At 72.5% G+C, this 111,686-nt stretch carries 100 protein-coding genes, 1 tRNA gene and 3 pseudogenes; 63 read left to right on the top strand and 41 right to left on the bottom strand.

The annotated features are described in order from the left end of the window. Positions 1-235 precede the first annotated feature (235 nt). The 4 genes from BGP03_RS11255 to BGP03_RS11240 all read left to right on the top strand — a co-directional run bounded on the left by BGP03_RS11255 (position 236) and on the right by BGP03_RS11240 (position 4,608). Positions 236-976, top strand: a complete 741-nt coding sequence (locus BGP03_RS11255) for an endonuclease/exonuclease/phosphatase family protein (protein ID WP_363093581.1) — start codon at positions 236-238, stop codon at positions 974-976. Continuing rightward, the gene (locus BGP03_RS11250; RefSeq protein WP_296371230.1) at positions 973-1,599 is read left to right on the top strand and encodes a TIGR03085 family metal-binding protein; all 627 of its coding nucleotides are present in this window, start codon (positions 973-975) and stop codon (positions 1,597-1,599) included. The genes BGP03_RS11255 and BGP03_RS11250 overlap by 4 nt, the downstream gene beginning before the upstream one ends. A 155-nt stretch (positions 1,600-1,754) precedes the next feature. Next, positions 1,755-2,747 (top strand): 4-hydroxy-tetrahydrodipicolinate synthase, encoded by a 993-nt coding sequence (gene dapA, locus BGP03_RS11245; RefSeq protein ID WP_296371228.1) that lies wholly within the window; start codon positions 1,755-1,757, stop codon positions 2,745-2,747. A 175-nt stretch (positions 2,748-2,922) separates the two neighbouring features. Then, positions 2,923-4,608, top strand: a complete 1,686-nt coding sequence (locus BGP03_RS11240) for a ribonuclease J (protein WP_298798788.1) — start codon at positions 2,923-2,925, stop codon at positions 4,606-4,608. A 652-nt stretch (positions 4,609-5,260) separates the two neighbouring features. Here BGP03_RS11240 and BGP03_RS11235 read toward each other — a convergent pair. The 4 genes from BGP03_RS11235 to BGP03_RS11220 are packed head-to-tail and all read right to left on the bottom strand — an operon-like array spanning position 5,261 to position 9,357. Next, on the bottom strand, positions 5,261-6,058 hold the full coding sequence (locus BGP03_RS11235; protein ID WP_296371227.1) for an ABC transporter permease: 798 nt from the start codon (positions 6,056-6,058) through the stop codon (positions 5,261-5,263). Then, on the bottom strand, positions 6,055-6,960 hold the full coding sequence (locus tag BGP03_RS11230; protein WP_298798740.1) for an ABC transporter permease: 906 nt from the start codon (positions 6,958-6,960) through the stop codon (positions 6,055-6,057). The genes BGP03_RS11235 and BGP03_RS11230 overlap by 4 nt, the downstream gene beginning before the upstream one ends. Further along, positions 6,957-8,105, bottom strand: a complete 1,149-nt coding sequence (locus tag BGP03_RS11225; RefSeq protein ID WP_298798741.1) for an ABC transporter ATP-binding protein — start codon at positions 8,103-8,105, stop codon at positions 6,957-6,959. Before BGP03_RS11225 ends, BGP03_RS11230 begins: the two co-directional genes overlap by 4 nt. A 1-nt stretch (position 8,106) precedes the next feature. Beyond that, positions 8,107-9,357, bottom strand: a complete 1,251-nt coding sequence (locus tag BGP03_RS11220; protein ID WP_298798742.1) for a spermidine/putrescine ABC transporter substrate-binding protein — start codon at positions 9,355-9,357, stop codon at positions 8,107-8,109. Between the two features lie 173 nt (positions 9,358-9,530). Between BGP03_RS11220 and BGP03_RS11215 the strand changes: the two genes are divergently transcribed. After that, a complete protein-coding gene (locus tag BGP03_RS11215) occupies positions 9,531-9,998 on the top strand; it encodes an Lrp/AsnC family transcriptional regulator (RefSeq protein WP_296371218.1) in 468 nt (155 codons plus the stop codon). Between the two features lie 71 nt (positions 9,999-10,069). Continuing rightward, the gene (locus tag BGP03_RS11210) at positions 10,070-10,213 is read left to right on the top strand and encodes a hypothetical protein (protein ID WP_298798743.1); all 144 of its coding nucleotides are present in this window, start codon (positions 10,070-10,072) and stop codon (positions 10,211-10,213) included. A gap of 642 nt (positions 10,214-10,855) precedes the next feature. On the opposite strand, the gene BGP03_RS11205 is transcribed toward BGP03_RS11210, so the two are convergent. After that, positions 10,856-12,379: an aldehyde dehydrogenase family protein gene (locus BGP03_RS11205; protein ID WP_298798744.1), complete on the bottom strand. Its 1,524-nt coding sequence runs from the start codon at positions 12,377-12,379 to the stop codon at positions 10,856-10,858. Positions 12,380-12,444: 65 nt separating this feature from the next. Continuing rightward, on the bottom strand, positions 12,445-13,743 hold the full coding sequence (lat, locus tag BGP03_RS11200; RefSeq protein ID WP_296371212.1) for an L-lysine 6-transaminase: 1,299 nt from the start codon (positions 13,741-13,743) through the stop codon (positions 12,445-12,447). 81 nt (positions 13,744-13,824) lie between these two features. Between lat and BGP03_RS11195 the strand changes: the two genes are divergently transcribed. The 5 genes from BGP03_RS11195 to BGP03_RS11175 all read left to right on the top strand — a co-directional run bounded on the left by BGP03_RS11195 (position 13,825) and on the right by BGP03_RS11175 (position 21,236). Then, a complete protein-coding gene (locus BGP03_RS11195) occupies positions 13,825-14,268 on the top strand; it encodes an Lrp/AsnC family transcriptional regulator (protein ID WP_296371210.1) in 444 nt (147 codons plus the stop codon). A gap of 555 nt (positions 14,269-14,823) precedes the next feature. After that, positions 14,824-16,599, top strand: a complete 1,776-nt coding sequence (locus BGP03_RS11190) for an ABC transporter ATP-binding protein (protein ID WP_298798745.1) — start codon at positions 14,824-14,826, stop codon at positions 16,597-16,599. Further along, positions 16,596-17,531, top strand: coding sequence for a serine/threonine-protein kinase (locus BGP03_RS11185; RefSeq protein ID WP_296371206.1), 936 nt, complete (start codon positions 16,596-16,598; stop codon positions 17,529-17,531). The genes BGP03_RS11190 and BGP03_RS11185 overlap by 4 nt, the downstream gene beginning before the upstream one ends. A gap of 155 nt (positions 17,532-17,686) precedes the next feature. Further along, a complete protein-coding gene (locus BGP03_RS11180; protein ID WP_298798747.1) occupies positions 17,687-20,215 on the top strand; it encodes a DNA translocase FtsK in 2,529 nt (842 codons plus the stop codon). 145 nt (positions 20,216-20,360) lie between these two features. Further along, on the top strand, positions 20,361-21,236 hold the full coding sequence (locus BGP03_RS11175; RefSeq protein WP_296371202.1) for a YceI family protein: 876 nt from the start codon (positions 20,361-20,363) through the stop codon (positions 21,234-21,236). Positions 21,237-21,784: 548 nt separating this feature from the next. Here the strand turns inward: BGP03_RS11175 and BGP03_RS11170 are convergent. After that, a complete protein-coding gene (locus tag BGP03_RS11170) occupies positions 21,785-22,591 on the bottom strand; it encodes a helix-turn-helix domain-containing protein (protein ID WP_296371201.1) in 807 nt (268 codons plus the stop codon). A 91-nt stretch (positions 22,592-22,682) separates the two neighbouring features. After that, positions 22,683-23,180: an amino-acid N-acetyltransferase gene (locus BGP03_RS11165; RefSeq protein ID WP_296371199.1), complete on the bottom strand. Its 498-nt coding sequence runs from the start codon at positions 23,178-23,180 to the stop codon at positions 22,683-22,685. Between the two features lie 42 nt (positions 23,181-23,222). Here BGP03_RS11165 and rimO point away from each other — a divergent pair, with 42 nt between their 5' ends. The 4 genes from rimO (at position 23,223) to BGP03_RS11145 (ending at position 26,900) form a co-directional block, all read left to right on the top strand. Continuing rightward, entirely contained in the window at positions 23,223-24,701 is a 1,479-nt protein-coding gene (rimO, locus tag BGP03_RS11160) for a 30S ribosomal protein S12 methylthiotransferase RimO (RefSeq protein ID WP_296371197.1), read from the top strand. Next, positions 24,698-25,294, top strand: a complete 597-nt coding sequence (gene pgsA / locus BGP03_RS11155) for a CDP-diacylglycerol--glycerol-3-phosphate 3-phosphatidyltransferase (RefSeq protein WP_296371195.1) — start codon at positions 24,698-24,700, stop codon at positions 25,292-25,294. Before rimO ends, pgsA begins: the two co-directional genes overlap by 4 nt. Before the next feature lie 120 nt (positions 25,295-25,414). Beyond that, positions 25,415-25,837, top strand: coding sequence for a helix-turn-helix transcriptional regulator (locus BGP03_RS11150; protein WP_296371192.1), 423 nt, complete (start codon positions 25,415-25,417; stop codon positions 25,835-25,837). 250 nt (positions 25,838-26,087) lie between these two features. Continuing rightward, a complete protein-coding gene (locus BGP03_RS11145; RefSeq protein WP_296371190.1) occupies positions 26,088-26,900 on the top strand; it encodes a PspA/IM30 family protein in 813 nt (270 codons plus the stop codon). Positions 26,901-26,994: 94 nt separating this feature from the next. Here the strand turns inward: BGP03_RS11145 and BGP03_RS11140 are convergent, their stop codons facing one another. Next, a complete protein-coding gene (locus tag BGP03_RS11140; protein WP_298798751.1) occupies positions 26,995-27,819 on the bottom strand; it encodes a DNA-formamidopyrimidine glycosylase family protein in 825 nt (274 codons plus the stop codon). Positions 27,820-28,363: 544 nt separating this feature from the next. On the opposite strand from BGP03_RS11140, the gene BGP03_RS11135 reads away from it, so the two are divergent. The 4 genes from BGP03_RS11135 (at position 28,364) to BGP03_RS11120 (ending at position 30,966) form a co-directional block, all read left to right on the top strand. After that, the gene (locus tag BGP03_RS11135; protein ID WP_296371186.1) at positions 28,364-28,666 is read left to right on the top strand and encodes a DUF6412 domain-containing protein; all 303 of its coding nucleotides are present in this window, start codon (positions 28,364-28,366) and stop codon (positions 28,664-28,666) included. 61 nt (positions 28,667-28,727) lie between these two features. After that, the gene (gene yidC / locus BGP03_RS11130; RefSeq protein WP_296371184.1) at positions 28,728-29,474 is read left to right on the top strand and encodes a membrane protein insertase YidC; all 747 of its coding nucleotides are present in this window, start codon (positions 28,728-28,730) and stop codon (positions 29,472-29,474) included. A gap of 65 nt (positions 29,475-29,539) precedes the next feature. Further along, positions 29,540-30,193, top strand: a complete 654-nt coding sequence (locus BGP03_RS11125) for a TetR/AcrR family transcriptional regulator (protein ID WP_296371183.1) — start codon at positions 29,540-29,542, stop codon at positions 30,191-30,193. Continuing rightward, on the top strand, positions 30,190-30,966 hold the full coding sequence (locus tag BGP03_RS11120; protein WP_296371181.1) for an SDR family oxidoreductase: 777 nt from the start codon (positions 30,190-30,192) through the stop codon (positions 30,964-30,966). The genes BGP03_RS11125 and BGP03_RS11120 overlap by 4 nt, the downstream gene beginning before the upstream one ends. Before the next feature lie 22 nt (positions 30,967-30,988). On the opposite strand, the gene BGP03_RS11115 is transcribed toward BGP03_RS11120, so the two are convergent. Genes BGP03_RS11115 through BGP03_RS11105 form a run of 3 tightly spaced genes read right to left on the bottom strand, consistent with a single transcriptional unit; the run spans position 30,989 to position 33,713 of the window. Then, on the bottom strand, positions 30,989-32,224 hold the full coding sequence (locus BGP03_RS11115; protein WP_296371179.1) for a cytochrome P450: 1,236 nt from the start codon (positions 32,222-32,224) through the stop codon (positions 30,989-30,991). Next, positions 32,221-33,348 carry a thiolase family protein gene (locus tag BGP03_RS11110; RefSeq protein ID WP_296371178.1) on the bottom strand — a complete coding sequence of 376 codons (1,128 nt, stop codon included), beginning with the start codon at positions 33,346-33,348 and terminating at the stop codon, positions 32,221-32,223. The genes BGP03_RS11115 and BGP03_RS11110 overlap by 4 nt, the downstream gene beginning before the upstream one ends. After that, entirely contained in the window at positions 33,345-33,713 is a 369-nt protein-coding gene (locus BGP03_RS11105) for an OB-fold domain-containing protein (protein WP_298798754.1), read from the bottom strand. The genes BGP03_RS11110 and BGP03_RS11105 overlap by 4 nt, the downstream gene beginning before the upstream one ends. A 181-nt stretch (positions 33,714-33,894) precedes the next feature. Here BGP03_RS11105 and BGP03_RS11100 point away from each other — a divergent pair, with 181 nt between their 5' ends. Beyond that, on the top strand, positions 33,895-35,001 hold the full coding sequence (locus BGP03_RS11100; protein ID WP_296371174.1) for an LLM class flavin-dependent oxidoreductase: 1,107 nt from the start codon (positions 33,895-33,897) through the stop codon (positions 34,999-35,001). A gap of 1 nt (position 35,002) precedes the next feature. Next, positions 35,003-36,382 carry an AMP-binding protein gene (locus tag BGP03_RS11095; protein ID WP_296371172.1) on the top strand — a complete coding sequence of 460 codons (1,380 nt, stop codon included), beginning with the start codon at positions 35,003-35,005 and terminating at the stop codon, positions 36,380-36,382. Between the two features lie 156 nt (positions 36,383-36,538). On the opposite strand, the pseudogene BGP03_RS11090 reads toward BGP03_RS11095, so the two are convergent. Together BGP03_RS11090 and BGP03_RS11085 are read right to left on the bottom strand one after the other, a co-directional pair. Next, a pseudogene (locus BGP03_RS11090) lies at positions 36,539-36,892 on the bottom strand (DUF664 domain-containing protein); the annotation flags it as partial. An 89-nt stretch (positions 36,893-36,981) separates the two neighbouring features. Continuing rightward, complete coding sequence (locus BGP03_RS11085; protein WP_296371171.1) at positions 36,982-38,889, bottom strand: NAD(P)/FAD-dependent oxidoreductase; 1,908 nt, start codon at positions 38,887-38,889, stop codon at positions 36,982-36,984. A gap of 112 nt (positions 38,890-39,001) precedes the next feature. Here BGP03_RS11085 and BGP03_RS11080 point away from each other — a divergent pair, with 112 nt between their 5' ends. From BGP03_RS11080 to BGP03_RS11070, 3 genes are all read left to right on the top strand, one after another. Then, positions 39,002-39,640, top strand: coding sequence for a nitroreductase family protein (locus BGP03_RS11080; RefSeq protein WP_296371169.1), 639 nt, complete (start codon positions 39,002-39,004; stop codon positions 39,638-39,640). Between the two features lie 76 nt (positions 39,641-39,716). After that, positions 39,717-41,219, top strand: a complete 1,503-nt coding sequence (locus tag BGP03_RS11075) for a class I adenylate-forming enzyme family protein (RefSeq protein WP_296371167.1) — start codon at positions 39,717-39,719, stop codon at positions 41,217-41,219. After that, positions 41,216-41,809, top strand: a complete 594-nt coding sequence (locus BGP03_RS11070; protein ID WP_296371165.1) for a TetR/AcrR family transcriptional regulator — start codon at positions 41,216-41,218, stop codon at positions 41,807-41,809. The genes BGP03_RS11075 and BGP03_RS11070 overlap by 4 nt, the downstream gene beginning before the upstream one ends. A gap of 158 nt (positions 41,810-41,967) precedes the next feature. On the opposite strand, the gene yidD is transcribed toward BGP03_RS11070, so the two are convergent. Both yidD and BGP03_RS11060 read right to left on the bottom strand, forming a co-directional pair. Then, complete coding sequence (gene yidD / locus BGP03_RS11065; protein ID WP_298798758.1) at positions 41,968-42,582, bottom strand: membrane protein insertion efficiency factor YidD; 615 nt, start codon at positions 42,580-42,582, stop codon at positions 41,968-41,970. Positions 42,583-42,714: 132 nt separating this feature from the next. Continuing rightward, positions 42,715-47,391: an ATP-dependent helicase gene (locus tag BGP03_RS11060; RefSeq protein ID WP_298798760.1), complete on the bottom strand. Its 4,677-nt coding sequence runs from the start codon at positions 47,389-47,391 to the stop codon at positions 42,715-42,717. Between the two features lie 284 nt (positions 47,392-47,675). Here BGP03_RS11060 and BGP03_RS11055 point away from each other — a divergent pair, with 284 nt between their 5' ends. Next, the gene (locus BGP03_RS11055; protein ID WP_296371159.1) at positions 47,676-48,176 is read left to right on the top strand and encodes a hemerythrin domain-containing protein; all 501 of its coding nucleotides are present in this window, start codon (positions 47,676-47,678) and stop codon (positions 48,174-48,176) included. A 113-nt stretch (positions 48,177-48,289) separates the two neighbouring features. Here the strand turns inward: BGP03_RS11055 and BGP03_RS11050 are convergent, their stop codons facing one another. After that, positions 48,290-49,573, bottom strand: coding sequence for a CoA transferase (locus BGP03_RS11050; protein ID WP_298798763.1), 1,284 nt, complete (start codon positions 49,571-49,573; stop codon positions 48,290-48,292). Positions 49,574-49,601: 28 nt separating this feature from the next. Here BGP03_RS11050 and BGP03_RS11045 point away from each other — a divergent pair, with 28 nt between their 5' ends. The 3 genes from BGP03_RS11045 (at position 49,602) to BGP03_RS35870 (ending at position 52,136) form a co-directional block, all read left to right on the top strand. Then, positions 49,602-49,796 carry a DUF3046 domain-containing protein gene (locus tag BGP03_RS11045; RefSeq protein WP_296371155.1) on the top strand — a complete coding sequence of 65 codons (195 nt, stop codon included), beginning with the start codon at positions 49,602-49,604 and terminating at the stop codon, positions 49,794-49,796. A gap of 202 nt (positions 49,797-49,998) precedes the next feature. After that, entirely contained in the window at positions 49,999-51,048 is a 1,050-nt protein-coding gene (gene recA, locus BGP03_RS11040; RefSeq protein WP_296371153.1) for a recombinase RecA, read from the top strand. Between the two features lie 2 nt (positions 51,049-51,050). Further along, positions 51,051-52,136, top strand: coding sequence for a RecX family transcriptional regulator (locus BGP03_RS35870; RefSeq protein ID WP_363093568.1), 1,086 nt, complete (start codon positions 51,051-51,053; stop codon positions 52,134-52,136). A gap of 374 nt (positions 52,137-52,510) precedes the next feature. Here the strand turns inward: BGP03_RS35870 and BGP03_RS11030 are convergent, their stop codons facing one another. Continuing rightward, positions 52,511-53,179: a hypothetical protein gene (locus BGP03_RS11030; protein ID WP_296371257.1), complete on the bottom strand. Its 669-nt coding sequence runs from the start codon at positions 53,177-53,179 to the stop codon at positions 52,511-52,513. A 60-nt stretch (positions 53,180-53,239) separates the two neighbouring features. Next, positions 53,240-54,187: a LysR substrate-binding domain-containing protein gene (locus BGP03_RS11025; protein WP_296371151.1), complete on the bottom strand. Its 948-nt coding sequence runs from the start codon at positions 54,185-54,187 to the stop codon at positions 53,240-53,242. A 78-nt stretch (positions 54,188-54,265) separates the two neighbouring features. On the opposite strand from BGP03_RS11025, the gene BGP03_RS11020 reads away from it, so the two are divergent. The 6 genes from BGP03_RS11020 (at position 54,266) to BGP03_RS10995 (ending at position 61,318) form a co-directional block, all read left to right on the top strand. Continuing rightward, positions 54,266-54,976: a succinate dehydrogenase cytochrome b subunit gene (locus BGP03_RS11020; RefSeq protein ID WP_296371149.1), complete on the top strand. Its 711-nt coding sequence runs from the start codon at positions 54,266-54,268 to the stop codon at positions 54,974-54,976. 17 nt (positions 54,977-54,993) lie between these two features. Further along, positions 54,994-56,934, top strand: a complete 1,941-nt coding sequence (locus BGP03_RS11015) for a fumarate reductase/succinate dehydrogenase flavoprotein subunit (protein ID WP_296371147.1) — start codon at positions 54,994-54,996, stop codon at positions 56,932-56,934. After that, the gene (locus BGP03_RS11010) at positions 56,934-57,689 is read left to right on the top strand and encodes a succinate dehydrogenase/fumarate reductase iron-sulfur subunit (RefSeq protein WP_298798764.1); all 756 of its coding nucleotides are present in this window, start codon (positions 56,934-56,936) and stop codon (positions 57,687-57,689) included. Before BGP03_RS11015 ends, BGP03_RS11010 begins: the two co-directional genes overlap by 1 nt. A 147-nt stretch (positions 57,690-57,836) precedes the next feature. Then, entirely contained in the window at positions 57,837-58,637 is an 801-nt protein-coding gene (locus tag BGP03_RS11005) for a hypothetical protein (protein ID WP_298798765.1), read from the top strand. 12 nt (positions 58,638-58,649) lie between these two features. Beyond that, positions 58,650-60,566, top strand: coding sequence for a fumarate reductase/succinate dehydrogenase flavoprotein subunit (locus tag BGP03_RS11000; protein WP_296371141.1), 1,917 nt, complete (start codon positions 58,650-58,652; stop codon positions 60,564-60,566). Then, positions 60,563-61,318 carry a succinate dehydrogenase/fumarate reductase iron-sulfur subunit gene (locus tag BGP03_RS10995; RefSeq protein ID WP_296371140.1) on the top strand — a complete coding sequence of 252 codons (756 nt, stop codon included), beginning with the start codon at positions 60,563-60,565 and terminating at the stop codon, positions 61,316-61,318. The genes BGP03_RS11000 and BGP03_RS10995 overlap by 4 nt, the downstream gene beginning before the upstream one ends. A gap of 97 nt (positions 61,319-61,415) precedes the next feature. Here the strand turns inward: BGP03_RS10995 and BGP03_RS10990 are convergent, their stop codons facing one another. Further along, entirely contained in the window at positions 61,416-61,709 is a 294-nt protein-coding gene (locus tag BGP03_RS10990; RefSeq protein ID WP_296371138.1) for a hypothetical protein, read from the bottom strand. A gap of 26 nt (positions 61,710-61,735) precedes the next feature. On the opposite strand from BGP03_RS10990, the gene BGP03_RS10985 reads away from it, so the two are divergent. The 6 genes and pseudogenes from BGP03_RS10985 (at position 61,736) to BGP03_RS10965 (ending at position 66,819) form a co-directional block, all read left to right on the top strand. Beyond that, a complete protein-coding gene (locus BGP03_RS10985; protein WP_296371136.1) occupies positions 61,736-62,062 on the top strand; it encodes a hypothetical protein in 327 nt (108 codons plus the stop codon). Between the two features lie 41 nt (positions 62,063-62,103). Next, a pseudogene (locus BGP03_RS35865) lies at positions 62,104-62,388 on the top strand (DUF6597 domain-containing transcriptional factor); the annotation flags it as partial. A gap of 469 nt (positions 62,389-62,857) precedes the next feature. After that, the gene (locus tag BGP03_RS10980; protein WP_296371132.1) at positions 62,858-63,793 is read left to right on the top strand and encodes an NAD(P)-dependent oxidoreductase; all 936 of its coding nucleotides are present in this window, start codon (positions 62,858-62,860) and stop codon (positions 63,791-63,793) included. Between the two features lie 38 nt (positions 63,794-63,831). Further along, positions 63,832-64,224, top strand: a complete 393-nt coding sequence (locus BGP03_RS10975; protein WP_296371130.1) for a pyridoxamine 5'-phosphate oxidase family protein — start codon at positions 63,832-63,834, stop codon at positions 64,222-64,224. Positions 64,225-64,233: 9 nt separating this feature from the next. After that, positions 64,234-64,830, top strand: coding sequence for a dihydrofolate reductase (locus tag BGP03_RS10970; protein WP_296371128.1), 597 nt, complete (start codon positions 64,234-64,236; stop codon positions 64,828-64,830). Positions 64,831-64,884: 54 nt separating this feature from the next. Beyond that, complete coding sequence (locus BGP03_RS10965; protein WP_298798766.1) at positions 64,885-66,819, top strand: S9 family peptidase; 1,935 nt, start codon at positions 64,885-64,887, stop codon at positions 66,817-66,819. Here BGP03_RS10965 and BGP03_RS10960 read toward each other — a convergent pair. From BGP03_RS10960 to BGP03_RS10945, 4 genes are all read right to left on the bottom strand, one after another. Then, a complete protein-coding gene (locus BGP03_RS10960) occupies positions 66,816-67,721 on the bottom strand; it encodes an amino acid ABC transporter permease (protein ID WP_298798769.1) in 906 nt (301 codons plus the stop codon). The two genes, BGP03_RS10965 and BGP03_RS10960, sit on opposite strands and share 4 nt — an antisense overlap. A 37-nt stretch (positions 67,722-67,758) precedes the next feature. Beyond that, positions 67,759-68,424, bottom strand: coding sequence for an amino acid ABC transporter permease (locus BGP03_RS10955; RefSeq protein WP_296371122.1), 666 nt, complete (start codon positions 68,422-68,424; stop codon positions 67,759-67,761). A gap of 79 nt (positions 68,425-68,503) precedes the next feature. Next, entirely contained in the window at positions 68,504-69,403 is a 900-nt protein-coding gene (locus tag BGP03_RS10950; protein ID WP_296371120.1) for a glutamate ABC transporter substrate-binding protein, read from the bottom strand. A 34-nt stretch (positions 69,404-69,437) separates the two neighbouring features. Next, positions 69,438-70,166, bottom strand: coding sequence for an amino acid ABC transporter ATP-binding protein (locus BGP03_RS10945; protein ID WP_296371118.1), 729 nt, complete (start codon positions 70,164-70,166; stop codon positions 69,438-69,440). Between the two features lie 135 nt (positions 70,167-70,301). Between BGP03_RS10945 and BGP03_RS10940 the strand changes: the two genes are divergently transcribed. Both BGP03_RS10940 and BGP03_RS10935 read left to right on the top strand, forming a co-directional pair. Next, a complete protein-coding gene (locus tag BGP03_RS10940; protein ID WP_296371115.1) occupies positions 70,302-70,979 on the top strand; it encodes a response regulator transcription factor in 678 nt (225 codons plus the stop codon). Between the two features lie 2 nt (positions 70,980-70,981). Then, entirely contained in the window at positions 70,982-72,433 is a 1,452-nt protein-coding gene (locus tag BGP03_RS10935; RefSeq protein WP_298798772.1) for a HAMP domain-containing sensor histidine kinase, read from the top strand. Positions 72,434-72,464: 31 nt separating this feature from the next. On the opposite strand, the gene BGP03_RS10930 is transcribed toward BGP03_RS10935, so the two are convergent. Next, positions 72,465-73,415, bottom strand: a complete 951-nt coding sequence (locus BGP03_RS10930) for a TAXI family TRAP transporter solute-binding subunit (RefSeq protein ID WP_298798774.1) — start codon at positions 73,413-73,415, stop codon at positions 72,465-72,467. A 59-nt stretch (positions 73,416-73,474) separates the two neighbouring features. Here BGP03_RS10930 and miaB point away from each other — a divergent pair, with 59 nt between their 5' ends. Then, the gene (gene miaB, locus BGP03_RS10925; RefSeq protein WP_296371109.1) at positions 73,475-74,929 is read left to right on the top strand and encodes a tRNA (N6-isopentenyl adenosine(37)-C2)-methylthiotransferase MiaB; all 1,455 of its coding nucleotides are present in this window, start codon (positions 73,475-73,477) and stop codon (positions 74,927-74,929) included. Continuing rightward, positions 74,929-75,396: a hypothetical protein gene (locus BGP03_RS10920; protein ID WP_296371107.1), complete on the top strand. Its 468-nt coding sequence runs from the start codon at positions 74,929-74,931 to the stop codon at positions 75,394-75,396. Before miaB ends, BGP03_RS10920 begins: the two co-directional genes overlap by 1 nt. Before the next feature lie 445 nt (positions 75,397-75,841). Here BGP03_RS10920 and BGP03_RS10915 read toward each other — a convergent pair whose 3' ends face one another. Continuing rightward, on the bottom strand, positions 75,842-77,014 hold the full coding sequence (locus tag BGP03_RS10915; RefSeq protein ID WP_298798790.1) for a DUF349 domain-containing protein: 1,173 nt from the start codon (positions 77,012-77,014) through the stop codon (positions 75,842-75,844). An 889-nt stretch (positions 77,015-77,903) separates the two neighbouring features. Between BGP03_RS10915 and BGP03_RS10910 the strand changes: the two genes are divergently transcribed. The 6 genes from BGP03_RS10910 (at position 77,904) to BGP03_RS10885 (ending at position 83,711) form a co-directional block, all read left to right on the top strand. Further along, positions 77,904-78,599 (top strand): hypothetical protein, encoded by a 696-nt coding sequence (locus BGP03_RS10910; RefSeq protein WP_363093584.1) that lies wholly within the window; start codon positions 77,904-77,906, stop codon positions 78,597-78,599. After that, a complete protein-coding gene (miaA, locus tag BGP03_RS10905; protein WP_296371253.1) occupies positions 78,596-79,504 on the top strand; it encodes a tRNA (adenosine(37)-N6)-dimethylallyltransferase MiaA in 909 nt (302 codons plus the stop codon). Before BGP03_RS10910 ends, miaA begins: the two co-directional genes overlap by 4 nt. Position 79,505: 1 nt before the next feature. Next, a complete protein-coding gene (gene dapF, locus BGP03_RS10900) occupies positions 79,506-80,330 on the top strand; it encodes a diaminopimelate epimerase (RefSeq protein WP_296371103.1) in 825 nt (274 codons plus the stop codon). 47 nt (positions 80,331-80,377) lie between these two features. Continuing rightward, the gene (gene hflX / locus BGP03_RS10895; RefSeq protein WP_296371101.1) at positions 80,378-81,826 is read left to right on the top strand and encodes a GTPase HflX; all 1,449 of its coding nucleotides are present in this window, start codon (positions 80,378-80,380) and stop codon (positions 81,824-81,826) included. 110 nt (positions 81,827-81,936) lie between these two features. Then, the gene (locus BGP03_RS10890) at positions 81,937-82,800 is read left to right on the top strand and encodes a hypothetical protein (protein WP_298798777.1); all 864 of its coding nucleotides are present in this window, start codon (positions 81,937-81,939) and stop codon (positions 82,798-82,800) included. 89 nt (positions 82,801-82,889) lie between these two features. Then, positions 82,890-83,711, top strand: coding sequence for a universal stress protein (locus tag BGP03_RS10885; RefSeq protein ID WP_296371097.1), 822 nt, complete (start codon positions 82,890-82,892; stop codon positions 83,709-83,711). Between the two features lie 3 nt (positions 83,712-83,714). Here BGP03_RS10885 and lexA read toward each other — a convergent pair whose 3' ends face one another. Then, the gene (lexA, locus tag BGP03_RS10880; RefSeq protein WP_298798791.1) at positions 83,715-84,389 is read right to left on the bottom strand and encodes a transcriptional repressor LexA; all 675 of its coding nucleotides are present in this window, start codon (positions 84,387-84,389) and stop codon (positions 83,715-83,717) included. A gap of 304 nt (positions 84,390-84,693) precedes the next feature. Between lexA and BGP03_RS10875 the strand changes: the two genes are divergently transcribed. The 3 genes from BGP03_RS10875 to BGP03_RS10865 all read left to right on the top strand — a co-directional run bounded on the left by BGP03_RS10875 (position 84,694) and on the right by BGP03_RS10865 (position 88,896). Beyond that, the gene (locus BGP03_RS10875; protein ID WP_296371095.1) at positions 84,694-85,245 is read left to right on the top strand and encodes a hypothetical protein; all 552 of its coding nucleotides are present in this window, start codon (positions 84,694-84,696) and stop codon (positions 85,243-85,245) included. A 156-nt stretch (positions 85,246-85,401) separates the two neighbouring features. Beyond that, positions 85,402-85,866, top strand: coding sequence for a transcriptional regulator NrdR (gene nrdR / locus BGP03_RS10870; protein WP_296371093.1), 465 nt, complete (start codon positions 85,402-85,404; stop codon positions 85,864-85,866). A 174-nt stretch (positions 85,867-86,040) separates the two neighbouring features. Continuing rightward, on the top strand, positions 86,041-88,896 hold the full coding sequence (locus tag BGP03_RS10865; RefSeq protein ID WP_296371091.1) for a vitamin B12-dependent ribonucleotide reductase: 2,856 nt from the start codon (positions 86,041-86,043) through the stop codon (positions 88,894-88,896). Positions 88,897-89,126: 230 nt separating this feature from the next. Here the strand turns inward: BGP03_RS10865 and BGP03_RS10860 are convergent, their stop codons facing one another. Continuing rightward, positions 89,127-89,918: a transglutaminase family protein gene (locus BGP03_RS10860; protein ID WP_296371090.1), complete on the bottom strand. Its 792-nt coding sequence runs from the start codon at positions 89,916-89,918 to the stop codon at positions 89,127-89,129. Positions 89,919-89,974: 56 nt separating this feature from the next. Here BGP03_RS10860 and BGP03_RS10855 point away from each other — a divergent pair, with 56 nt between their 5' ends. Then, entirely contained in the window at positions 89,975-90,922 is a 948-nt protein-coding gene (locus BGP03_RS10855) for a pirin family protein (RefSeq protein WP_298798778.1), read from the top strand. A 1-nt stretch (position 90,923) separates the two neighbouring features. On the opposite strand, the gene BGP03_RS10850 is transcribed toward BGP03_RS10855, so the two are convergent. Then, complete coding sequence (locus BGP03_RS10850) at positions 90,924-91,130, bottom strand: helix-turn-helix domain-containing protein (RefSeq protein WP_296371085.1); 207 nt, start codon at positions 91,128-91,130, stop codon at positions 90,924-90,926. Positions 91,131-91,352: 222 nt separating this feature from the next. Here BGP03_RS10850 and BGP03_RS10845 point away from each other — a divergent pair, with 222 nt between their 5' ends. Both BGP03_RS10845 and BGP03_RS10840 read left to right on the top strand, forming a co-directional pair. Then, a complete protein-coding gene (locus BGP03_RS10845; protein ID WP_298798779.1) occupies positions 91,353-92,387 on the top strand; it encodes an MBL fold metallo-hydrolase in 1,035 nt (344 codons plus the stop codon). 69 nt (positions 92,388-92,456) lie between these two features. Continuing rightward, positions 92,457-93,317 (top strand): hypothetical protein, encoded by an 861-nt coding sequence (locus BGP03_RS10840; RefSeq protein ID WP_298798780.1) that lies wholly within the window; start codon positions 92,457-92,459, stop codon positions 93,315-93,317. Between the two features lie 50 nt (positions 93,318-93,367). Here the strand turns inward: BGP03_RS10840 and BGP03_RS10835 are convergent, their stop codons facing one another. Further along, entirely contained in the window at positions 93,368-94,672 is a 1,305-nt protein-coding gene (locus BGP03_RS10835; protein ID WP_298798781.1) for a carboxylesterase family protein, read from the bottom strand. 229 nt (positions 94,673-94,901) lie between these two features. Between BGP03_RS10835 and BGP03_RS10830 the strand changes: the two genes are divergently transcribed. Next, positions 94,902-95,390: a DUF3145 domain-containing protein gene (locus tag BGP03_RS10830; RefSeq protein WP_298798782.1), complete on the top strand. Its 489-nt coding sequence runs from the start codon at positions 94,902-94,904 to the stop codon at positions 95,388-95,390. A 76-nt stretch (positions 95,391-95,466) separates the two neighbouring features. Here the strand turns inward: BGP03_RS10830 and BGP03_RS10825 are convergent, their stop codons facing one another. From BGP03_RS10825 to BGP03_RS10805, 5 genes are all read right to left on the bottom strand, one after another. Beyond that, positions 95,467-96,717, bottom strand: a complete 1,251-nt coding sequence (locus BGP03_RS10825; RefSeq protein WP_296371076.1) for a beta-ketoacyl-[acyl-carrier-protein] synthase family protein — start codon at positions 96,715-96,717, stop codon at positions 95,467-95,469. A 37-nt stretch (positions 96,718-96,754) separates the two neighbouring features. Continuing rightward, on the bottom strand, positions 96,755-96,997 hold the full coding sequence (locus BGP03_RS10820) for an acyl carrier protein (RefSeq protein ID WP_296371074.1): 243 nt from the start codon (positions 96,995-96,997) through the stop codon (positions 96,755-96,757). 41 nt (positions 96,998-97,038) lie between these two features. Then, positions 97,039-98,025, bottom strand: a complete 987-nt coding sequence (locus tag BGP03_RS10815) for a beta-ketoacyl-ACP synthase III (protein ID WP_298798783.1) — start codon at positions 98,023-98,025, stop codon at positions 97,039-97,041. Next, positions 98,022-98,948: an ACP S-malonyltransferase gene (locus tag BGP03_RS10810; RefSeq protein ID WP_296371071.1), complete on the bottom strand. Its 927-nt coding sequence runs from the start codon at positions 98,946-98,948 to the stop codon at positions 98,022-98,024. The genes BGP03_RS10815 and BGP03_RS10810 overlap by 4 nt, the downstream gene beginning before the upstream one ends. A gap of 115 nt (positions 98,949-99,063) precedes the next feature. Beyond that, positions 99,064-100,242, bottom strand: a complete 1,179-nt coding sequence (locus BGP03_RS10805) for a helix-turn-helix domain-containing protein (RefSeq protein ID WP_296371069.1) — start codon at positions 100,240-100,242, stop codon at positions 99,064-99,066. A 79-nt stretch (positions 100,243-100,321) separates the two neighbouring features. On the opposite strand from BGP03_RS10805, the gene BGP03_RS10800 reads away from it, so the two are divergent. Beyond that, entirely contained in the window at positions 100,322-101,071 is a 750-nt protein-coding gene (locus tag BGP03_RS10800; protein WP_296371062.1) for a pirin-like bicupin family protein, read from the top strand. Between the two features lie 16 nt (positions 101,072-101,087). Here the strand turns inward: BGP03_RS10800 and BGP03_RS10795 are convergent, their stop codons facing one another. Both BGP03_RS10795 and aceE read right to left on the bottom strand, forming a co-directional pair. Beyond that, the gene (locus BGP03_RS10795) at positions 101,088-101,294 is read right to left on the bottom strand and encodes a cold-shock protein (protein WP_296371061.1); all 207 of its coding nucleotides are present in this window, start codon (positions 101,292-101,294) and stop codon (positions 101,088-101,090) included. Between the two features lie 246 nt (positions 101,295-101,540). Then, positions 101,541-104,351 carry a pyruvate dehydrogenase (acetyl-transferring), homodimeric type gene (gene aceE, locus BGP03_RS10790; protein ID WP_296371060.1) on the bottom strand — a complete coding sequence of 937 codons (2,811 nt, stop codon included), beginning with the start codon at positions 104,349-104,351 and terminating at the stop codon, positions 101,541-101,543. Positions 104,352-104,526: 175 nt separating this feature from the next. Between aceE and BGP03_RS10785 the strand changes: the two genes are divergently transcribed. Beyond that, positions 104,527-104,961 carry a DUF3052 domain-containing protein gene (locus tag BGP03_RS10785; protein ID WP_296371249.1) on the top strand — a complete coding sequence of 145 codons (435 nt, stop codon included), beginning with the start codon at positions 104,527-104,529 and terminating at the stop codon, positions 104,959-104,961. Between the two features lie 5 nt (positions 104,962-104,966). Here BGP03_RS10785 and BGP03_RS10780 read toward each other — a convergent pair whose 3' ends face one another. Next, positions 104,967-106,547, bottom strand: coding sequence for a phospholipase D family protein (locus BGP03_RS10780; protein WP_298798784.1), 1,581 nt, complete (start codon positions 106,545-106,547; stop codon positions 104,967-104,969). 122 nt (positions 106,548-106,669) lie between these two features. Here BGP03_RS10780 and BGP03_RS10775 point away from each other — a divergent pair. The 3 genes and pseudogenes from BGP03_RS10775 to BGP03_RS10765 form a co-directional block, all read left to right on the top strand. Further along, a pseudogene (locus BGP03_RS10775) lies at positions 106,670-106,933 on the top strand (pyridoxamine 5'-phosphate oxidase family protein); the annotation flags it as partial. Positions 106,934-106,973: 40 nt separating this feature from the next. After that, positions 106,974-107,432 carry a peroxiredoxin gene (locus tag BGP03_RS10770; protein WP_296371058.1) on the top strand — a complete coding sequence of 153 codons (459 nt, stop codon included), beginning with the start codon at positions 106,974-106,976 and terminating at the stop codon, positions 107,430-107,432. Positions 107,433-107,469: 37 nt separating this feature from the next. Then, positions 107,470-107,544, top strand: a tRNA-Val gene (locus tag BGP03_RS10765). Positions 107,545-107,870: 326 nt separating this feature from the next. On the opposite strand, the gene BGP03_RS10760 is transcribed toward BGP03_RS10765, so the two are convergent. Further along, the gene (locus BGP03_RS10760; protein ID WP_296371008.1) at positions 107,871-108,290 is read right to left on the bottom strand and encodes a hypothetical protein; all 420 of its coding nucleotides are present in this window, start codon (positions 108,288-108,290) and stop codon (positions 107,871-107,873) included. Positions 108,291-108,457: 167 nt separating this feature from the next. Between BGP03_RS10760 and BGP03_RS10755 the strand changes: the two genes are divergently transcribed. Then, on the top strand, positions 108,458-109,351 hold the full coding sequence (locus tag BGP03_RS10755) for a 3-keto-5-aminohexanoate cleavage protein (protein ID WP_296371007.1): 894 nt from the start codon (positions 108,458-108,460) through the stop codon (positions 109,349-109,351). A 4-nt stretch (positions 109,352-109,355) separates the two neighbouring features. On the opposite strand, the gene BGP03_RS10750 is transcribed toward BGP03_RS10755, so the two are convergent. Both BGP03_RS10750 and BGP03_RS10745 read right to left on the bottom strand, forming a co-directional pair. After that, positions 109,356-110,528 (bottom strand): cytochrome P450, encoded by a 1,173-nt coding sequence (locus BGP03_RS10750; RefSeq protein ID WP_298798785.1) that lies wholly within the window; start codon positions 110,526-110,528, stop codon positions 109,356-109,358. Positions 110,529-110,558: 30 nt separating this feature from the next. Next, positions 110,559-111,596, bottom strand: coding sequence for an ISAs1 family transposase (locus BGP03_RS10745; RefSeq protein WP_298798786.1), 1,038 nt, complete (start codon positions 111,594-111,596; stop codon positions 110,559-110,561). Positions 111,597-111,686: the final 90 nt, after the last annotated feature.

Genomic DNA, 111,686 nt, shown 5'->3' with positions numbered 1-111,686 from the left:
GCCGGCTTCGGTCCCCGTTCGGCCATGCCACACGCTAGCAATCGACCACAAACTAATGACTCAGGACACTAGCCGCGGCAGCCGTCGTCGCGGCTGTTCCCTGGTCCTGGTTCCTGCTGCGTGACGTCCTGGGCGTGGCGGGTGACGTCGTCGCCATCCTGCTCCCGGTCCTCGTCGCCGCGGTCGTCGTCGCCGGGGTCGTCGCCGCGGTCGTGGCCGCCCGGCGCCGTCGGGCGTGGCTGCTGCCGGCCGCGTCCGCCCTGGTGATGGGCGTCGTCACCGTCACTGGGCCGTGGCTCCCGGCCGACGACGGCACCGTGACGCCGGGCGCGGCCGTCACCGTCGGGGCCGCCAACGTCATGGGCGTCGGCACCCCCGGCGCCGCGCTGCTCGCCGCCCGCCCGGACGTGCTGGTGGTGTCGGAGTACACGCCCGCGCTCGCGCTCGACTACCCTACCGCGAGACCGGGCTGGGCGGTCCCGACGTCGCCGTCTTCAGCCGGTTCCCGATCCGGCGGCTGGAGGGCCCCGGACCGGCGCTGCCGGGGCTGCGGGTGCAGGTGGACGCGCCCGCGGGTCCGTTCGTCGTCTACGGCCTGCACGTGCCCCGGCCCTGGCTGACCGACGAGGGCGGCTACCAGGCCACCGTCGCCGAACACCACGCGATCATGACGGCGCTGGCGGCCCGCATCGCCGCCGAGCCGGGCCCGGTGGTGGTGGCCGGCGACCTCAACTCGTCCGACCGCGGCCGGGACTACCGCCTCCTCGTGGGCCCCACGCAGCTCGTGGACGCGGCCCGGGCCGGCGCCGTGTCGTACACCTCCACCGGCAAGTGGCTGCCGCTGCTGCTGCGGATCGACCACCTGCTGGTCGGTCCCGGCTGGTGCGGCGAGGGCGCCCGGCAGATCGGTCTGCCCGGATCGGACCACCGCGGCGTGACGGCCACCGTCGGTCCGTGCGTAGGGTCGGCCTCATGAGCCTGGCTGTCGACGAACGTGCGGCGATCTGCGACGAGTTCGAGAAGGTGGGGCCCGACCGGCCCACCCTGTGCGAGGGCTGGACCACGCGCGACCTCCTGGACCACCTGCTGGTGCGCGAACGCCAGCCGTGGGCGTCGATCGGGATGTTCGTGCCTGCTCTCGCCTCCGTCACGGACCGGGCGATGGCCGGTTACGAGCCCATGCCCTGGTCGGACGCCGTGGGGCTGCTGCGCGCCGGCGCGCCGGCCTGGTCCCCGTTCCGCATCCCGGCCGTCGACAAGCTCGGCAACGGTGGTGAGCTCTTCGTCCACCACGAGGACGTGCGCCGCGGCGAGCCGGGCTGGGAGCCCCGCCCGGCCGACCCCGCCCGCGACGCCGAGCTGTGGGCGCTGCTCCAGCGGATGGGTCGCATGCTGTTCCGCAGCGCCACGCCCGGGGTCGTGCTGCGCCGCCCGTCGGGGGAGCAGCACGTGGTCACCACCGGCTCCGGCGTGGTCACCCTCGTCGGGGAACCGGCCGAGCTGGTGCTCTTCGGCTTCGGTCGCGACGCCGTGCGCGTCGAGGTCGAGGGCGACGCCGCGGCGGTGGCGGCCTTCCGGTCGGCAGGGCGCGGCATCTAGGAGCGCGCTGAAGGACTCGGGCCTACTGCGCGACGCCCAGGCGGCGCCCTCGCACCTGCCCGCCTTGCGATGACACCACCTGAACGCCGCTCGCTACGGCCGGCGTTCTTCAGCACCCTCCTGGCTCTGTCGGGCCCGGGCGGTACCGTCAGGGTATGAGTAGCGCCGCCGACCAGCGTCAGCCGAGCCGCCCGTTCGGCCGGGTCCTGATCGCGATGGCCACGCCCTTCGACGCCGACGGCGCCCTGGACCTGGCCCGCACCGAGGAACTGGCGGCGCACCTGGTGGATCTGGGCGCCGACGGCCTCGTCGTCAACGGCACCACGGGCGAGGGCCCCACCACCACCGACGAGGAGAAGTCGGCGGCGGTGCGGGCCGTCGTGTCGGCGGTGGGGGAGCGTGCCACGGTGGTGGCGGGCGCCGGCACCTATGACACCGCCCACAGCGTGCACCTGGCGCGGGAGGCCGAGAAGGCCGGTGCCCACGGGCTGCTGTCGGTCACCCCGTACTACTCGCGACCGCCGCAGTCGGGCCTCGTGCTGCACTTCACGGCCATCGCCGACGCCACCGGGCTGCCGGTCATGCTCTACGACATCCCGCCGCGCAGCGTCATCCCCATCGAGCTGGAGACGCTGCAGCGCCTCGCCGAGCACCCCCGCATCGTGGCCGTCAAGGACGCCCGCAACGACCTGCGCGTCGGCACCGAGGTGCTGGCCACCACGTCGCTGGCCTACTATTCGGGCGACGATCCGGTCAACCTGCCGTGGCTGTCGGTGGGAGGGGCCGGTTTCGTCAGCGTCACCGGTCACGTCGTGGCCGACCGGCTCCGCGCGATGATCGACGCGTTCGAGGCCGGGGAGATCGAGCGCGCACGGTCCATCAACGCCTCCATGCTCCCGGTGATCCGGGCGATGGGACGCGTCGGCGGAGCGGTCTTCGCCAAGACGGCGCTGCGGCTGCGCGGCCTCGACGTCGGCGACCCGCGGCTCCCGCTGCCGCCCGCCACGCCGGAGCAGGTCGCCGCGATCGCCGCCGACCTGGGTGCGGCCGGGGTGGCGCTCGACGACAGGCACCGCGCCGATCGCGGCTACGGGGCCCTCGGGTCCCGCGCGGCCGTCGACCTCGGCGCCGAGGTCGCCTACCGGTGACCACCACAGATTTCTGAGAACGGGCGCCGAGCGGCGCCACTCCGCACCGAGTAGTAACGAGGAACCATTCTTGAGCCGTCCACCCGCACGGTCCGACCGCAACCGGTCGGACCGCCGTTCGCGTCCCGGTAACCGGCGCGACCGGTCCATACAGCAGCCTCCCGTCGAGGAAGCGCTGCTCCCCGGCCTGCCCACCCAGCCGCCCGGGCCCCTGCCCGAGGGCGGGCTGCGCGTCGTCGCCCTCGGCGGCATCTCCGAGATCGGTCGCAACATGACGGTCTTCGAGTACGAGGGCCGCCTGCTGATCATCGACGCCGGGGTGCTGTTCCCCGACGCCGACGCCCCCGGGGTCGACCTGATCCTGCCCGACTTCCGGCCCATCCTGGAGCGCCTCGGCGACATCGACGCCCTCGTGCTCACCCACGGCCACGAGGACCACATCGGCGCGGTGCCCTACCTGCTGCGCGAGCGGCCCGACCTGCTCGTCGTGGGCTCGCCGTTCACGCTCGCGCTGGTGGCGGCCAAGTGCAAGGAGCACCGCATCACCCCGCACATGCTGGAGGTGAACGAGGGCGACCGGCTGCGCCACGGCACGTTCGAGTGCGAGTACTTCGCCGTCGCCCACTCCATCCCGCAGTGCCTCGCGGTGGCCGTCCGCACGCCGGCCGGCGTCATCCTGCACACCGGCGACATCAAGCTCGACCAGGTGCCGCTCGACGGCCGCCTCACCGACCTGCCCGGGTTCTCCCGGCTGGGTGACGAGGGCGTCGACCTGTTCCTGTGCGATTCCACCAACGCCGACACCCCCGGGGTCTCGCCGTCGGAGGCCACGCTCGGGCCGAGCCTCGCCGCGGCCATCGGCCAGGCCACGGGCCGCGCGTTCGTCGCGTGCTTCGCGAGCAACGTGCACCGCGTGCAGCAGATCATCGACGGCGCCGTGATCCACGGCCGCCGGGTGTGCCTGCTGGGCCGCTCGATGCTGCGCAACATGGAGATCGCCACCGACCTGGGCCTGCTGACGGTGCCCGACGGCACGATGGTCTCCATCGACGACGTCGACGAGCTGCCCGACGAGCAGGTGCTCGTCGTGTGCACCGGGTCGCAGGGCGAGCCGATGGCGGCGCTGTCGCGCATCACCCGCGGCGAGCACCGCACGTTCCAGATGCGCTCCACCGACACGGTGATCCTGTCCAGCTCGCTCATCCCGGGCAACGAGCACGCTGTTTTCGGCGTGGTCAACCGGCTGCGCCGCGCGGGCATCAAGGTCATCGACAACCGCAACGCCAACGTGCACGTCTCCGGCCACGCCTACGCCGGGGAGCTGCTGTACCTCTACAACGCGGTGCGACCGAGCAACGTCATGCCGGTGCACGGCGAGTGGCGCCACCTGCGCGCCAACTCCGAGCTGGCGATCCAGACCGGGGTGTCGCCCGACGCGGTGGTGCTCACCGAGAACGGCGTCACGGTCGACCTCATCGACGGCAAGGCGATGATCACCGGGCGGCTGCCCGTGGGGCGCGCCTACGTCGACGGCGTGTCCACCGGCGACATCGAGCAGCCGACGCTGGCCGACCGCCTGGTGCTCGGTGAGGGCGGGTTCATCTCCATCACCATCGCCATCGACGCCACCACGGGCCGCGCCGTCGCCTCACCGACGATGTCGGGCCGGGGCTTCTCCGAGGACCCGAAGGCGCTGGAGGCGGTGCTGCCGCTGATCGAGGCGGAGCTCTCGCGCACCGAGTCCGACGGCATCACCGACACCCACCGCATCGCGCAGCAGGTGCGGCGCGTGGTGGGCAAGTGGGTGGGGGAGACCTACCGGAGGCGGCCCATGATCGTCCCCACGGTCATCGCGGTCTGACCCGACGCCACCTCGCAGCCCGTGTGATCGCCTCGCAGCCCGCCGGCGCGCTGCGAGGTGCCTCACGGGCTGCGACGTCGACGCCGCGAACACGTCGTCGGCGGTGCCCCGGCCCCGGTGGAGGGACACGGCGATGAGGATGGCGTCGATGATGTCGGAGACGCCCAGCCCGTTCGGCCACAGCCGGGCGATGCTCGGCACGATCGAGCCCTCGGAGCCGTCGCCCGCGTAGACCTCGACCAGCGCGACCACGGCGAACGCGGCCAGCACCAGCAGTTCGACGCCCAGCAGCGCGTACTGCAGGCGCGCGGAGATCTCGCCAGCCCATCCACGGTCCGAACGTGCGGCCGGCCCAGGTGAACGTGGTGCCGCGGTCGGGCTCGGCCTCGTTGAGCTCGCGGTAGGCCACCGCGATGAGGTACATCGGGATGAACGCGATCACGACGATCAGCCCGAGGCTCGCCGCGAGGCTGTAGGCGGGCGCGGTGGACGCGAGGCCGATGACGACGCCGGACACCAGGCCCAGCGCGCCGCCCTTGAGGCCCTTGTCGCCCGGCGCGCTGCCGAACCCTGCTGCATCGGAGGACGTCTCCGTGCTCATGCTGCCTCCCGGCCGTCGTCCCACCTGATGGGGGAGGTCGGAAATGTCGGATCAGGTGGCGGCGGCCCGTCGTCGTCGGGCCGCGAGGACCTGTCCGGTGACCACGATGATCAGCGCGATCAGGAACATCGCCGACCCCATGACGTTGGCCTGGGCCGGGATGCCGCGCGTGGCCGAGACGTAGACGAACTTGGGGAAGGTGTCGGTGTTGCCCGAGTTGAAGTTCGTGATGATGAAGTCGTCGAAGCTCAGGGAGAACGCCAGCAGCGCGGCGGCGGCGATGCCGGGCAGCAGCAGCGGGAACGTGACGCGCCAGAACGCGGCCCGCGGGGAGGCGTAGAGGTCGGCCGCTGCCTCCTCGAGGCGCGGGTCCAGCGACGCCACGCGGGCCTTCACCGTGACCACCACGAAGCTGATGCAGAACATGACGTGCGCGATGACGATGGTGGCGAACCCGGGGTTGACCCTCAGGTTGAGGAACTGCGCGAGCAGTGCCGCGCCGAGCACCACCTCGGGCGTGGCCATGGGCAGGAACAGCAGCAGGTTGGCGCCCGCACGCAGGCGGAAGCGGTAGCGCACCAGCGCGATGGCGATCATGGTGCCGAGCACGGTGGAGATGACGGTGGCGAGCACCCCGATCTGCAGGCTGTTGACCACCGACTCGCAGACCGCCGGCGCCCCGCACGGGTTCTGCCAGTTCGTGAACGTGAAGCCCCGCCAGACGAGGTTGGAGCGGCCGGCGTCGTTGAAGCTGAACGCGAACGTGTACGCGATGGGCGTGAGCAGGTAGAGGAACGCCAGCGCGGCGTAGACCGGCAGCAGGTACCGGCCGAAGGACAGGCGCTTCACAGCAGGTCCTCCGTTCCCGAGCGCCGCACGTACCAGGCGACGAGCAGCAGGACGGCCGCCATGAGGATCACCGAGAGCGCCGCGGCGGTGGGGTAGTCGACCACCCGGAAGAACCGGGAGTCGATCACGTTGCCGACCATCGACGTGCCGGCGTTGCCCAGCAGGGCCGAGTTGACGTAGTCGCCGGCGGCGGGGATGAACGTGAGCAGCGAGCCGGAGACGATCCCGGGCATCGTCAGCGGCAGCGTGACGTGCCGGAACGTGGAGATCGGGGTGGCGTAGAGGTCGCCACCGGCCTCGACGAGCCGCAGGTCCAGGCGTTCCAGGCTCGCGTAGACGGGCAGCGTCATGAAGGGCAGGAAATTGTAGGTCAGCCCCGCGACGACGGCCACGGGCGTGGCGGTGAGCCGCGCGTCGTCCGGGAGCAGGGAGACGGTCTTGAGGACCGAGACCACCACGCTGTCGTCGGCCAGGATCTGCTTCCACGCGATCGTGCGCAGGATGAAGCTGGTGAAGAACGGGGCGATCACCAGAACCAGCAGCACACCCTGCAGGAGCGGCCGGGTGCGGCAACGCACGCCGATGACGTAGGCCAGCGGGTAGCCGATGGCCAGCGCCAGCACCGTGGCGATGAACGCGTAGAGGAACGAGCGGCCGAACTGCGGGGCGTAGGTGACCACCGCGTCGACGTAGTTGGACACCGCGAACGCCGGGCGGGTGGCCCCGACCGGTCCGCCGGGCACGCGCTCGAAGAGCGAGGTCAGCAGCAGCACGGCCACGGGGGCCACGAAGAACACGAAGAGGTAGAGCAGCCCGGGGGCGAGCAGCAGCCAGGCCGTGCGGCTGCGGCGCCGGGCGCCGGCGACCTCGGTGCCGTGGCCGACGACGAGCGCGGCCGTCACGGGGCCGCCGCCTCGCTGAGCTCGGCCGCCTCGACGGCCTCCCCGGTGCCGTCGTCGGGCGCGCCGTCGTCGACGAGCGCGAAGGCGTGCTGCGGCGACCACGCGAGCCGGACGGTGCCGCCCGGCGTCGCGGACACCCCCGTCAGGTTCTGGGCGAACACGCTCATCCGGCCCGCGCCGGGCACGTCCACCAGGTACTCGGTGCTCACCCCGGCGAACGAGACGTCCGCGACGGTGCCCGGGCCGAGCGCCGTCGCGCCGGGCGGGGCCGGGTCGTCCGCCCCGAGCAGGATGACCTTCTCCGGCCGCACCCCGACCAGCACCGCCCCGCTGCGGGCGACGGCGCGGTCGGCGGGCACCTGTACGCGGGTGCCGGCGACGTCGACGCCGAGCAGGCCGCCGTGCTCGTCGGTCACGGTGCCGGCGAGCAGGTTGGACCGGCCCAGGAAGTTCGCCACGAACGGCGTGCGGGGCAGGTCGTAGAGCTCCTGCGGTGCGCCCATCTGCTCGATGCGCCCCGCGTTCATCACCGCGACCGTGTCGGCCATCGTCATGGCCTCCTCCTGGTCGTGGGTGACGTGCACGAACGTCAGGCCCACCTCGTCCTGGATGCGCTTGAGCTCCACCTGCATCTGGCGGCGCAGCTTGAGGTCGAGCGCGCCGAGCGGCTCGTCCAGCAGCAGTACGGCCGGGTTGTTGACCAGCGCCCGGGCGAGCGCGACGCGCTGCTGCTGGCCGCCGGAGAGCTGGGCGGGCTTGCGGCCGGCGAGGTGGCGCAGCTCGACGAGGTCGAGCGCGGCCATCGCCCGTTCGACCACGTGCTTCTCCCGGCGCCGGCGCAGCCCGAACGCGACGTTCTCGATGACGTCGAGGTGCGGGAACAGGGCGTAGCTCTGGAACACGGTGTTGACCGGTCGCTGGTGGGCGCGGGTGGCGGTGATGTCCTCGCCGCCGATGAACACGCGGCCGGCGCTGGGGCTCTCCAGCCCGGCGATGATCCGCAGCATCGTGGTCTTGCCGCAGCCGGACGGCCCGAGCAGGGCGAAGAACGAGCCCGACGGCATGGTCAGCGACAGGTCGTCGACGGCGGTGAAGTCGCCGAAGCGCTTGGTGACGGAGACCAGCTCCAGATCGCGGCCCGACACGTCAGTTGCCGATCGTGGTCTGGAACCGGCCGCCGAAGTCGGTCTCCTCCTGCGGGGTCAGCGTGCGGAAGACCTTCACCTTCGCGAGCGTCGCCGCGTCGGGGAAGATGCTCGTGTCGGCGGCCAGCTGCGGGTCGGTCTTCCGCAGCGCCTCCTGGGCGCCAACCACGGGGCAGATGTAGCTGACGTATGCGGCCACCTGCGCGGCCACCTCGGGGTCGTAGTAGTAGTTCATGAGCGTCTCGGCGTTCTTCTTGTGCCGGGCCCCGACCGGCACCATCATGTTGTCGCTCCAGAGCGTGCCGCCGGCGTCGGGCACGGCGAACGCGAACTTGTCGTCGTTCTCCGTGTTGAGCTGGGTGATGTCGCCCGACCAGCCGATCACCGCCACGGCGTCGCCGGAGACCAGGTCCTCCTTGTAGGAGTTGCCCTTCACCTGGCGGATCTGGCCGGACTTGATCTGGTTGTCGAGCACGTCGATCGCGTTGCCGAACTGGTCGGCGCCCCAGCTGCCGGAGATGTCGACGCCCTGGTCGGCCATGATCAGCCCGACCGTGTCGCGCCACTCGTCGAGCACCTCGACCCTGCCCTTGAGCTCGGGCTTCCACAGGTCGGACACGGACTTCAGGCCACCGGGCACCGCGGCCTTGTTCCAGGCGAGCCCGCCGAAGCCGGACTGCCAGGTCAGCGTGCGGTTGCGGCCCGGGTCGTAGTCGACTCCCCGCAGGGACGGCAGCAGGTTCTTGGCGTTGGGGATGAGCGAGAGGTCGAGCTCCTGGGTGTAGCCCATGCGCACCATCCGCGCGGCCATCCAGTCGGTGAACACGACGATGTCCTTGCCGATGTCCTGCCCGTTTGCGAGCTGGCCCGAGATCTTGCCGTAGTACGTGTCATTGCCGTCGATGTCCTCGCTGTAGGTGGCGGCGATCCCCGTGGTCGCGATGAACTTCTCCAGCGTGGGGTACTTCTTCGTGGCCGGGTCGTAGTCGAGGTAGAGCGTCCAGTTCGCCCAGTCGACCTTCTTCTCCGTGTCGGAGACGTCGGCGGCCGGTGCCGGGCCCGCGGCGGAGGTGGGGCCGCCGGCGGCGTTCGTGGGCGTGCCCGCCGTCCCGCAGGCGGCCAACAGGGCGCCGGCCCCGAGCGTGCCCGCGCCGCGCAGCAGCGACCGGCGCGACAGGCGCCCGGTGGCGCGCTGCAGGGAGAGGACGGCCTGCGCCTCGGGGGACAGCGACCGGAAACGGGCGGGGTGCATGAAGGGGTCCTCCTGGGGGCGATCTCGACCGGTGTGGACTGTAGTGCGCAACAGAGTGGTTCCTGGTGAGATCATCCAGACTTACCGTGACTGACCATTGATTTCGTTGAAGTCCGAGGATCTGACAACGAAATGAGTTTCCAAGACCGGGATCGGCGCCTACTCTCGGTCGGGTGACCGCCATAGCGCCCCACGCCCTCCTCGACGACGTCGGCCAGGCCATCGTCGAACAGCTCCAGGAGGACGGCCGCCGGCCGTACGCCACCATCGCGCGGGCCGTCGGGCTCTCCGAGGCTGCCGTCCGCCAGCGGGTGGCCCGGCTGCAGGAGACCGGAGTGATCCGGATCGTCGCCGTCACCGACCCGATGCAGCTGGGTTTCCGGCGGCAGGCGATGGCCGGGATACGGGTGGAGGGCGACGTGGTCACGGTGGCCGACGCGCTGGCCGCGATGCCCGAGGTCGACCACGTCGTGATCACGGCCGGCAGTTTCGACGTGCTGGCCGAGGTGGTCTGCGAGGACGACGACCACCTGCTCGAACTCGTCGGGCGGCGGATCCGGGCCCTGCCCGGCGTCCGCAGCACGGAGACGTTCGTCTACATGAAGCTGCACAAGCAGCACCACAACTGGGTCGCGAAGTAGTACTTCACGGTCACCGGCAAGCCGCTGAAGACCTACCACGGCACCCGCAGGGCGCGCTCGCGCTCACCGGCGTGCCCGGGTACCGCGCGCCGTTCGAGCCGGTGGTGCCCGGCGCGTTCAAGGTGCCCGACACCGACGCCTACCGGTCCGACCTTGAGGGCAAGGAGCTCGGGCTGTGGGCGGCCAACCGCGTGGAGGAGGCGACGACACCGTAACGGCGGTGTTCGTCGAGCCCGTGCAGAACGCGGGCGGCTGCTTCCCGCCGCCCCCCCGGGTACTTCGAGCGGCTGCGCGAGATCTGCGACGCCCACGACGTGCTGCTCGTCTCCGACGAGGTGGGCAAGGCCGTCGTCGAGGAGGACATCGCGTGCGACTGGGTGAAGAGCGGCACGACCCCCGGGGCCGTCGCGCTCCCGCAGCTCCGACGGACGGCAGGGGGTGACCGTCCAGGGCCGGGCGCCGACGGGCTGCAGGACCCCACACCACCGGGCGGCCCCCGGCCGGGGAGTGGATGCTGCAGTGGACGCGCGCCCAGGTGGCCCTCGTGCGTCCGGGCCCGCGCGCCCGGGCGCTGCAGGGCGTGGTGGCCGACCTGCCCACCACCGGCGACGGTGCCACGTACGTCGCGAGGCACCTGTCGGGGGTGCTGCACCGCGTCGGGACGGGCCGGCCCGGCCTGGCCTTCGGCGACGGCACGCGACCGGGGGAGTACCGCCACGACGGCCGCCCGCCGCTGCTGGCACCTGGCCGACGACGCGGACGTGCGCGAGGCGGCCGCCCCCTGGAGCGACCTGACGACCACGGCGGACACCCCGCTGACGGGGTTCTGGTGAGACCCGACGAGAACCTGCCGCTCGTCAGCGGGGGAGGCGGTACTCGGTGTCGGCCGGGAGCTCTGCGGTGTCCATCTGCGCCTTCTGGAGCTTGCCGCCGAAGTCCCAGTTCATGCTCTGCCACCGCGTGAACTGGTCGAGCACCCAGATCCCGGACTGGCGGCTGCCGTTGCCGCTGCGCCCGTTGCCGCCGAAGGGCAGGTGGGCCTCAGCGCCGGACGTCGAGTTGTTGACGCTCACCATGCCCGCCGTCACCCGCTCCCGGAACCGGAACGCGTGCGCCGGGGTGCTCGTGTAGATCGACGCCGAGAGGCCGTAGCCGTGGCCGTTCGCGAGCTCGACGGCCTCGTCGAACGTGGCGAACGAGGCGACGCCGACGATCGGGCCGAACGTCTCCGTGGAGTACAGCGCGTCCCCGGCGCGGACGCCGTCGACGATCGTGGGGTGGGCGTAGATCCCCGGCTCGCCGGTGAAGTTGCCGCGCGGATCGGCCGGGGTGATGCGCCCCGTCGAGCCGATCACGGTGTGGTGCGGCTCGATCAGCGCCAGGTGCTTCTCGAAGTTCTCCAGGAACCGCTCGGAGATCATCGGGCCGAAGAGCACGTCACCGGTCGGGTCACCGACCACCGCGCTCTCGACGGCCGCGGTGAAGCGGGCCAGGAACTCGTCGTGCACCGACTCGTGGACGATCACCGTGCCGAGGGAGGTGCAGCGCTGCCCGGCCGTGCCGAAGCCTGAGAACAGCGCGCCCTCGACCGCGAGGTCGAGATCGGCGTCGGGCATCACGACCAGCGGGTTCTTGCCGCCGAGCTCCAGGCACGGGTGCTGCAGGTGGTGTCCGGCGAGCTCGCCGATCCGCACCCCCACCACCGACGAGCCGGTGAACCCGATCTTGTCGACCAGCCCCGCCTCCAGCGCCCCGGACAGCCCGTCGAAGGTGGCGGGACCGTCGGTGAGCACGGTGTTGAGCACGCCCGCCGGCAGCCCGCCGCGCACGAACAGCTCGGTGAACGCCTCGGCGATGGCCGGGGTGTACTCCGCGGGCTTCCAGACCACGGCGTTGCCGCACAGCAGCGCGGGCAGCAGGTACCAGGACGGCACGGCGACGGGGAAGTTGCCGGCCGTGACGATCGCGGCGACGCCGACGGGCACGCGGAAGGTGAACAGCTGCTTGTCGGGCATCTCGCTGGGCACGGTCTGCCCGTAGAGGCGGCGGCCCTCGCCGGCGAAGAACGACGCGGTGTCGATGACCTCCTGCACCTCGCCGCGGGCTTCCGCGAGGGGCTTGCCGATCTCGCGCGTGACGATCGCGGCCAGGGCCTCCTTGTTGGCCTCGACCAGCCGGCCGATCTGCTCGACGACCCGCCCCCGCACGGGCGCCGGCGTGGCCGCCCAGGCCTTCTGGGCCGCGCGGGCGGTGCGGCAGGCGTCGACGAACGTGGAGGCATCCCCGAGCAGGGCGGTGGCGACGGGCTCGCCCGTGGCCGGGTTGGTGGACGCCAGCGGCACGCCCGCCGTGGCCCAGGAGCCGTCCACGTACGAGCCCACCCCGCAGGGCTCGTGAGCGGAAATCGGGGTGGGAACACTGTTATCCGCGCACGGGCGCGTAGCGCTCATTTCGCCACCGCCTTCCGGATCGCCGCCACCGCGAGCGCGAGCTCGTCCTCGGAGATGGTCAGCGCCGGCCGCAGCCGGATCGAGCGTTCCCCGCCACCCAGGATCATCACCTCGTCGTCGTGCAGGCGTCGGAGAACGGCGTTCCGGGAGTCGGGGTCGGGCAGGTCGAAAGCCACGAACAGCCCCCGGCCGCGCACGGCCGAGATCCCCGGCACCGTGCCCAGGTCGTCGAGCAGGCGCTTGCCCAGCAGCCCCGCGCGCTCGATCAGCCCGTCGGCCTCGATCACCTCGAGCTGGCGGCGCGAGCGCACCATGTCGGTGAGGTTGCCGCCCCACGTCGAGTTGATCCGCGACGACACGGCGAACACGTTGTCGGGCACCTCGTCCACGCGCCCGCCGGCCATGATCCCGCAGACCTGCACCTTCTTCCCGAACGCGACGACGTCGGGCTGGACACCGAGCTGCTGGTAGGCCCACGGGGTGCCGGTCATGCCGCAGCCGGTCTGCACCTCGTCGAGGACGAACAGGGCGTCGTGCTCGACGCACAGCGCCTGCATGGCCTGCAGGAACCCGGGCCGCATGTGGTTGTCGCCGCCCTCGCCCTGGATGGGCTCGGCGAGGAAGCACGCGATGTCGTGGGGATGCGCGGCGAACGCCTCGCGAGCCTGGGCGAGCGCCCGGGCCTCGGCCTCGTGGACGTCCCCGAAGTGGATCGCGGGCACGTCGATCCGCGGCCAGTCGAACGTCGGGAACAGCGCCGTCTTCACCGGGTCGGTGTTGGTGAGCGAGAGCGTGTAGCCGCTGCGCCCGTGGAACGCCTTGCGCAGGTGCAGCACTTTCGTGCCCAGTTCTCCGGGCCGGCCGTGCAGCGCGTTGTGGCGGCGCTTCCAGTCGAACGCCGTCTTGAGCGCGTTCTCGACGGCGAGCGCGCCGCCCTCGACGAAGAACAGGTGCGGCAGCGCCGGGTCGCCCAGCACGCGGCTGAACGTGTCCACGAACGCGGCCATCTGCGTCGTGTAGATGTCGGAGTTGGACGGTTTGTTGACCGCCACCTCGGCCAGCTCCGCGAGGAAGGCCGGATCGTCGGCCAGCGCGGGATGGTTCATGCCCAGGGGTGCCGAGGCGAAGAAGCTGAACAGGTCGAGGTGGCGACGCCCGTCCCGCGCGTCGACGAGCCACGAGCCCCGGCTGGCACGGGTGTCCAGCACGAGGTCGAAGCCGTCCACGAGCAGGTGGCGGCGCAGCGTCTCGTGGACCCTGCCCGGATCGATGTGGCCGGGGGTGATGACCGTCATGCCCCCAGTGTCGTGACGCGATCCTGACGGGTCACGACACCGAGCGTCGGCGTCGCCCGGCGAAGTGCCACGATGTCGCCCGTGCCGCCGACGAATCGTCAGATCGATGCTCTCGACCGGCGTCTGCTCGACCTCCTGGCCGCCGACGGCCGCACCACGATGGCCGACCTCGGACGCGCCGTCGGGCTCTCGCGCACGGCGGTGCTCGCGCGGGTCCAGCGGCTGGAGAGCGACGGCGTGATCCGCGGCTACCGCGCCGATGTCGCCCTGCCCGGGGTCGCGGCCGCCCACCGCGCGCGGGTGGGGCTGGTCATCCGCACCCCGGACGTCGCGGGCTACGTCCGGCGGCTCGCGGCGCTCCCCGGGGTGGACGAGATCGAGACGGTGACGGGGGAGTACGACCTGATCGTGCTGCTCACGGCGTCGAGCGGGGCGGAGCTCGACGCCGTGCTGGACCAGGTGGCGAGCTGGCGGGAGACCGTGCGCACCACCACGTGGGTGGTGCTCACGCGGTACCGGCGGTAGGCCCCCCGGGGCACCGGATCCGGGCATACCGGCCGCAACGGTCCGGCGCGTCTCCGCAAGAGGGCGGAGGTCGCGAAATCGGGAGACCGGTGTCGGCGTGTTCGGTCCTTCCTGCATCAGACAGCAGGGCGGAACGGTGCTGTGCTGTGTGGGGCGGAGCGCAACGCCGCGTTCCCCGAGCGGAAGGAAGGCAACGATGAAGAGCCTGTTCAGCGAACTCAGGCCGGCCGTTCCCAGCTGGCACTCCAGCAGGACGTCCCGTCGTCACAGCAGCAGGAAGAGCAGCCACCGCGGTCGCCGACGCGGCCGCCACTGATAGCAGGGACTGACGGGGGTCCCAGCCGCTCACCGGCCGGACCCCCGTCGAGTTCTCCGGTCCCGATCACCCGGGACGACGTCAGTGGGGATGGGATGGGTACTGATCGGAGGGCTGCGTCCAGGCCCGCGCCGGGCGGTGGCACCGAGACCGGTGGACTGCTGGGCGAGACGCCTGCTGCCGGTCTCGTGCAGATCTTCCGTCGGTTCTGGCCGGGCGTCCGCCCTTACCGGCGACGGTTGTGGGTCACCGTGGCGCTGGTGGCGGTCGGCCCGGCCCTCGACACGGCCGGAATCTGGATGTTCAAGATTCTCATCGACGACGTGCTGACCCCGCAGCACTTCGGTCTCTTCCCGCTCGTGGCGGGGGTGTACGTCGCGCTGACGTTGGTGGCGGGGGTGGTGTCCTTCACCGACGACTACCTCTCCACGTGGGTGTCGGAGCGGTTCCTGCTGGACCTGCGTACGCGGCTGTTCGCCCACGTCCAACGGCTGTCGGTCGGGTTCTTCGAGCGCCATCCCCTCGGGGACGTGCTGTCCCGGCTGACCGGCGACATCGCGACGATCGAGCAGACCGTGATCTCGGGTCTGGTGAGCGCGCTTTCCTACGCGTTCACGATCATGCTGTACGGGGCCGCGCTGTTCTACCTGAACTGGCAGCTGGCCCTGGCCTCGCTGGTCGCTGCGCCGCTGTTCTGGCTCGCCGCCCGTTCGTTCTCGGCCCGGATCAAGACCGCGTCGCGGGAGAAGCGCCGCCGCACCGGCGCGATCACGGCCGCCGCCGAGGAGTCCTTCGCCAACGCGGCACTCGTGCAGGTCTACGACCGCGAGGCGAGCGAGACCGACCGGTTCCACCGGGAGAACCTCGGTTCCTTCCGGGCGCAGATGGACGCCACCCGGCTGCGGGCCCTGTTCAGCCCGTTGATCGACCTGCTGGAGGCGGGCGGGGCCATGCTCGTTCTGGCCCTCGGGATGTGGGAGCTGGCCCAGAACCGCATCACGCTCGGCGGGCTGCTGGTGTTCGTCGTGTACCTGACCCAGCTCTACAGCCCGATCCGGGGGTTCGCCCGGCTCTCCAACTCCGTGTACGCGGCCACCGCCAGCGCCGAACGCATCATGGAGCTGCAGGACCTGCAGCCGCTCGTCCGGGAGCCCGCCGCACCACGTCCCCTGGGCCGTGCCCGTGGCGTCGTGCGCGTCGAGGGCCTGAGCTTCACCTACCCGGGAACCACACAGGCGACCCTGCAGGACATCGAGCTCACCGTCGCCGAAGGGCAGCGGGTCGCGGTGGTCGGGGCCAGCGGCGCCGGCAAGTCCACGCTGGTGAAGCTGATGCTGCGGCTCTACGACCCCGACGCCGGTCGCGTCCTGCTCGACGGCTGCGACCTGCGCGAGCTGGCGCTGGCCGACCTGCGCCGCAACATGGCGGTGGTGCTGCAGGAGACCCTCGTGTTCGACGGCACCATCCGCGACAACATCCTGTGGGGCAAGCCGGACGCCAACGAGGCCGAGATGCTGCGTGCCTCCGTGGCCGCCGATGCCGACGCCTTCGTGCGCATGCTCCCCGACGGCTACGCCACCCGGGTCGGGCAACGCGGGCGCATGCTCTCGGGAGGTCAGCGCCAACGCGTCGCGATCGCCCGGGCGATGATCCGTGACGCACCGGTGCTGCTGCTCGACGAGCCCACGACCGGGCTGGACGCGGAGTCCGCCGATCGGATCCTCACGCCACTGCGGCGGCTGATGGCCGGGCGCACGACCGTCGTGATCTCCCACAACCTGCTCACCGTGATCGACGCCGACCGGATCCTCTATCTGGAACACGGCCGGATCACCGGTTCCGGCACGCACCAGGAGCTCCTCGTGACCCACCCCGGGTACGCCCACCTGCACCGGCTCCACCGCCAGGGTCCGCCCGCCGCCGAGCCGGTCGTCTCCGGCCCGTCGCGGCCCAGCCCCGTCCGCCGCGTCCCCCTCCCTTCCGCCTCCAGCGACGGTGCCCGGAGCCGATCATGACCAGCGCTCTGCAGCCTCCTCCGGACGTGGCGCTGCCCGATCTCGCCCTGCTGGGGATGCCCGAGACCGATCCCGACGGGCCTGCAGTGCTCGGCCACGGGGACCGGATCGCCCCCGGCTACCGGGTGCTCGAGCACCTCAACCGGGGCAACGACTACGACACCTACGACGCCTGGAGCGACGCCCGCTTCGCCCGGTGCCTGGTAAAGACCCTCCGGCCCGACGCCGTCGACGACCGTTCCGCGCGGCGGCACCTGCTCCTCGAGGGCCGGCTGCTGACCACATTGACCCATCCCCACCTCGTGCGCGGGTACGAGCTGATCCGGCCGCCGCGTCCGCAGCCGCCCGTCCTCGTGCTCGAGACGCTCGCCGGCGCCACCCTCGGCCACGTGCTCGACGACATGGGTCAACGGCTGCCGCTCGGCGCGCTCGGGCACCTCGGCCGGCACCTCTGCTCGGTGGTGCGCTACCTGCACGGGTACGGCTACCTGCACATGGACATCAAGCCCGGCAACATCATCAGCAACGGGGGCCGGGCGCAGCTGATCGACCTGAGCCTCGCCCGTCCTCCCGGCCCGAGCTCCGCGGGCAACGGGACACCGGCGTACATGTCCCCGGAACAGGCCCGCGGTGGCGACCTGGGCCCACCCGTGGACGTGTGGGGCGTCGGCCTCGTCCTCTACGAAGCGGCCACCCTCCATCAGCCGTTCGCCCGGGGCCCGCACTCGCGGGCCGTCAGCGGCTCGTGCACCCGTCCAGCCGACCGGCCGGGGGAGCGCTACCCGCAGCTCGTCCGTCGGGCGCCGCGGGTCCGGGCCAGACGGCGGCTCCCCCGGCCGGTCGCCGAGGTGATCGACGCCTGCCTGTCGGGCGCAGCCGGGGACAGGCCCACGCTCGCGGAGCTGGACCGCGTTCTGGGCACCGTGACCTGAGGCCGCTCCACCGGGAAGCGTGCCCGCTCCCGGCCCGCCCCGGTCCCGGCTCATGATCACCCGTCACCGAAACGGTGATCCTTGGCTCAGGAGGGTGACGGAGCCGGGGTGCGTCGGTCACCGGATCATGCCGCCGTGCCCGATACCGTGGGCCCATGGCTGGACGGACGACCGCAAGCGGCGGTAGCAGGAGCACCGCGGCGCGGGCGACCTCGCGGGGCTCGGGAGCGCGCAAGCCCGCGGCCCGCGGGCAGTCCAACGGCAGGCGGCCCGCGCCGCGCAAGCCCCCGCCCCGCAAGGGTCCGGACCTGATCGACCGCGGGATCGACGGCGTCGGGCGCGGTGTTGCCAGGCTCGGCCGTTCCGCCGGTCGCGCCATGGGACGCACCCGCGAGCTCGACCCCGCCCACCGCCGCGACGGCATCGGCGTCGCCCTGCTCGTGTTCGCCGTCGTCGGTGCCGCGGGGATCTGGTGGGGCGCCGGCGGACCCGTCGGCCGTGCGCTGTCCACCGCCGTCGGGTTCGTCGTCGGGCTGGGGTCGGGCGTGCTGCCCGTCCTGCTGGCGATCGCCGGGGTGGTCATGCTGGCCACCGCGCCCAACCCGGAGTCCCGGCCGCGTGTCACCGTGGGCACCCTTCTGCTCGCCCTCGGCGTGCTGGGGCTCGTGCACCTGATCGCCGGCCGTCCCGACCAGCCGTCGCGCTGGGCCGAGGGCGGGGGAGCGATCGGCTACGTCGCCGCCACCCCGCTCGCCACCGGGCTGACGGCGTGGGTCGCCGCGCCGGTGCTCGTGCTGCTGTCGGGCTACGCGTTCCTGGTGCTCACCGCCACGCCGTTCCGCGAGGTGCCGAACCGGGTGCGGCGGCTGCTCGGGCGCGCCGTCGAGGACGAGCCGGCGGAGGCCGTCGTCGAGGAGCCCACCCCCGAGGAGCCGGCCGCCCCGCGTCGCCCGGCCCGCCGCCGCCAGGCCTCGCGCGTCGCGGACGTCTACAAGGAGGAGGAGCCCCTCCCGCCGGAGCCCGACCCGGAACCCGAGCCCGTCGAGGAGTACGTGCCGGTGCCGCCGCGGGCGCGCAAGCCCCCGGCGAGCATCCCGGCCACCCCGCCGGCCGAGGAGCCGGAGGCCTCGTCCGAGTCCCACCCACCCGAGGTCGGCGAGCAGCTGCGGCTGGTCGTGCAGAGCCGCGAGGGCGAGCCGCCCTACCTGCTCCCGCCCAGCGACCTGCTGCCCACCGGCCCCGTGCCCAAGACCCGCAGCGCCGCCAACGACGCCATGATCGAGCGCATCACCGCGGTGCTCGACCAGTTCTCCGTGGACGCGCAGGTCACCGGCTTCACCCGGGGCCCGACCGTCACGCGCTACGAGATCGAGCTCGGCCCGGCCGTCAAGGTCGAGAAGATCACGCAGCTCACCAAGAACATCTCCTACGCCGTGGCCACCGACAACGTGCGGATCCTGGCGCCCATCCCGGGCAAGTCGGCCGTCGGCATCGAGGTGCCCAACACCGACCGCGAGATGGTGCGCCTCGGCGACGTGCTGCGCTCCGGCACCGCGCGTGCCGAGCAGCACCCGCTCGTCGTCGGGCTGGGCAAGGACATCGAGGGCCACTTCCTCACGGCCAACCTCGCGAAGATGCCCCACCTGCTCGTCGCGGGGTCCACCGGTTCCGGCAAGTCGAGCTTCGTGAACTCGATGCTGGTCTCGCTGCTGAGCCGGGCGACCCCGGACGAGGTCCGGATGATCCTGATCGACCCCAAGATGGTGGAGCTGACGCCCTACGAGGGCATCCCGCACCTGATCACGCCCATCATCACCCAGCCGAAGAAGGCGGCGTCCGCGCTGGCCTGGCTGGTGGAGGAGATGGAGCAGCGCTACCAGGACATGCAGGTCAACAAGGTCCGCCACGTCGACGAGTTCAACCGCAAGGTCCGCTCCGGCGAGATCGCGGCGCCCCTGGGCAGCGAGCGGGAGTACCGGCCCTATCCCTACATCCTGTGCATCGTCGACGAGCTGGCCGACCTGATGATGACGGCACCGCGCGACGTCGAGGACGCGGTCGTGCGCATCACGCAGAAGGCCCGCGCCGCCGGCATCCACCTCGTGCTCGCCACGCAGCGCCCGTCCGTCGACGTCGTGACGGGTCTGATCAAGACGAACGTGCCGTCGCGGCTGGCGTTCGCGACGTCGTCGCTGACGGACTCGCGCGTCATCCTCGACCAGCCCGGCGCCGAGAAGCTCATCGGCATGGGCGACGCGCTGTTCCTGCCCATGGGCGCGAGCAAGCCCGTCCGCATGCAGGGCGCGTTCGTCGGCGACGACGAGATCTCGTCGGTGGTCTCGTTCGCGAAGGACCAGGCCGAGCCGACCTACTTCGACGGCGTCACGGCCCAGAAGGCGGAGAAGAAGGAGGTCGACGCCGACATCGGCGACGACCTCGACCTGCTCCTGCAGGCCACCGAGCTCATCGTCACCTCGCAGTTCGGGTCGACGTCGATGCTCCAGCGCAAGCTGCGCGTCGGGTTCGCGAAGGCCGGCCGGCTGATGGACCTGTGCGAGTCGCGCGGCGTCGTCGGGCCGTCGGAGGGGTCGAAGGCCCGCGACGTGCTCATCAAGCCCGACGAGCTCGAGAGCGTGCTGTGGCTCATGCGCGGCGGGGGCGGGGAGTCCGACGAGGACGAGTGAACCGACGCCACGGAGAGTGGCGATCATCACACCTTGTTCGGCATTACTCGCGCCCGAGGAGCGCAACCGTCACGGGCCGTGTCAGAGTTGACGGGCCGCGCGGCCGATCGGGGAACGCGCGGCTCGACGTCGAAGGAGTTCCAGGATGTTCTGGAGCAAGCGCCGCAAGAACGCCGGACAGGTCAGTGGTGGGCGCCAGGCGCTCATGCCGATCCCTCTGACAGGCGGCCTGCTCAGCGGCGAGGTCCGTGACGACGAGGGCAAGCCTCTTCCCGGCGCCGAGGTCTCGATCTTCGACCGGTCCAGCAAGCGCGTCGCCCGCTCCGACACCGACGCGTACGGCTTCTTCGCCGCCGCCGTCGTGCCCGGCAGCTACCGCATCCAGGCGGAGGCCGGTGGCTACCAGAGCCTCTACGAGCGCACCGACGTCGAGTGGGGCACCCACCGCCCGCTCGGCCAGCTCACGCTCATCCCCGACGACACGCTCGCCGTGCCCACACCCGGAATCTACGAGATCGACCCCGACCACTCGTCGGTCCGCTTCGTGGCCCGGCACATCGCGATGTCGAAGGTCTACGGGCAGTTCCAGGAGTTCAGCGGCCAGATCCGCATCGACGAGCACTTCGAGGACTCGCAGATCGAGGTGCTCATCGAGGCCGCGAGCGTGTTCACCAACGTCGAGGCCCGCGACACCCACCTGCGCTCGCCCGACTTCCTCGACGTCGAGCGCTACCCGCGGCTGCACTTCACCAGCCACCGCTTCTCCCGCCCCGGCGGCAACCGCTGGCTCATCGACGGCGAGCTGACGCTGCACGGCATGACCAGCGACGTCCAGCTCGACACCACCTACCTGGGCATGCAGGAGTGGAACGGCATCCGCGCCGGCGCCGTGGCCACCACGGAGCTGCACCGCGAGCACTTCACCGTCAACTGGCAGCAGATGCTGGCCCGCGGCGTGCCGGTGGTGGGCTCCACGATCCAGATCACCCTCGACGTGCAGGGCATCCTGCAGCAGCAGTAGGCCCACCCGCCCCACCCCGCGAGTCGGGCTCTCGCTGCGCGCGAGTCGGGCGCTGGGTGCGCTCACCCGTACCAGGTGCCGACGCTCCAGACGTTGCCCTGGGGGTCGCGGACGACGGTCGCCCCCGCGGCGGCGGCCCGGCCGTAGAGCTCGTCGGGTGCGGTGACGACGACGTGCAAGAGACGCGCCGCCGCGCGGCTGCCCGCACGGGTCGTCGGGGAGGTGAGGGCTGAACATCACCCCGCCGGCCACGGTGCCGTCCGGCCCGGGCCAGGTCAGTTCGGCGTGCTCGATGGGGTCGCCGTGGACCGCCCGCTCGGTGAACCCGAACGCGTCCACGGGGAAGCGCAGCCGGAACCCCCACCCGCGCGAGTACGCCGTCTCACCCGGCGAGTTCGCGATCTGCGGACCGAGTGGTCCGATCGGTCGGGATGTCGGAGCCGAGACCGTCGGGCCTGCCGGCGAGCGGGCCGAGTCGCCCGGTCGATCCGCGAGCTCGCGTGGCGAGACGGCGGACTCGGCCGTGTCCGGACGGTCGATCCACGCGGTCAGGGGGTGGGGCGGTCGGCCAGCCAGGCGGTGGCCGTCTGGCCGGCGAGGTCGCGGAAGTCGCGGGAGAGGTGGGCCTGATCGACGTAGCCGCCGTCGGCCGCCACCGCGGCCAGCGACGGGCGGGCGGGGCTGCGCAGCCGGTCGCAGGCCCGTTCGAAGCGCATCACCCGGGCGGCGGCCTTCGGAGCCAGGCCCGTCTCGGCGCGGAAGTGTTCGGCGAGGTGGCGTCGGCTCCAGCCGACCTCCGCGGCGAGGTCGGCGATGCGGAGGTTGCCGCCCGTCTCCTCCAGTCTGTCCCACGCGTAGCCGACCTCGGGCCGGACGCCGCGGTCGCCGCGCCCGCGGGCCGCGAGCGCGGTGAGCTCCGCGTCGAGCACCGCGAAACGCTCCGGCCAGGTCGGGGCGCAGGCGAGCCTGTCGAGCAGGGGAGCGGCGCAGCGTCCCGGCAGGGCGTCGAGATCGACGATGTCGGCGGCGAGGTCCCCGGCGCGGGTGCCGAACAGGGCGCGGGCGCCGCGCCACGTCAGCCGCAACTGGATGCCCGTCTGGGCCTCGCCCTGCGCGATCCGGTCCGGCACGTCGTGCAGGCCCGCGACCATCGCGCCGAACCGGCCCGGCGTGTCGCCCACCATCTGGATCGCGCCGTCGAGGCAGAGCAGGAACGTCAGGTGCGGGGAGGGGACGCCGATGTGGACCCCGGGAGGCCCGGCCTCCATGCGGTATCCGGTGTAGGTGGCCACCCAGGGCCGGACCGCGGGCGCAGGCCGCTGCCAGCGCACGCCCGGCTCGGTCGCGGCGACCACGCCGGCCAGGCTACCGGCGGCCCGCCGAGGTCGTGAGCGGAAATCAGGGTGGGAACACTGTTATCCACGCACGGGCGGCGGCAGCCGCGCTCTACAGGTGCGCGAGCATCCGGACGTTGCCGAGGGTGTTGGGCTTGACGTGGGCCAGGTCGAGGAACTCCGCAACACCCGCGTCGTAGGAGCGCAGCATCGCCGCGAACACGTCCGGCTCCACCGGGGTGCCGTCGATCTCGGCGAAGCCGTGGCGGGAGAAGAACTGCTTCTCGAACGTCAGCACGAACAGCCGGCGCAGGCCCAGCTCGCGGGCGCCGGCGATCAGGGCGTCGACGATCGCGTGGCCGACCCCCTGTCCGAGCACGCGCGGGTGCACCGCCACCGTGCGGATCTCGCCCAGGTCCTCCCACAGCACGTGCAGGGCCCCGCAGCCCACCACCTGCCCGTCGAGCTCGGCGACCAGGAACTCCGGCACCGACTCGTACAGGGTGATGATCTCCTTCGCGAGCAGCACGCGGCCCGCGTAGGAGTCCACGAGGTCCTTGATCGTCGTCACGTCGGCGGTTCTGGCCCGCCGCACGGCCACCGTTGCCACGGCAGCAGCGTAGATCAGGAGCCGCCGGATACCCTGGTGCCCGTGCCACCACCCCGCCGCGTCGATGCCCGTTCCGCTGACGCTCCACGGCGGGCTGCTCTCCTCACTCTCGGCTGCGCTCGCAACGAGGTCGACTCCGAGGAGCTCGCCGGTCGGCTGACGGGCTCCGGATGGGAGCTGGTGGAGTCCGACGAGAAGCCCGACGTCATCGTCGTCAACACCTGCGGCTTCGTCGAGCAGGCCAAGAAGGACTCGATCGACACGCTGCTGGCCGCCTCCGACGTCGACGGCGCCAAGGTCGTCGCGGTCGGGTGCCTCGCCGAGCGCTACGGCAAGGAGCTGGCCGAACAGCTCCCCGAGGCCGACGCCGTGCTGGGCTTCGACGCCTACCCCGACCTCGCCGAGCGTCTCTCCGACGTGATCGGCGGGCACGCGCCCGAACCGCACGTACCGGTGGACCGCCGCACGCTGCTGCCGATCTCACCCGTGCAACGGCCGGCCGCGTCCGGTGACGTCGAGATCCCCGGCCACGCCTGGGTGCCCAACCTCGCGCGCACCCGGCTCAAGGACGGCCCCGTCGCCAACCTCAAGCTCGCCTCGGGCTGCGACCGCCGCTGCGCGTTCTGCGCCATCCCGTCGTTCCGCGGCTCGTTCGTCTCCCGGCCGCCGGACGACGTCGTGGCCGAGGCGGCGTGGCTGGGCATGGAGGGCGTCCGGGAGCTGGTGCTGGTCAGCGAGAACTCCACCTCCTACGGCAAGGACCTGCCCGGCGGCACGCGCGCGCTGGTGCGGCTGCTCCCGCGGCTGACGCACGTGCCGGGCATCGACCGCATCCGGGTGTCGTACCTGCAGCCCGCGGAGATGCGGCCCGACCTCATCGAGGTCATCGCCACCACGCCGGGCCTCGCGCCGTACTTCGACCTGTCGTTCCAGCACTCCAGCCCGTCGGTGCTGCGCCGCATGCGCCGGTTCGGCTCCACGGAGGACTTCCTCGACCTCTGCGAGCGCATCCGCGCCCTCGCCCCGGAGGCGGGCATCCGCAGCAACGTGATCGTCGGGTTCCCCGGTGAGACGCAGGACGACGTCGCGGAGCTGGAGCGGTTCCTCACCGGAGCACGGCTCGACGCCGTCGGCGTCTTCGGCTACTCCGACGAGGACGGCACCGAGGCCGAGCACCTCGACGGGAAGGTGCCCGCCGAGGAGATCGCCGCCCGCGTCGAGCGCATCACCTCGCTCGTCGAGGAGCTGATGAGCCAGCGCGCCGAGGACCGCGTCGGCACCGAGGTCACGGTGCTGGTCGAGGCCGAGGAGGACGACGACTTCGAGTGCACCGGGCGCGCCGCCCACCAGGCCCCCGAGGTCGACGGCGAGTGCGTCGTGGAGCGCGGCTCGGGCCTGAGGATCGGCGACCTGGTGCGCTGCGAGGTGGTGGGCACCGAGGGTGCTGACCTCATCGTCTCGCCGCGGGAGACGATCCCGCGCAGCACGCTCGCCGCAGCCGCAGGGCAGGCGGCGGGATGACCACGCCGCCGCCGGGGCCCCCGCCGCTGCTGAACATCGCCAACGTCCTCACGGGCCTGCGGCTGGTGCTCGTTCCGGTGTTCCTGGCGGCCCTGCTCACCGACGGCGGCACGAACACCGGCTGGCGGCTCGTGGCGTCCGGGGTGTTCGCGCTCGCGGCCATCACCGACCGCTTCGACGGCGAGCTGGCCCGCAGCCGCGGGCTCGTCACGGCGTTCGGCACCATCGCCGACCCCATCGCCGACAAGGCGCTGATGGGCGCGGCGCTGATCGGGCTGTCGATCCTGGGGCAGCTGCCGTGGTGGGTCACCATCGTGATCATGGTGCGCGAGGTGGGCATCACGCTGCTGCGGTTCTCGGTGCTGCGCCACGGCATCATCCCGGCCAGCCGGGGTGGCAAGGCGAAGACGCTGGTCCAGACCGTGGCCATCGGCCTCTACGTCCTGCCGCTGGTCGAGCTGACGGGCGGCTCCGCCGTGGTCGAGCCGGTCCGGGTCGCCGTGATGGCCGTGGCGATCGCGCTCACCGTCATCACCGGTTTCGACTACATCCTGCGGGCGGCCCGGCTGCGCTCGACGTCCACCGCCGCCTGACGCGGCCCGTGTTCGCCGTGGGCGGACGGGCCCACGCGCGCAGTCCGGCGACGCGGTGGCCGGATTCTCGGTACGGTGATCTCACCGGCGTTCCGGCCGGGAAAGCACGAGGAGGTTCGCATGGCGGTGCTGATGCGGGAGGCGATCGGCGGCACCCTGCGGCGGGCCCGTACCGCGCGCAAGCGCACTCTGCGCGACGTGTCCCGGCGGGCGCGGGTCAGCCTCGGCTACCTGTCCGAGGTCGAACGCGGTCGCAAGGAGCCCTCCAGCGAGCTGCTCGCGGCCATCTGCGAGGCACTCGACATCTCGTTGCCCGATCTGCTGACCGAGGCGGCCGACACCATCGCCGAGGCCATGGCCGCGGCCCGTCCGCGCCGTCCGGTGGGTCTGCGCCACATGGACCTGCGGCTGGCCGGCGCGCCGGATCCCCTCGCGCCGTCGCTGCCGTCGCTGCCGTCGTTGCCGCTGCTGCCCACCGGCCACCCGGTGGCGCCCCAGCCCGTCGGGGCGAAGCCCGTGGCCCCGGTCCGCGCGGCCGCGTAGCCACCGGATCGTCCGATCTCCCGACGCCCGTCGCCTGCGCGACGGGCGTCGGATGGTTTCCGGCCGGTAGCCTCGACCCCGGGGTCGCCCCGACGGCGGCCTCGGGATGATCCCCGATATCGTGCGCCCACGGTGGAAGACGGGCCGGTCGGGTGCCACGATGGCACTGGTAAAGACAGCGGAACACGTACAGGCTGGTGAAGGCGGACGGCGCTCGCGCAGCGGCGTCGCACTCGGAGGGGCGGAGCAGATGGCCAACGGATTCACGAAGGCCTGGAAGTACATGATGGCGCTGTTCTCGTCGAAGGTCGACGAGTACGCCGACCCGAAGGTGCAGATCCAGCAGGCCATCGAGGACGCACAGCGCCAGCACCAGCAGTTGTCGCAGCAGGCCGCGGCGGTGATCGGCAACCAGCGCCAGCTGGAGATGAAGCTCAACCGTCAGCTCGGTGAGATCGAGAAGCTGCAGGCCTCGGCCCGTCAGGCTCTCGTGCTGGCCGACCAGGCGCGGGCCTCGGGTGACGAGGCGAAGGCCCAGCAGTACGAGCAGTCGGCGCAGGCGTTCGCGTCGCAGCTGGTCACCTCCGAGCAGTCCGTGGAGGACATGAAGACGCTGCACGACCAGTCGATCCAGGCGGCGGCCCAGGCCCGCACGGCCGTGGAGCGCAACTCGATGATGCTCCAGCAGAAGATCGCCGACCGCACCAAGCTGCTCTCGCAGCTGGAGCAGGCGAAGATGCAGGAGCAGGCGGCCAAGTCGCTGCAGCAGATGAGCGAGCTCGCCGCGCCGGGCAACACGCCGTCGCTGGAGGAGGTCCGCGACAAGATCGAGAAGCGGTACGCCAACGCCATCGGTGCCGCCGACCTCGCCCAGAACTCGGTGCAGGGCCGAATGCTGGAGGTCCAGGCCTCCGCGGTCGACATGGCGGGCGCCACCCGCCTCGACCAGATCCGCGCCTCGATGCGCGGCACGCCCGTCGCGGGCGAGGTCACCTCGGGCGACGCCGCCCCGGCGCCGGCCACCCCGCAGATCAACACGCAGAAGCAGCCCGGCACCGCCTGAGATCCACCCTCTGCACCAAGAGCCGCCACATGATCACGTGTGGCGGTCTCCTGGGCCCTCCGCACCGTCACAGGTGACCATGTGGCGGTGGAGGTCAGCGGCGGGGAGCGCGGGGCTGTGGCGCGGGCGCCGGGCCCGGCTGGCAGCGGGGGCACCAGTAGGCGAGGCGGGCGTAGACGCCCGCGCCATGCTCGGCCACGCGGATCCGCGTGCCGCAGCGACGGCAGCGCTGCCCGCCGCGCTCGAACACCCAGTGCTGGTTGCGGCCCAGGTCGCCGGTGGTGGACTGCTCGGGCCGGTCGGCGTTGCGCAGCAGCAGCTCGCGCGAGAGCGCGATGACGCCGGCGGGGTCGGGTACGTCGCGGGTGAGCGTCCAGGGGGAGAAGCCGCGCAGGAAGCACACCTCGGTCTTGTAGAGGTTGCCCACGCCCGCCATCACCCGCTGCTCCAGCAGCACCGACCCCACCTCCGACGCCCCGCGCGCGGTGAACCGGCGCAGCGCCTCCGCCGCGTGCTCGTCCGACCATCCGGGGTCGAGCAGATCCGGCCCGAGGTGCCCGACCAGCCGGTCCTCCTGCGTGGTGGGCAGCAGCTCCATGTCGTGCAGCGCGAACCCGACGGCGACGCGCTCGGCGTTCTCCAGGATCGCGCGGGCCTCGTGCGCGGGCCGCTGCCACGACATGCCGGGCCGGTAGAGGTGCCAGCTGCCGTCCATGCGGAAGTGGCTGTGCAGGCTGCGGCCGTCGTCGAAGCGGGTGAACAGGTGCTTGCCCACTGACGCGACGTCGAGCACGGTGCGCCCGGCCAGGTCGTGCTCCACCAGCCGGGGGTGGCGCAGCTCGCCGCGCAGCAGGGTGCGGCCGGAGAGCGCGGCACGCAGGCGCTTCCCGGCGAGGTAGACGGTGTCGCCTTCGGGCATGGGGGGACCGTAGCTCTCCACCGATCGGTCGACCCGGCGTGGCGGCGCGGTCGATTCGGCCGCACCCGCGCAGCACCGTCGTTCCCATGCCCGTCATCGAGGTCGACCGCCTGCACAGGCGGTACCGCCACCACGCCGCCGTCCACGACGTCTCGTTCGCCGTCGGGGAGGGGGAGATCTTCGGCGTGCTGGGCCCCGACGGGCGGGGAAGACCACCACCGTGGAGTGCATCGAGGGGGTTGTGCTCCCCGGGCGGCGGGACGATCTCGGTCCTCGGGCTCGACCCGTGGCGCGACCGCACGGCGCTGCGCGACGTCCTGGGCATCCAGCTGCAGGCCGGGGAGCTGCCCGAACGGCTGCGGGTGGCCGAGGCCGTGCACCTCTACGCGTCCTTCTACCCCGAACCCGCCGACCCGGACGAGCTCATCGAGCGCTGGGGGCTCCATCGGCGGGCTCCGGGCTCCCGACCGCCACCCTGGCGGGCCCGGCTGCCCGCGGTTTCGGGCCGGTCCCGGTCCCCTCCCCTGCGGGTAACCTCGGGCGCATGCGGGAGGCGTGGGCTCGGTCGGCGGCGGTGCTGCTCGGCGTGTTCCTGCTCCTGGGCGCGTCCACCGAGCCGTCCGTGCTGCTCGCGGCGGTGGCGGCCGGGGTCATCGGCGCGGGGCTGCTCACCGCGGTCGTCCGGTGCCTGCTCCGGGTCCGCCCGGTCCCGTCCACCGGACCCGCCGCCGCCCTCCACGCGCACCTGCGCGCCCTGGCCCGCCGCGGTGTCCCCCGCCTGCGGGATCCCGACGCCGCAGGCCGCCGCCGTTCCCGAGCGCCGTCCGGGCTCCTCCCGGCGGTGTAGGCGCTCCACCTCCCACCGCCGGACTCCGCGTCCTCCGTTCCGGCTTCCCGTGGGAGTTCCCGTGCTCGATCCTGTCTACGTCGCCGTCTCCTTCGTCCTGTGGTGCTGGCACCAGCTGTTCGGCCTGCTGCTCGGCCCGGTGAGCGGGGCCGCGTGGGCCCTGTCCGTCGTGTTCCTCGTCCTGACCCTGCGTGCCCTGCTGATCCGCCCGGCCCTGGCCCAGGCCCGCTCCGGCCGCGCGATGCGGGCGCTCGCCCCGCAGCTCGCGGAGCTGCGCCGCCGCCACGCCGGCGACCCCGCCCGTCTCGCCCGGGAGACCGCGGCCCTGCAGAAGGCCAACGGGGTGAGCGTGTGGAGCACGCTGCTGCCGGCGGTGGTGCAGCTGCCCGTCGTCCTCGGCCTGCTGCACGTGCTGCACGCGATCGCGGCGGGCTCCACCGACTACGCGCTGGGCGCCGGCGAGGTGTCGTCGTTCCTGGCGGCCCGGCTGTTCGGGGCGCCCCTGTCGGGGTACCTGTCGATGCCGCAACAGGCGCTCGACGCGCTCGGTACCGGACGCCTCGACGTCGCTCTCGTCGCGGTCCCGCTGATGCTGCTCGCCGCGGCGGCCACGTTCTTCTCGGCCCGGCACGCCGCGAGGCAGCCGGACGCGCCCGCGTACCTGCGCTGGACGCCGTGGGTCCTCCCGCTCGGTGCGCTCGTGGGAGGTGCCTTCTTCCCGTTGCCGATCGGGATCCTGCTGTACTGGCTCACCCAGAACGTCTGGACGCTGGTGCAGCAGCACCTCGTGACCCGGGCGCACGTGTGATCGTGCGACGTGGTTGCCGACCCGGGTTTGGCTACGATCGGGTCCCCGAACGTCAGGAGCAGCCGATGCCCCGTCCGAGCCGGTGGCCGGAGATCCTGCTCGCCGCGGGCCAGGAGTTCCGCGAGCACGGATACGAGAACGCGACGCTGGAAGGCATCGGCGCCCGCGTCGGGATCCTCAAGGGCAGCATCTACAACTACGTCGGGAGCAAGGAGGAGCTGCTCCTCGCCGTCGTGGAGCAGCCCGCCCGCGCGCTGCTCGCCGAGCTGGAGAGGCTCGGGGCCGACACCAGCAGCAGCGTCTCCGTCCGGCTGCGGGAGCTGATCCGGATGCAGGTGCGCATCTTCAGCGAGTGGTACCCGGCGGCCTTCGTGTACCTGCGCCATCTCGGCCACGTCGTGCAGTCGCCCCGGTTCGCCGAGTTCCGGGAGATGGACGGCCAGTACATGGCCGCCGTCGAGGCGCTGCTCGCCGAGGGTGTGGCGTCGGGGGAGTTCTCGCTGCCGGGGGAGCCGCGCATGGTCGCGCGCGCCACCGTCGGGATGCTCGACTGGATGCAGCACTGGTTCACCCCGCGCGGGGAGGAGGCGGATCTGGAGCTCGCCGACGAGCTGTTCGCGCTGGCCCTGGGCGGGCTGATCGCCGGGGGCAGCATGCGGGCACTGGCCCGGTCGATGCCGCCGGCCGGGGTGCAGACCACCCTCGCGGTCGCCCCGTGAGCGCCGGACCCTCCTTCCGGCTCGACGGCCGGGTCGCCGTCGTCACCGGGGCGTCGTCGGGCCTCGGGGCGTTCTTCGCGCAGGTGCTGGCCGAGGCCGGAGCCGACGTGGCGATCGGGGCCCGACGCACCGACGAGCTGGACTCGGTGCGCGACGCCGTGCTCGCCGCGGGCCGTCGCTGCGTCGCGGTGCGCACCGACGTGACCGACCCGGCGGACTGCGACGCACTCGTCGACGCGGCCGTCCGGGAGCTGGGCGGCCTGCACGTCCTGGTCAACAACGCCGGCACGGGCTACGCCGCGCGGGCCGAACGCGACGAGCCGCAGCAGGTGGCCGGGCTGTTCGCGGTGAACCTCACCGGCGCCCTCCAGATGGCGACCGCGGCCGGGCGGGCGATGATCGCGGCCGGGGCCGGCGGGTCGATCGTGAACATCGCCTCGGCGCTCGGCCTGCGCCCGGGTGACGTGCCGCAGGCCGCCTACACCGCGTCGAAGGCGGGGTTGCTGGGGATGACGCGCGACCTCGCCCAGCAGTGGTCGGGGCGCCACGGCATCCGCGTCAACGCGCTGGCTCCGGGGTTCTTCGCGTCCGAGCTGACGGCACCGCTGCTGGCGCACGAGGCCGGTCTGGCCCGGGTCGTCGCGCGCACGCCGCTGGGCCGGGTCGGCCGGCTCGAGGAGCTGGCCGGACCGCTGCTGCTGCTCGCGTCCGACGCCGGTTCGTACGTCACCGGCGCCACGCTGTCCGTCGACGGCGGCTGGGCCATGCACTGATCGGGCCATGCACCGAAGCGGCTCAGGCGTCGAAACGCACCGGAAAGCGCTCCATCCCGCGCGAGAGCAGCACGGGGTGCCAGCGCAGCTCGCCGTCGTCGGGTCGCAGCCCCGGCAGGGCCCGCAGCGCGCGGGGGACGGCGATGGCCGACTCCAACCGGGCGAGCGGGGCCCCGAGGCAGTAGTGCATGCCGACGCCGAACCCCAGCTGGCGGCCCTGGCGGCGGGTGATGTCGAACCGGTCGGGGTCGTCGAACACCGCGGGATCCCGGTTGGCCGACGACGGGCAGAGGAACACCCGCTCGCCGCGGCGCAGCGTGTGTCCCCGCAGGTCGACGTCGGCGCCCATCAGGCGGGCCACGGTCTTCGCCGGCCCGTCGAAGCGCATCATCTCCTCCACGGCGCCGTCCACCAGGGACGGATCGGCGTCGAGCAGCGCGCGCTGGTCGGGGTGGTGCAGCAGCGCGAGCAGGCCGTTGCCGATCAGGTTGGTGGTGGTCTCGTGTCCCGCGAACAGCAGCAGCACACCGGTGGCGATGACCTCGTCGTGGCTCAGGGCGTCGTCGGCGTCCCGCGCGCTGATCAGGGCCGAGAGGAGGTCGTCGGCGGGCTCGCGTTCGTGCGCGGCGACGAGCCCGGACAGGTAGTCGGTGAGCTCGGCCATGCCGTGGGCGCCGAGGGTGTGCCGGTCGGCGTCGCCCATGCCGCCGAACACGAGCCCGGTGATCTGGTCGGACCAGTCCTTGAAGCGCGCCTGGTCCGCCCGGGGCACGCCCAGCATCTCCGCGATCACCGACGCCGTGAGCGGGTAGGCATAGTCGGCGATGAGATCGGCGCGGCCCGACCCGTTCCCGGTGACGGCGCCGAGCAGGCCGTCGGCGATCTCGCCGATCCGGGGCCGCATCCGGTTGACCGCGCGCGGGGTGAACGCGCGGCTGAGCAGCTTGCGCAGGCGCGTGTGGTCGGGCGGGTCCTTGAACACCATCCAGTCCTCGAGCACCCCGAACGCGGCCCGCAGCGCGGGGTCGGTGCCGGGCCCGTCGAGCCGGGCGCGGCGGTAGGGCGCGATCCGGTCGGAGGAGAAGCGCTCGTCGCGCAGGGCGTCGGACACGTCGTCGAAGCGGGTGACGAACCACGACCGGTACCGCGCGCTCCAGTGCACCGGGTCGTGCTCGCGCAGCGCGGTGAGCAGCGGATAGGGATCCGCCACGGCGTCGGGGCCCAGCATGTCGGCCGTCGCGAGGTCGAGCGCGGTCACGGCGCCTCCAGCACGGCGACCACACACGAGTTGCCGTCGAGCACGGACACGCCGCCGCCCATGGTCTCGACCAGCCCGAGCCGGGCACCCTCCACCTGGCGGCCCCTGGCCTCCCCGCGCAGCTGCCAGACGATCTCGGCGAGCTGCGCCAGCCCGGTGGCCCCCAGCGGATGCCCGCGCGACAGCAGCCCGCCCGACGGGTTCACCGGCAGTACGCCCCCCAGCGCGGTCACCCCGGCCGCGGCGGCCTTGCCTCCGTCGCCGGGCGCCACGAAACCGAGCGCCTCCGTGGTGACGATCTCGCCGATCGTGAACGCGTCGTGCACCTCGGCGACGTCGACGTCGGTCGCGTCGAGGAGCTCGGCCGCGGCGAAGGCGTCCATGGCCGTCCGCCGCACGAGATCGTGGCCCCACACGTGCGGGGAGCGGTGGTTCCAGGGCGCGCCGCTGCGCAGGGCGACCCCGCGCACGGTCACCTCGCGAGCCCCGCCGGTGGCGGGCGCGAGCACCGCGGCCGCCGCCCCGTCGGACGTGGGGCAGCACTGCAGCAGCGTCAGCGGGTCGGCGATCATGCGGGACGCGAGCACCTCGGCCACGGTGTGGCGGCCGGAGTACTGGGCGCGCGGGTTGTGCAGGGCGTGGGCGTGGTTCTTGACCGACACGGCGGCGAGCTGCTCGGGGGTGGCCAGGCCCAGGTGCAGGTAGCGGGCCGCGGCCATCGCGTACAGCGCGGGCAGGGCCAGCCCCGAGCGTCCTTCGGGATCGGTGGGCTCGGGTGTGATGGCCCCGGCGAACGCGGTGCTCATCTGCTCCAGCCCGAGCGCGAGGACCCGGCCGTGGCGTCCCGTGCGCACCGCCTCGTGGGCCTCGGCGAACGCGGTGGTGCCGCTGGCACAGGCGTTCTCGACGGTGACGACCGGGATCCCGGTGACGCCCATCGCGCGCAGCACGCGCTGGGCCACCCCGGGCGGGCCGAACACCGTGCCCACCCAGACGGCGTCGATGTCGTCGGTGCCGGCGTCGAGGAATGCCTCCTGCACCGCATCGGCGGCCAGCGCGACGAGGTCCCGGTGGGGTTGGCGCCCGAAGTGGGAGGTGCCGACGCCGTGCACGGCGACCGTCATGCCAGGACCTCGACCGTCACGTCACCGTCGGCGGAGGGCGGCGCGAGCCGGACGCGGCCGCCGATCGGCGCACCGGGGCCGGTGACGTGGGCCAGCACGCGCGGGCCGTCGTCGAGGTCGACGTAGGCGAGCACGTAGGGCGGGGTGCGCCCGGGCACCGGGATGCGCACCACGGTGGAGCTCCACACGGTGCCGTCCGGGCCGAAGGACGCGGGCCCGACGCCGGAGCGGCAGGCGGGGCACCGGGGCCAGGCGAACGCGGCGACCTCGCCGCAGGACGGGCACCGGATGCCCTCGACGCGGTACCGGCCGTCGGGGCCCTGCTCCACCCGGGGGCGGGGGTCGACGGTGCTCGGCTGGGACACCGCGTCCTCCGTTCGTCGGTTACCAAACTCTCGGTCGGTCACGAGAGTGCCTCCTTGAGCGCAACTCCGCAACGGTGAGGCGGTCGGGTGGCGGTTGACACCACGACGTGGTGCGCGCCACAGTTGCGGAGCCCTCGTAACCGAACCGCTGTTTGTGCTCACTCCAGGAGAGGACCGATCGATGAAGTTCGGGTTTTTCACCATGCCGGAGCACCCGCCGATCGAGAACTGGACGCTGTCCTACGACCGCGACATCGCCGCGATCGTGGAGGCCGAGCGCCTCGGATTCGACGAGTTCTGGATCGGCGAGCACCACACCGGCGGCTTCGAGAACGTCCCCGTCCCCGAGTACATGATCGCCAAGGCGTCGGCGGTGACCCACCGGATCCGGCTGGGCACCGGCGTGGTCAACCTGCCCTACCAGGACCCCTTCATGGTCGCGGAGCGCCTCGCGTTCCTCGACCACCTCACCCACGGCCGGCTCGAGTACGGATTCGGCGGCGGCGGCCTGCCCACCGACAAGGTGCTGTTCGGGCTCGAGCCGTCGGAGGCCGCGCCGCGCACCAACGAGGCGCTGGAGATCATCTGGCAGCTCCTGACGTCCGAGGACCCGGTCACCTACGAGGGCGTCTACTGGAAGTACGAGAACCGGCAGCTGCAGGTCGGGCCGTACCAGGAGGTGCCGCCGTTCGCGATCGCCGGCCTCACCGGCCTGCACAACTACGCGAAGTGCGGGGACCGGGGCTGGAAGCCGCTGAGCGTGCACTTCGCCCCGATCGACAACGGCAGCTACCCGATGCCCGACCTGGTGGGCATGGGCAAGGCCATGCTCGACGCCGGTGGGGCGGCGGGCATCGATCCGGCCGTCACGCGCGAGAACTGGCGCATCGTCCGCGAGGTCTACGTCACCGACGACAAGAACCAGGCAATGCGCGACATCCGCGAGGGCGTCAAGCTTTCCTACGACTATCTGCTCGGTCTCGGTCTCGGCGCGCTCATGAAGAAGGACGAGGCGATGCCCGACGCCGATCTCACGTTCGAGTGGATGGCCGAGAACATCCCGTGGGTCATCGGCAGCCCGGACGACTGCATCCGTCAGCTCCACGAGATCGAGGACGCCACCGGCGGCTTCGGCACGTTGCTGATCAACTGCCGCGACTGGGTCACCACCGACAAGTGGAACCGCTCGCTGGAGATGTTCGCGCGCTACGTGATGCCGCAGTTCACCAAGCGGGAGAACATGGCCCGCCGCCAGCGGCTGGCCAACGTGGCGCTGGGCATCTCCTGACGTGACCACCACCGGCGACCGGGGCTTCCCGAGGTTCTGGGACGAGGAGCGCGAGACCCTCGACCCGGCCCGGCGCGACCACCTGATCCTGGACCGGATACGGCACCAGCTGCAGTACGTGTACGCGGAGCTGCCGTTCTACCGGCGGCTCTACGACGCGCACGGCTTCCATCCCGACCAGGTCCGGTCGCTGGAGGACTTCACCACCAAGGTCCCGGTGATCACCAAGAAGATGCTGGTGGCCGACCAGCAGGAGCATCCCCCGTTCGGCAGCTACGCACGGCCGCTGCCGGCGGGGGAGATCGCCCGCATCCACGGCTCGTCGGGCACCTCGGGTGTCCCGACGATGTACGCCGTGTCCCGGGGCGACTGGGAGCGGGCGGGCGAGGTGCACGCCATGGCGCAGTGGTGCGCGGGCGTGCGGCCCGACGACATCGTGCAGGTCGGGTTCCCGTTCGGGCTGTTCTTCGGCGGCTGGGGCGTGGTCCAGGGCGCCGAGCGCATCGGGGCCACGCTGTTCCCGCTGGGCGTCACCGACTCCGAGAAGCACCTCGAGCTGATCGAACGGCTCGGGTCCACGATCTTCAGTGCCACCCCGTCGTACTGCATCCACCTGCTGTCGGTGGCGGAGCGCATGGGCATCGACCTGCGGGCGAACACGATCCGGCACCTCCTGGTCGGGGGCGAGCCGGGCGGCAGCCTGCCGGGCACGCGGGCGATCATCGAGGAGGGGTGGGGCGCCACCGTCGCCGACGCCGGATCGACGTCGGAGATGTACCCGTTCCAGACCAGCGTCGGCTGTACCGCGGGCACGGGCACCCATCTCTACACCGACGAGGTGTTCACCGAGGTCGTCAGCGCCGCCGACCCGAACGTCCCGATCCCGGTGGGGGAGCGCGGCGCCGTCGTCTACACGCACCTCTGGCGCGACTCACAGCCGATGATCCGCTTCGCCCCCGGCGACGAGACCTACCTCGCCGACGACCCGTGCCCGTGCGGGCGCACCTACCCGCGCCTGCCCGAGGGTATCCTCGGCCGGCTCGACGACATGCTCGTCGTCCGCGGCGCCAACGTGTTCCCGAGCGCGATCGAAACGGGTCTGCGCACGGTGCCGGAGCTGGGTCCGGAGTTCCGGATCCTGGTGCGCAAGGTCGGTGCGCTCGACGAGCTGACCGTGCAGGCCGAGCTCGGCCACGCCGCGCTCGCCCAGCTGGACGCCCTCGCTCCCGGCGACGGTGACGCCCGCCGGGCGGAGCTCGTCCGGCGCACGGAGGACGCGCTCCGTCGGTCGGTGGCCATCCGGGTCCCGGTGGAGCTGCTCAAGCCGGGCACGCTGCCGGAGACCACATTCAAGGCCCGCCGGGTCGTGGACGAGCGCTGATCGCCGGTCGTGCCGTCGGCCAGCTCGCGGAGGGTGACGCCGAGTTCCGCACAACCGGTGCCGCGGCAGGAACGGGGGCCGTGAGGTCGCCGGCGCAGCTATATCGAACGGCCGTTGTGCCGCGCGATCTCCTCCACGAGGTGGCGCGATCTCCTCCACGAGGTGGAGCAGGATCCAGCGCAGCGTGAACGGCTCGCCCGCACGCCCGGCGCGCACGGCCACGCTGTCCAGGCCCCGTGACGCGACGAGCGCCCGGTAGCGCTCGCTCCGGGCGTCGTAGGCGTCGAGCAGGTCCGCGATCGGGATGTCGACGGCGATGCGCATCTCGCGGTCGGGGTCGTCGTCGGTCCACGGGCCGTGGTCGTACTCGCCCGGGTAGCGCACCTAGAACCAGGAGTACTCCACCCGGCGCACGTGGCTGACCAGCCCGGACATCGTCATCAGGGGGCTGGCGGGCAGCGGGGCGGCCCGCGCGTCCGCCCCCGCGACGCCTGCGCACTTCGCGCGCACGGTGAGCAGCCGGGCATCGTCGTGAGCGTGGTGCGTTCGTCCCAGCTGGGGGGATGTCGGTGCGCGTCATCCGCGCAGCGTGTCAGCTCCTACCGCGCCGGCTCGACGGAGAATGCGTCCCAGTCGACGTGGCGCGTCATCGCCCAGTAGTCCACGATCCGCCACGGTAGCGTGCACACCACGCGGCCGGCGGCGTTGCGGTACCAGTTCTGCATCCCCGGGTGCGTCCAGATCATGCGGGAGTGGGCGTCGTCCTGGCGGGCGACGTAGCCGGCGTGCGCCTCCGGGCTGACGTCGACGGCGCCGAGGCCCTCGGTGACCATCGTCGTCAGGGCGTCCACGATGTAGCGCACCTGGCACTCGGCGATCGTGATGTAGCTGCCGCCGTGGCCGAGCACCGTGCCGGGCCCGCAGGTCAGGAACAGGTTCGGGAAGCCCGAGACCGAGATGCCCAGGTGGGCGTCGGCGTCGTCGGGGCCCCAGATGTCGCGCAGCGCCCCGCCGCGGCCGCAGACGTCCATCGGGTGCAGCAGCTTGTGGGTCTCGAACCCGGTGCACAGCACGACGACGTCGGCATCCACCGTCGTGCCGTCGACGCCCCGGACGCCGGTGGGGGTGACCGCGGCGACCGCTTCGGTGACCAGCTCGACGTCGTCGCGGCGCAGGGCGGCGAACCAGCCGTTGTCGAGCAGCATCCGCTTGCCGAACGGGGGGTAGTCGGGCAGCGCCTTGGCCAGCAGGTCGTCGCGGCCGTCGAGCTCGGCCTGCAGGTAGCGGGTGAACACGCGGCGGTGGGCGTCGTTGACCGCGTTGATCGACCGCTCCGGGTGCTCCCAGTCCGGGTCGACCTGCAGCGACGGGTGCACCCGGTCGTTGGTGTTCCACGCCAGCCGGGTGCGGTACCAGCGGCGGTAGAACGGCACGTGCTCCATCAGCAGCGTGACGGCGTCGTCGACGGGGGTGAAGTAGACGTCGTTGTACGCGGCCCACTGGGGCGAGCGCTGGAACACCGTGACCCGCTCGGCCGTCCCCGCGATGGCCGGCACGATCTGCATCGCGCTCGCCCCGGTGCCGATGATCACCACGCGCTTGCCGGTGACGTCGAGGTCGGCGGGCCAGCGGGCGGAGTGGAAGAGGGGGCCGGTGAAGTCGCCGAGGCCGGGCAGGTCCGGGATCTTGGGCCGGTTCAGCTGCCCGACGGCGGTGATCACGGCGTTGGCCTCGAGCGTCTCGCCGCCGGCGGTGGTGACGGTCCAGCGCTGCCGCGCGTCGTCCCAGGTGGCGGCGGTGACCTCGGTGCCGAAGCGGATGACCGTGCGCAGGTCGTGGTCGTCGGCGACCTCGCGCAGGTAGGCGAGCACCTCGTCGCGCTTGCCGAAGTGGGTGGACCAGGGCCGCGGCGCGAACGAGTACGAGTACAGGTGGCTGGGGGTGTCGACGCCCGCGCCGGGATAGGCGTTCTCCAGCCAGGTGCCGCCGACGTCGTCGTTCTTCTCGAGCACGACGTGGTCGATGCCGGCCTCGGCCAGCCGGATGGCGGCGAGCATGCCGGAGACGCCTGCGCCGATGACGATCACCCGGAAGTCGGTCGGGGGAACGGTCGGCGTCGGCTCGGCGGGGGCGAAGCCCATGTCGTCGGCCGCCATCTCGCCGTACTCGGCGGGCACCTCCTCGCCGACGGCCAGCTCCAGCAGCTCCACCAGCTCGGCGCCGGTGGGGGAGGGCACCGCGGGCGCCCGTCCCGCCGACCACGCCAGCACGGCGTCGGCGGTGGCCTCGCAGATCTCGTCGCGGACGGCGTCGCCGAACCCACCGGGGTCGTTGTCCTCCATCCCGCGGCTGCGCGTGGGGCGGTAGGGCTCGGCGAGCCAGCGCCGGTCGCCGGTGAGCTGGTAGAGCACCGGGACGAGCGAGGGCATGTTGGCGTGCCGCAGTGCCGCGGCGAGCGTGGCCCGGTCCGGGGCGTGGCCCGGTGCGGGCTCGGTGAGGACGCTCATGCTGTCGAGGCTAACCGCCGTTAGGGGGATGCGATAGATGAAGTCTTGACGTGGGTGTGGGTCGGGCCCATTCTTCGGACCCGTACCTAACCACCAGTAGGGAGGGCCAGCGATGGAGCTGACCGAGGCCATGCGGACGACCGGCACGTGCCGCTACTTCAGTCCCGATCCCGTTCCCGACGACGTCCTGCACGCCGCGTTCGACGCCGCCCGCTTCGGCCCGCAGGGCGGCAACCGCCAGCCGATGCGCTGGATCGTCGTGCGCGACGCCGCCACCAAGCAGGCGCTGGCCGATCTCTACCTGCCGCTGTGGAAGGCCTACTTCGACGGCATCGCCTCCGGTGACGTCAACGTCGGGGCGCTGCCGAGGTCGGTGACCGACGCGGACGCGTTCGCCGAGAACCTGGCCACGGTGCCCGCCATCGTCGTCGCCTGCGCGGAGCTCGCGGGCCTGCACCCCACCGACAACGAGCTGGGCCGGCTGTCGGTGGTCGGCGGCGGGTCGATCTACCCGACGGTGCAGAACCTGTGCCTCGCGCTGCGCGACCAGGGCGTGGCCACGGCGTTCACCACGCTGCTGTGCATCACCGAGCCGGCTGTGCGCGAGCTGCTGCACATCCCCGACGACTTCATCACCGCAGGTCACATCGCCGTCGGCTACCCGGCTCGCGGCTTCCCGACGAAGCTGACCCGGTCGCCCGTCGAGGAGATCGTGTTCTCCGAGACGTTCGACCGGCCCTACTTCACGTGATGCGGCTCCGCCGCCCGTGCGTGGATAACAGTGTTCCCGCCCTGATGTCCGCGCACGACCGGCCGGAGGCCGGATCGTGACCGCCGCGCACCACCGCACCCCGCTCGGGCGGGCCACGCTCGGCGACCAGCTCCGTCGGCACGCCCGCAACCAGCCGAACAAGGTCGCGTTCGTCTCCTACGCCCCCGAGCGCACCGAGACGACCTACGGCGAGCTGGACGCCGCCGCCAACCGCTACGCGCACCTGCTGCTGGGCCACGGAGTCGGCCGCGGGGACGTGGTGGCGGTGATGGCGCGCAACAGCGTCGACGTGGTGGCGCTCTACTACGGCACGCTCAAGGTCGGCGCCGCGCTCACCGTCGTCAACGTGCTGTTCGGCAAGGCCGAGGTGGCGCAGCAGATCGACCACGCCCAGCCCGTCGTGGTGGTCGCGTCCGAGGAGTTCGAGCCGCTCGTGCCCGGAGCGCCGCTGGTGTTCGGGCCGTCGCTGACCGCCGACCTGCCGGCCACCGAGCCCGAGTGCGACGTCGACGAGAACGACGTCGCGATGCTCGTCTACACCTCGGGCACGGAGTCGGCGCCCAAGGGTGTGCTCATCCCGCACCGCAACTACCTGATCTCCACGGCGCCCGCGTGGAGCTGGGGCCTGCAGACCGGCCCCGAGGACACCTGGCTGTTCGTGATGCCGTTCTTCACGATCGCCGGCCTGGGTTCCATGACCACGTTGACGCTGATGGGCGCCACGCTCGTCCTGCCCGCCACCGTCGACCCGTCCACCGCGCTGGGCATCATCGAGCGCGAGGGCGTCACCGTGATCGCGCAGACCCCGACGTTCTATCTCGCGCTGTCGGGTCAGCCGGACTTCGGGGCGGCCGCCGTCGGCACCGTCCGGCGCTGCATGACCTACGGCGGGCAGGTGGCGCCGGCGGCGATCGAGGCCTGGTCGGCGGCCGCGCCGGACGTCCGGTGGGGCACGTACTGGGGCCAGTCCGAGCTCTCCCAGCTGGGCACGGTGGGCTGGTTCGCCACCCTCGACGACATCCCCGGCGGTGACCCGTCCTGGATCGGGAAGCCGGTGACGCACCTGGAGACGCGCGTCGTCGACGCCGAGGGCCACGACACCGAGGTCGGGGAGCTGATCTGCCGCTCGCCGTCGGTGATGCTCGGCTACCACCGCGACCCGGAGAAGACCGAGGCCGCGCTCGGCTCCGGCTGGCTGCACACCCGCGACATCGTGCGCGTCGACGCCGAGGGCAACCTGTTCTTCCAGGACCGCCTCACCGACATGATCAAATCGGGAGGCATGAACGTGTCGTCGCAGGAGGTCGAGCGGGTGCTGCACACCCACCCCGACGTGCTGCGCGCCGCCGTGGTCGGCCGCCCGGACCCGTACTGGTCCGAGGCCGTCACGGCCTTCGTCGTCCCGCGGCCGGGCCGCGAACCCGACCCGGCCGCGGTGATCACCTTCTGCCGCGAGCAGCTCGCGGTGTTCAAGGTGCCGAAGGCCGTGCATGTCGTCGCCGAACTGCCGGTGGACGCCCAGGGCAAGGTGCTGAAGCGGGAGTTGCGGAAGGCATGACCGCTGTCTCCCGGACGCGCCGGGACGAGATCGTGGCCGCCGCCGCGCGCACCTTCGCGCGCGACGGCTACACCGCGGTCGGCATGCGCGACGTCGCCGAGGCCGTCGGCATCCGCGGCGCGAGCCTCTACCACCACTTCGCGTCGAAGGAGGAGATCCTCTACGCCGTCTGCCTGAGCGTCACGCAGGAACCGAACGAGCAGACGCTCCCGCTGCTCGACGCCCCCGGCACTCCGACGCAGCGGATGGCGGCGCTGGTGCGCGCCCACCTGGAACACCTGCACCGCCGCCAGGTGGAGCACCTGGTGGCCCTGCACGAGATGGCGTCGCTCACCCCCGAGCACCGGGCCGTCGTCGACGAGCACCGGCGCTTCTACCAGCGCCGCGTCCGCGACGTCGTCGCCGCGGGCATGGCCACCGGGGAGTTCGGCGTGCCCGACGCCCGCCTCGCCGCGTTCGCGATCTGCGACGTGCTCAACGGCTTCAGCAACTGGTTCCACGACGACCGCGACCTCGCGGTCGAGGACGTGGTCGTCGGCTACGTCGACCTCGTCGTGGACCGCCTGCTCCGACCGCGAACGGTCACCTGAAGGTGGGAGCGGCCGCGCGGGCGGCGGCATCCAGGTCGTCGAACGATCGGCCCGGAGCGGTCGCCAACCGGAATCCGCCGGCCGACGGCGACGACGGTGCGCTGTACAGGGTGTAGACAGCGGCGACCTGGTCGGCGAGCCCGCGCGGCCGAGGGTGGTCACGAGATCCGGGTAGCGCTCGCCCGGGGCCGGGCGGGCGGCCGGCCGGGGGTCGTGCGGTCGGTCCGGTACTGCGGGGCCGACTCCGGCGTCATCGGTCCGGCGCTCGGTGGTCGACCGGGCATGCGGGCTCCCTGGTGCTCCGTCGCCGGGTGTCCTGCTGATCCGCAGTTCCGCACCCGGCGCGCTGCGGCGGTGAGCCCGCGACGGGCCCCGAGCGACTCGACGGCCGCGGTCGCGTAGGTGCTGCAGCTCGGCGTGGACGGGCACGTGGGGGTGAAGCGGGTGAGGCGGCGGCGGTAGAACCGGAGCAGGGCGCGGACCACCGTGGCCCCGCCCCGCTCCGGTACGACGGCGGCGACGACGAACAGCAGCGACGACAGCCGGACGAACAGCAGGAGATCGCAGCCGTTGCAGCCGTCGCAGCCGTCGCAGCCGTCGCAGCCGTCGCAGTCGGGCAGATCGCATCCCGGCGTGCCGTCACACGAGCCGCACCCGTCGGATGCGGCGTCGGCGGCGTCGAGGCCGCCCCCGTCGCCCCCCGCGTTGCGCCGGCGCTCCTGTTCCTCGAGCTGTTTCTTCAGCGACGGGCCGGTGGGGTCATCGGGCTGCACCGCGGGAGTCTCTCCCACGACCCGGACAAAGCGGAAGATCGGTTATCGGGTTGACTGTGAACTGCGGCTCGGCGGCGTCCCGCGCGGTCGTCACGGGGGCGGTGGCCCAGGTCGAGAAGGTACTGGCGATGATCACGCCCTCAGCCGCAGCCCCTTCGGGGTGACCCGGAAGCCCGCGTCGGTGAGGACGTCGGCGAGCTCGGAGCCCAGCGACCCCACACCGTCGGCCCGCTCCACGGCCAGCGACCCGAGCCAGCCCTCGTGCACCGCCCCGGCCAGGGCCTGCGCGGCGGCGTCGAGCACCGGCCGCTCGGTGGTGAACGACAGCAGCGACTTCCCCCCGCGCTCGACGTACAGCACGGGCGCACCCTCCACGAGCACCACCAGCGCGCCGGCCTTGCGTCCCGGACGGTGCTTGGTCTCCCCGACCGTGGCCGGCCAGCCGAGCGCCGCGCCGTAGGGCTGGGCGGGATCGGCGGCGGCCAGCACGACCCGCGAGAGCCCACCGTCCTCCGACGCGGCCTGGCCGTCCGGCCGGGACATGGCCCGGAGCCGGTCGATGGCGCCCGGCACCGCGAACTGGGCCGCCCCCAGGCCCTCGACGACGTAACCGCGCCGCACGCGGCCGGAGTCCTCCATGGCCCGCAGCACCCGGTAGACCGCCGCGAACCCGCCCGTGACCCGCTCGGTGCCCAGCGCCCCGCGGGTGAGCACGCCGTGGCGTTCCAGGAAGACCTCCGCCTTGGCGTGGGCGCGACGGGTGGGGTCGGGTTCGCGCTCCACGGCCAGCGCCCACCGCCCGCCCACCGACGGCGGCCCGCTGCGGCTGGGCATGGCCGGACGCCCGGCGCGGAGCTGGGCGTAGCGGCCGCGCGACGCGGTGCGGCGGGTGCGGTGTGCCCCCGTGCCGCCGCCGGCCCGGCCGACGCCGAGCCGGGCGCGCAGCGGCCCGAGCGTGTCGCCCGTGAGCAGCCCGGCCCACACCAGATCCCAGATGGCGGTGACCACGGCGTCGTCGCCGGGCTGGGACTCGCCGGCCTCGACGAGCGCGCGTCCGGCCTGGTCGGCGAGCTGTCGGAAGAACAGGGCTCCGCCGCCGACGGGTGGCGCGTCGAGGTCGGGCAGACCGAGCGACGCCAGCACCGCCCGGTGCAGCGGCGTCTCGGCGACGTCCGGCTCGGGTTCGGGCAGCAGCAGATCGGCCACGTCGGACGGGGCGACGGCGATCCAGCCGTCGCTGCCCACCAGCGGCCCGCAGCCGGTCCATGTGACCTCGCCCGCGGCGGTGAGCTCGTCGAGCAGCGCCGGGGTGTAGCCGGGCAGCCGCGCGGGCAGGATCAGCGACTCCAGCGCGCTGGCCGGGAGCGGCGCGCCGGCGAGCTGCTCCACCACCCCGAGCACGTCCTCGGCCCCGGGCGCGCTCCGCATCCGGCCGCGCCGGGAACCCTCGGCCCCGGTCTGGACGCCCTGCCAGGCGGGCAGGAACCGGCCGAGGGCCTGCTGCTCCACGGGCTCGACCTCGGCGCGCAGCCGCGCGAGCGACGCCCGCCGCAGGCGCCGCAGCACCTCCGCGTCGCAGTAGTCGATGCCCTCGGACGCGGGCCGCAGCTCGCCGCGCACCAGCCGCCCGGAGCCGACGAGCCGGTCGAGCACCCCGGCCACCACGGCCACGCCGAGCCCGAACCGCGCCGCGCACGCGGCGGCCGGGAACGGGCCGTGCGAGCGGGCGTAGCGCAGCACGAGATCCCCGAGCGGATCGGCCACGGGCTCGGTGAACGTCTCCGGCACCCCGACGGGCAGGGCCGCGCCCAGCGCGTCGCGGACGCGCCCGGCGTCCTCGATGGCGATCCAGCGCTCCTCGCCACCCATGCGGACGCGGATGGCGCGACGCGACTCCTGCAACGCGACCAGCCACCCCTCCTGGATGCCGCGCTGCGCCGCCTCCTCGACGGTGAGGTCGCCGAGGAACCGCAGCAGGTCGGCGGCCCCCTCGGCGTCGCGGGCGTGCCGGTCCTCGGCCCGGCGCTGCAGCGAGGCCTCGACCTCGGCCAGCACCTCCGGGTCGAGCAGCTCCCGGATGGCCTCGGAGCCCAGCAGCTCGGCCAGCAGCGTGGAGTCGAGCGAGAGCGCGGCGGCCCGGCGCTCGGCCAGCGGCGCGTCGGACTCGTAGAGGAACATCCCGATGTAGCCGAACAGCAGGCTGCGCGCGAACGGCGACGGGTTGGGGGTGGCCACCTCGACGACGTGCACCTTGCGCGACTGCACGTCGGCCATCAGCTCCCGCAGGCCGGGGAGGTCGTAGACGTCCTGCACGCACTCGCGCATCGCCTCGAGCGTGACGGGGAACTGCTCGTAGCGCCCGGCCACGGCCAGCAGCTGCGCCGACTTCTGACGTTGCTGCCACAGCGGGGTGCGCCGCTTGGGATCGCGGCGGGGCAGCAGCAGCGAGCGCGCGGCGCACTCCCGGAACCGCGACGCGTACAGCGACGACGAGCCCAGCTCCGCCACGACGATCTGCTCGATCTCGGCCGGCTCGAGCAGCACGTCCTCGGCGGTGGGCACCACCTCGGCCCCGGCGTCGTCCACCGCGTCGGGCAGCCGCAGCACGATGCCGTCGTCGGCGGCCGCGGCGTGCACCTGCACCCCGCGCCGCTCCCGCATCCGCGCGGCGATGGCCAGTGCCCACGGCCCGTTGACCTGCGACCCGAACGGCGAGTGCACCACGAGCCGCCAGTCGCCCAGCTCGTCGCGGAAGCGCTCCACCAGGATCGTGCGGTCGCTCGGCACGTGGCGGGTAGCGTCACGCTGCTCGTGGAGGTAGGCGAGCAGGTTGTCGGTGGCCCAGGTGTCGAGCCCGGCGGCGGCCGCCCGCTCGCGCGCGGGCTCCTCACCCAGCGCCGACATCTCGCGGACGAACGCCCCCACGGCGCGCCCGAGCTCCAGCGGCCGCCCGATCGACTCGCCCTTCCAGAACGGCATGCGGGCGGGCACCCCCGGCGCGGGAGTGACGATCACGCGGTCGTGGGTGATGTCCTCGATGCGCCAGCTCGACGTGCCGAGCAGGAACGTGTCGCCCACCCGCGACTCGTAGACCATCTCCTCGTCCAGCTCGCCCACGCGCGACCCCGCGCCGTCGGCCCCGCCGGGCGTCATGACCATGAACAGGCCGCGATCGGGGATGGTGCCGCCGGAGGTGACCGCGAGCCGCTGGGCGCCGGGACGGCCCTGGAGCTGGTCGGTGACACGGTCCCACGTGATGCGCGCCCGCAGCTCGCCGAACTCCTCGGACGGGTAGCGGCCGGCGAGCATGTCGAGCACGGAGTTGAGCGCCGAATCCGGGAGCGCGGCGAAAGGAGCAGCGCGGCGGACGACCCGGGCGAGGTCCTCGTAGGACCACGGCTCCAGCGCCACCATCGCCACGATCTGCTGGGCCAGCACGTCGAGGGGATTGCGCGGGTAGCGCATCGACTCGATGCGCCCGCCCGCCATCCGCTCGGCCACCACCGCGCACGACACGAGGTCGCCGCGGTACTTCGGGAACACCACGCCCTTGGAGACGGCCCCGACCTGGTGGCCCGCGCGGCCCACCCGCTGCAGCCCGGACGCCACGCTCGGCGGCGCCTCCACCTGCACGACGAGATCGACCGCGCCCATGTCGATGCCGAGCTCCAGGCTGGAGGTGGCCACCACGCACGGCAGCAGCCCGGCCTTGAGCTCCTCCTCCACGAGCGTGCGCTGCTCGCGGGACATCGACCCGTGGTGGGCCTTGGCGACCACCGGTGGGGCCCCGCCCCCGATGCCCGACTGGCCGATGGCCTCGGCCGGGAACTCGTCGAGATCCTGAACGCCCTCTGCCTCCTCGGCGGCCAGCTCGTTCAGCCGCGACGTCAGCCGCTCGGCCAGCCGCCGGGAGTTGGAGAAGACGATGGTGGACCGGTGCTCGCGCACCAGCTCCAGCAGCCGCCGCTCCACCGCCGGCCAGATCGACGGCTTCTGCGCCGTGCCGGCCGCGGAGCCGATGACCTCCTCGTCGGAGCTGCCCGGGGCCGGCCGCTCGTCCAGCGCCGCGAGATCGGGCACCGGCACCTCGACCGACACCTGGATGACCTTGGCGATGGGCGGCTGCACGATCTCCACCGGCCGCGCCCCCGCCAGGAACGTGGACACCTCGTCGAGCGGGCGGACCGTGGCCGAGAGCCCGATGCGCTGGGCCGGGCGATCCAGCTGCTCGTCGAGCCGTTCCAGCGACAGCGCGAGGTGCGCACCCCGCTTCGTGCCGGCGACGGCGTGCACCTCGTCGAGGATGATCGTCTGGACCCCCCGGAGCGACTCGCGCGCCGCCGACGTGAGGATCAGGAAGAGCGACTCCGGCGTGGTGACCAGCACGTCGGGAGGTGTGCGGGCGAACTGGCGCCGCTCGTCGGCCGGGGTGTCGCCGGTGCGCATGCCGACCGTGATGTCCGGGACCGGCAGCCCCAGCCGTTGCGCGGCCTGGCGGATGCCGGCCAGCGGTGAGCGCAGGTTGCGCTGCACGTCGACCGCGAGGGCCTTGAGCGGGGAGACGTAGAGGACGCGGCAGCGGTGCTTCGCCTCGGGCGGCGGGGGTTGCGCAGCCAGCCGGTCGAGTGCCCAGAGGAACGCGGCGAGCGTCTTGCCGGAACCGGTGGGGGCCACGACCAGCGCGTGCTTCCCCGCCTGCGCGGCGCTCCACGCACCCTCCTGGGCGCCGGTGGGCGCGGCGAAGGCGCCCGTGAACCAGTCACGGGTGGCGGGGGAGAAGCCCTCGAGCGCGCTCACGTGGACCATCATGCGCCGGGGGTCCGACAGTTTCGCGGCGGCGGCGTCGCGGACGGGCCAGGACCAGCCCGACCGCGGCCGCGCGGACGACCGCCCCGGGCCCCTCGAGATGGGCGGGGCACCCCTACGAACAGGACCGGATGCGCGCCACCTCCGCCCGCCTCACCGGGGGCGATGCCGTCGCCGACCACCCGCACCTGCTCCACGAGGGCCCCACCTTGCTCGCGCCGTCGCCCGGGCGCGTGACGCGGCCGCCGCGGCGTTTACGGGAGCCGCCGAGGGGCAATTCTGTGCCCATGCCCGACGTCATCCGTCTCATCCTCGACGACCACGAGAACTTCCGGACCCGGTTCGAGGAGCTGTTCGCCCAGCGGGGGAACACGCAGGCCGCCAACGAGATCTGGCTCGGCCTCGCCGCGCGGCTGGAGATCCACGCCTCCGCCGAGGAGGCGCACTTCTACCCGGCGCTGCTGCAGAACGTGGAGGGCAGCGAGGACGAGACCAAGGACGCCATCGGCGACCACGACGAGATCCGCGAGGGCATCCGGCGCTCCGAGGCCGCCGAGGTCGGCAGCGACGAGTGGTGGGCCGGCATCCAGGACGCCCGCGACGCCAACGACGAGCACCTCGCCGAGGAGGAGCGCGACGACATCCCGGACTTCCTGCGCGTCGCCTCCGTCGAGTTCCGCCAGGAGCTCGGGGCCAGGTACGAGCAGTACTTCGCCGAGCACCCCGGCGGCCGCGGCCTGTCGGGCGAGGACAAGGACCCCGACGCGTACGTCGAGGCCAACAGCTGATCAGCGCCTGCGGTTCTGCCAGAACCATCGCAGCAGCAGAGTCAACGACGCGAGCAGGACCAGCAGCACCACGACCTGACCGACCGGGGACGAGAAGCCGGTGGGGTCGGTCGTCACGACGCCCAGCCCGGCTGCGCGGCCCCGAAGGCGGGTGGGGGATCCGGCCAGCTCAGCCCCCGGCCGTCGACCGTGCCCGGGGGCAGCGCCAGCGTCAGCACGCCGTCCGGGGCCTGCACGTCGGTGAGGTACGGCGTGGCGTCGACGTCGGGGATCGCACCGGCGTCGACGTGCGGCGCCGACTGCAGCCAGCCCGCCGTCCCCACCAGCGACAACCGGACGTGGTGCGTGCCCCCGTCGCGACGTTGCCGGGCCAGCCCGAGCAGGGCGCCCGCCGCGCCGAGGTATCCGGTGGCGTGGTCGAGGACCTGCGCGGGCAGCGCGCCCGGCTTCTCGGGTGATCCCTCCTGCACGGCGATCCCGCACGCGGCCTGCACGAGGCTGTCGAACCCCCGCCGGCCGCCCCACGGTCCCCGGTGGCCCCACGCCGAGAGCGTCACCACGACGAGTCCCGGGTGGCGTTCCGCGAGCGCCCCGGGCGAGAGGCCGAAGGGGTCGAGCGCGCCGGGCCGGTACCCCGCGACCACCACGGCGGCGCCCGCCAGCAGCTCCTCGCGCGTGGCGGCGTCGGCCAGGTCGAGCAGGGCGCTGCGCTTGCCCGGCAGCATGTCCCAGTACTGCAGCGGGATCTCCGGACGGTCGGGTGCGTCGACGCGGAGCACGTCGGCGCCGTGCGCGGCGAGCGTGCGGGTGGCCACCGGGCCGGCGATCACCCGCGTCAGGTCCAGCACCCGCGGGCGTCGCCGGGGCCGGGCGGGGGCGGGCCCCAGCTCCCGGAGCTCGACCAGCGGTGGTGGCTCGCCCGCGGTGGCCCGCCACTCCTGCTCCGTGCGCACCGCGGCCGCGACCCCGCCCGCCTCGTGCACCGCCGTCTCCAGCTCGACGGCGCCCCGCTCGGCGATCGCGGCCGGCGCCTGCCCCTGCGTGCACCCCAGGACGGCCAGCGCCGCGGCCCGGTGCCACGGGTAGTTCGCGTGCAGCCGCAGCCAGCCGTCGGCGGTGCGGTGGAACGCCGAGAGCGGGTCGAACGGGCTGCCCGGCGACCGCCCGTCGCGGAGCAGGTACCGCTCGCTGCGGAGGGCGATCGCGAGCTGCCGGGTGTCGAGTGCGACGGGGCCGGTGGTGGCGGCCAGCAGGCTCGCGCCCACGGCCGCGACACCCACGTCCGTGAGCGGGAACGTCGACGCCAGGACGGCCGGCGGGCCGCTCACGGTGAGCCGGTCGAGGTCCTCCGGCGCGCCACCCAGCGCGGCCCATACCCCGGGGAGCAGGTCGGTCATGCCCCCACCCTGCCATTACCGTGGTCGGGTGCGACTGACCTACTTCCGCGAGCTCATGGAGACGGAGTTCGGCCCGGCCCGGGCCTCGTCGGTGTCCCACGACCACGTGTTCGCCCAGCTCGGGGACCGCACGGTGGAGCAGGCGATCGAGTTCGGGTACGACCCGAAGGACGTGTGGGCCGCGGTGTGCGAGGTCTACGACGTGCCGCCGGCCCGACGTTGACCTCCGAGCCCGCCGCTGGGCGCGGCATCGTAGACGTTCGGCGTGTCGATGTCGCCGGTCGAACAGGCGTTCGCTAGTCTCTGTCCACATCGCGGTGTGACTGTCCACAGATCCGCATCGCGTCCACGGATTGTCGGTGGTCCCCCCTACCGTCGACGACAGACCGACAGACCGTCCCGATCACTGAGGTGGAGACCCGACGATGGCACCCGCATCCACGCCCGACCGCGCGAAGGCCCTCGAGCTCGCGCTCGCGCAGATCGAGAAGAACCACGGCAAGGGCTCCGTGATGCGCCTGGGCGACGACACCCGTCCGCCCATCGGCGTCATCCCCACGGGCTCCATCGCCCTCGACGTCGCGCTCGGCGTGGGCGGCCTGCCCCGCGGCCGCGTCGTGGAGATCTACGGCCCGGAGTCCAGCGGTAAGACCACGGTCGCACTGCACGCCGTGGCCAGTGCCCAGGCCGCCGGCGGCATCGCCGCCTTCATCGACGCCGAGCACGCGCTCGACCCCGAGTACGCCAAGGCGCTGGGGGTCGACACCGACGCCCTGCTCGTCTCCCAGCCCGACACGGGTGAGCAGGCGCTCGAGATCGCCGACATGCTGATCCGCTCCGGTGCGCTCGACATCATCGTCGTCGACTCGGTGGCGGCGCTGGTGCCCCGCGCGGAGATCGAGGGCGAGATGGGCGACAGCCACGTCGGCCTCCAGGCCCGGCTCATGAGCCAGGCGCTGCGCAAGATCACCGGTGCGCTCAGCAACTCCGGCACCACGATGATCTTCATCAACCAGCTGCGCGAGAAGATCGGCGTCATGTTCGGCTCGCCGGAGACCACCACGGGTGGCAAGGCGCTCAAGTTCTACGCCTCCGTGCGCCTCGACATCCGCCGCATCGAGACGCTCAAGGACGGTTCCGACTCGGTCGGCAACCGCACCCGCGTCAAGGTCGTCAAGAACAAGGTCGCGCCGCCGTTCAAGCAGGCGGAGTTCGACATCCTCTACGGCGTCGGCATCAGCCGCGAGGGCTCGCTGGTCGACGTGGGCGTGGAGCAGGGCATCGTCCGGAAGTCGGGCGCCTGGTACACCTACGAGGGCGACCAGATGGGGCAGGGCAAGGAGAACGCCCGCAAGTTCCTCAAGGAGAACCCCGACGTCGCGGCCGAGATCGAGAAGCGCATCAAGGAGAAGCTCGGCATCGGCCCCGTGCTCGACGCCGAGGCGGCCCCGCTGCCCGCGCCGGTCGACTTCTGAGCATGACACCACGGGTCGTCCGCCTCGACGAGGTCGCCGAGCCGGAGCGGGCGGCGCCGGTGGCGAGCTTCGGCGGGGATCCCGTCCACCGGTCGGATCCGGCGGCCGACCGGCCCGGGATGTTCGACCGGCTCGACGCCCCGGCTGCCGCACCCGTTGCGCCGGTGGGGGAGGCGGACGACCACGGCACGACGGCGGCCGGGGCCGCCGAGGTCGCCGACATCGCCGGTCTGGACGCCGCTCCAGCAGCTGTGTTCCGGGCGGCCGAGCTCACCGGCCTCGCGCCGGGCGGGCGTGGTCGGCGATCGGCCACGCCCGGAGGCAGGAGCCCGCGGCGCCGTGCCGCGGTGCCGCGTCCGGATGCGGCCGAGCCGCCGGGGCCGGCGCCACGCTCCCGCCCGCACGCCGCCGGTCGGACCGATCCCGTCGCACCCATCGACCCGGTCGGGCCTCCCGACGGGAACGAGGCGACCGGCACCGGATCCCGCGGGCGCGGCCGTTCGGAGGACCGGTCGGCGCGGCGCGGCGGGGGCGGTTTCGGCAGCCGGGGGAGGCCGGCCGAGCTCGATCCCGACGCCGACCCCGTCGCGGCGGCCAAGGAGATCTGCCTCCGCCTGCTCTCCGACCGGGCCCGCACCCGCCAGGAGCTCACCCAGGCCCTCGCGCGCAAGGGTGTGCCCGACGAGGTGGCCGACGGCGTGCTGGAACGGTTCGACGAGGTCGGCCTCATCGACGACGCCGCCTTCGCCGGGCAGTGGGTGCGCTCGCGTCACAACCACCGCGGCCTGGCCCGCCGCGCCATCGCGATGGAGCTGCGCCGCAAGGGCGTCGACGACGAGGTGGCGAGCGAGGCCCTGGAGGAGGTCGACCAGGAGTCGGAGGAGCGCCGCGCCCGCGAGCTGGTCGACCGCAAGCTGCGCACCGTCCCCGCCGACACCCCCGAGCTGCGCAAGAAGGCCGCCACCCGCCTGGTCGGCATGCTCGCCCGCAAGGGCTACGGCGGCGGCGTCGCCTACCGGGTCGTCCGTGAGGCCCTGGCCGCCCACGGCGCGGAGATCGACGAGCTGGGCACCGACCCGGTCGACTGACGCCGGGGCCGGCTCCGGCCCGATCGTGGTCACCGGCTGGGGACACGGAGCCGTCCCCGGCGCGGTCCCCGGTCCCGAGATGCCGGTCGAGGAGGACGCGGGGCGCCGGGACGCAGTCGTCGACGAGATGTCGGTGGCCGCTGCCCAGGGTCGACCCGGCCTCATCATGGCCGCGATCGGAGCGCTCCCCGCCTCACGGCGCCCCCGACCGCGCTCGCCACTGGGTCAGTCCCGCCCGGAACCATCCGTCGGTGGACCCTGAGGTCGGCCGCGCCATCCGTCCCCGGCCGGCACCGCGATCCGGTCCATGATCGCGGGGAGTGGGTACCGGTCGGCCGGATGTGGCCTTCCCTGCCCGCTCCTGGCGATCACGGCTACTTCTTCTGCCGCCGACTCCCGCCGTGCCAGTCCTCCTGCTTCCCGGCCTCGTCCTCGGCGACGCCGAACGCCCGCAGCTGGGGCCGCTCGCGCAGGCTCCGCTTGATCTCGGCGAAGCCGGGGAAGCGGGCCAGGGCGATCACGTGGTCCCACAGCTCACCCGCCTCGGTGTCCGAAGGCAGGCGGCTGATCACCGGCCCGAAGAACGCGACCCCGGTGGGCGGCTCGAAGTGCAGGATCGGGGTCCCGACGTCCTTGCCGGTCAGGGCGAGCGCCTCGTCGGTCCCGGCCTGGATCTGCTCGTCCCAGCTCGCGTCGTCCAGTGCGTCGGCCAGGGATGCGGGCAACCCCGACGCCTCCAGCACCGGGACCAGGAACGGCCGCGTGCCACGGGCCCCGTCGGTGTTGTCGGAGGAGGACGGGCTGTCGAAGATCGCCGAGCCCAGTGCGGCGTACAGGGTGGCCACGGCGTCCGGGCCCCGGTCGGCCCGGGTCGCCGCCGCCACCCGCAGCAGACGCAGGCCGGCGGTGTGGCCGGCCTCGTACTCCGGCGGGAAGTGGGCGTCGTAGTCGATGTGGCTGTTGAGCAGCCGCAGCGAGATGAACCGCCACTCGACGGTGTAGTCGCGCTGGGCCTGCACCTGGCGCACCCACTTGCTGGTCATCCAGGCGAAGGGACACACCGGGTCGAAGTAGAAGTGGATGTCGGCGGGCACACGGAGAGGTTAGGCCGGATCGGGTCGTCTCAGCACCTGCACGTCGCCGGGGAAACCGCCCGCCGCCGACAGGTCCGACAGGAACGTGAGCAGCGTGTCGCGGAACGCCTTCACCGCCTGGGTGGGCACGAGATCGGCCCGCCGGGCCAGCGCGACCGTCCGGTACAGCGCCGGCGTCAGGACCGTCCGGCGCAGCCGCGGCCGTCCGGCGAACACGAGGTCCGGCACCACCGCCACCCCGGTGCCGGCCTCGACCATCCGCAGCACGGCGTCCATCTCCCCGCCCTGCACGGCGAACCGCGGCGTCGCACCCGCGTCGGCGAACGCCTGCAGCGTCGTCTCCCGCACGTCGTAGCCCTCCCGCGGCACCACCAGCGGTCGGCGGGCCAGCTCCTGCATCCCCATCGACCCCCGCGAGCCCGGTGAGCGGCCCGACGCCGGCGACGCCACCGACAGCCGCTCGCGCAGTAGCGGCGTTGTGTGCAGAGCCTGGTCGACCCCGGCCGGCGGCACGATCACCATCGCCACGTCGATCTCGCCACGCACCAGCGACCGCACGAGCGGCTGCGACCCGCTCTCGACCAGCTCCAGCTGGATGTCGGGATACGTCGAGTGGAAGACACGCAGCACGTCGGCCAGCACGCCGATGCACAGCGACGGGGTGGCGCCCACGCGGACGCGACCCCGGCGGAGCCCGACGATGTCGGCCACGGCGACGCGCGCGGTCTCCATGTCGGCCAGCATCCGCCGGGCCAACGGGAGGACCGCCTCCCCGGCGGGGGTCAGGACGGGCCCGTCGCGCCCGCCGCGGTCGATCAGCGGGGAGCCCAGGTCGGCCTCGAGGGCCCTGAGCTGGCGCGACAGCGTGGGCTGGGCCACTCCGACGGAGTCGGCCGCCCGGGTGAAGCTGCGCACATCCGCGACCGCGACGAAGTACGAGAGCTGCTGCAGCGTCATGGGAATAGCGTAACGCTATGGATTACGGCCGGTGGATGCATTGGACGATGATCGGAAGCGATACTCATCCTTGCGTCCATGGTGACGGTCCAGAAGCGCCCTGGTGGCGCAGGTGTGCGGCGGCTCAGGAACACCTCACTGCAGCTCAAGATCGTGATGGCGGTGACGGGCGCGATCTCGGTGCTCTACCTCGTCCTGCACATGATCGGCAATCTCAAGATCTTCCTGGGCCGGAGCGAGCTGGACACCTACGCGGAGTTCCTGCGCACCGTCGGTGAGCCCGCGCTGCCGTACTCGACGCTGCTGTGGATCATCCGCGTGGTCCTGACGGTGTCGATCGTCCTGCACATCGTCTCCGCCACGATCCTGGCCCGCCGCGCGGCCAGGGCGCGGCCGGTCAGGTACGCGGCCACGCCGAAGACACCCGGCTCCTACGCCGCGCGGACGATGCGGTGGGGCGGCGTGATCATCCTGCTGTTCATCGTCTACCACATCCTCGACCTGACGACGGGCACGCTGAACCCGAACGGCGTCGGGGGCGCGGTCTACGACAACGTCGTGAGCGACTTCGCCCCGAGCCGCTGGTACGTCACGCTCTTCTACACGCTCGCCGTGGTCGCGGTCGGTTTCCACCTGCGCCACGGCATCTGGAGCGCCCTGCAGACGCTGGGGCACTCCTCCGGTGCCCGCCGGCACGCCCAGAAGGTCACCTCGACGGTGATCGCGGTCGTGCTCACCGTCGGGTTCCTGGCCGTCCCGTTCGCCGTCACCTTCGGATTGGTTGCCTGAGAAAGGGAGCAGTACGCATGTACTCCGACTTCACCATCGGCGACCCCGTCGTCGACACGGCCGCGCCCGAAGGTCCGATCGAGGACCGCTGGGAGAAGCGACGCTTCGGCGTCAAGCTGGTCAACCCGGCCAACAAGCGCAAGATGAAGATCATCGTGGTGGGCACGGGCCTGGCCGGCGGCTCCGCGGCCGCCACGCTGGCCGAGGCCGGCTACCAGGTCGCGAGCTTCTGCTATCAGGACAGCCCGCGCCGCGCCCACTCCATCGCCGCACAGGGCGGCATCAACGCCGCCAAGAACTACCGCAACGACGGAGACTCGGTGCAGCGGCTGTTCTACGACACGGTCAAGGGCGGCGACTTCCGCGCCCGCGAGTCGAACGTGCACCGCCTGGCCGAGGTCAGCGTGCAGATCATCGACCAGTGCGTGGCGCAGGGCGTGCCGTTCGCCCGCGAGTACGGCGGCCTGCTCGACAACCGCTCCTTCGGCGGCGTGCAGGTCTCCCGCACCTTCTACGCGAAGGGGCAGACCGGCCAGCAGCTCCTGCTGGGCGCCTACCAGGCCCTGGAGCGCCAGATCGACGCCGGCCGCGTCGAGATGCACTCCCGGCACGAGATGCTCGAGCTCGTGGTCGTCGACGGCCGCGCGCGCGGCATCGTGGCGCGCGACCTCGTCACCGGTGAGATCGAGACCCACCTCGCCGACGCGGTGGTGCTGGCGAGCGGTGGCTACGGCAACGTCTTCTACCTCTCCACCAACGCCAAGGGCTGCAACGTCACCGCGAGCTGGCGCGCGCACCGCAAGGGCGCGCTGTTCGCCAACCCGTGCTTCACCCAGATCCACCCGACGTGCATCCCGGTCTCCGGTGACCACCAGAGCAAGCTGACGCTGATGAGCGAGTCGCTCCGCAACGACGGCCGCATCTGGGTGCCCAAGGAGATGGGCGACCTGCGCCCGCCGCAGGAGATCCCCGAGGACGAGCGCGACTACTTCCTGGAGCGCCAGTACCCGGCGTTCGGCAACCTGGTGCCCCGCGACATCGCCAGCCGCGCCGCCAAGAACGTGTGCGACGCCAAGCGCGGCGTCGGACCGTCGGGGCTGGGCGTCTACCTCGATTTCGCCGACATCATCGAGCGCACCGGCCGTGACGCCGTGGCCGCGAAGTACGGCAACCTGTTCGAGATGTACGAGCGCATCACCGGCGAGGACCCGTACACCACGCCGATGCGCATCTTCCCCGCCGTCCACTACACGATGGGCGGGCTGTGGGTCGACTACGACCTGCAGAGCACCATCCCCGGCATGTTCGTGGTCGGCGAGGCCAACTTCTCCGACCACGGCGCCAACCGGCTCGGCGCGTCGGCGCTGATGCAGGGACTGGCCGACGGCTACTTCGTGCTCCCGGTGACGATCGGCGACTACCTCGCCAGCAACCACCTCGAGCCCGTCGACCCGGACGCGCCGGAGGTCGGCGAGGCCCGCAAGACGGTCGACGACCGCATCCGGAAGCTGCTGTCGATCGACGGCACGCGCACCGTCGACTCGTTCCACCGCGAGCTGGGCCACATCATGTGGGACTACTGCGGCATGGAGCGCACCGAGGACGGCCTGCGCAAGGCCCTCGACCTCATCGCCGAGCTGCGCCGCGAGTTCTGGCGCACGGTGAAGGTGCCGGGCTCGGCGGCCACGCTCAACCAGTCGCTGGAGAAGGCCGGCCGCGTGGCCGACTTCCTCGAGCTGGGTGAGCTCATGTGCCTGGACGCGTTGCACCGCAACGAGTCCTGCGGCTGTCACTTCCGGGCCGAGAGCCAGACCGAGGACCACGAGGCGAAGCGCGACGACGAGAACTTCGGCTACGTCGCCGCGTGGGAGTACGCGGGCGCGGGCGAGCCACCGGTGCTGCACAAGGAAGACCTGAACTTCTCCTACGTCCACCCCAGCCAGCGGAGCTACAAGTAATGAGACTCACGCTCAAGATCTGGCGCCAGAGCGACGCCGACGCCACGGGCACGATGGTCGGCTACCAGGTCGACGACGCCGACGAGGACATGTCGTTCCTGGAGCTGCTCGACGTGCTCAACGAGAAGCTCATCCTCTCGGGCGACGAGCCGGTGGCGTTCGACCACGACTGCCGCGAGGGCATCTGCGGCTCGTGCTCGATGGTGATCAACGGCCACCCGCACGGCCCGCAGAAGGCCACCACGGCCTGCCAGCTGCACCTGCGCCACTTCCGCGACGGCGAGACGATCACCATCGAGCCGTGGCGCGCGGCGGCGTTCCCGGTGATCAAGGACCTGGTCGTGGACCGCAGCGCGTTCGACCGCATCATCCAGGCGGGCGGCTACGTCAGCGTCCCCACGGGGGCCGCGCCCGACGCCCACGCCACCCCGGTGCCGAAGGTCCACGCCGACCGCGCGTTCACCGCGGCCGCGTGCATCGGCTGCGGCGCGTGCGTGGCGGCGTGTCCGAACGGGTCGGGGTCGCTGTTCCTCGGCGCGAAGATCACCCACCTCGGTGAGCTGCCGCAGGGCCAGCCCGAACGCGACGGCCGTGTGGTGCGGATGGTCGAGCAGCACGACGCCGAGGGCTTCGGCGGCTGCACCAACACCGGGGCGTGCACGGTGTCGTGCCCGAAGGAGATCCCGCTCGATGTGATCTCCCAGCTCAACCACGACTACATCGCGGCGACGAGCGGCCGGGGCAGGATCGCCTGACGTCTGTATCGATCACGACGAGCCCGCCTGGTGACCCCTGTCACGAGGCGGGCTTTTCGTATGCCCCCGCTCACCAACCGTGCCCCAACCGTCGTACCCTCCGGATCACTTTCCGAACCGTGATTCCCGAAACGAGGACCCAACGACGTGTCGTCCACCACAGATGCGTCCCTCGGCCGCGCGCAGATCGCGGCCCGGACGCTCCGCACCGACCGGTGGTGGCTGCCACCGCTGCTGAACTTCACCGGCCTGGCCGCGTGGGTCATCTACGCGACCGTGCGCGCCTTCGTGCAGAAGGACTACTTCGTCGCGGAGTACAACTACCTCACGCCGTTCTACTCGCCGTGCGTGTCGAACGGCTGTGTCGAGGCGTCGGCGCACTTCGGACGCTTCCTGCCGGACGTGTGGTTCCTGCCCTACGCGAGCCTGACGCTGCCGTTCCTGCTGCTGTTCCGGCTCACCTGCTACTACTACCGCAAGGCCTACTACCGGGCGTTCTGGCTCTCGCCGCCCGCGTGTGCGGTGGCCGAGCCGCACAAGAAGTACACGGGTGAGACGCGCTTCCCGCTGCTCGGGCAGAACCTGCACCGCTACTTCTTCTACATCGCGGCGCTGATCTCGATCATCAACACCTACGACGCGATCAAGGCGTTCATCAAGGAGGACGGGAGCTTCGGCCTCGGCCTGGGCAACATCATCCTGCTGATCAACGTGATCATGCTCTGGGCGTACACGATCTCGTGCCACTCGTGCCGCAGTATCATCGGTGGCCGCCTGAACCACTTCTCGAAGCACCCGATGCGCTACAAGGCCTGGGGCTTCGTGAGCAGGCTCAACGGCAAGCACATGCAGCTCGCATGGACGACACTGGCCACGTTGGCCATCACGGACTTCTACATCATGGCCGTCTCGGCCGGATGGTTCTCCGATCTCCGGATCGTGGGGTAAGGAATGACCACTGTGTCTGATTCAACTGAGGCAATCGAGAAGCACGAATTCGACGTCGTCGTCATCGGTGCCGGCGGTGCCGGGCTGCGCGCGGCCATCGAGGCCCGCAGCCAGGGCAAGCGCACGGCGATCATCTCGAAGTCGCTGTTCGGCAAGGCCCACACCGTGATGGCCGAGGGCGGCTGCGCGGCGTCGATGGGCAACGTCAACAGCAACGACAACTGGATGGTCCACTACCGCGACACCATGCGCGGCGGGAAGTTCCTCAACAACTGGCGGATGGCCGAGCTGCACGCCAAGGAGGCCCCGGACCGTGTCTGGGAGCTGGAGACCTACGGCGCCCTGTTCGACCGCACGCCCGACGGCAAGATCAGCCAGCGCAACTTCGGCGGGCACACCTACCCGCGTCTCGCGCACGTCGGCGACCGCACGGGCCTCGAGCTGATCCGCACGCTGCAGCAGAAGATCGTGTCGCTGCAGCAGGAGGACTTCAAGGAGACCGGCGACTACGAGGCCAACATCCGGGTCTTCCACGAGACCACGATCACCGAGCTGTTCAAGGCCGACGGGAAGATCGCCGGCTGCATCGGCTACTACCGCAACACCGGCGGGTTCGTGCAGTTCGACGCCCCGGCGATCGTGCTGGCCACCGGCGGCATCGGCAAGAGCTACTCGGTGACGTCCAACTCCTGGGAGTACACCGGCGACGGCCACGCGCTGGCCCTGCGCGCGGGCGCCACGCTGATCAACATGGAGTTCCTGCAGTTCCACCCGACGGGCATGGTGTGGCCGCCGTCGGTGAAGGGGATCCTCGTCACCGAGTCCGTCCGCGGTGACGGCGGGATCCTCAAGAACTCCGAGGGCAAGCGGTTCATGTTCGACTACATCCCGGACGTGTTCAAGGACCAGTACGCCACCACGCCCGAGGAGGGCGACCGCTGGTACACCGACGCCGACAACAACCGGCGTCCCCCGGAGCTGCTGCCGCGTGACGAGGTCGCGCGCGCGATCAACTCCGAGGTCAAGGCGGGCCGCGGGTCACCCCACGGCGGCGTGTTCCTCGACATCGCCTCGCGCCTGAAGCCCGAGGAGATCCAGAAGCGCCTCCCGTCGATGTACCACCAGTTCAAGGAGCTGGCGGACGTCGACATCACGAAGGAGCCGATGGAGGTCGGCCCCACCTGCCACTACGTGATGGGTGGTGTGGAGGTCGATCCCGACACCGGGATGTCGATCGTCCCCGGCCTGTTCGCGGCGGGCGAGTGCTCCGGCGGCATGCACGGCTCCAACCGGCTCGGCGGCAACTCGCTGTCGGACCTGCTGGTGTTCGGCCGTCGCTGCGGCAAGAGCGCGGCGGAGTACGTGGACGCCACGGCGTCGCGTCCGGTGGTCGCACAGGCCGACGTCGACGCGGCCGTCGAGCGGGCGTTGCTGCCGTTCTCCAGCGCCACCGAGGGTGGGGAGAACCCGTTCCAGGTGCAGCTGGAGCTGCAGAAGACCATGCACGAGCTCGTCGGCATCATCCGCAAGGCCGACGAGATGGAGATGGCGCTCAAGGCCCTGCAGGACATCGCCACCCGCACGCGCACCGTCAGCGTCACCGGGCAGCGCAGGTTCAACCCGAGCTGGCACCTCGCGCTCGACCTGCGCAACATGCTGCTGGTGTCGCTGTGCGTCGGCAAGGCGGCGCTGGAGCGTCAGGAGAGCCGGGGCGGGCACACCCGCGACGACTACCCGGTGATGGACTCCGACTGGCGCCACATCCTGCTCGTGCTCTCGGCGCTGGGCGAGGACAACATCGAGCTGGTGCGCAAGGAGCAGGTGCCGATGCGGCCCGAGCTGCTGGACCTGTTCGAGCTCGACGAGCTGAAGAAGTACTACACCGGCGAGGAAATCGGCGGACACCGTGCCGGGGAGGCCATGAAGTGAGCTACGACGCCCATTTCCGCGTGTGGCGGGGCGACTCCGAGAAGGGTGAGCTCGTCGACTACCCGGTGGAGGTGAACGAGGGCGAGGTCGTCCTCGACATCATCCACCGGCTCCAGCAGACCGAGGCCAACGACCTCGCCGTCCGCTGGAACTGCAAGGCCGGCAAGTGCGGCTCGTGCAGCATGGAGATCAACGGCAAGCCGCGCCTGGCCTGCATGACGCGCATGTCGACGTTCACCGAGACCGAGGTCATCACGGTCACGCCGCTGCGCACCTTCCCGGTGATCCGGGACCTCGTCACCGACGTGTCGTTCAACTACACGAAGGCGCGCGAGATCCCGAGCTTCGCGCCGCCGCCGGACGTGAAGCCGGGCGACTACCGGATGGCGCAGGTCGACGTCGAGCGGAGCCAGGAGTTCCGCAAGTGCATCGAGTGCTACCTGTGCCAGAACGTCTGCCACGTCGTGCGGGACCACGAGGAGAACAAGGAGGCCTACGCCGGCCCCCGCTACCTCATGCGGATCGCCGAGCTCGACATGCACCCCCTCGACGTCGCCGACCGGCAGGTGGCGGCGCAGGAGGAGCACGGGCTGGGGATGTGCAACATCACCAAGTGCTGCACCGAGGTGTGCCCCGAGCACATCAAGATCACCGACAACGCGCTGATCCCGATGAAGGAGCGCGTGGTCGACCGCAAGTACGACCCGCTGGTGTGGCTGGGGAACAAGATCTTCAAGCGCCCGGGCGCGTAGGGCCACCGAGGTTCAGGAAAGCCACTTTGCTGTCGTCGGACGACCGGAAAGTGGCTTTCCTGAACTGGGGCTCGGCAACCAAGATCCACCAGACGCGTCAGCCGCCCATCGAGCGGCGGATCTCCTCCAGCTTCGCCTTCGCGGCCTTCTCCCGCTCGGCCTCCTGCTCCTCGATCGAACGGCCCGCCGCGGTGTCGGCGGCGAGCTCGCCCATCCCGACGCTGGTGGCGAACCGGCCCTCGATCGTGGAGCGGACGTAGTCGAAACTCGGTACGCCGTGCTCGTCGTAGTCGGGGGTGAGGGCGGGTGGCGGGGGAGTGGCCGGGGCGGGTTCCGGCACGATCTCGGCATCGACGACGACGTCCTTGGCGGGCTCCGCGGGATCGCTCATGCCCCGATGCTGGCATGCTCGTCCGGGTGCGGACAGCCCACGTCGTGATCATCTACGACGTCTCGTGCCCGAACTGCTCGCGGATCGCCCGCGAGCTGCCCGATCTGGTGCGCGTCCCGGTCACGGTGCTGTCGTGCCGCAACCCGCGCCTCGGTGGCTGGTACCCGACGTTGCCGGCCCCGGTGCTCGCGTGCGGGACGCCGGCCGTCGGCGCGGTGGCCGAGGACGACACCGTGCGGTGGTGGACGGGTCTGCGCGGCGCGGCCGGGCTGCTGCCCGTCGTCCGCCCGGGCCGGCTGCGTGAGGCGGCGGGTCTGCTGTTGAGCGCGCTGCGCACCACCCGGGCCCGGTGAGGGTGACGGACCGGGCGGCCACGACACCGGACAATGGCGGCATGTCCGGGGGATCGACCTACGTCGAGCGCGTGCCGACGTCGAGGCTGACCGCGCTGGCGTCGTCGGTGTGGATCCAGGAGGTCGGCGAGCGGCCCCTGGCGCAGCGGCACGTTCTGCACGGCGGGGCCTCGGTGCTGTGCCTGCTCGGCGAGGAACCGCGGGTGCTCGGGCCCCTGACGCGGGCCACGTTCCAGGACATCCCGGTGGGCGGCACGGTGGTCGGGGTGCGGCTGCGGCCAGGCGTGCTCGGCGGGCTCGTCCGACGGCCGGCGGACGAGCTGGTGGACCAGGACGTCGCGGGCACCGACCTCTGGCGCGACCTGCACCGCCTCACCGACCGCCTCGGGGAGGCCCCGACTCCGCAGGTCGCGCTCGCCCGGCTGCAGTCGTTCGTCGCCCGGACGGCGGGCGAACCCGACCCGCTCGTCGACGAGGCCGTCCGCACTCTCATGCCGTGGCGCGGCGGCCGGCCGGCGGCACTGCCCGCGCTGCTGTCTATCTCCGAGCGCCAGCTGCGGCGCCGGTGCCGGGCGGCCGCCGGAGTCGGCCCCAAGGAGCTGCACCGCATCCTGCGGTTCCAGGTTTCGTCGCCCGCCTCCAGGCCTCCGTCGAGCGGCACCACGGCGCGGACGCCGACCTCGCGGGATGGGCCGTCGAGAGCGGGTACCACGACCAGGCCCACCTCACCCGCGAATGCCGCAGGCTCACCGGGGTACCCGGTGCCCCCCTCCGTCCCGTCGCGGGGGGACACCGATGATCCTCGTCACCGGCGGCCTGGGGTCCATCGGGTCGCACATTGCGCGGTCGTTGCTCGACCTGGGCGAGTCCGTCGTGCTCACCGCACACCGGTCCAGCGGGTTGCCGGCGGTCCTCGCCGACGAGCCCGCCGGCCGGGTGGCCGTCGAACCGCTGGACACCACCGACGGGGCGGCGTTCCTCGACATCGGGGCGCGCCACGAGATCACGGGCGTCGTGCATCTCGCAGCGGCCCGCCACGACGTCCCCGATCCGGTCGCGTACCTGCGCGCCGAGTCCCTCGCCCTGCTCAACGCGCTGACGGCGGCCCGGCGGTGGGGAGTGCGCCGCTTCGCCGTCGCCAGCTCCATCGCCGTGTACGCCGGGGTCGGGGAAGGACCGTTGCGGGAGGACGCACCGCTGCCGGCGGTGGCCGTGCACCAGATCCCGGTGTTCAAGAAGACCGCGGAGCTGTTCGCCGCGCTCGTCGGTGACAGCGCCGGGTTCGATGTGATCAGCCTGCGGATCGGCACGGTCTGGGGGCCGCTGGGTCTGCCGGACAACCCGTTCCTCGCCCTGCCCGGCCTGCTCCGCGCGGCGGTCCGCGGCGAGCACCCCGAGGCGCGGCCGCGCGTGCACACCGACGACACCACCGACCTCTGTTTCGTGAAGGACTGCGGCGGGGCCATCGCGCTGCTCGTGCTCGCCGATCGGCTCGGCCACCGCACCTACAACGTCTCCAGCGGGCGGTCCGCACGGTTCGGCGACGTCGCCGACGCCATCAACGCGCTGCTCCCGGGCGCGGGCATCAACCTCCCGTCCGGCCGTACCCCGGGCCGGCCGCCGGGGGGGCCACCTCGACATCACCCGGCTGCAGGCCGACACCGGATTCCGGCCCGACTACGACATCGAACGCTCCGTGGCGGACTACGCCGGTTGGCTCCGGAGCCATGACCGCTGACCCCGTCCCCGACCCTCCGGAAGGACCCGCCATGCCATTGCTCGACGACCACGCCCGCGAGCTGTTCGCCGGCCCGAACATCGCGCACGTCGCCACACTGCTGCCCGACGGTGCGCCGCACTCCGTGCCGGTGATGATCGACGTCGAGGGCGACCACCTCGCGTTCTTCACCTCGCCCGAGTCACGCAAGGGCCGGAACCTGCGCGCGGACGACCGGATCGCGATCTCGGTGACCGACCGGGAGAACCTCGTGCGCAGCGCGCTGGTCCGGGGCCGGGTCGTGGGACGGGTCGGCGGCGACGCCGGCTGGGCGATCATCGACCGGATCTTCGCCTCCTACACCGGCGGCCCCTACCCGCGCCACGAGCCCCGTGAGGTGTTCCTCGTCGCGCCGGACCGGGTGATCGTCCCTTCGTTCGGCTGAGGAGCTGAGATGGCAAGAGTGGTCATGCATGCCGTCGTGTCCCTGGACGGTTTCATCGCCCGGCCCGACGACTCGGTCGGGCCGTTGTTCGACTGGTACGGCAACGGGGACACCGAGGTGGTCGCCACGCCGAGCGGATGGAGGTTCCGGGTCTCGCCGGCGTCGGCCGGCTACGTCCAGCCGTTCTGGGACGCCATCTCGGTCACCGTGATCGGGCGGCACCTGTTCGACACCACCGACGGCTGGGACGGCAAGCCCGCAGCCGGGGACGCGCTGGTCGTCGTCACCCACCGCCCGCTGCCCGAGGCGTGGCTCGCCGAGCACCCGGACGCTCCGTTCCACACCGCGGGCTCGGTCGAGGCGGCCATCGCCCTCGCCGGCGAGCTCGCGGGGGACGGCCTGGTCTGCGTGACGGCCGGTGACGTCGGCGGGCAGGCGTTCTCGGCCGGGCTGGTGGACGAGGTGGCGATGGACGTCGCCCCGGTGGTGCTGGGCGAGGGTGTGCGCTACTTCGGCGACCACGCCGGCACGGTGCTCCTCGACGATCCGGACCAGGTGGTCCGGGGCGACCGGGTGCTGCACCTGCACTACACGGTCCGGCGCTGAGCGCGCCGCGTCATGTGGTGACCCCGCCCGGTCGGGGCACTAGCGTGGTGAGACGTGACGACCGCGCCCTTCGGCTCCTGGCCCACCCCCATCACGTCCGAGCTGGTCGTGTCCGCCGCCGTGCGGCTCGGGGCGCTGCACCTCGACGGCGACGACGTCGTGTGGGACGAGGGCCGGCCGTCCGAGGGTGGTCGCACCCAGATCGTGCGCCGCACCCCCGACAACACCACCACCGACCTGCTGCCCGACGGCATGAACGCCCGCAGCGCCGTCCACGAGTACGGCGGGGCCGCCTGGTGGGCGCGCGACGGCGTGGTCTGGTTCGTGAACTGGGACGACCAGCGCCTCTACCGGCTGGCCGACGGCGGGGCCACCCCGCTGACCCCGGAGCCCGCCACGCCGCGCGCCGACCGCTACGCCGACGGCGACCTCTCCACGGACGGGGCCACGGTCGTCTGCGTCCGGGAGCACCACGACGGCCCGGCGGCCACCGACGTCCGCAACGAGATCGTGCGGCTCGACGCCCGGACGCCGGGCACCCCCGAGGTGCTGGTCACGGGCCCGGACTTCGTCGCGGCGCCCCGCGTCAGCCCAGATGGCCTCCACCTCGCCTGGGTGCAGTGGAACCACCCGTCGATGCCGTGGGACTCCACCGAGCTGGTGGTCCGCAACCTGCGGACCGGGGAGGAGACGGTCATCGCGGGCGGGAAGGGCGAGTCGGTCGCCGAGCCCCGCTGGCAGGCCGACGGGTCGCTGTGGTTCCTCAGCGACCGCACCGACTGGTGGAACCTCTACCGCTGCGCGCCCGGCGTGGACATCGAGCCCGTCGTGCGCATCGACGCCGAGATCGGTGTGCCCGCCTGGGTGTTCGGGTCCGCGCGGTACGCGGTGCGCCCCGACGGCTCGACGGTGTTCGCGCGCCGCCGCAACGGCTACGACGGGCTCGTCCTGCGCTCGGCCGACGGCACCCTCACCGACATCGACACGCCGTTCTCGCTGTTCGGAGCGCTGCGCGCGGCCCCGGACGGCACGGTGGTGGTGCTGGCGGGCGCGCCGGAGCAGGAGGTCGGGGTGCACCGGATCGACCCCGGCACCGGTGCCGTCGAGGCGCTGCGCGCGCCGCGCGACCTGCGGGTGGACCCCGGCTACCTCTCGGTGCCCGAGCACATCACGTTCCCCTCCGACGACGGCCGCACCGCCCACGCGCTGTTCTACCCACCGGCCAACCCCGACCGCACCGGCCCCGACGGGGCCCTTCCCCCGCTGCTCGTCGAGATCCACGGCGGGCCCACGTCGTCGGCGGTGCCGGTGCTGAGCACGTCGGTCCAGTACTGGACGAGCCGCGGCTTCGCCGTCGTCGACGTGAACTACGGCGGCTCCACCGGCTACGGGCGCGCGTTCCGGGAGGAGCTGCTCGGCAACTGGGGCGTCGTCGACGTCGCCGACTGCCTGGCCGCCGCCCGCTGGCTCGCCGCCCGCGGCCGCGTCGACGGCGGCCGCATGGCGATCCGCGGCGGCTCGGCCGGCGGCTTCACCACCCTGGCCGCCCTGGCCCGCGACGACACCCCGTTCGCGGCCGGCGCCGACCACTTCGGCGTCGCCGACCTGGAGGCGCTGGCCACCGACACCCACAAGTTCGAGAGCCGCTACCTCGACCGCCTCGTCGGCCCCTACCCGCAGGACCGCGACGTCTACGTGGAGCGCTCGCCGATCCACCACGTCGAGCGGTTCACGAAGCCGCTGATCGTGTTGCAGGGCATGCAGGACCCGATCGTCCCGCCCAACCAGAGCGAGAAGATCGTCGACGCGCTGCGCGAGCGCAAGGTCCCCGTCGCCTACCTGCTGTTCGACGGCGAGCAGCACGGCTTCCGCCGCTCGGAGAACATCCGCCGGGCCCTGGACGCGGAGCTGAGCTTCTACGCCCAGGTGCTCGGCTTCAACCTCCCGGCGGAGGAGGGCATCGAGCCGGTGGTGGTGGAGAACCTCTAGTCGGCGCCGCGGCCGATTCCGGCGTCCACCAGGACCGGAGGTGTCGCGACGTCGGCCACCGCCTTCTTCGACCGCGACGAGCGCCGGTCGATGTACTCCGCCAGCTTGCCCAGCGAGTAGTTGATCAGAATGAACACGATCGCCACGGCGAGGTACATCTGCAGCGGCAGGTTGATGCCCTCCGAACCACCGAAGAACTGGATCACCGTGTTCGCGGCCCGGACGAACTCCGAGAACCCCGCGACCACCAGGAAGCCCAGCGACGTGTCCTTGACGATCACCACGAGCTGGCTGATCAGGGCGGGGAGCATGATCCGGAACGCCTGCGGGAGCAGGATCAGCCGCAGCACCTGGAACCGCGACATCCCGACGGCGTACGCCGCCTCGGACTGACCGCGCGGCAGCGCCGCGATGCCCGAACGGAGGATCTCCGCGATGATCACGCAGTTGTAGGCCGTCAGCCCGATCACCAGGTACCACAGCGGCGGCAGCTTGACGCCCAGCTCCGGCAGCACCCGCGAGGCGAAGTAGATCGTGATCACCACGGGCAGGCCGCGCAGCAGCTCCACGACGCCCACCACGAGCCAGCGGTAGGCGGGGGTGCTCGTGAACCGCAGGACCGACAGCACGGTGCCGATCGCGAGTGCGAGCACGAGGGTGATCGCCGCGGCCTCGACGGTGACGAGCAGGCCGGTGCCGAGGGACTTCCACACCGCGAGGAAGTACTGGTTGCCCGGGTTGAAGATCGGGCCCCACTTCGCGCTGTCCAGCTGCCCGTTGCGGCCCAGCTGGACGATCGCGAGGGCCACGACGCCGGCCAGCGCCACGAGGGCGATGACCGTGAAGATCAGCGTGTTCCGGCGGGCGCGCGGACCCGGGGCGTCGTAGAGGACGGAGCTCATGTCGCCTCCACGGGGCGGAGTGTGTCGCCGGAAGCGGTCATCGCTTCACCTCGATCTTCCGCTCGATGACGCCGAGCGCGATGCCGGCGGGGATGGTGATGACGAGGTACGCGATGGCCACGCCGGTGAGGCTCGACAGCGCCGAGTAGCCCAGCGCCGTGTTGCCCGCGTCGACCGAGAACAGCTCCCCGGTCACGCCGAACGCGCCCACGATGGCGGAGTTCTTGATCATCGCGATGATCACGCTGCCCAGCGGCGGCACGACCGTGCGGAACGCCTGCGGCAGCACGACGGTGCCCAGCGTCTGCTGGAACGTCAGTCCTACCGCGCGGGCGGCCTCGGCCTGACCGGGGGGCACCGAGTTGATGCCCGAGCGCACCGCTTCGCACACGAAGGCGGCGGTGTAGCAGATCAGGCCCGCCACACCCGGCCAGAAGAAGGCGTTGCCGCCGAACGTCGGGAAGACGATGCCGACCTGCGGCAGACCGAACGCGAAGATGAACAGGGTCACGACGAGCGGGGAGTTGCGGAAGACGGTGACCCACGCCTGCCCGACGAAGCGCAGCGGCGGCACGGGGGAGACCCGGAAGGCGGCGAGGACCGTGCCGAGGATCAGGGCGCCGATCGCGGCGAACAGGCAGAGGCGGAGCGTTCCGAGGAACCCGCCGACGAACCGCGGGAACTCCGCGATCAGAGCGTCCACACTGGACTCCTACTGGGGGTCGAGACGACACGAGGTGCGCGGCCGTACGGCCGCGCACCTCGTCGTGGTCGTGCGGTGATCAGCTGCAGGGGTCAGCCGGCGGCAGCGCCGGAACCGCGCCCTGCACCTTGCCCGCCGAGCCCGTCCACGCGGCCGCGTAGCTGCCGTCGGTGACCGAGTCCTTGAGGGCCGTGTCGATGAACTCGCAGAACTTCGTGTCGCCCTTCTTGATGCCGATGCCGTAGGGCTCCTTGGTGAAGGTCTTGCCGACCAGCTTGAACGCACCCTGGCTGGAGTCCACCAGCCCGCTCAGGATCACGTTGTCGGTGGTGACCGCCTCGACCTGACCGTTGCGGAGCGCATCGGCGCACTTGGAGTAGACGTCGAAGAGCACGATGTTGCCCGCGTCGACGTACTTCTCGATCGTCTTGGCCGGCGTCGAACCGCTGACCGAGCACACGCGGGCCTTGGCCGTCTTCAGCGAGTCCGGACCGGTGATCGTGGTGTTGTCGGCCTTGACCATGAGGTCCTGGCCTGCGACGTAGTACGGGCCCGCGAACGAGATCTTCTGCTTGCGGGCGTCGTTGATCGTGTAGGTGGCGACGACCATGTCGACCTGGTCGTTCGTGATGACGTCCTCACGGATCTTCGACGGCGTCTCGGTGTAGGTGATCTTGTCGGCCGGGATGCCCAGCTTGGCGGCGACGATCTTGGCGATCTCGACATCGAAGCCGACCGGGTTGCCGTCGAGGCCCTTGAGGCCGAACAGCGGCTGGTCGAACTTGGTGCCGACGCGGATCGTGCCGGCCGACTGGAGCTTGGCCATCGTCGTGCCGGCCTCGAAGGTGGCGCCCTGGGCGACGGACGGAGCCGACCCTGACGAGCCGAGGCTGGCCTGCTCCCCACAGGCGGCGAGGGTGGCGGTGAGCGCCACGGCGGCGGCGATCACCCCGGTGCGGGCGAGATGCGAGAGACGCATGATGGAGCAGGGTCCTTCCGTCGGGGCGGAGCGGCTAGTGGGTGAGGATCTTGCCGAGGAAGTCCTTGGCACGATCGGTCGTGGGGCTGGTGAAGAACGTCTCCGGGGTGGCGTCCTCGACGATCTCGCCGTCGGCCATGAACAGCACGCGGTTGGCCGCGCGGCGGGCGAAGCCCATCTCGTGGGTGACCACGAGCATGGTCATGCCGTCGGCGGCCAGCGTGGTCATCACGTCGAGGACCTCGTTGACCATCTCGGGGTCCAGCGCCGAGGTGGGCTCGTCGAACAGCATGACCTTGGGCTTCATGGCCAGCGCCCGGGCGATCGCGACGCGCTGCTGCTGCCCGCCCGAGAGCTGGGCGGGGTACTTGTCCTTCTGGTTGGCGATGCCGACGCGCTCCAGCAGGGCGAGCCCGGCCTTCTCGGCGTCGGCCTTCTTCGTGCCGCGCACCTTCATCGGGGCGAGGGTGACGTTCTCGAGGATCGTCTTGTGGGCGAAGAGGTTGAAGCTCTGGAACACCATGCCCACGTCGGCCCGCAACCCGGCCAGGGCCTTGCCCTCGGCGGGGAGCAGCTCGCCGTCGATGGCGATCTCCCCGCTGTCGATGGGCTCGAGCCGGTTGATGGCCCGGCACAGTGTGGACTTCCCGGATCCCGACGGGCCCAGCACGACCACGACCTGACCGGCCTCGACCTCCAGGTTGATGTCACGCAGGACGTGGAGGTCGCCGAAGTGCTTGTCGACGCCTGTCATACGGATCATAGGCATCCGAATCATCGGCTTCGTGCTCATGTGGGGCCTCCGGGCATATCGGGACGCTAGGCGGGATCGGATATCCGAGTCCAGCGTCTTGAGCAACCCATAGGGTTGCGATCGGATGACGGACGGGGGGATCAGGTGCACATCCTGCTCGTGGAGGACGACGACCGCGTCGCGGCGGCGCTGCGGCCGGCGCTGCACCGGCACGGCATGACGACGACGCGGCTGTCGGTGGGGCGCGGGGCGGTGGACCATCTCGCCGACGTCGACGTGGTGCTGCTCGACCTCGGCCTGCCCGACATCGACGGGGTCGACGTCTGCCGCGCGATCCGCGAGGTCAGCGAGGTGCCGATCATCGTGGTGTCGGCGCGCGGCGAGGTCGACGACCGCATCCTCGGCCTGCACTCCGGGGCCGACGACTACCTCGTCAAGCCCTACGACATCGGTGAGCTCGTGGCCCGGGTACACACGGTCTACCGGCGCAGCCGGGTCGGCCCGTCGGCCACCGCTGACGTCGTGCAGGTCGCCGACGTCAGCGTGGACCTGCAGCGCCACACCGTCACCGTCGGGGGTGAGCCGGTGTCGTTGACGCGCAAGGAGTTCCAGGTGCTGGCGATGCTCGCGAGCTCCGGCGGGGCGGTGTGCACCCGCAACCGGATCGTCGCCGAGGTGTGGGGGCGCACCTGGGCCGGCGCCAACCGCACGCTCGACGTGCACGTGGCCACGCTGCGCACGAAGCTGGGCCGCGCCGACCTCGTGCAGACCGTGCGCGGCGTCGGCTACCGGCTGGGTCTGCCCGGGGCCGAGGACGGCTGATCATGCGCGGCCGGCTGCTGTTGATCATCATGGTGCTCGTCGGGCTGCTGGCCGCCGGGCTGGGGATCCCGCTCGCGCTGAGCAACGCGCAGGCCGACCAGTCGCGGATGTTCACCGACCGGCTCACCGACACGGTCTACTACGCCTCGCTCGCCGAGCGAGCCCTCGTCGACGACGACCCGACTGGGCTCGCCGACGAGCTGAAGCGCTACGACTCCGTCTACGGAGTGGCGGTGACGGTGCTCGGCCGCGACGGCAAGCAGGTCGCCTCCTCGCGCGACCCCGCTCCGACGCTGGACGCCGACGGCCGCAACCGGGTGGCCCTCGCGCTGGCCAACCGCCGCTCGGATCCCTACGACCTGCGGTTCCCCTGGGACACCCGGCCGCTGGTGCTCGCGGAGCCGGTGCTGGTCGACAGCGAGGTGCGGGGCGCGACGGTCACGGTCTCGCCCACCGACGACCTGCGTGCCGGCGAGATCAAGGTGTGGTCGCTCGTGGCGGCGGCCGGGCTGCTGGCACTCGCACTGGCCGTGCTGGTGGCGCTGCCGATCGTGCGCTGGATCCTGCGCCCCGTGCGCCGGCTCGACGAGGGCACCGGCCGGGTAGCCGCGGCCGTCCTGGCCGGGGCGAACGCCGAGCCGGTGGCCGACGGCACCGGGCCGCCCGAGCTGCGCCAGCTCTCGGAGTCGTTCGACCGCATGGCCGAGACCGTCACCCAGGCCTACTCGGCCCAGCGCACGTTCGTCGCCGACGCGAGCCACCAGCTGCGCAACCCGCTGACGGCGCTGCGGCTGCGGCTGTCCAACCTGGACGGCCACGTCGACCCGTCGGGCACGGAGGACCAGGTGGCGGCGCTCGAGGAGGCGGAGCGGTTGTCCACGCTGCTCGACGGCCTGCTCGCCCTGGCCCGGGCCGAGCGCACCAACCCGCTCGTCACCGTCGACGTCGACGCGGGGGTGGCCGACCGGATCGAGGCGTGGCGCCCGCTGGCCGAGCACACCGGGCTGCGCCTGGAGCGCACCGGCACGCCCGCGCTGCGGGCCCTGGGGCCGGCCGGGGTGATCGAGACGGTGCTGGACGCCGTGCTCGACAACGCGGTGAAGTTCTCGCCCCCGGGCACCACGATCGACGTCGACACCCGCGCCGGCGACGGCCACGTCGAGGTGGCGGTGCGCGACCACGGCCCCGGCATGGCCCCCGACGAGCTGGAACGTGCCACCCACCGGTTCTGGCGCAGCCCCGAGCAGAGCAACGTCGAGGGATCGGGCCTGGGCCTGGCGATCGCGGCCCGCACCACGGAGGTGGCGGGCGGCGAGCTGCGCCTGGAGCTGCCGGAGAGTGGTGGCCTGCGGGTGGTGGCCCGGTTGCGTGCGGCCGACGGGGACGCCGACCGCGACGGCGTTGCGTGGGAGCAGACAGCAGGTCGTGCGCGGAAATCAGTGCCAGGGCACTGATTTCCGCGCACGGGCGGCGAAGCCGCAGCCCTCAGGAGTCGGCGTTCTTCGCCTCGCGGTAGAAGGCCTCCGCGCCGGGGTGCAGGGGTACGGGCTGGGTGCCGATGGCCGCCCGCAGGTCGATGGTCAGCGCCAGCTGGATCGCCTGGGCCAGCGCGGGCTGCTGCTGGAAGAGGGCCTGGATCAACGCGTGCGCGACGTCGTCGGTCATGGCTGCGCCGACCAGCAGGAAGTTGCGCACGAGCAGGGTCTGGATCGGTTCGGGGATCGTGTAGGAGCCGGCCGGGACCGTGCCCGGCGTGTAGACGGGGTAGACCTTGCGCAGCGACTGCTGGATGTCGCCGAGGTCGAGCAACCGGATCGGCAGCCGCCGGGCGAGGTCGTCCACGGCCGGGGTGGGCAGCCCGCCCGACCAGAAGAACGCGTCGATCGTGCCCGCCTCCAGCGCGGCCACCGACTGGGTGATGCCCAGGTTCGTCGGCCGGATGCCGGTGACCGGGTCGATCCCGGTCGCGCGCAGCAGTCGCTGGGCGATCACGAGCACGCCCGAGTCGCTCGCGCCCACCGACACCCGCGCTCCGCGCAGCCCGGCGAGCGCTGTCACCGGTGAGCCGGCCGGCACCACGACGTGCACGACGTCGTCGTAGATCCGCGACAGCGCCCGTGGCGAGCGCGGGCCGTCGGGGGTGCGCCGCAGCTGGTCGGCCGCCGTGTCCACCTGGCTGATCACCACGTCCGCCCCGCCGGAGGCGAGCAGGGTCAGGTTGGCCAGCGACCCCCCCGTCGTCAGCACCTCGGTGGTGGCGGCGAGCTCGATCTGCCAGGCGCGGGCCAGCGCCGTGCCGAGCGTGAAGTAGTTGCCGCCCTTCGCGCCGGTGGCGAGCTTCAGGCGCAGGTCGGGGTAGGACCGCGAGCACCCCGGGAGCGCCGCGACCAGCCCGAGGGCGCCGAGGGCGCGGAGCACGGCGCGGCGGGTGGCCATGGCCGCATCCTGCCGTCCCCGGGGCGCGGGGTCGACCCGGCAGGGCCTACCCTCGGACGGTGGCCCGCAGTTACACCGTCCGCACCTACGGGTGCCAGATGAACGTGCACGACTCCGAACGGATGGCCGGGCTCCTCGAGTCGGCCGGTTACGTCCGGGCCGCGGCCGACACCCACGCCGACGTCGTGGTGTTCAACACGTGCGCGGTCCGGGAGAACGCCGACAACAAGCTCTACGGCAACCTCAGCCACCTCGCCCCGGTCAAGCGCGAGCACCCGGACATGCAGATCGCCGTGGGTGGCTGCCTCGCCCAGAAGGACCGCAGCGAGATCGTCCGCAAGGCCCCGTGGGTGGACGTCGTGTTCGGCACCCACAACGTGCACGCGCTGCCCGTCCTGCTGGAGCGCGCGCGGCACAACGAGGAGGCCCAGGTCGAGATCCTGGACTCCCTCGAGGTGTTCCCCTCCACGCTGCCCGCTCGCCGCGAGTCGGCCTACGCCGGCTGGGTGTCGATCTCCGTGGGCTGCAACAACACCTGCACGTTCTGCATCGTCCCGGCCCTGCGGGGCAAGGAGAAGGACCGCCGCCCCGGTGACATCCTCGCCGAGGTGCAGGCGCTGGCCGCCGACGGCGTGCTCGAGGTGACGCTGCTCGGCCAGAACGTCAACGCGTACGGCGCGGACTTCGGGGACCGGGGCGCGTTCGCCGACCTGCTGCGCGCCTGCGGTTCGGTCGAGGGGCTGGAGCGGGTCCGGTTCACCTCGCCGCACCCCCGCGACTTCACCTCCGACGTCATCGCCGCCATGGCCGAGACGCCCAACGTGTGCCCGCAGCTGCACATGCCGCTGCAGTCCGGCTCCGACGACGTGCTGCGCCGCATGCGCCGCTCCTACCGCTCGTCGCGGTTCCTCTCGATCATCGACGAGGTGCGCGCCTCGCTGCCCGACGCCGCGATCACCACCGACATCATCGTGGGGTTCCCCGGCGAGACGGAGGAGGACTTCCAGGCCACGCTCGACGTCGTCTCGGCCGCGAAGTTCGCCAGCGCGTTCACGTTCCAGTACTCGCCGCGCCCCGGCACGCCCGCCGCCACCCTGCCCGACCAGCTGCCCAAGGCCGTCGTCCAGGAGCGGTACATGCGTCTCGTCGCGCTGCAGGAGCAGATCTCCTGGGACGCCAACCGCATGCTCGAGGGCACGGTCGTCGAAGTGCTCGTGGCCGCGGGGGAGGGCAAGAAGGACAGTGCCACCCACCGGCTCTCCGGCCGCGCCCGCGACGGGCGGCTGGTGCACTTCGCCCCCGGTACCGCGGAGATCCGCCCCGGCGACGTCGTCGAGGTCGCGATCGGCTACGGCGCCCCCCACCACCTCGTCGCCGACGGGCCGGTGCTCCGCCACCGCCGCACCCGCGCGGGCGACGCGCACGACCGACCCACCCCCACCGCGACCGGACTGGGCCTGCCGAGCTTCGGCGCCCCCGCCCCGCTCGCCCCGACCACCGGATGTGGAGCCTGATGAGCGACGTGCCTGAGGAGCTCACGAAGCTCGATCGCGAGCTCAGGGGGGTGACCCGGCGTGTGGAGCAGCGGATCGACCCCGGAACCACGGCCCTGACGGTGTCGATCGCCATGTTCGTGCTGATCGGGTCCCTGTTCCTGCCGTGGACCGGTTCCGCGCTGGGCTGGCAGGTGCTCTCGGGCGTCGAGGTGTTCGGCCTGCTGCCCCGCCTGTTCAGCTTCACCTCGCTCGGCTTCGGCCTGGTGGTGTCCGCGCTGGCGCTGGCCACCCGCTGGTGGGGCCTGGCCTGGCTCGCCGCCGCCGGCTGCGGCATCTCGATCATCACGGGGATCTGGGCGATCTGGTCGCGGCAGACCGGCGTGCTCTCCGGCGGTACCGGCCCCGGCATCGGCCTGATCCTGACGGTGCTCACCATGATCGTCCTGGTGGGCTGCTGGGTGCGCATCGCCTTCCGCCGCCCCTAGATCACCAGCTCCCACCGAGCCGGTGATCACGACGCGAGCGCGGCGGCGGCGAGGGCGGCCCGGATCTCGCCGATGACGTAGGCCGGGCGGTGGGTGAGGACGTGCCAGGTGAACCTCAGCAGGTCCCACGTCGCCCGCACGAGCGTTGCCCTCGTGCCGGCCGGCCCTGAACCGTTCGACGTCCATGTGCCACGCCCAGCCGTCGACCTCGACGGCCACCCGGGCGCCGGGGAACGCGAAGTCGATCACCGAGGGCCCGAACGGCCTGCCGTGCACCCAGCCGCTGACGCCCGCCTCCCTGAGGAGCTTGATCGTGAGGCGTTCGGCGGCGGAGTCGGCCCGGTCGGCGGCGACGGTGACGTCGGATCGGGTGGACATGCCCGAAGAACGAGGGCCGGACCCCCGACCGCGTGGGCTTTTCGGCCAGCTCACGATCATGGGGCTGTCAGCGGTGCTGGACCGCCTTCTCCGCGGTCTCGGCCCACTCCCGCCACTGCGCGGCCTGGGCCTCGGCCTCCTCGGCGCGCTTGGTCCTGCCGGCCGCGCGGGCCTTCTCGGCCTGGGCCTCGAACTGCGCCACGCGCTCCTTGAACTGCGCCACGCGCGCCTCGGCCTCCGGGTCGGTGCGACGCCACTGGCGGTCGGCGGCCTCGCGCACCTTCTCCTCGACGGCCCGCAGCCGGGCGTCGAGGGGGCGGATGTCGTCGCGGGGGACCTTACCGATCTCCTCCCAGCGCTCCTGGATGCCGCGCAGGGCCGCGCGGGCGCCGGACGGGTCGGAGGTGTCGATCTTCTCCGCTTCCACGAGCAGCGCCTTCTTCGCCTCGGCGTTGGCGGCGAACTCGGCGTCCCGCTCGTCGAAGGTGGCCGACCGGCGCGCGAAGAACGCGTCCTGGGCCCCCCGGAACCGCTGCCAGAGGGCGTCGTCGGCGTCCTTGTGGGCGCGGCCCGCGGCCTTCCACTCCGTCATGAGGTCGCGGAAGCGGGCGGCGGTGGGGCCCCAGTCGTCGGAGTCGGCGAGCTTCTCCGCCTCCGCGGCGAGCTCCGCCTTGCGGTCCTTGGCGCCGGCGCGCTGGCGGTCGAGGTCGGCGAAGTGCGAGCCCCGGCGCCGGTTGAACGCCTCACGCGCCTTGGAGAACCGCTTCCACAGCAGCTCGTCGGTCTTGCGGTCGATGCCGCGGATGGTGCGCCACTCGTCGAGGATGGCGGTGAAGCGGTCGCCCGCCTGCTTCCACTGCGTGGCCTCCGCGGAGAGGGTCTCGGCCTCGGCGGCCAGCTCCTCCTTGCGGGCCACGGCCGCGGCGCGCTGGGCGTCGCGGGCGGAACGGGCCTCGGCCACCGACTTCCCGGCGTGCGCCACGAGGTCGTCGAGCCGGGAACCGAGGCCGGCGAGGTCGCCGACGACGGTGGCCTCGGGCAGCCCGTCCCGGAGCGTCTTCGCCGTGCTCAGGGCCTGCTTCGGCTCACCGCCGCCGGCCAGCAGCCGCGCGAACAGCAGCTCCACCTCGGTGAGCATGTCGTCGAAGCGGCGGGCGAAGTGGGCCAGGCCCTCCTCAGGCGCGCCGGCCTGCCAGGAGCCGACGACGCGTTCACCGTCGGCGGTGCGGACGTAGATCACGCCCTCCTCGTCGACCCGACCCCAGCGCGAGGGGTCGGCGCTCGCCGCCGCGACGGGCGAGGGCTGTGCAGCCGGATGGGCCGTCGCCGGTTCGGTGGAGCGCGCCGCGGAGGGCGCGGTGGCCGCCGGGCGGGCCGCGGCCGGCGGCGGCGCCGGCACCGCGGGCGGACCCGGGCGGGGCGGGGCCGGACGCGGGGGAGCAGGCCGGGGCGGAGCCGGAGTCGCGGGGGCGGGTGCCGCAGGGGCGGGCGCCGCGGGGACCGGTGTCGCGCCGGCGGGTGCCGCAGGGGCGAGTGTCGCGGGCGTCGGCGTTGCGGGCGTCGTCGGGGCCGTCGTCCCGGCGGCCGGAGCGGCATCGACGGCCGGGGCCGGCGCTTCGGGCGCCACCGTGGCCGGCGACACCGCCGCAGCGGGCTCGTCGGTCCCGGCCGCGGTGGGCACCGGGTCGGCCTCGGCCGGGTTCACGGTGGCGGGGGTCACGGGCGCCGGCGCGGGGTCGGCGGCGGCTTCGGGGACCGGGTTCGCGGCGTCGGTGAGAACCTCGGGGACCGCGGGGGGCAGTCCCGGTTCGTGGCCGGCCTCGGCGGGCCGCGCGTCCTGCGCAGGGATACCGACCACCTCGTCGGGGCCCGTTGCGTGGTCTACCGCCTGCTCCGCTGCCTGCTGCTCCGACACCGTCGTCCTCCTTGCTTTCCGGCCCGCCGCGAACGACGGGCGCCCCGCCCGGAGGCGGAGCCGTGCGCACTCGGCCGTGCCGATCGTCGGGACCGGGGCCGTGGAGCCGATTCAAGCAGTTCACGGCCGGGATCGGAACGCCTCGGACGGGCGCTGCCCAGCCAGCGGCGGCTCCCCGTCGGCGAGCCGCACTAGCCTGCTGCACGTGCTGTCGATGATCGCCGTCGTTCCTGAGCCGCCGTTGCTGCTCCCCGAGCTGGCCACGGGGGCCGCCGCGGAGACGGCGGAGCTGCGCGCGGCGTGCGTGGCGGCCGCCACCCGGCTCGCCGGCGCCGCGTCGAGGTGGGTCTGCGTGGGAGCCGACGACGGCGGTCGCCGCACCGTCACCCCCGACGCCCGGGGCAGCTTCGTCGGGTTCGGCGCGGACGTCGTGGTCGGCCTGGACACCGCGGGCTCGGAAGCGCCGGTCGACCGCCGCTTCCCGCTGCCGCTGCTGGTCGCGGGGTGGCTCGCGGGCCAGACCGGTGCGGACGTCAGCATTCGGGGTGAGCTGATCGCCCCGGACGCGTCACCGGACGAGTGCGCCGCCCTCGGCCGGGTGCTGTCAGCGGAGGACGTGGGCCTGCTCGTCGTCGGCGACGGCGCGGCCACGCACACGGAGAAGGCCCCCGGCTACCTCGACGAGCGCGCCGGCCCGTTCGACGCGTCGGTGGCCGCCGCGCTGCGCGACGCCGATCCCGCGGCGCTGGCCGCACTCGACCCCGACCTGGCGACGGCCCTGTTCGCCTCCGGCCGCGCCCCCTGGCAGGTGCTGGCCGGGGCCACGGCGGGCCGGTCGTGGAGGGGCGAGCTGCTGCACTCGTCCGTCCCGTTCGGGGTGGCCTACCACGTGGCGGTGTGGACGCCCTGAAACCGCTGATCGTCGTCGCCGGACCGACCGCCACCGGCAAGTCGGACCTGGGCCTGGCGGTGGCCGAACTGCTCGACGGCGAGATCGTCAACGCCGACGCCCTGCAGCTCTACCGCGGCCTCGACGTGGGCACGGCCAAGCTCACGGTGGCCGAGCGCCGCGGCGTGCCCCACCACCTGCTGGACGTCCTCGACGTCACCGAGACCGCGTCGGTCGCGGCCTACCAGCGCGACGCCCGCGCCGCGATCGAACGGATCCGGGCGGCCGGTCGCACACCCGTGCTCGTCGGGGGATCGGGGCTCTACGTACAGGCCGTGGTCGACGAGCTGGAGTTCCCCGGCACCGACCCCGACCTGCGCGCGGAGCTGGAGGCCGAGCTCGCCTCGCAGGGGTCGGCCGCGCTGCACGGACGGCTCGCGGCGGTCGACCCGGCTGCGGCCGCCGCGATCCTGCCGAGCAACGGCCGCCGGATCGTCCGCGCGCTGGAGGTGATCGCGCTGACCGGGCGCCCGTTCCCCGCCCGGCTGCCCGAGCACGCGGCCCCCCGCTACGACGCCGTGCTCCTGGGCGTCGACCGTCCGACGGGGGACCTCGACGTCCGGATCGCCCGCCGGGTCGCGCGGATGTTCGCCGCCGGCCTCGTCGACGAGACGCGCGGGCTGCCCGGCCTGCGCGACGGGCTCACGGCGTCGCGGGCGCTGGGCTACCAGCAGGTGCTCGCCGCACTGGACGGTCCGGGAGAGCTCGCGAACGCCGCCGCCGAGACCGTCGTCGCCACCCGGCGGTTCGTGCGCCGGCAGCGCTCCTGGTTCCGCCGCGACAAGCGGATCCACTGGCTCGACGCGGGTGAGCCCGACGTGATCGACCGGGCGCGGGCCGTGATCACCGCGCGGGTACGCTCCTGACGTGCAGTTCAGCAAGGGGCATGGCACCGAGAACGACTTCGTCGTGCTCCCCGACCCCGACGGCGGACTCGACCTCACCCCCAGCCGCGTCGCCGCCCTGTGCGACCGGCACAGGGGCCTCGGCGCGGACGGCGTCCTGCGCGTGGTCCGCTGGGAGGCGCTGGAGGAGGGCCCCGTGCCCGACCCGGACGTCGAGTGGTTCATGGACTACCGCAACGCCGACGGCAGCGTCGCGGAGATGTGCGGCAACGGCGTGCGCGTCTACGCCCGTTACCTGGAGCACCGCGGCTGGCTGCCGAAGGGCGGGTTCCGGCTCGGCACCCGCGGCGGCATCCGGGGTGTCGAGGTCGGCCTCGACCACGTCTCCGTCGACATGGGACGCGCCCGCATCGGGGAGGCCGCCACCGCGAGCCTCGACGGCCACGCGTTCCCCGGCGTCGCCGTCGACGTCGGCAACCCGCACCTGGCGTGCGTCACCGACGTGGCCATCGGCGCGCTCGACCTCACCCGCCCGCCCGGCCACGACCCGGCGCTGTTCCCGCACGGGGTCAACGTCGAGTTCGTGTCGCCGATCGTGGGCGAGGAGATCGAGATGCGGGTGCACGAGCGCGGCGTGGGGGAGACCCGGTCCTGCGGCACGGGCACGGTCGCCGCCGTGGTGGCGGCCCTGCGGCACGCCGGACGCGAGACGGGCACCATCGCCGTGCACACCCCGGGCGGGCGCCTCGGCGTCACGGTCGACGAGACCACCACCACCCTGCACGGCCCCGCGGTCCTCGTCGCCCACGGCGAGATCGACCGCGACTGGTTCGACGGGATCGTCTGAAACAAACCAGACAGCGCTCGCGTTGGCATGGGAGCATGACTGACACGATGACTGAACCCGCCCAGACTGCCTCGACGCAGTACGTCCCCACCACCGGAGACCTCGACCTCGAGGAGCGCTCGTCGCTCCGCCGCGTGGTCGGACTCTCCACCGAGCTCACCGACGTCACCGAGGTCGAGTACCGCCGGCTGCGCCTCGAGCGCGTCGTGCTCGTCGGGGTGTGGACCGAGGGCACGGCCGAGCAGGCGCGCGCGTCCATGGTCGAGCTCTCCCGCCTCGCGGAGACCGCGGGCTCCGAGGTGCTCGACGCCCTGATGCAGCGCCGCCCCAAGGCCGACCCCGCCACGTACATCGGCTCCGGCAAGGTCGACGAGCTGCGCGCCGCCGTGCAGGCGGGCGGCGCCGACACCGTGATCTGCGACGGCGAGCTCTCACCCGGCCAGCTGCGGCAGCTGGAGGAGAAGCTCAAGGTGAAGGTCATCGACCGCACCGCGCTGATCCTCGACATCTTCGCCCAGCACGCCCGCAGCCGGGACGGCAAGGCACAGGTGGAGCTCGCGCAGCTGTCCTACCTGCTCCCGCGCCTGCGCGGCTGGGGTGAGGCGCTCTCGCGCCAGGTCGGTGGACGCGCCGCGGGCGGCGTCGGCATCGGTGGTCGTGGCCCCGGTGAGACGAAGATCGAGCTCGACCGTCGCCGCATCCGCACCCGCATGTCCAAGCTGCGCCGCGAGATCGCCGCGATGAGCCAGGTCCGCAACACCCAGCGCGGGTCGCGGCGGCGCAACGAGATCCCGTCGGTGGCCATCGTCGGCTACACGAACGCGGGCAAGTCGAGCCTGCTCAACGCCCTGACCGGCGCCGGTGTGCTCGTCGAGAACGCGCTGTTCGCCACCCTCGACCCCACCACGCGTCGCACGTCCACCACCGACGGCCGCACGTTCACGCTCACCGACACCGTCGGGTTCGTCCGGCACCTGCCCCACCAGCTCGTGGAGGCGTTCCGCTCCACGCTGGAGGAGACGGCGGAGGCCGACCTGCTCGTGCACGTCGTCGACGCCTCGGACCCCCTGCCGGAGGACCAGATCAAGGCCGTCCGGCAGGTGCTCGTCGAGATCGGCGAGGAGCGGCACGGGAAGATGCCGCAGGAGCTGCTGGTGGTCAACAAGACCGACGTGGCGGGCGATCTGCAGCTCGCCCGGCTGCGCCACCTGCTGCCCGACGCGATCTTCGTCTCGGCCCACCGCGGCGACGGCATCACGCGGCTGCGGGCGCGCATCGCCGAGCTGCTGCCGCGGCCCGAGGTCGACATCGAGCTGCTGCTGCCCTACGTCGAGGGGTCGCTCGTGGCCCGCGTGCACGCCGAGGGTGACGTGCTGTCCGAGGAGCACACCCCCGACGGCACACTGCTGCACGCGCGCGTCGGCGGCGAGCTCGCCACGGCCGTGCTTCCCTTCGCCGTCCCGAACTGCGCCCCCCCGAACGGGTCCGGTCGCTGATCCGTCTCCTCCTCGCCGGTGCACTCGCCCTCTCGGGAGCGGTCGCGCCGGCCCCCCAGGTCCGGTGCACCGTCACCGATCCGCGGCTCGCCGAGCTGTCCGGGCTGGTCGTGCGCGACGGTGAGCTGTGGGCCATGGCCGACGGCGGCCGTCGCGTGGAGGTCGACCGGCTCGACCCGGCCACCTGCGCGGTCGTCGAACGGCGCACCGCGGCGATCGACCCCTACGATCCCGAGGACCTCGCACTGGGGCCCGACGGGGCGTTGTGGGTGGGCGACATCGGCGACAACGACCGCGCCCGCCGCACGGTCGCGGTGATCGTCCTGCCCGCCCGCGGTGAACCCGTCCTGCACCGGCTCACCTACCCCGACGGCCCGCACGACGCCGAGGCCCTGCTGGCCGACGCGCAGGGGCGCGTCGTGGTGGTCACCAAGGAGGTCACCGGGCTGTCCGGGATCTACCGGGCCGCGCTCGACGCCACGGCGCTGGAGAAGGTCGGCGAGGTGCGGCTGCCGGACTCGACCACCGTCGGCGGCCCCGTCGGCTCGTTCGGGGACGTGCTGGTCACCGGGGCGGCCGTGAGCGGTGACGGTCGGGTGGTGGCGCTGCGCAGCTACACCGACGCCTGGCTCTACCCGGTACCCGTCGGCGGCGACGTCGTCGAGGCCCTGGCCGGGGCGCCCGTCCAGGTCCCGCTGGGCGGGGAGCCGCAGGGCGAGGCCGTCGCGTTCGACGCCGACGGCACCCTGGTGTCGGGATCGGAGTCGCGCGGCGGGGTGGCCGGACAGATCCGGGAGGTGGCCGGTGCCGCCGCCGTCGCCCGGGACGGCACTGCCGTCGCGCCGTCGACGGAGGCGGAGGCGCCGCCGGAGCCCGCGGTGAACGCCTCGCTGATCGGCGTCGCGGCCCTGGTCGGGGTGCTGGTGCTCGGAGCCGTCGCGATGGCCGTGCACGGGGCCCGCCGCCGTCGGTGACACCTGTATCGACGACCCGTCCGTGACGGCTGGGTTACCGATCCACGCATACCGGTGTGTGCACCGCACCCGGCAGCTAGCGTGATCGGGTGCCGATCGTGACGGGCTACGAGGACACGCCCGGCGGGCACGACGCGCTGGTCCTGGGCGCGCAGCTGGCGCGGCTCACCGGGCTCGACCCGGTGGTCGCCACCGTCTACCCCGAGGACGGCCGCGGCTTCTCCGCCGTGGCCCGGGATCCGCGGTGGCGGCAGAAGGTACAGGCGGTGGCGGGTGAACGCTTCGCGCGCGCCCGCGAGTTCGTCGGCGAGGGCTGGGGGCCGGTCGAGCCGAAGTTCGCGGCACTCGGGCCGGGCCTCGCCTCGATCGTGCTCGCGGAGTACGCCGACGAGGTGGGCGCCGCCGTGCTCGTCGTCGGGTCCACCGGGCACGGGATGCTGGGCCGGCTCGCTCCCGGCCGCACCGTGCAGCGCCTGCTGCCCACCGCGAGGTGCGCGGTGGCGATCGCCCCGCGCGGCTACCGGCACATCGCCACCCGCGGGATCACGGTCGTGTCCGTGGCCTACGACGGCAGCCCCGAGGCCGACCGGGCCGTCGCCATGGCCGTGCACCTCGCCAGCCGAACCGGGGCCGCGCTGCGGTTCGTCACCGTCGCGGAGACCGAGGACGACGTCGCCGACGCGACGGCCACCGCCCACAAGGGCATCGCCTCGGCGCCGGTGGAGATCGACGCGATCGTCGACGTCGTCCGGGGGCCGGTGGCGCACGTGCTCGCCGACCTGCCCGAGCGCACCGACGTGCTGGTGGTGGGCTCGCGCGGCTACCGGCTCATGCGCCGGCTCGTGCTCGGCGGGGTGGCGGGGGTGCTGGTGCGCACCGCCCGCTATCCCGTGGTGATCGTGCCGGGCTGATCCCTACAGGCGGCGGAGCACCGCCACGACCCGGCCCAGGATGGTGGCGTCGTCACCCGGGATCGGCTCGTACGCCGGGTTGGACGGCATCAGCCAGTTGTGGCCGTCCTTGCGCTTGAACGTCTTGACGGTGGCCTCGCCGTCGATCATCGCGGCCACGATCTCGCCGTTCTCCGCCACGGGCTGCTGGCGCACGACCACCCAGTCGCCGTCGGTGATGGCCGACCCGACCATCGAGTCGCCGCGCACGTTGAGCAGGAACAGCGTGCCCTCGCCGACGATCTCGCGCGGCAGCGGGAAGACGCTCTCCACCGCCTGCTCGGCCAGGATCGGCCCACCGGCGGCGATGCTGCCCAGCAGCGGGACGAACGCCGGAGCTGGGTGCAGGTCGTTCGCGTCGGTGTCGTCGGCCGACGAGCCGTCGTCCGGCGGGCGCACGTCGACCGCGCGCGTGCGGTTGGGGTCGCGGCGCAGGTAGCCCTTCTTCTCCAGGGTGCGCAGCTGGTGGTGCACCGAGGAGGTGGACGTCAGGCCCACGGCGTCGCCGATCTCGCGCACGCTGGGCGGGTAGCCGAAGCGTTCCACCCAGTCGCGGATGACCTCCAGGACCTTGCGCTGGCGCGCCGTCAGCACCGCCGGCCGGACCGGCGGCTCCGGGAACGTACTGACCTGGGCCATGGTGGTGCGGGCCGTGGGGCCGGCCCCTGCGGCCTCGGTGCCGGGCTCGTCCCGTGCCATCGTGTTCGCTCCTCCTCGCCGATGCTGCGTGTCGCAGTGGTGGCCCGGATACGTGTTCCGGCCCGTCACCACCGCCGTCGATGCACGACCGTAGTCGTAGATCCGTCACTCGCCAAACACATGTTCGAACGACACGCGCTCAATTCTCGATTCTGTCGGTGCCCGGTGGTAGACATCGCACAGGCGTTCGTTCGAACGGCTGTTTGAGCAGCAGGGTGGCTCCTGCGGAAACGGAGACGGCGGGATGCGAGACCACACCGACGCCGAGATGTTCGGCCCCGAGACCACGCACGGCCGGACCGGGTCCGGCGCCACCCTCTCGCTCGTGCCGGCCCTCGTGCCCGCCCACGGCGAGCCCGTCCCGGACGCGCCCGGCGTGGACGACGGCGTGTCGGCGCGGCCCGGCCACCGGCCGGCGCGGCGGCGGGCGTCCGGTCCGCGGCCGGTGCGCCCCGCCGCCACGGCGGGTCGGCAGGCCCCCGGCTGCCGCACCGTCTCCCGTCCTGCCGAACGCGCCTGGCCGGAGCAGCGCTCCGGTGCACACGAGCGGGTCCTGGTGCGGGCCCCGCAGCGGGCCTCGGAGCCGCTCGCGTGGAAGTTCCGGGTGCGGCGGGCCGTCGCGGGGCTGGTGGCACTGCTGGTCACCGCGGCCGTCGTGGTCGGGCTGGGTCTGCTCGCCGACGCGGCGTCGGCGGCGCGGCACGCTCCGGCCGGACACGAGCAGACCGTCACCGTCGGGTCACTCACACCAGTGTGGACGGGTCCGGCGCAGGAGCAGGGCGTGCTCGTTCGCTGACTCTCCGGGGGTGCTGCCCCCGATGGGACGATACTCCCGCTCCGTTGGGCCCTCCGGCTTCCCCTACCCCTACATGTTGTGGTTACACTCCTGTTGTTCGTCCACGGGTGGGGTTCTGCCGCGTAGACTCGGCCGGGTTGGGAGAGGGGGAATCCGATGCGCTGCCCGTTCTGCAGACACTCGGACTGCCGCGTGATCGACTCCCGCGAGGTCGACGACGGTCAGGCCACGCGCCGCCGCCGGTCGTGCGTCGCCTGCGGCCGTCGCTTCACCACGGTGGAGGAGGCGGTGCTCGCCGTCGTCAAGCGCAGCGGCGTCACCGAGCAGTTCAGCCGCGAGAAGGTCGTGCGCGGCGTGCGTCGGGCGTGTCAGGGCCGGCCCGTCGACGAGGACGCGCTGCAGCAGCTGGCCCACGCCGTCGAGGAGGCCGTCCGGGCCCGGGGTGCCGCCGAGGTGCCCAGCCACGAGGTCGGTCTCGCCATCCTCGGCCCGCTGCGGGATCTCGACGAGGTCGCCTATCTGCGCTTCGCCAGCGTCTACCGCTCGTTCACATCCATAGAGGACTTCGAGAAGGAGATCGCCGACCTGCGCGGTCCCGAAGGCGTCCCGCCACCGGCCTGATCGGCCCGCGCTCCCGGCAGCGCCGCCGCACGAGCACTCCGGCACGAGCAGTACCGGCACGAGCACCACCAGAGCAGCCCAGATCCAGAGCAGCCCAGATCCAGAGCAGACAGCACCAGAACACCGCGGACGCGGCGGCCCCAGCCCGTCGCCGTCCGGAGGAGAGGATCGTCCATGACCGAAACCGTCGGCACCAGCGCGTCGAACAGCTCTGCATCGTCCGGGTCCGCACCGTCCGGCCGGGCCAGGAAGGCCCCCGCCAAGCAGGCGCGCCCCGCCGGGCTCACCGTCGAGCGGATCCACACCACCGCCGGTGTGCACCCCTACGACGAGGTCACCTGGGAGCGGCGCGACGTCGTCATGACCAACTGGCGCGACGGCACGGTCAACTTCGAGCAGCGCGGCGTCGAGTTCCCGGACTCGTGGTCGGTCAACGCCACCAACATCGTCACCAGCAAGTACTTCCGCGGGGCCGTGGGGTCGCCCACCCGCGAGTCGAGCCTGCGCCAGCTCATCGACCGGGTCGTGGGCGTCTACCACCGCTCCGGGGTGGAGAACGGCTACTTCGCCACCGACGCCGATGCCGAGATCTTCGCCCACGAGCTCACGTGGATGCTGCTGCACCAGGTGTTCAGCTTCAACTCGCCGGTCTGGTTCAACGTCGGCACCAGCTCTCCGCAGCAGGTCAGCGCGTGTTTCATCCTCGCCGTCGACGACACGATGGAGTCCATCCTCAACTGGTACCGCGAGGAGGGGCTGATCTTCAAGGGCGGCTCCGGCGCCGGGCTCAACCTCTCGCGCATCCGCTCGTCGAAGGAGCTGCTGTCCTCGGGCGGCACCGCCTCCGGGCCGGTGTCGTTCATGCGCGGCGCCGACGCCAGCGCGGGCACCATCAAGTCCGGCGGCGCCACCCGCCGGGCCGCCAAGATGGTCGTGCTCGACGTCGACCACCCCGACATCGAGGAGTTCGTGCTCACCAAGGCCAAGGAGGAGGCCAAGGTCCGCGTGCTGCGCGACGCCGGCTTCGACATGGACCTCGGCGGCTCCGACATCACCTCGGTGCAATACCAGAACGCCAACAACTCGGTGCGCGTCACCGACGAGTTCATGCACGCCGTCGAGGCCGACACCGACTTCGGGCTCCGCGGCCGGATGAGCGGCGAGATCATCGGACGAGTGGGTGCGAAGAAGCTGTTCCGCACCATTGCCCAGGCCGCCTGGGAATGCGCCGACCCCGGTATCCAGTACGACGGCACCATCAACGACTGGCACACCTGCCCCGAGTCGGGCCGCATCTCCGCGTCGAACCCGTGCTCGGAGTACATGCACCTGGACAACTCCAGCTGCAATCTCGCCTCGCTGAACCTGCTCACGTTCCTGGGTGACGACGGGCAGTTCGACGGCGCGCGTTTCCAGAAGTGCGTCGAGCTCATCATCACCGCGATGGACATCTCCATCTGCTTCGCCGATTTCCCCACCGAGCCCATCGGCGACACCACGCGGAAGTTCCGCCAGCTGGGCATCGGCTACGCCAACCTCGGCGCGCTGCTGATGGCCACCGGCCACGCCTACGACTCCGACGGCGGCCGCTCGCTCGCCGCCGCCATCACCTCCCTGATGACGGGCGCCGCGTACAAGCGCTCCGCCGAGCTGGCCGGCGTCGTCGGCCCGTACGAGGGCTACGCCCGCAACGCCGAGGGCCACCAGCGCGTGATGCGCAAGCACGCCGCGGCCAACGACGACGTGCGCACGCTCCCGGCGAGCAGCAGCATCCACAAGCTGGCCACCATCGCCTGGCAGGACTGCCTGGCCATCGGCTCGCGCAACGGCTGGCGCAACGCCCAGGCGTCGGTGCTGGCCCCCACCGGCACCATCGGCCTGATGATGGACTGCGACACCACCGGCATCGAGCCCGACCTGGCCCTGGTCAAGTTCAAGAAGCTGGTCGGCGGCGGCTCCATGCAGATCGTCAACCAGACGGTGCCGCGCGCCCTGGCCAAGCTGGGCTACCAGCCCGAGCAGGTCGAGGCGATCGTCTCCTACGTCGCCGAGCACGGGCACGTCATCGACGCGCCGGCCCTGCGCCAGGAGCACTACGAGGTGTTCGACTGCGCCATGGGCGAGCGGGTCATCGCCGCCATGGGCCACGTGCGGATGATGGCCGCGGTGCAGCCGTTCCTGTCGGGTGCCATCTCCAAGACCGTCAACATGCCGGAGACGGCCACCGTCGAGGACGTCGAGCGCGTCTACATGGACGGCTGGAAGCTCGGCCTCAAGGCGCTCGCGATCTACCGCGACAACTGCAAGGTCGGCCAGCCGCTCTCGGCGGGCAAGTCGGCCAAGTCGTCGGGCGGCGGGGAGAAGGAGGTCGTGGTCGAGGCGCGTCCGGTGCGCCGGCGGCTGCCGAAGAAGCGCCCCAGCGAGACCATCTCGTTCACCGTGGGCGGCGCCGAGGGCTACCTCACGGCGGGTTCCTACCCCGACGACGGCCTCGGCGAGATCTTCGTCAAGCTCGGCAAGCAGGGCTCCACGCTCTCGGGCGTGATGGACGCGTTCTCGATGTCGATCTCGGTGGGCCTGCAGTACGGCATCCCGCTGGAGTTCTACGTCTCGAAGTTCTCCAACCTGCGCTTCGAGCCCGCCGGCATGACCGACGACCCCGACGTCCGCATCGCCACCAGCGTGCTGGACTACCTGTTCCGCCGCCTCGCGCTCGACCACCTGCCCGCGGAGAAGCGCGCGCAGCTCGGCATCTTCTCGGCCGACGAGCGCACGCTGCAGGTCAACGAGAACTACGGCGAGGCCGTCGTCGAGGAGTTGCGCACGGGCGTCGAGACCGGGCACGCCCCGGCCGGCCCGGTGGGTTCGTCCCCGGCGCCGGTGGAGGTCGGCAGCTCCACCGAGCTGCTCGAGCTGCGCATGGGCAAGGCCGCCGACGCGCCGCTGTGCATGACCTGCGGCACGAAGATGCGCCCCGCGGGCAGCTGCTACCTCTGCGAGGGCTGCGGCAGTACCAGCGGCTGCAGCTGACCCGAACCCGCCACACGGTCACGTGTGGCTGCTCCGGAGCCCCGGGGACGGCCACAGGTGACCATGTGGCGGCGGTGCCGTCGCGCCAGGGCCGTCATCACCGGTTCCCAGGTGGCGGAGCTGTCACCGATCCCGTGCACCAGCACCACGGGCGGCCCGGAGCGGCCGTGCGGTAGGCGCGCCGGTAGCCCGTGCACCAGACGACGCCGACCGCTGGTTCGCCAAGCGGCTCAGCCGAGCGTGACGAGCTTCTCGGGATCGTCGGTGGGGAGGGTGTCCACCACCGCCATCACGTTCACCGCGACCAGGTTGACCGTGCCGTGGTGCACCGAGAGGAACGCGGTGTCGGCGGCGTCGCGGCCGGTGGCGATCCGCAGCAGCGACTGGCGCGGGGCGAGGCCGGTGGCGTCGACGACACGCCACTCGCCGTCCACCCACGCCTCGACGACGGCGTGGAAGTCCATCGGGTAGAGCCCGGGAGCGTAGACGGCGGCGAGGCGCGCCGGGATGTCCTGCGCGCGCAGCAGCCCGACCACCAGGTGGGCGTAGTCGCGGCAGACGCCCTCACCGAGCAGCAGCGTGTCGAGGGCGTCGTCGGTGGGGCCGCTGGAACCCACGATGTAGGCCAGCCGCAGCCCCACCCAGCGGGCGACGGCGGTGACGATCTCGCCGGTGTCGGACATGTGCCCGAACTCGGCGTTCGCCGTGGACAGCAGCCGGTCCGACGGGCAGTAGCGGCTGGGCCGCAGGTAGGTCAGCCGGTCGAGCTCGTCACCGGCGGGCGTGGGCACCTCGCCGTCCACGGTGGCGGAGTAGTTGACCAGTACGGTGCCGACGGGTGCGTCGATGATCTGCAGCCGGCCGCCGTGGGGGGTGGCGACCTCCCGGAACGGGACGGGCTCGCCGTCGCGCTCGACCGTGAGCTGCTCCGGCTCCGCACGGGTGGCGGCGGTGATCTGCAGCGCGAGCAGCGCCGGTTCGGTGACGTCGAGCTGGAGGTGGGAGGAGACCTGGCGGCGCATGGGGGGATCGTCGCAGCCGCAGATGTCCGGCTTGTCTCCGGCCTTAAAGTGGTTGAGTGAGCAACACCGAGTCCCACGCCCCGGTGGAGGTCTGCCGGGGCGATGCGACGGCCGGCCCCGTGCGGCAGCTCCTCCCGTCCAAGGCGGTGCAGCTGGGTGCCGGCACGGAGGTCCGGAGGCTGCTGCCCACCCTGGGCCGGCGCATGATCGGCGCCTGGTGCTTCGTCGACCACTACGGTCCCGACGAGATCGCGGCCCGGCCCGGCATGGACGTGCCGCCCCACCCGCACATCGGCCTGCAGACCGTCAGCTGGCTGCTCGACGGCGAGGTGCACCACCGCGACAGCCTCGGCAGCGACGTGCTGATCCGGCCCGGCGAGCTCGGCCTGATGACGGCGGGATCGGGCATCGCCCACTCCGAGCAGTCGCCCGATCCGCACAGCCCGGTGCTGCACGGCGCCCAGCTGTGGGTGGCCCTGCCCGGCGCCGATCGCGCCACGGAGCCGCGCTTCGAGCATCACGCCGGTCTGCCCGTCGTCACCGAGCCGGGGTGCCGGGCCACGGTGCTCCTGGGCGAGCTGGCGGGGGCGCGCTCACCGGGCCGGGTGCACTCGCCGCTGGTGGGCCTCGACGTCACGCTCGACCCCGGCGCCCACGTCCGGCTGCCGCTGGAGCCCGACTTCGAGCACGCGGTGCTGACGGTGTCGGGCGCTCCCGACGTCGACGGGGGAGAGCTCGCGCCGGGGTCGCTCTGCTACCTCGGATCGGGGCGCCGCGACCTCGCGGTCCGGGCGCGCGCGGGCGGCCGGTTCCTGCTGCTGGGTGGCGTGCCGTTCGCCGAGGAGATCGTGATGTGGTGGAACTTCGTGGCCCGCAGCGGCGACGAGGTGGCCGCGGCCCGCACGCGGTGGGCGGCAGGCGGCTTCGGTGAGGTGCCCGGTGAGCCGCTCGCCGCCCCGCCGCTGCCCCCGGCACCCCTGGTGCCGCGGGGACGCGTGCGGTAGCTCAGCCCGCCTCGTACCGCGCCTCCCGGATCAGCTCCTCCACGGCCGCGCGCTGCACCCGGAAGGAGCGCCCGAACCGCACCGCGGGCAGCTCGCCGCTGTGCACCAGCCGGTAGACGGTCATCTTCGACACCCGCATCCGGCCGGCGACCTCGGCCACGGTCAGGAAGGGTGCGCCGAGCACGTCCCCCGTCAGTTCTGCACCCATCGTGCGTGACCTCCCCGTGGCCCCGATCGGGACCGTTGCTCGCGTTGTGGTGCACAGTAATGGAGCGACCCCCGCCCTCCGGGGTGATGAAAGCTCCTCGAACAGGTGATCCGCGGACGCGCGGGAACTCGGAACGCACACGCGGTCCCGCACCGCGACCCCCGGGCGGGGGTGACGCTCCCGCGCATCGGGGCGAACCGGGGCCCGACGTAGGGTCGGGTGGTGATCCTCGACGACGACCCGGACGGCGACTGGACGGCACCGGGCGTGTTCCGCTGCGCCCCCGGCGTGCACCGCATCCCCCTGCCACTGCCGAACGACGGGCTGCGCGCTGTCAACGTCTACGCGGTGGAGGACGGCGACGGCATCACGCTCGTCGACTCCGGCTGGGCGCTGTCGGAGGCCCGCGACCTGCTGGAGACGGCCCTCAAGACGCTCGGCGCCGGGTTCGGCGACGTGCGCCGCTTCCTCGTCACCCACTCCCACCGCGACCACTACACCCAGGCCGTGGTGCTGCGCCACGAGTTCGGGATGCGCGTGGCGCTGGGGCGCGGGGAGAGGTCGGGGCTGGACATCATCCTGTCCGACCGCGCCGACGGCTCCGCGAACCAGCGACGGCTGGCGCGGGCGGGCGCCCACGAGCTGCTGAGCAGGCTGGGGGCCGGCCCGCCGCCGGTCGACCCGACGCACTGGGCGCCGCCCGACGAGTGGATCGACGACGGCGACGAGATCGTCGTCGGGGTGGGGGAGCGGCTGCGCCGGCTGCGTGCGGTGGCCACCCCCGGCCACACGCGCGGGCACGTCGTCTTCGCCGACGAGGCCGCCGACCTGCTGTTCTCCGGCGACCACGTGCTGCCGCGGATCACCCCGTCCATCGCGCTGGAGCCCGACCCGCCGGCCAACCCGCTCGCCGACTTCCTCACCTCGCTGGAGCTCATGCGCAGCCGGCCCGACGCGGCCATGCTGCCGGCGCACGGGCCCGTCGGGATGCGGGTGCACGAGCGCGTGGACGAGCTGATCGCCCACCACGGGGTGCGCCTCGACGCGAGCCTCGCCGCGGTCCGGGAGGGCCGCAGAACCGCGAGCGAGGTGGCAGCCGTCCTGCCCTGGACGCGGCGCGGAACGGCCCTGGTCGACCTGGACCCGTTCAACGCCATGCTCGCGACGCTGGAGACCGCGTCCCACCTGGAGGTACTCGTGCAGCGCGATGTGCTGACGCGTTCCGAGCAGGACGGCGTCGACCACTACAGCCTGTGATAACGATTCACTCCCGGTATACCCCCGATTTGATCCGCACTGGGCCATCCGGCCGTACGCTCCTCCGTCATGTGGGGGCTCCGCGTCGCTCTGGGCCTCGCCGCGTTCGCGGTCGGGGTCGGCGGCGTGCTGGTCGGCACCGAGGGATCCACGTTCCCTTCGGCGCTCGCGACGGTGAGTCTCGCCCCTACCGCGCAGGCCACCTGCCTCGCCGTCGGCGACTACGTCGCGCCTGCCCCCGGCAGCACCGGCGTGCCGGCCGGGATCGCGTTGTGTCCCGGCGGGCCCGTCACCGTCACCGAGCCCGGTGCCGTCGTCGACGGCTGGGACATCCGCGGAGGGATCGTCGTCGACGCCCCGGGCGTGGTGGTCCGGCGCAGCCGCATCACCGGGGACGGCGTCACCCCCTACGGCGTGTGGACGACGCCCGCGGGCAGTGTCCGGGTCGAGGACACGACGCTCGCCGGGGACTTCCCGCAGGCCGCCATCGGTGACGAGCGCTGGACGGCCGAGCGCATCGAGATCACCGGCGTCACCCACGACGGCGCACGGCTCGGCGACGGCGCGCGGCTGCGCAACAGCTCGCTGCACGACTTCGCCCCGGCCGCCGGCGATGCGCTGGTCGTCCGCGGGGAGGACGTGTGGGTGGAGGACAACCGGGTGGAACCCGGCGCCGTCACCGGCAGCGCCGTGCGGGTGGTCACCCCGGCGTCGCCCGGCGACAGCCCGGTGGTGATCCGCGGCAACGTCCTCGGCGGCGGCGACTACACCGTGCACGAGGACCCGGCGTCGGACCGCGGCCTGCCCGTGGAGGTGCGGATCACCGGCAACCGCTTCCGGCCCGACGCCGTCCGCGGCCCGCTGAACGTGTCGCCGGCGGCGGTGCTGGCCGACAACCGCTTCCTCGACGGCCGCCCGCTCCCGCCCTAGGAGCGCGCTGAAGAACTCGGGCCTAGTGCGCGGCGTTCTTCAGCACCCTCCTAGATCTCGCTGATGGCGACGAGCCCGGGCCGGGTCGTCGGCGTCGTGCGGCCGGTGCGGGCGAACTCGCCCCACACCCGGCGGAGCTCGCGGCCCGCGGAGTCGATCTGCTCCCACGTGGCCCCGGCGACCAGCCCCGCGCCCTCCCACGCCTCGCGCCGTCCGAACAGCAGCGGCAGGTCCACGCAGTGCGCTCCGGCGTACGGGCTGCCGGGGGCGCCCCACGACAGGACGTAGTGGTAACCCCGTCCACCGCCGCGGCGGTGGCGCGCGGCGAAGGCCCCGGCCCCGGCGCCGTAGACCTTCCGCGTCAACCTGGCCACGAGACCCCTGCGCACGGACGGGCCGAGCACCGGCAGCGCGAAGATCCTCCCCAACCGGGGCACGGCGGGGACGAACAGGGCGACCTCGCGGTCGTTGTACCCGACGAGCACGTCCACCCGGCCCGCCACCTGCTCCCACGCCCGGTCCACCGCGTCCTCGGGCGGGAGGGGGTGCCGTCCGTACTGGGTGCCGAACGGCATGGTGGCCCGCAGGCCGTAGGGCCGGGCCTTCGCCGCCACGCGCGCCTGGGCGGCGACCACGTCGGACACGGGTGCGTCCGCCGGGATCCCGCGGGCCTCCCGGGCCATCGCCGCGTTCATCCCCGCCCGGTTCCGGGAGATGCCGAGGGGGGCGCTCTGGATGATCACACGGGCGAACAGTCCCTCCGTGCCCTCGGCGATCATCAGGTGGGCCACGGCGTCCCCGCCCGCCGACTGGCCGAACACGGTGACGTTCGCGGGATCGCCCCCGAATGCGGCGACGTTGCGGTGCACCCACCGCAACGCCTCGATCTGGTCGAGCAGGCCCAGGTTGGCGGGGCGATCGGGCCCGTCGCCCAGGTAGCCCAGCAGCCCGAGCCGGTAGGTCACCGCGACGACCACTACCCGCTGCTCCGCGACGAGCGCCGCGGGATCGAAGATCGGGGCGTCACCGGCGGCGGAGGTGTAGGAGCCGCCGTGGATCCAGACCATCACCGGGAGGGCCTCGCCGGGTGGCACCCCGTCGGGCGCGGTGACCGACAGCCGCAGGCAGTCCTCGTCGTAGGTCAGGTCGCCCATCGGGTCGCTCAGGACGGCGTCGAGCTGCGGGGTCAGGGGCTGGGGACACGCGGGCGCCCAGCTCGTCGCGTCGATCGGCCCGACGGCCGGCGGCTGCGCGGTGGGCTCCCCGAACCGGGCCGCCCGGGCGTAGCGGATGCCGGTGGCGCGCACGACGTCGCCGTCGCCGCGGCCGACGACGGTCCTGCGGGGCACCGCCACGTGGGGGCTCCGGTGGTCGGCTCGGGCACGGCGTCTCCCCGTCGGTCGTAGATCATGAACGGTAGCCGGTCGACACGCCCGACACGCCGGGGAGGAGCCGCAGTGCTTGCGCCGGGGGATCCGACCCGGCAGGCTGATCATCACGACAAGAAACCCAGGAACATCAGCAGGCTGACGCCGGCGCGAGGACGTAGGGGAAGACGATCCTCGTCGACGTTGGAGGTCTGCAGTGAATGCACGCGGCGTGGTCTACGTCCACTCGTCGCCGACTGCGGTCTGCCCGCACGTCGAGTGGGCGATCTCCGGTGTGCTCGGTGAGAAGGTGTCCCTGCAGTGGACGCCTCAGTCCTCCGTGCCCGGACAACTGCGTGCCGAGTGCACGTGGACCGGGCCTGTCGGCAGTGGTGGAGCCCTCGCGGGCGCCCTGCGGGCGTGGTCGATGCTCCGTTTCGAGGTGACCGAGGAGCCCACCCCGGGCGTCGACGGGGAACGCTTCTGCCACGTCCCGACGCTCGGGCTGTGGCACGGGCGCACCAGCGCCAACGGCGACATCATGGTGGGGGAGGACCAGCTCCGGGCCCTGCTCGGCCAGGTGCCCGCCAACCAGGTGCCCGGCCGGATCCGCGACTTGCTCGGTGCAGCCTGGGACGACGCCCTGGAGCCCTTCCGCCTGGCCGGTGACGGCGCCCCGGTGACCTGGCTGCACCAGGTCGGATAGCCCGGAGTAGCCCTCGTGCGCGGATATCAGTGCTCTGGCACTGATATCCGCGCACGAGGCGGCGGAGCCGCCGCCGCTAGACCTTCGTGAACGCCACGGCGGCGTTGTGGCCGCCGAAGCCGAAGGAGTCGCAGACCGCGGCCTGCAGGTCCACCTTGCGCGGCTCGCCCGCCACCACGTCGAGCTCGATGCCCGGGTCGAGCTTCTCGAGGTTGAGCGTGGCGGGGATGATGCCGTCCCTGATCGAGAGCAGCGTGACGATGCTCTCGACCGCACCCGCCGCGCCCACCATGTGCCCGAGCTGCGACTTCGGGGCCGTCAGCACCGGGTGGTCGCCCAGCGCCTTGCGCACGGCCCGCGTCTCGCCCACGTCGCCGGCCACCGTGGAGGTGGCGTGGCAGTTGACGTGACCGACGTCCGACGGGTCCAGGCCCGCCATCCGGATCGCGGCGGTGATGGCGCGGGACTGCCCGCGACCCTCCGGCTCCGGCCCGGTGATGTGGTACGCGTCGGCCGTGATCCCGGCCCCGGCGATGCGGCCGTGCACGGTGGCCCCGCGGGCCGCCGCGAACTCGGCCCGTTCCAGGACCATGATCCCGGAGCCCTCGCCGAGCACGAACCCGTCGCGGTCGACGTCGAAGGGACGCGAGGCCCGCTCCGGCTCGTCGTTGCGCAACGACAGCGTGCGGGCCTGCGCGAACCCGGCCACGGTGAGGCCGGTGATGCAGGCCTCCGCGCCGCCGGCGATCACCACGTCCACCTCGTTGGCCCGCAGCAGCCGCAGCGCCCACGCCAGCGCCTCGGCACCCGACGCGCACGCCGAGACCGGCGCGTGCACCGCGCCCTGCGCGCCGTACTCGATGCCGACCCAGGCCGCGGGGCCGTTGGGCATGAGCATCGGGACGGTGAGCGGGGAGACCTTGCGCAGCCCCCCGGTCTCGAGCAGGTCGTCCTGGTCGAGCAGGGTGATGACGCCACCGACGCCGGTGCCGATCACCACGGCGAGCCGGGTCGGGTCGACCTGCTCCCCGGGCTCACCCAGCCCGGCGTGCTCCCACGCCTCCTTGGCCGCGACGAGCGCGACCTGCTCGACGCGGTCCAGCCGCCGGGCCTTGACCCGGGGGATGACCTCGGTGGGCTCCACGGCGAGGGGCGCGGCGATCTTCACCGGCAGGTCGTGCCGGGTGATCCACTCGTGTGCCTCGTCGTCGATCCGGCGGACGCCGGACCGTCCGGCGAGCATGGCCTCCCACGTGGACGCGACGTTCCCGCCCAGCGGGGTGGTGGCGCCGAGGCCAGTGACGACGACCTCTTGGACGGCGCTCATGACGCTTCCACGGGAAAGAGTGTGTCAGCGGTGCTCGTCACTGGTTCTTCGCGATGTAGTCCACCGCGTCACCGACCGTCTTCAGCTCGGCCAGCTGGTCGTCCGGGATCTTGACGCCGAACTTGTCCTCGGCCTGGACGGCGATCTCGACCATGGACAGCGAGTCGATGTCGAGGTCGTCGACGAAGGACTTCTCGGTGGACACGTCGGCGGTGTCGATGCCGGCGACCTCCTCGACGATCTCCGCGAGGCCGGTGAGGATCTCTTCGTTGCTAGCCACGGTGAATCTCCTTCTTGGTGGGGGTGGTGGTCAGTATTCGATCACGGGAAGGTGATGACCTGCCCCGCGTAGGACAGCCCCGCGCCGAACCCTACGAGCAGCACGGTGTCGCCGGACGCCACCCTGCCGTCGGCGCGCATGTGGTCCAGCGCGAGCGGGATCGACGCCGAGGACGTGTTGCCGGACAGGATGATGTCGTCGGCCACCCGCATGTCCTCGCGGGCGCCGGACTTGCGGAGCTTCTTGGCGATGGCCTCGACGATGCGCAGGTTGGCCTGGTGGGGCACGAACACGTCGATGTCGGCGGGGGTGAGCCCGGCCAGCTCGATCGCCCGCAGCGCCACCGGCGCGATCTTGGTGGTGGCCCAGCGGAACACCGACTGGCCCTCCTGGAACAGGGCGTTGTTCTCGGGCTTGATGAAGATCGTGGGGGCCAGGTCGCCCGCGCTGCCCCACGCGACGGGGCCGACGCCCACCGAAGCCTCGTCCGGCGCCGGTCCGAGCACCGCCGCGCCCGCGCCGTCGGCGAAGATGATGGCGGTGGAGCGGTCGGTCCAGTCGATCCAGTCCGAGAGCTTCTCGGCGCCGATCACGAGGACGTGGCGCGCACTGCCGCTGCGGATGAGCCCGGCCGCGGTGCCGACGCCGTAGCTGAACCCGGCGCAGGCGGCGTTGAGGTCGAACGCGGCGGGGGCGGAGATCCCGATGCGGTCGGCGGTCTGCGCCGCGCCGTTGGGGATCGGGCTGGGCATCGTGCAGCTGGCGAAGATCACGGTGTCGATCTCGGAGAGCTCCAGGCCGGAGTCCTTGAGCGCCCGCTCGCCGGCCTCGGCGGCCATCTCGACGAGCAGCGTTCCGTCACCCACCACGCGGCGGCTCTGGATGCCGACGCGGTCGCGGATCCACTGGTCGCTGGTGTCCATGGTCTTCGCGAGGTCGTCGTTGGTGACGACGTTCGCGGGCTGGGTGCTGCCGAGACCCAGCAGGCGCGCACCCGGCGTGGTGGCGGGGAGTCGGAACGCGGTCATGAACCCTCTTCCGAGTGTTCCCGGATCAGCTCGACGGCCTTGTCGAGGTCGTCCGGGGTCTTGAGCGCCAGTGTGGCGGTGCCCTTGAGCTCGCGCCGGACGAGGCCGACCAGTGCCCCCGCGGGCGGGAGCTCGATCACCGCGGTGACACCGAGCCCGCGCAGCGTGGCCATGCAGGAGTCCCAGCGGACGGGCAGCGTCACCTGGGCGACGAGCCGGGCGAGGGCGTCGGCGCCGTCGGTGACCACGGCGCCGTCGGCGTTGGACAGCCACGGGCGGGTGGGGTCGGCGGGGGAGACCGAGGCCGCGTGCGCGCGCAGCGCCTCCTCGGCGGGGGCCATGAAGCGGGTGTGGAAGGCGCCCGCCACCTGCAGCGGACGGATCCGTGCACCCTCCGGCGGGGCCTCGGCGAGGGACTCCAGGGCCGCGAGCGGCCCGGCGGCGACGACCTGGCCGGTGGCGTTGCGGTTGGCCGGGTCGAGGCCGAGCTTGTCCAGGGTGGCCAGCACCTCGTCGGCGTCGCCGCCCAGCACCGCGCTCATGCCGGTGGGCTCGGTGGCGCAGGCGGCGGCCATCTCGCGGCCGCGCACGGCGACGAAGGCCACCGCGTCGTCGGGGGCCAGCACGCCGGCGATGGCGGCGGACGCCAGCTCACCGACGGAGTGGCCGGCGGTGGGGGCGTCGGCCGGCAGGTGGTCGGCGAGCCGGGCGGCGGCGAGCAGGCTCGCGGCGACGATCAGCGGCTGGGTGACCGCGGTGTCCCGGATCTCGTCGGCGTCGGCGGTGGTGCCGAGACGTCGCAGGTCGAGCCCGATCGACGCCGACCACCGGTCGAGCGACTCCTCGGCGGCCGGGTCGTCGAGCCAGGGGGTCAGCATGCCGGGGGTCTGGGACCCCTGGCCGGGAGCGAGCAGGGTGATCACGGGCCCCAGCGAACACTGTCGCGAGGCCCGGGCGGGATACCGGCACGCACCAACTCGACGGTCGAGATCTGTAGGTTTCCTCCAACAAGTAGGCGTGTCACCCGGGTGGTCGTCGTCACTCCTTGTGGGATGGACCCACGTCAAGCCGGTCGACCACGAGGGCGGTGCGCAGGACGAGGGCGTCGCGCGGATCGGTGGGGTTGCGACCGGTGAGGTCGCTCACGCGACGCAGCCGGTAGCGCACCGTGTTGGGATGGACGAACAGCGCGCGGGCGCAGGCCTCCAGCGCGCCGCCGCCCTCCAGGTAGCCGGCCAGCGTGCGGAGCAGCTCGCCACCGGCGGCGTCGAGCGGGGCCACGCACGACTCGACCAGGCGGCGGTGCGCGGCCGGGTCCCCGGACAGGGCGCGCTCGGGCAGCAGGTCGTCGGCGTCGACGGGGCGCGGGGCGTCGGGCCAGCCGGGGGCGGCCCGCAGCCCGGCCAGCGCCTCCCGCGCGCTCGCGTGGGCGGTGGCGAGGTTCGGGGCCACCGGGCCGACCACGACGGGCCCGGGCCCGAACCCGTGGACGAGCCCGCCGATGGGTCCGGCGCCCTCCCGCGGCTCGGACACCAGCACGATGAGCCGGTTGCCCTGCACCCCGACCAGCACGGAACGGCCGCTGCGGGCGGCCTCGCGGCGCAGCGCACCGGGTTCCTCCGGGGAGGCGGCGGCCCCGCTGCCGACCACCACCCGGACGGCCGCCGCGGGGTCCCAGCCCAACGCGGATGCGCGGGAGACCAGCGCGTCGTCGGACCCGCCGTCGAGGCCCGGCCCGCGCACCACCGCGTCGACGACGAGCGCCTCCTGCCGGGCGTCCCAGGCGCCGCGGGTCTCGGCCGCACCGGCGTAGACGGTGGCTGCGGCGAACGCGATCTCCCGGCCGAAGCGCAGGATGCCCTCGACCAGCGCGTGCCGTTCGGACTCGTCGGCGGCCAGCGGCGGCAGGTGACGCTCGAAGACGTCGGTGGCGATCCGTACGAGATCGACGGTCTGGCGCAGCGACAGCCGCCGGGCGAGGTCGCGCGGGGCGATCCGGAACGCCTCGGCGGTGAGCCGGATCGTCTCGCCGCGCTCGCCGAGCCAGGCCACGAAGTTCGCGACGCCCGTCTGGGTCACCAGCAGCACGCCGGCCCGCTGGTCGGCGGCCAGGCGCCGGAACCAGGGCTGGTGCTCGTCCATCGCCACGAGGCACGCCGCGGCGAGATCTCCCGACGCGAGCTCGAGCCGGCGCAGCGTCGCGGCGGAGACCGTCATGTCGGGCAGCATGACAGGCGGCCGGGAACACCGGGGCGGACCGTATTGTTGCAGAAACAACTACCTGGGAGGGGCAAGCATGATCGACGTCCGACGCAGCGGCGACCGGTTCCACACCCGGATCGGCTGGCTCGACTCGCACCACAGCTTCTCGTTCGGCCAGCACTACGACCCCGACAACACCCACTTCGGGGTGCTGATGGTGAACAACGACGACATCGTCCGGGCGGGCAGCGGCTTCGAGACCCACCCCCACCGCGACATGGAGATCGTCACGTGGGTGCTGGAGGGGTCGCTGGTGCACCAGGACTCCACCGGTCACTCCGGCCTGATCTACCCCGGTCTGGCCCAGCGCATGACGGCGGGCACGGGGATCCTGCACTCGGAGAAGAACGACTCCTGGCGCATCGATGCGGACGCGCCGAAGCACGACCAGGACGTGCACTTCGTCCAGATGTGGGTGGTGCCCGACACCGAGAAGGTGACACCCGGCTACGAGCAGCTCGACATCGGCGCCCCGCTCGACTCCGGCGAGCTGGTGGTGGTGGCCTCGGGCATGCCGAAGCACAAGGCGGACAGCGCGATCTCCATCCGGCAGGAGCACGCAGCGCTCTACGCCGCGCGTCTGAAGCCCGGTGCGGCCACCGTCGTGCCCACGGCGCCACTGGTGAACCTGTTCGTCGCCCGTGGATCAGTGGAGCTCGAGGGCGCAGGACAGCTCGGAACCGGGGACACCGCACGCATCACCGTCGGGGACGGTCAGCGGGTGGTGGCCGGGCCGGACGGGGCCGAGGTGCTCGTGTGGGAGATGCACGCGACCCTTGCCTAAGAAGGCAGGGCAGCGCTCAGGCGAGCGGGCTGACCTGCGTGGCCTGCGGACCCTTCTGGCCCTGCTCGATGTCGAACGACACGCGCTGGCCCTCGTCGAGGCTCTTGTAGCCGTTGGTCTGGATTGCCGAGTAGTGCACGAACACGTCCGCGCCACCACCGTCGGGAGCGAGGAAGCCGTAGCCCTTCTCGCTGTTGAACCACTTGACGGTGCCCTCTGCCATGACTTGCTCTCCTCGTACCGTGCGCCGGGGCTCTGCCCCCGGCATCGCGCCGCCCGGGCGCGATACCGTCCGCGCTCAGGTCGGGACGCCATACCATGCCCCTTCGAGCTGACGTCGGGCGGAGCGTATCGCGATATGGGCGCCCTGCCGAGACCCAAAAAACCCGAATGCAGCCCGATTGCAGCAAAGCCACGTTCACGCAATCGTGCTGCATGAACGTGGCTTTGCTGCCATGAGTGTGGGCTGTTACGCGACGCCGGAGTCGCTGGTCTGCGGCCCGGCCGCCTGGGGATCGTCGATCCGGTACTTGGCCGCCGCCTCGGCGACCACGCCCCGGTCGAACTCCCCGCGCGAGGCCAGGCTCTCCAGCGCCGCCACCGTGATGCTCTCGGCGTCGACGTTGAAGTGGCGTCGCACCGCGGGCCGGGTGTCGGACAGGCCGAAGCCGTCGGTACCCAGCGTGGTGAACGGCGCCGGCACCCACTGGCGGATCAGGTCGGGCACCGCCCGCATCCAGTCCGACACGGCGACGACGGGCGTGCCCGCGTCCCCGAGCTTCTGCGACACGTAGGCCGTGCGACGGTCGGCGTCGGGGTGCACGAGGTTGTGCTGCTCCACCTCGACACCGTCGCGGCGCAGCTCGCCCCACGACGTCACCGACCACACCTCGGCCCCGACGCCCCACTGCTCGGCCAGCATGTCGCGGGCCTTCAACGCCCACGGCAGCGCGACGCCCGAACCGAGCAGCCGCACCTGAGGACCGGCACTGTCCCTCAGGGGGGTCTCCGCGACGCGGTGCATGCCGCGCAGGATCCCGTCGACGTCGACGTCCTCGGGCTCCGCCGGCTGCTGGTAGGGCTCGTTGTAGACCGTCAGGTAGTACATGACGTTCTCGCCGGCCAGGTTCTGCGCGTCGTCGCCCTCGCCGTACATCCGGCGCAGCCCGTCCTTGACGATGTGCGCGATCTCGTAGGAGAACGCCGGGTCGTAGGACACGACGGCCGGGTTGGTGGCCGCCAGCAGCAGCGAGTGGCCGTCGTTGTGCTGCAGGCCCTCACCGGTGAGCGTCGTGCGCCCGGCCGTGGCGCCCACGAGGAAGCCGCGGGCCATCTGGTCGGCGGCGGCCCAGATCGAGTCGCCGGTGCGCTGGAAGCCGAACATCGAGTAGAAGACGTAGACCGGGATCATCGGCTGCCCGTGCGTGGCGTACGACGTGCCCGCCGCGGTGAACGAGCCCACCGACCCGGCCTCGTTGATGCCCTCGTGCAGCAGCTGGCCCTGCTCGGACTCCCGGTAGGCCAGCATGAGCTCGGCGTCCACCGACGTGTACTGCTGGCCGTTCGGGTTGTAGATCTTCTGCGTCGGGAACATGGAGTCCATGCCGAACGTGCGCGCCTCGTCGGGGATGACGGGCACGAACCGGCCCCCGATCTCCTTGTCCTTCACCAGCTCGCGCAGCAGCCGGACGAACGCCATGGTGGTGGCGACCTCCTGCTTGCCCGAGCCCTTGCGGATGAAGTCGTAGACCTTGTCGCCCGGCAGCACCAGGGGAGTGGCCTTGATTCGCCGCGACGGCACGGGGCCGCCCAGGTTGCGCCGCCGCTCCTGCATGTACCGGATCTCCGGGGCGTTCTCGCCGGGGTGGTAGTACGGCGGCAGGTAGGGGTTCTCCTCGAGCTGTGCGTCGCTGATCGGGATGCGCTGCTCGTCGCGGAACTGCTTGAGGTCGGGCAGCGTCAGCTTCTTCATCTGGTGCGTGGCGTTGCGGCCCGCGAAGTGCGTGCCCAGGCCGTAGCCCTTGATCGTCTTCGCCAGGATGACGGTGGGCTGGCCGTGGTGCTCCAGCGCCGCCGCGTACGCCGCGTAGACCTTGCGGTAGTCGTGCCCGCCGCGCTTGAGCTTCCAGATCTCGTCGTCGGTCATCGGCTCGACCAGGGCCTTCGTGCGGGGGTCGCGGCCGAAGAAGTGGTCGCGGACGTAGCCGCCGTCGTTGGCCTTGTAGGTCTGGTAGTCGCCGTCGGGCGTCTGGTTCATCAGGTTGATCAGCGCGCCGTCGCGGTCGGCGGCGAGCAGGGAATCCCACTCGCGCCCCCAGATCACCTTGATGACGTTCCAGCCGGCGCCGCGGAAGAACGACTCCAGCTCCTGGATGATCTTGCCGTTGCCGCGGACCGGGCCGTCGAGGCGCTGCAGGTTGCAGTTGACCACGAACGTGAGGTTGTCCAGGCCCTCGGTGGCCGCGATGTGGATCAGGCCGCGCGACTCGGGCTCGTCCATCTCGCCGTCGCCCAGGAACGCCCAGACGTGCTGGTCGCCCTTCGACTCGGCCTTGTGGTCGTGGAAGCCTCGCGCGTCGAGGTAGCGGTTGAACCGCGCCTGCATGATCGCGTTCATCGGGCCGAGCCCCATCGAGACCGTGGGGAACTCCCAGAAGTCCGGCATGAGGCGCGGGTGCGGGTACGACGGCAGGCCGGCGCCCGGGCCGCCGTGGCTCAGTTCCTGGCGGAAACCGTCGAGACGGTCCTCCGACAGGCGGCCCTCGAGGTAGGCACGCGCGTAGATGCCGGGGGAGGCGTGACCCTGGATGTAGACCTGGTCACCCCCGCCCGGGTGCTCCTTGCCCCGGAAGAAGTGGTTGAAGCCGACCTCGTAGAGCGTGGCCGACGACGCGTAGGACGAGATGTGGCCGCCCACGCCGATGCCCGGGCGCTGCGCGCGGTGCACCGTCATCGCCGCGTTCCAGCGGATGAGGCGACGGTAGGCCCGCTCGGCCTCCTCGTCACCGGGGAACCACGGCTCACGGTCGGTGGGGATCGTGTTGACGTAGTCGGTGCTGGTCAGCGACGGGACGCCGACATTGCGCTCGCGCGCACGCTGCAACATCCGGAGCATCAGATACCGGGCGCGCTGCTGGCCCGCGGCGTCGAGCACGGCGTCGAAGGAGTCCAGCCACTCGGCGGTCTCCTCCGGGTCGATGTCGGGCAGGTGGGCGGCGAGGCCGTCGCGGATGACGTGTACGCGCCTCGGAGGCGTCGCGTCGGTGGTCTGGCCGGTCAAGGGATCTCCCTGCGTGGCTGGAGGTGAACATCTGTCGGGGTCATCCCCTATCGTGCCCCTCGACGCGCGATCTCGTAACGAGTGGTTGCGCGTCGACGAGTCACGTGTTCGGATTCCGCATCCGGATGTAGTCGGTCGAGGCAGTACGAACATCGAGAGAGTGGGGTACACAGGCGTGGTCGCCGCGGAAGATGCCGGACGTCAGTCCGACATCGCGGGCAAGCTCGGCGTGGAGCCGGGCATGGTCGTCCAGGAAATCGGTTGGGACGAAGACGTCGACGAGACGGTACGGGATGCCGTCGAGGAACGGGCGGGTGACGACCTCCTCGACGAGGACGCCGTCGACGTCGTCGATCTCGTCCTGATGTGGTGGCGGGAGGGCGACGGTGACCTCGTCGACGCCCTGGTCGACGCCATCGGTCCGCTCGCCGACAACGGCGTGATCTGGGTACTCACCCCGAAGACCGGGAGACCCGGCCACGTGGAGCCCAGCGAGATCGCCGAGGCCGCCCCCACGGCCGGCCTCTCCCAGACCTCCAACGCCACCATCAGCGACGGCTGGGCCGGTGCGCGCCTGGTGGCGCCGAAGGCGGCGAAGTCGAGGCGGTAGCCCTTTCACCAGCGGCGCCGCAGCCGGTCCTGCAGGGAGCGGCCGTCCGGGTCGTAGAGGAGCCGATAGACGGGCACGGCCCACAGCCGTGTCCGCGTCGGCATGTGCTCCGGCCGGTGGTGGCGCAGCCGTCCCGGCGGCCGGGGCCCCCGGCGCTCGTCGTCGTACCAGGCGTCGAGGGCGTCGGCGGCCGCCACCATCGCGTGCACCGCGTCGTCGGTGTCGGTCAGGTCGGCGTCGTCACCCCCGGCGCGGTCGAGGTGCTGGCGCAGCAGTTCCAGGCGGAGCTCCCGGGCGTAGGTGCGCGCCCCGTCGCCCCGACCGGCCGGGTCGGACGGCTCCCGCTGGTCGCGTCGCTCGTCGAGCACGGCCACCGTCACCTCGCTGTCGTGGCTCCAGGAGCGCCGGTTGAGGTTGGCGCTGCCCGTCGCGGCCCAGACGTCGTCGATCACCGCCACCTTGGAGTGGACGTAGACGGGCGCGCCGGCCCGGTTCTCCAGGTCGAACACGTGCACCCGGTCGGCCGCCTCCCGGCGGCACACCTCGAGCGCCTGCAGCCGTCCGATCTGGTTGGGCGGCAGGGAGAACCGGCCGTCGACGTCGGCGTGGCGGGGCACCACCACCGCGAGGTGCAGCCGCGGGCTGCGGCGCAGGGCGTCGGCGAGCAGGCGCGCGATGTGGGGTGACCACATGTACTGGTCCTGCAGGTACACCAGCCGCCGGGCCCGACCGAGCGCCTTCGAGTAGCCCCGCGCCACGGACCTCTCGCCGTCCGGGGCGAACGGGTAGCCCGGCCGGATCGAGGGGTAGGTGCGCAGCACCTGCACCGTCTCCGTGCCGGCCGGCGCCGGGTCGGGCGGCCGGTGGGGGAGCGGGTCGGCCGTCAGGTCGGCGTGGCGCACCGCGTCCCGGAACCGGGCGATCGGCGTGCGGAGGTCGAGCGGGTGGGGGTCCTCCCAGCGCTCGCGGAACACGTCGTCGAGCATGCCCACGGCCGGTCCGCGCACGTCGAGCTGCACGTCGTGCCAGGGCGGGTTCGGGCCGTACACGGGCATCGGGAGGCCCTGCGGGTCCCCGCGGTGGTCGTGGTCGTCGCGGCGTGAGTGGCACAGGTCGATGCCGCCCACGAACGCGACGTCGCGGTCCGGGCGTCCCGGATGGCGCAGCACCACCAGCTTCTGGTGGTGCGATCCCGTGCGGCGCACCCGCTGGTCGAGCAGGACCTCGCCGCCGGCCTCGGCCACCTCGTCGCCGAGCTGCCGGTTCTCCTGCTCGCTGTAGGCGGCCTCGTCGGAGTGCGAGCGCCACATCAGCCCCTTGACGACGACCCCGCGGCGGGCGGCGTCGCCGAACAGCTCGCCCAGCGTGGGCCCGTCCGGGGTGAGCCGCTCGTCGGCGTCGCCGCGCCAGTCGGTGAAGAACAGTTGGTCACCGGGCTGCAACGCGCGGACCTCCGTGACGAGCCGCGCGAAGTAGGTGGCTCCGTCGACGAGCGGGGTGACGGTGTTGCCCGCGCGCCACGCCGGGAGCCGGCACGCGGGGTTGCCGCGTTCGGTGTCGCTCAGGAACCAGTCGTCGACGTCCATGCGGCCTCCGCCGTCGACCATAGGCGGTCACCGATGAGTCCGCGACGCTCGTCGGGTCGGCACCGGCATGGACACCCGGAACCCCGCGGACCTCTACGCACTGCCGGCCTGATCCCGACGGCAGCCCGCACGTCACAGCGGTCGGCTCGCTCCGGGTCGACGGCGGTTTCCGGGTCGCGACCGGTGCGACCACCCGCAAGGGCCGCAACCTGGCCCGAGACCCCCGGTGCACCGTCGCGGTCGCCACCCACGACGTCGACCTCGTCGTCTCCGGCACCGCCGAGGTCGTCACCGACCGCGACACCGTCGCCCGGTCGGCGTCCGCCGTGGTCACGGTCGAGCCGGCCGGCGCATCGCCCGAGATCGCCCGTTCGTGCACGCACTAGGCTGCCGGACGGCAGCACCGGACGATCGGCTAGGAGAGACATGGCGCCCGAGGTGGGAACCGAAGCACCCGACTTCACCCTCAAGGACCAGAACAACCAGGAGGTCTCGCTGTCGTCGTTCCGCGGCGACCGCAACGTCCTCGTCGTCTTCTACCCGTTCGCGTTCTCCGGCATCTGCACCGGTGAGCTCTGCGCCGTCCGGGACGACCTCTCGTCGTTCCAGAACGCCGACGTCCAGATCCTCGCGCTGTCGGTGGACCACCCGTTCGCCCTCAAGGCCTGGTCCGACGCCCAGGGCTACGACTTCCCGCTCCTGGCCGACTTCTGGCCGCACGGCGAGGTCGCCAAGGCTTACGGCGTGTTCAACGACGGTGCCGGTTTCGCCCTCCGCGGCACGTTCCTGGTCGACAAGACCGGTACGGTGACGTTCGCAGAGGTCAACGGCCCCGGCGAGGCCCGCGACCAGGACGCATGGAAGAAGGCCCTCGCGGCCGTCTGATGTCGTGTCGTGCCGGGGCACCGTTCCCGGTACGAGCGGGCGCGTAGCTCAGCGGAAGAGCACTCGGCTTACACCCGAGCGGTCGCAGGTTCGAACCCTGCCGCGCCCACCAGCCTGACCAGCGGTTTTGTCGGCGTCGCCTCACACGGCGGCAGTTCGTGGAATCAAACGTGGTGCGAGACGGTGTTACGGTCCGCACCATGGCCACGTCGAGCCGGCCGAGTCGGCGGCAACCTCGACGTCGGGCGCACGACGCGCCGGATGTACACCAAGTACCTGGAGAAGCACGTTCGCCCGTTCGTCGGTCACCTGAAGGCCGGCGCGGTTGACACGGAGGTCCTCGACTCGCTCTACCGGGAGCTGCGGGTGCCGGGCGGACGATCCCCGTCGTGCTGCTTGCGCTGCTGGCGGGCGCGTTTACCCTGCTGACCCGCGCCGTCAGGCGCCCTTCGCCGAGCGCCAGTCTCCGTTGGGGGGTGCGACGGTGTCGGGGTCGTTCACCTCGAACGGGCCCATGCTGACGATGTAGAACTGGCAGCCGTCCGCCCCGGCCGACTCGGAGCCGTAGGCGGTGCCGCCCTTTACCCACCGGACGTCGCCGGGGCGGTAGGTGCCTTCGCCCTCCACGGAGAACTCGCCCTGGGTGATGATGTAGATCGTGTCCGACGGGTGCCAGTGCGAGGGCGCCCGGTAGTTCGGCGCGAAGCGCGTGAGCATGAAGGTGTGCCCGGTCTCCGGGTCGATCAGCGGTTTCACCGCCGCGCCCGCGGGGATGAAACCGGTCTCGTCCTCGTACTCGAACCACGCCTGGTCGTCGACGTGGATCACCTGCATCTGTCCTAGCGGGTTCTCGGGCACGGGCTGTCCTCCTGGTGCGCGCCGGTGCGCCGCAGCTGCGTCCGGTCTCGGATATGATCTGGATCACTCGGCGATAAGGCATATTGTTATCAGTGATTCGGTCGAGCGGCAACAGCTCCCAACCCTCCTGCGCGGTGGGTGGGCGGGCCGGCGAGGAGGAGCAGGACGTGCGTGACAACCCGCTGATGATCGAGGTCCGGTGCAACGAGTCGACGATGCGGGGAGCGAACCCGCACCTGCCGTACACCTCCGAGGAGATCGTCCGGGAGGCCGTGCGCAGCCACGACGCCGGAGCTGCGATGATCCACTGGCACGGCCGCGACGCCGAGACGGGTGCGCCGGACAACGCGGTGGAGCTCTACCGCGAGGTGCAGGAGGGAATCCGGGCGGCCACCGACCTGATCACCAAGCCCACGCTGGGCTACATCAGCCAGAGCGGTGTCGAGGACCGGGTCAAGCACGTGCGCGCACTGGCCGACGACCCGCGGTTGCGGTTCGACGCCGTCCCGGTCGACTTCGGCTCGATGAACATCGACACGTGGCTACCGGCGGAGAAGCGGTTCGTGCCCGGCGACGGCGTCTACGTCAACACGCGCCAGGACATCGCCTCGGTGCTCGGGGTGTTTGGCGACCTCTCCTCGTTCGTCACGACCGTCTGCTGGGACGTCGGCCAGATCCGCACCGCGCTCTGCTACCGGGAGATGGGCCTCGCGCCGACCACCACGCTGTGGGAGTTCGTCTTCACCGGCGACAGCAGGCCCTCGAGTGCGGGCACGAACGTGCACGCACTGAACGCCATGATCGCCGAGATCCCGGCGGGCGAACCGTGGCAGCTCATGTGCTACGGCGGCGACGTGCTGCAGCTCGCGGCGCTGGCGATCGTGCTCGGCGGGCACGTCGCCATCGGGCTGGGCGACCATGACTACGCCCGCTTCGGCACCCCGCACAACGGCGAGCTCGTGGAGCGGGTCGTGCAGCTCGCGGACACGCTGGGGTGCCCGGTGGCCGGCCCGGCGTGGGCGCGTCAGCTGCTGGGCATGCCCGCGCTGCCCGGCGCCTGAGGCCCTACCGGGCGCCGGCCGCCGGCCGGGGCCGTTCCCGCAGCAGCACCGGGTAGCTGTCGTGGCGCCGCTGGGCGCTGGCCGCGAGGACCGGGGCCCGGGAGGGGTCCGGTCGCATGCCGAGCGCGTCGAGCGCGCGCAGGATCTGAACGTGGACGCCGGGTGCGGCGGTGCTGCCGGTGACCACCGCGCGCCCGAGGCACAGGTGCGGGCCGCTGCCGAAGGTCAGACCCCACGGGCGGATCCGGTCGGGCAGCGGGCGGCCCGGCCGGAACGCTTCGGCGTCGGCGCCGAACACGGCGGGGTCGCGGTTCGCGGCCGCGAGGTCGACGGCCACGTGCTCGCCCTCGCGGATCACCCGGCCGTCGCGCAGCGTCACGTCGGTCACCGCGCGGCGCAACAGCGCGACCGTCGGCGGGTACAGCCGCAGCGCCTCGAACACGGCGGCGTGCAGCTGCTCGTCCGTCGCCTCCGCGGTCGCCACGGCCGCGGCGTGCAGCTCGTGCACGGTGTGCACCAGTAGCGCGGCGTTGTTGAGCGTCGACGCGGCCAGGAACAGCACGACTTCGCGCACGGCCGCGTCGTCGTCCCACTCCTCGCGGTGCGCGGCGAGGAGGGAGAGCAGGTCGGTCGGCGACGCGCCACGCTCCACGAGCTCGGCCCGGCGCCGCGCGGCCGGGGTGTGGAACCGGGCGACGAGTGCGTCGCGGGCTGCCTCGCCCTCCGCGAGCACGGTGGCGTGGTCGCGCGTGGACCACTCGACGGTCACCGCCTCCAGGATCGGGCCCAGGTACCCGAGCAGCTCCGCGGTCGCGGCCGGGTCGTTGACGTCGTCGAAGCCGATGAGGGTAGCCGCGAACTGGAGGAACACCGCCCTGCCCAACGGCACGAGGTCCGCGGCCCACTGGTCAACCGCCGGCTGGACGGCCGCGGAGGTGCACCGGTGCAGCGTCCGGCCGACCACGGCGTGGTAGTCGGTGAGCGCATCGCGCGCGACGAGGGGGGAGAGCAGCCGCCTGCGCTGCAGGTGCGGCGGGCCGTCGAGGACGAGGACGGTGCCGCCGATTAACGGGGCGCTCTCGTGCTTGGACTCCTGCGCGAAGCGGCGCGAGCAGAGGATCTCGTCGGCCTCGGCGTAGTCCTTCACCCGGGCGAGTTCAGGCTCTGGACGGGTCATCGGGCTCCGTTCACCGGTATAACGTGAATATCATAGTAATGGACTCAGGTGATCTGATGCCTGGTCCGCGGCGCCGTGCCCGACCCAGGGGGTCGGCAAAGTCAGATGATGTTGAGTAGTTGGAGTGGTCGGAGGGCGTCGCGGGCGTGATGTCGTAGCGCGGCGGCGATGTTGGTGGGCACCGGCGAGGCGGTGCAGGCTGATCGCGAGGTTGCGCAGGGTGGCCATGACCTGCGGGGCGGCTCCGGTTCGGGTCTCGGTGCGCCAGCGGCTCTTCTTCCCGGTCCGGGCGCTGATCGGGCGGCTCTTGCGGATGATCTGGACGGCCTGGGCGGCGTGCGGGAACTCGATCCCCGCAGCGATGGTGACGATCTTGCACGTGCGGATCTCGCGGCGGCCGTGCGCGGTCGCGACGGCGCGATGGGAGATCTCGACCTGACGCCATGGGCGAGCGGCGAGCTGGCGGCGCAGCCGGGGCTGGTTGCCCTTGACCGACAGCACCCAGTGCGCGCCCCGGGCGTGCAGGTCGGCGACGTGCTCGCGCTGGGTGTGCAACGCGTCCGCGGTGATCACCGTTTCGGCGAGGTCGATGCTGGTCAGGGTGTCGAGCAGCGGGGTGAAAGCGGTGATCTCGCTGGTCTTGCCCGCCACGTCGAGCTGGCCGAGCACGACGCGGGTGTGCTGGTCGATCACCGCAAGCAGGTGCCGGCCCACCACCACGTTCCCGTCGCGGTCGATGTGGCGGGAGCCGCGCAGGGTCTTGCCGTCCACCGCCAGAACCCGGCGCCGCCCGGCAGGCGCGACGGCTGCGCACAACTGTTGGACGAGCCCGCCGATCACCGCGTCGAACGCGTCGGCGTCCATCGCCCCCACCGCGCGGCGGATCGTGGACTCGCTCGGGCACCGCCCGCCGGTACCGAGCGTGTCGGCCGGCGTCGCGGGCAGGTCAGCGACCCATTCGGCGACCGCGACGAACGAGCGGGCGCCGGTAGAGACCGTGCATACCGCCACGGTCAGCAGCACGACCAGGCGATGGCGGATCCCGCGGGCGTTACGCGGATCGACCATCCTGGCCAGGACGACGTTCAGGCCGGGGCGAGCAGCACCGGATCGGGTAGCTCCACCCCCGCCAACTGGTCGGCGATCGCAGCGATGGAC

The sequence above is a fragment of the Pseudonocardia sp. 73-21 genome, from assembly GCF_001899645.1.
Classification (GTDB): domain Bacteria; phylum Actinomycetota; class Actinomycetes; order Mycobacteriales; family Pseudonocardiaceae; genus Pseudonocardia.
This window is presented reverse-complemented; position numbering and strand designations above follow the sequence as displayed.

Excerpts from the sequence above, each read along its gene's own strand:
- BGP03_RS11250 (WP_296371230.1), top strand. The coding sequence starts at position 973 with ATGAGCCTGGCTGTCGACGAACGTGCGGCGATCTGCGACGAGTTCGAG.
- dapA (WP_296371228.1), top strand. The coding sequence starts at position 1,755 with ATGAGTAGCGCCGCCGACCAGCGTCAGCCGAGCCGCCCGTTCGGCCGG.
- BGP03_RS11220 (WP_298798742.1), bottom strand. The coding sequence starts at position 9,357 with ATGCACCCCGCCCGTTTCCGGTCGCTGTCCCCCGAGGCGCAGGCCGTC.
- lat (WP_296371212.1), bottom strand. The coding sequence starts at position 13,743 with ATGACGGTCATCACCCCCGGCCACATCGATCCGGGCAGGGTCCACGAG.
- BGP03_RS11185 (WP_296371206.1), top strand. The coding sequence starts at position 16,596 with ATGACCAGCGCTCTGCAGCCTCCTCCGGACGTGGCGCTGCCCGATCTC.
- BGP03_RS11180 (WP_298798747.1), top strand. The coding sequence starts at position 17,687 with ATGGCTGGACGGACGACCGCAAGCGGCGGTAGCAGGAGCACCGCGGCG.
- BGP03_RS11175 (WP_296371202.1), top strand. The coding sequence starts at position 20,361 with ATGTTCTGGAGCAAGCGCCGCAAGAACGCCGGACAGGTCAGTGGTGGG.
- pgsA (WP_296371195.1), top strand. The coding sequence starts at position 24,698 with ATGACCACGCCGCCGCCGGGGCCCCCGCCGCTGCTGAACATCGCCAAC.
- BGP03_RS11150 (WP_296371192.1), top strand. The coding sequence starts at position 25,415 with ATGGCGGTGCTGATGCGGGAGGCGATCGGCGGCACCCTGCGGCGGGCC.
- BGP03_RS11145 (WP_296371190.1), top strand. The coding sequence starts at position 26,088 with ATGGCCAACGGATTCACGAAGGCCTGGAAGTACATGATGGCGCTGTTC.
- BGP03_RS11140 (WP_298798751.1), bottom strand. The coding sequence starts at position 27,819 with ATGCCCGAAGGCGACACCGTCTACCTCGCCGGGAAGCGCCTGCGTGCC.
- BGP03_RS11135 (WP_296371186.1), top strand. The coding sequence starts at position 28,364 with ATGCGGGAGGCGTGGGCTCGGTCGGCGGCGGTGCTGCTCGGCGTGTTC.
- BGP03_RS11125 (WP_296371183.1), top strand. The coding sequence starts at position 29,540 with ATGCCCCGTCCGAGCCGGTGGCCGGAGATCCTGCTCGCCGCGGGCCAG.
- BGP03_RS11110 (WP_296371178.1), bottom strand. The coding sequence starts at position 33,348 with ATGACGGTCGCCGTGCACGGCGTCGGCACCTCCCACTTCGGGCGCCAA.
- BGP03_RS11100 (WP_296371174.1), top strand. The coding sequence starts at position 33,895 with ATGAAGTTCGGGTTTTTCACCATGCCGGAGCACCCGCCGATCGAGAAC.
- BGP03_RS11085 (WP_296371171.1), bottom strand. The coding sequence starts at position 38,889 with ATGAGCGTCCTCACCGAGCCCGCACCGGGCCACGCCCCGGACCGGGCC.
- BGP03_RS11080 (WP_296371169.1), top strand. The coding sequence starts at position 39,002 with ATGGAGCTGACCGAGGCCATGCGGACGACCGGCACGTGCCGCTACTTC.
- BGP03_RS11070 (WP_296371165.1), top strand. The coding sequence starts at position 41,216 with ATGACCGCTGTCTCCCGGACGCGCCGGGACGAGATCGTGGCCGCCGCC.
- BGP03_RS11060 (WP_298798760.1), bottom strand. The coding sequence starts at position 47,391 with ATGATGGTCCACGTGAGCGCGCTCGAGGGCTTCTCCCCCGCCACCCGT.
- BGP03_RS11055 (WP_296371159.1), top strand. The coding sequence starts at position 47,676 with ATGCCCGACGTCATCCGTCTCATCCTCGACGACCACGAGAACTTCCGG.
- BGP03_RS11050 (WP_298798763.1), bottom strand. The coding sequence starts at position 49,573 with ATGACCGACCTGCTCCCCGGGGTATGGGCCGCGCTGGGTGGCGCGCCG.
- recA (WP_296371153.1), top strand. The coding sequence starts at position 49,999 with ATGGCACCCGCATCCACGCCCGACCGCGCGAAGGCCCTCGAGCTCGCG.
- BGP03_RS35870 (WP_363093568.1), top strand. The coding sequence starts at position 51,051 with ATGACACCACGGGTCGTCCGCCTCGACGAGGTCGCCGAGCCGGAGCGG.
- BGP03_RS11030 (WP_296371257.1), bottom strand. The coding sequence starts at position 53,179 with ATGACCAGCAAGTGGGTGCGCCAGGTGCAGGCCCAGCGCGACTACACC.
- BGP03_RS11025 (WP_296371151.1), bottom strand. The coding sequence starts at position 54,187 with ATGACGCTGCAGCAGCTCTCGTACTTCGTCGCGGTCGCGGATGTGCGC.
- BGP03_RS11020 (WP_296371149.1), top strand. The coding sequence starts at position 54,266 with ATGGTGACGGTCCAGAAGCGCCCTGGTGGCGCAGGTGTGCGGCGGCTC.
- BGP03_RS11015 (WP_296371147.1), top strand. The coding sequence starts at position 54,994 with ATGTACTCCGACTTCACCATCGGCGACCCCGTCGTCGACACGGCCGCG.
- BGP03_RS11010 (WP_298798764.1), top strand. The coding sequence starts at position 56,934 with ATGAGACTCACGCTCAAGATCTGGCGCCAGAGCGACGCCGACGCCACG.
- BGP03_RS10990 (WP_296371138.1), bottom strand. The coding sequence starts at position 61,709 with ATGAGCGATCCCGCGGAGCCCGCCAAGGACGTCGTCGTCGATGCCGAG.
- BGP03_RS10980 (WP_296371132.1), top strand. The coding sequence starts at position 62,858 with ATGATCCTCGTCACCGGCGGCCTGGGGTCCATCGGGTCGCACATTGCG.
- BGP03_RS10975 (WP_296371130.1), top strand. The coding sequence starts at position 63,832 with ATGCCATTGCTCGACGACCACGCCCGCGAGCTGTTCGCCGGCCCGAAC.
- BGP03_RS10970 (WP_296371128.1), top strand. The coding sequence starts at position 64,234 with ATGGCAAGAGTGGTCATGCATGCCGTCGTGTCCCTGGACGGTTTCATC.
- BGP03_RS10960 (WP_298798769.1), bottom strand. The coding sequence starts at position 67,721 with ATGAGCTCCGTCCTCTACGACGCCCCGGGTCCGCGCGCCCGCCGGAAC.
- BGP03_RS10950 (WP_296371120.1), bottom strand. The coding sequence starts at position 69,403 with ATGCGTCTCTCGCATCTCGCCCGCACCGGGGTGATCGCCGCCGCCGTG.
- BGP03_RS10945 (WP_296371118.1), bottom strand. The coding sequence starts at position 70,166 with ATGATCCGTATGACAGGCGTCGACAAGCACTTCGGCGACCTCCACGTC.
- BGP03_RS10935 (WP_298798772.1), top strand. The coding sequence starts at position 70,982 with ATGCGCGGCCGGCTGCTGTTGATCATCATGGTGCTCGTCGGGCTGCTG.
- BGP03_RS10930 (WP_298798774.1), bottom strand. The coding sequence starts at position 73,415 with ATGGCCACCCGCCGCGCCGTGCTCCGCGCCCTCGGCGCCCTCGGGCTG.
- BGP03_RS10920 (WP_296371107.1), top strand. The coding sequence starts at position 74,929 with ATGAGCGACGTGCCTGAGGAGCTCACGAAGCTCGATCGCGAGCTCAGG.
- BGP03_RS10910 (WP_363093584.1), top strand. The coding sequence starts at position 77,904 with ATGATCGCCGTCGTTCCTGAGCCGCCGTTGCTGCTCCCCGAGCTGGCC.
- hflX (WP_296371101.1), top strand. The coding sequence starts at position 80,378 with ATGACTGAACCCGCCCAGACTGCCTCGACGCAGTACGTCCCCACCACC.
- lexA (WP_298798791.1), bottom strand. The coding sequence starts at position 84,389 with ATGGCCCAGGTCAGTACGTTCCCGGAGCCGCCGGTCCGGCCGGCGGTG.
- BGP03_RS10875 (WP_296371095.1), top strand. The coding sequence starts at position 84,694 with ATGCGAGACCACACCGACGCCGAGATGTTCGGCCCCGAGACCACGCAC.
- nrdR (WP_296371093.1), top strand. The coding sequence starts at position 85,402 with ATGCGCTGCCCGTTCTGCAGACACTCGGACTGCCGCGTGATCGACTCC.
- BGP03_RS10865 (WP_296371091.1), top strand. The coding sequence starts at position 86,041 with ATGACCGAAACCGTCGGCACCAGCGCGTCGAACAGCTCTGCATCGTCC.
- BGP03_RS10860 (WP_296371090.1), bottom strand. The coding sequence starts at position 89,918 with ATGCGCCGCCAGGTCTCCTCCCACCTCCAGCTCGACGTCACCGAACCG.
- BGP03_RS10850 (WP_296371085.1), bottom strand. The coding sequence starts at position 91,130 with ATGGGTGCAGAACTGACGGGGGACGTGCTCGGCGCACCCTTCCTGACC.
- BGP03_RS10840 (WP_298798780.1), top strand. The coding sequence starts at position 92,457 with ATGTGGGGGCTCCGCGTCGCTCTGGGCCTCGCCGCGTTCGCGGTCGGG.
- BGP03_RS10825 (WP_296371076.1), bottom strand. The coding sequence starts at position 96,717 with ATGAGCGCCGTCCAAGAGGTCGTCGTCACTGGCCTCGGCGCCACCACC.
- BGP03_RS10815 (WP_298798783.1), bottom strand. The coding sequence starts at position 98,025 with ATGACCGCGTTCCGACTCCCCGCCACCACGCCGGGTGCGCGCCTGCTG.
- BGP03_RS10805 (WP_296371069.1), bottom strand. The coding sequence starts at position 100,242 with ATGACGGTCTCCGCCGCGACGCTGCGCCGGCTCGAGCTCGCGTCGGGA.
- BGP03_RS10800 (WP_296371062.1), top strand. The coding sequence starts at position 100,322 with ATGATCGACGTCCGACGCAGCGGCGACCGGTTCCACACCCGGATCGGC.
- BGP03_RS10795 (WP_296371061.1), bottom strand. The coding sequence starts at position 101,294 with ATGGCAGAGGGCACCGTCAAGTGGTTCAACAGCGAGAAGGGCTACGGC.
- BGP03_RS10780 (WP_298798784.1), bottom strand. The coding sequence starts at position 106,547 with ATGGACGTCGACGACTGGTTCCTGAGCGACACCGAACGCGGCAACCCC.
- BGP03_RS10770 (WP_296371058.1), top strand. The coding sequence starts at position 106,974 with ATGGCGCCCGAGGTGGGAACCGAAGCACCCGACTTCACCCTCAAGGAC.
- BGP03_RS10750 (WP_298798785.1), bottom strand. The coding sequence starts at position 110,528 with ATGACCCGTCCAGAGCCTGAACTCGCCCGGGTGAAGGACTACGCCGAG.
- BGP03_RS10745 (WP_298798786.1), bottom strand. The coding sequence starts at position 111,596 with ATGGTCGATCCGCGTAACGCCCGCGGGATCCGCCATCGCCTGGTCGTG.